Annotated in this window: 91 protein-coding genes and 1 tRNA gene (1 of these 92 running past the window's edge); 36 read left to right on the top strand and 56 right to left on the bottom strand. The window is 62.2% G+C overall.

Going from position 1 to position 115,343, the window contains the following annotated elements; all coding sequences use genetic code 11:
• On the top strand, positions 1–441 hold the 3' portion of the coding sequence (locus tag AC13EY_RS05775) for a hypothetical protein (RefSeq protein WP_228245505.1). 597 nt of this gene lie to the left of the window's left edge; the window shows 441 of its 1,038 coding nt (coding positions 598–1,038); the start codon falls outside the window, past its left edge; the stop codon is at positions 439–441.
• Positions 442–500: 59 nt separating this feature from the next.
• On the opposite strand, the gene AC13EY_RS05770 is transcribed toward AC13EY_RS05775, so the two are convergent.
• From AC13EY_RS05770 to AC13EY_RS05760, 3 genes are all read right to left on the bottom strand, one after another.
• On the bottom strand, positions 501–3,308 hold the full coding sequence (locus tag AC13EY_RS05770; protein WP_228245506.1) for an FAD-binding and (Fe-S)-binding domain-containing protein: 2,808 nt from the start codon (positions 3,306–3,308) through the stop codon (positions 501–503).
• 12 nt (positions 3,309–3,320) lie between these two features.
• Positions 3,321–4,475 (bottom strand): FMN-dependent L-lactate dehydrogenase LldD, encoded by a 1,155-nt coding sequence (lldD, locus tag AC13EY_RS05765; protein WP_228245507.1) that lies wholly within the window; start codon positions 4,473–4,475, stop codon positions 3,321–3,323.
• 72 nt (positions 4,476–4,547) lie between these two features.
• On the bottom strand, positions 4,548–6,242 hold the full coding sequence (locus tag AC13EY_RS05760) for an L-lactate permease (RefSeq protein WP_228245508.1): 1,695 nt from the start codon (positions 6,240–6,242) through the stop codon (positions 4,548–4,550).
• Between the two features lie 203 nt (positions 6,243–6,445).
• On the opposite strand from AC13EY_RS05760, the gene AC13EY_RS05755 reads away from it, so the two are divergent.
• Entirely contained in the window at positions 6,446–7,222 is a 777-nt protein-coding gene (locus AC13EY_RS05755; protein WP_104738719.1) for a GntR family transcriptional regulator, read from the top strand.
• Here AC13EY_RS05755 and AC13EY_RS05750 read toward each other — a convergent pair.
• Together AC13EY_RS05750 and AC13EY_RS05745 are read right to left on the bottom strand one after the other, a co-directional pair.
• Positions 7,212–8,390 carry a CaiB/BaiF CoA transferase family protein gene (locus AC13EY_RS05750; protein WP_308444262.1) on the bottom strand — a complete coding sequence of 393 codons (1,179 nt, stop codon included), beginning with the start codon at positions 8,388–8,390 and terminating at the stop codon, positions 7,212–7,214. The two genes, AC13EY_RS05755 and AC13EY_RS05750, sit on opposite strands and share 11 nt — an antisense overlap.
• A 174-nt stretch (positions 8,391–8,564) precedes the next feature.
• Positions 8,565–9,749 (bottom strand): acyl-CoA dehydrogenase, encoded by a 1,185-nt coding sequence (locus AC13EY_RS05745; protein ID WP_088274389.1) that lies wholly within the window; start codon positions 9,747–9,749, stop codon positions 8,565–8,567.
• Between the two features lie 248 nt (positions 9,750–9,997).
• Here AC13EY_RS05745 and AC13EY_RS05740 point away from each other — a divergent pair, with 248 nt between their 5' ends.
• Complete coding sequence (locus AC13EY_RS05740) at positions 9,998–10,900, top strand: LysR family transcriptional regulator (RefSeq protein ID WP_228245510.1); 903 nt, start codon at positions 9,998–10,000, stop codon at positions 10,898–10,900.
• Positions 10,901–11,098: 198 nt separating this feature from the next.
• On the opposite strand, the gene AC13EY_RS05735 is transcribed toward AC13EY_RS05740, so the two are convergent.
• The 8 genes from AC13EY_RS05735 to rpe form a co-directional block, all read right to left on the bottom strand.
• A complete protein-coding gene (locus AC13EY_RS05735) occupies positions 11,099–11,674 on the bottom strand; it encodes a YceI family protein (protein ID WP_228245511.1) in 576 nt (191 codons plus the stop codon).
• Positions 11,671–12,246, bottom strand: coding sequence for a cytochrome b (locus AC13EY_RS05730; protein ID WP_228245512.1), 576 nt, complete (start codon positions 12,244–12,246; stop codon positions 11,671–11,673). The genes AC13EY_RS05735 and AC13EY_RS05730 overlap by 4 nt, the downstream gene beginning before the upstream one ends.
• 590 nt (positions 12,247–12,836) lie before the next feature.
• On the bottom strand, positions 12,837–13,631 hold the full coding sequence (gene trpC, locus AC13EY_RS05725; protein WP_228245513.1) for an indole-3-glycerol phosphate synthase TrpC: 795 nt from the start codon (positions 13,629–13,631) through the stop codon (positions 12,837–12,839).
• Positions 13,628–14,674 carry an anthranilate phosphoribosyltransferase gene (gene trpD / locus AC13EY_RS05720; protein WP_088274379.1) on the bottom strand — a complete coding sequence of 349 codons (1,047 nt, stop codon included), beginning with the start codon at positions 14,672–14,674 and terminating at the stop codon, positions 13,628–13,630. Before trpD ends, trpC begins: the two co-directional genes overlap by 4 nt.
• Before the next feature lie 18 nt (positions 14,675–14,692).
• On the bottom strand, positions 14,693–15,289 hold the full coding sequence (locus AC13EY_RS05715; protein WP_228245514.1) for an aminodeoxychorismate/anthranilate synthase component II: 597 nt from the start codon (positions 15,287–15,289) through the stop codon (positions 14,693–14,695).
• 12 nt (positions 15,290–15,301) lie between these two features.
• Positions 15,302–16,780, bottom strand: a complete 1,479-nt coding sequence (gene trpE, locus AC13EY_RS05710) for an anthranilate synthase component I (RefSeq protein ID WP_088274375.1) — start codon at positions 16,778–16,780, stop codon at positions 15,302–15,304.
• Between the two features lie 176 nt (positions 16,781–16,956).
• Positions 16,957–17,637: a phosphoglycolate phosphatase gene (locus AC13EY_RS05705; RefSeq protein ID WP_228245515.1), complete on the bottom strand. Its 681-nt coding sequence runs from the start codon at positions 17,635–17,637 to the stop codon at positions 16,957–16,959.
• Between the two features lies 1 nt (position 17,638).
• Entirely contained in the window at positions 17,639–18,313 is a 675-nt protein-coding gene (gene rpe / locus AC13EY_RS05700) for a ribulose-phosphate 3-epimerase (protein WP_088274372.1), read from the bottom strand.
• A gap of 96 nt (positions 18,314–18,409) precedes the next feature.
• Between rpe and AC13EY_RS05695 the strand changes: the two genes are divergently transcribed.
• Positions 18,410–19,369, top strand: coding sequence for a DUF3530 family protein (locus AC13EY_RS05695; protein ID WP_228245516.1), 960 nt, complete (start codon positions 18,410–18,412; stop codon positions 19,367–19,369).
• Positions 19,370–19,373: 4 nt separating this feature from the next.
• Here the strand turns inward: AC13EY_RS05695 and AC13EY_RS05690 are convergent, their stop codons facing one another.
• The 3 genes from AC13EY_RS05690 to AC13EY_RS05680 are packed head-to-tail and all read right to left on the bottom strand — an operon-like array spanning position 19,374 to position 21,826.
• Positions 19,374–20,162: a DnaJ domain-containing protein gene (locus tag AC13EY_RS05690; RefSeq protein ID WP_228245517.1), complete on the bottom strand. Its 789-nt coding sequence runs from the start codon at positions 20,160–20,162 to the stop codon at positions 19,374–19,376.
• Between the two features lie 3 nt (positions 20,163–20,165).
• Positions 20,166–20,831 (bottom strand): N-acetylmuramate alpha-1-phosphate uridylyltransferase MurU, encoded by a 666-nt coding sequence (murU, locus tag AC13EY_RS05685; protein WP_228245568.1) that lies wholly within the window; start codon positions 20,829–20,831, stop codon positions 20,166–20,168.
• Positions 20,831–21,826: an aminoglycoside phosphotransferase family protein gene (locus AC13EY_RS05680; protein ID WP_228245518.1), complete on the bottom strand. Its 996-nt coding sequence runs from the start codon at positions 21,824–21,826 to the stop codon at positions 20,831–20,833. Before AC13EY_RS05680 ends, murU begins: the two co-directional genes overlap by 1 nt.
• Before the next feature lie 219 nt (positions 21,827–22,045).
• On the opposite strand from AC13EY_RS05680, the gene AC13EY_RS05675 reads away from it, so the two are divergent.
• The 11 genes from AC13EY_RS05675 to AC13EY_RS05625 all read left to right on the top strand — a co-directional run bounded on the left by AC13EY_RS05675 (position 22,046) and on the right by AC13EY_RS05625 (position 36,209).
• Positions 22,046–24,712, top strand: a complete 2,667-nt coding sequence (locus tag AC13EY_RS05675; protein WP_228245519.1) for an LPS-assembly protein LptD — start codon at positions 22,046–22,048, stop codon at positions 24,710–24,712.
• Positions 24,702–25,991, top strand: coding sequence for a peptidylprolyl isomerase (locus AC13EY_RS05670; RefSeq protein ID WP_233048961.1), 1,290 nt, complete (start codon positions 24,702–24,704; stop codon positions 25,989–25,991). The genes AC13EY_RS05675 and AC13EY_RS05670 overlap by 11 nt, the downstream gene beginning before the upstream one ends.
• Positions 25,988–26,980: a 4-hydroxythreonine-4-phosphate dehydrogenase PdxA gene (gene pdxA / locus AC13EY_RS05665; protein WP_228245521.1), complete on the top strand. Its 993-nt coding sequence runs from the start codon at positions 25,988–25,990 to the stop codon at positions 26,978–26,980. The genes AC13EY_RS05670 and pdxA overlap by 4 nt, the downstream gene beginning before the upstream one ends.
• A complete protein-coding gene (gene rsmA / locus AC13EY_RS05660; RefSeq protein WP_228245522.1) occupies positions 26,977–27,786 on the top strand; it encodes a 16S rRNA (adenine(1518)-N(6)/adenine(1519)-N(6))-dimethyltransferase RsmA in 810 nt (269 codons plus the stop codon). Before pdxA ends, rsmA begins: the two co-directional genes overlap by 4 nt.
• The gene (gene apaG / locus AC13EY_RS05655; protein ID WP_088274363.1) at positions 27,783–28,166 is read left to right on the top strand and encodes a Co2+/Mg2+ efflux protein ApaG; all 384 of its coding nucleotides are present in this window, start codon (positions 27,783–27,785) and stop codon (positions 28,164–28,166) included. Before rsmA ends, apaG begins: the two co-directional genes overlap by 4 nt.
• A 15-nt stretch (positions 28,167–28,181) precedes the next feature.
• The gene (locus tag AC13EY_RS05650) at positions 28,182–28,994 is read left to right on the top strand and encodes a symmetrical bis(5'-nucleosyl)-tetraphosphatase (protein ID WP_228245523.1); all 813 of its coding nucleotides are present in this window, start codon (positions 28,182–28,184) and stop codon (positions 28,992–28,994) included.
• 11 nt (positions 28,995–29,005) lie between these two features.
• Entirely contained in the window at positions 29,006–29,326 is a 321-nt protein-coding gene (glpE, locus tag AC13EY_RS05645; RefSeq protein WP_088274361.1) for a thiosulfate sulfurtransferase GlpE, read from the top strand.
• 518 nt (positions 29,327–29,844) lie between these two features.
• On the top strand, positions 29,845–31,767 hold the full coding sequence (locus AC13EY_RS05640) for a PrkA family serine protein kinase (RefSeq protein WP_088274360.1): 1,923 nt from the start codon (positions 29,845–29,847) through the stop codon (positions 31,765–31,767).
• A gap of 149 nt (positions 31,768–31,916) precedes the next feature.
• Positions 31,917–33,188, top strand: coding sequence for a YeaH/YhbH family protein (locus tag AC13EY_RS05635; RefSeq protein WP_228245524.1), 1,272 nt, complete (start codon positions 31,917–31,919; stop codon positions 33,186–33,188).
• Positions 33,185–34,738: a SpoVR family protein gene (locus AC13EY_RS05630; protein WP_228245525.1), complete on the top strand. Its 1,554-nt coding sequence runs from the start codon at positions 33,185–33,187 to the stop codon at positions 34,736–34,738. Before AC13EY_RS05635 ends, AC13EY_RS05630 begins: the two co-directional genes overlap by 4 nt.
• Before the next feature lie 232 nt (positions 34,739–34,970).
• On the top strand, positions 34,971–36,209 hold the full coding sequence (locus AC13EY_RS05625) for a multifunctional CCA addition/repair protein (RefSeq protein ID WP_228245526.1): 1,239 nt from the start codon (positions 34,971–34,973) through the stop codon (positions 36,207–36,209).
• On the opposite strand, the gene folK is transcribed toward AC13EY_RS05625, so the two are convergent.
• Positions 36,188–36,730 (bottom strand): 2-amino-4-hydroxy-6-hydroxymethyldihydropteridine diphosphokinase, encoded by a 543-nt coding sequence (gene folK / locus AC13EY_RS05620; protein ID WP_228245527.1) that lies wholly within the window; start codon positions 36,728–36,730, stop codon positions 36,188–36,190. The genes AC13EY_RS05625 and folK overlap by 22 nt on opposite strands.
• Positions 36,727–37,089: a dihydroneopterin aldolase gene (gene folB, locus AC13EY_RS05615; protein ID WP_228245528.1), complete on the bottom strand. Its 363-nt coding sequence runs from the start codon at positions 37,087–37,089 to the stop codon at positions 36,727–36,729. The genes folK and folB overlap by 4 nt, the downstream gene beginning before the upstream one ends.
• Before the next feature lie 69 nt (positions 37,090–37,158).
• Between folB and plsY the strand changes: the two genes are divergently transcribed.
• A complete protein-coding gene (gene plsY, locus AC13EY_RS05610) occupies positions 37,159–37,728 on the top strand; it encodes a glycerol-3-phosphate 1-O-acyltransferase PlsY (protein ID WP_228245569.1) in 570 nt (189 codons plus the stop codon).
• Here the strand turns inward: plsY and tsaD are convergent.
• Complete coding sequence (gene tsaD, locus AC13EY_RS05605) at positions 37,718–38,755, bottom strand: tRNA (adenosine(37)-N6)-threonylcarbamoyltransferase complex transferase subunit TsaD (RefSeq protein ID WP_228245529.1); 1,038 nt, start codon at positions 38,753–38,755, stop codon at positions 37,718–37,720. The two genes, plsY and tsaD, sit on opposite strands and share 11 nt — an antisense overlap.
• 208 nt (positions 38,756–38,963) lie before the next feature.
• Here tsaD and rpsU point away from each other — a divergent pair, with 208 nt between their 5' ends.
• From rpsU to AC13EY_RS05555, 10 genes are all read left to right on the top strand, one after another.
• A complete protein-coding gene (rpsU, locus tag AC13EY_RS05600; RefSeq protein WP_088274353.1) occupies positions 38,964–39,179 on the top strand; it encodes a 30S ribosomal protein S21 in 216 nt (71 codons plus the stop codon).
• A 220-nt stretch (positions 39,180–39,399) separates the two neighbouring features.
• A complete protein-coding gene (gene dnaG / locus AC13EY_RS05595) occupies positions 39,400–41,379 on the top strand; it encodes a DNA primase (RefSeq protein WP_228245530.1) in 1,980 nt (659 codons plus the stop codon).
• Positions 41,380–41,465: 86 nt separating this feature from the next.
• On the top strand, positions 41,466–43,322 hold the full coding sequence (gene rpoD / locus AC13EY_RS05590; protein ID WP_228245531.1) for an RNA polymerase sigma factor RpoD: 1,857 nt from the start codon (positions 41,466–41,468) through the stop codon (positions 43,320–43,322).
• Positions 43,323–43,473: 151 nt separating this feature from the next.
• Positions 43,474–46,506 (top strand): EAL domain-containing protein, encoded by a 3,033-nt coding sequence (locus AC13EY_RS05585; protein WP_228245532.1) that lies wholly within the window; start codon positions 43,474–43,476, stop codon positions 46,504–46,506.
• A 21-nt stretch (positions 46,507–46,527) separates the two neighbouring features.
• Positions 46,528–46,604: transfer RNA gene (locus tag AC13EY_RS05580), tRNA-Ile, on the top strand.
• An 822-nt stretch (positions 46,605–47,426) separates the two neighbouring features.
• On the top strand, positions 47,427–48,161 hold the full coding sequence (locus AC13EY_RS05575; RefSeq protein WP_228245533.1) for a substrate-binding periplasmic protein: 735 nt from the start codon (positions 47,427–47,429) through the stop codon (positions 48,159–48,161).
• 91 nt (positions 48,162–48,252) lie between these two features.
• Positions 48,253–49,170 (top strand): LysR substrate-binding domain-containing protein, encoded by a 918-nt coding sequence (locus AC13EY_RS05570; RefSeq protein WP_228245534.1) that lies wholly within the window; start codon positions 48,253–48,255, stop codon positions 49,168–49,170.
• A 75-nt stretch (positions 49,171–49,245) separates the two neighbouring features.
• Positions 49,246–49,599, top strand: coding sequence for a DUF7352 domain-containing protein (locus AC13EY_RS05565; RefSeq protein ID WP_200818471.1), 354 nt, complete (start codon positions 49,246–49,248; stop codon positions 49,597–49,599).
• An 85-nt stretch (positions 49,600–49,684) separates the two neighbouring features.
• The gene (locus AC13EY_RS05560) at positions 49,685–50,635 is read left to right on the top strand and encodes a sodium-dependent bicarbonate transport family permease (protein WP_088277053.1); all 951 of its coding nucleotides are present in this window, start codon (positions 49,685–49,687) and stop codon (positions 50,633–50,635) included.
• Between the two features lie 114 nt (positions 50,636–50,749).
• Complete coding sequence (locus tag AC13EY_RS05555) at positions 50,750–51,244, top strand: M48 metallopeptidase family protein (protein WP_228245570.1); 495 nt, start codon at positions 50,750–50,752, stop codon at positions 51,242–51,244.
• On the opposite strand, the gene AC13EY_RS05550 is transcribed toward AC13EY_RS05555, so the two are convergent.
• The 8 genes from AC13EY_RS05550 to AC13EY_RS05515 form a co-directional block, all read right to left on the bottom strand.
• On the bottom strand, positions 51,241–51,738 hold the full coding sequence (locus tag AC13EY_RS05550; RefSeq protein ID WP_088277057.1) for a nucleoside 2-deoxyribosyltransferase: 498 nt from the start codon (positions 51,736–51,738) through the stop codon (positions 51,241–51,243). The genes AC13EY_RS05555 and AC13EY_RS05550 overlap by 4 nt on opposite strands.
• Before the next feature lie 19 nt (positions 51,739–51,757).
• Complete coding sequence (locus tag AC13EY_RS05545) at positions 51,758–52,342, bottom strand: nucleotidyltransferase family protein (RefSeq protein WP_088277059.1); 585 nt, start codon at positions 52,340–52,342, stop codon at positions 51,758–51,760.
• Positions 52,342–52,635 carry a putative quinol monooxygenase gene (locus AC13EY_RS05540; protein ID WP_088277061.1) on the bottom strand — a complete coding sequence of 98 codons (294 nt, stop codon included), beginning with the start codon at positions 52,633–52,635 and terminating at the stop codon, positions 52,342–52,344. The genes AC13EY_RS05545 and AC13EY_RS05540 overlap by 1 nt, the downstream gene beginning before the upstream one ends.
• Positions 52,636–53,811: an XdhC family protein gene (locus tag AC13EY_RS05535; RefSeq protein WP_228245535.1), complete on the bottom strand. Its 1,176-nt coding sequence runs from the start codon at positions 53,809–53,811 to the stop codon at positions 52,636–52,638.
• 19 nt (positions 53,812–53,830) lie between these two features.
• Complete coding sequence (locus tag AC13EY_RS05530) at positions 53,831–55,054, bottom strand: cytochrome c (RefSeq protein WP_482876579.1); 1,224 nt, start codon at positions 55,052–55,054, stop codon at positions 53,831–53,833.
• 12 nt (positions 55,055–55,066) lie between these two features.
• Entirely contained in the window at positions 55,067–57,250 is a 2,184-nt protein-coding gene (locus tag AC13EY_RS05525; protein ID WP_228245537.1) for a xanthine dehydrogenase family protein molybdopterin-binding subunit, read from the bottom strand.
• Positions 57,247–57,708, bottom strand: coding sequence for a (2Fe-2S)-binding protein (locus tag AC13EY_RS05520; protein WP_228245538.1), 462 nt, complete (start codon positions 57,706–57,708; stop codon positions 57,247–57,249). The genes AC13EY_RS05525 and AC13EY_RS05520 overlap by 4 nt, the downstream gene beginning before the upstream one ends.
• Before the next feature lie 240 nt (positions 57,709–57,948).
• Positions 57,949–58,890: a LysR family transcriptional regulator gene (locus AC13EY_RS05515; RefSeq protein WP_228245539.1), complete on the bottom strand. Its 942-nt coding sequence runs from the start codon at positions 58,888–58,890 to the stop codon at positions 57,949–57,951.
• 120 nt (positions 58,891–59,010) lie between these two features.
• On the opposite strand from AC13EY_RS05515, the gene AC13EY_RS05510 reads away from it, so the two are divergent.
• Complete coding sequence (locus tag AC13EY_RS05510; protein ID WP_228245540.1) at positions 59,011–60,324, top strand: serine hydrolase domain-containing protein; 1,314 nt, start codon at positions 59,011–59,013, stop codon at positions 60,322–60,324.
• A 146-nt stretch (positions 60,325–60,470) separates the two neighbouring features.
• Here AC13EY_RS05510 and AC13EY_RS05505 read toward each other — a convergent pair whose 3' ends face one another.
• The 5 genes from AC13EY_RS05505 to AC13EY_RS05485 form a co-directional block, all read right to left on the bottom strand.
• Positions 60,471–62,387, bottom strand: coding sequence for a metallophosphoesterase family protein (locus tag AC13EY_RS05505; RefSeq protein ID WP_228245541.1), 1,917 nt, complete (start codon positions 62,385–62,387; stop codon positions 60,471–60,473).
• A gap of 115 nt (positions 62,388–62,502) precedes the next feature.
• Positions 62,503–63,438: an SdiA-regulated domain-containing protein gene (locus AC13EY_RS05500; RefSeq protein WP_228245542.1), complete on the bottom strand. Its 936-nt coding sequence runs from the start codon at positions 63,436–63,438 to the stop codon at positions 62,503–62,505.
• Between the two features lie 105 nt (positions 63,439–63,543).
• The gene (gene amn / locus AC13EY_RS05495) at positions 63,544–65,019 is read right to left on the bottom strand and encodes an AMP nucleosidase (protein ID WP_228245543.1); all 1,476 of its coding nucleotides are present in this window, start codon (positions 65,017–65,019) and stop codon (positions 63,544–63,546) included.
• A gap of 167 nt (positions 65,020–65,186) precedes the next feature.
• Positions 65,187–65,525 (bottom strand): YegP family protein, encoded by a 339-nt coding sequence (locus AC13EY_RS05490; RefSeq protein WP_228245544.1) that lies wholly within the window; start codon positions 65,523–65,525, stop codon positions 65,187–65,189.
• A gap of 109 nt (positions 65,526–65,634) precedes the next feature.
• The gene (locus AC13EY_RS05485; protein WP_228245545.1) at positions 65,635–66,699 is read right to left on the bottom strand and encodes an AraC family transcriptional regulator; all 1,065 of its coding nucleotides are present in this window, start codon (positions 66,697–66,699) and stop codon (positions 65,635–65,637) included.
• Between the two features lie 127 nt (positions 66,700–66,826).
• On the opposite strand from AC13EY_RS05485, the gene AC13EY_RS05480 reads away from it, so the two are divergent.
• Together AC13EY_RS05480 and AC13EY_RS05475 are read left to right on the top strand one after the other, a co-directional pair.
• Positions 66,827–67,735: a TauD/TfdA dioxygenase family protein gene (locus tag AC13EY_RS05480; RefSeq protein ID WP_228245546.1), complete on the top strand. Its 909-nt coding sequence runs from the start codon at positions 66,827–66,829 to the stop codon at positions 67,733–67,735.
• Positions 67,732–68,505, top strand: coding sequence for a 2-keto-4-pentenoate hydratase (locus AC13EY_RS05475; RefSeq protein WP_228245547.1), 774 nt, complete (start codon positions 67,732–67,734; stop codon positions 68,503–68,505). The genes AC13EY_RS05480 and AC13EY_RS05475 overlap by 4 nt, the downstream gene beginning before the upstream one ends.
• Before the next feature lie 290 nt (positions 68,506–68,795).
• Here AC13EY_RS05475 and AC13EY_RS05470 read toward each other — a convergent pair whose 3' ends face one another.
• The 3 genes from AC13EY_RS05470 to AC13EY_RS05460 form a co-directional block, all read right to left on the bottom strand.
• On the bottom strand, positions 68,796–69,806 hold the full coding sequence (locus tag AC13EY_RS05470; protein ID WP_228245548.1) for a class 1 fructose-bisphosphatase: 1,011 nt from the start codon (positions 69,804–69,806) through the stop codon (positions 68,796–68,798).
• 151 nt (positions 69,807–69,957) lie between these two features.
• Positions 69,958–71,736, bottom strand: coding sequence for an acyl-CoA dehydrogenase C-terminal domain-containing protein (locus AC13EY_RS05465; protein ID WP_228245549.1), 1,779 nt, complete (start codon positions 71,734–71,736; stop codon positions 69,958–69,960).
• A 225-nt stretch (positions 71,737–71,961) separates the two neighbouring features.
• On the bottom strand, positions 71,962–73,752 hold the full coding sequence (locus tag AC13EY_RS05460; protein WP_228245550.1) for an acyl-CoA dehydrogenase C-terminal domain-containing protein: 1,791 nt from the start codon (positions 73,750–73,752) through the stop codon (positions 71,962–71,964).
• 187 nt (positions 73,753–73,939) lie between these two features.
• On the opposite strand from AC13EY_RS05460, the gene selO reads away from it, so the two are divergent.
• Together selO and AC13EY_RS05450 are read left to right on the top strand one after the other, a co-directional pair.
• Entirely contained in the window at positions 73,940–75,364 is a 1,425-nt protein-coding gene (selO, locus tag AC13EY_RS05455; protein ID WP_228245551.1) for a protein adenylyltransferase SelO, read from the top strand.
• 131 nt (positions 75,365–75,495) lie between these two features.
• The gene (locus AC13EY_RS05450) at positions 75,496–77,283 is read left to right on the top strand and encodes an SLC13 family permease (RefSeq protein ID WP_228245552.1); all 1,788 of its coding nucleotides are present in this window, start codon (positions 75,496–75,498) and stop codon (positions 77,281–77,283) included.
• A gap of 221 nt (positions 77,284–77,504) precedes the next feature.
• On the opposite strand, the gene AC13EY_RS05445 is transcribed toward AC13EY_RS05450, so the two are convergent.
• The 13 genes from AC13EY_RS05445 to AC13EY_RS05385 all read right to left on the bottom strand — a co-directional run bounded on the left by AC13EY_RS05445 (position 77,505) and on the right by AC13EY_RS05385 (position 95,406).
• Positions 77,505–78,779, bottom strand: coding sequence for a bifunctional O-acetylhomoserine aminocarboxypropyltransferase/cysteine synthase (locus AC13EY_RS05445; RefSeq protein WP_228245553.1), 1,275 nt, complete (start codon positions 78,777–78,779; stop codon positions 77,505–77,507).
• An 85-nt stretch (positions 78,780–78,864) separates the two neighbouring features.
• Positions 78,865–79,635 carry a ParA family protein gene (locus tag AC13EY_RS05440; RefSeq protein WP_228245554.1) on the bottom strand — a complete coding sequence of 257 codons (771 nt, stop codon included), beginning with the start codon at positions 79,633–79,635 and terminating at the stop codon, positions 78,865–78,867.
• Between the two features lie 55 nt (positions 79,636–79,690).
• Entirely contained in the window at positions 79,691–80,773 is a 1,083-nt protein-coding gene (hemE, locus tag AC13EY_RS05435) for a uroporphyrinogen decarboxylase (protein ID WP_228245555.1), read from the bottom strand.
• Positions 80,774–80,887: 114 nt separating this feature from the next.
• On the bottom strand, positions 80,888–82,306 hold the full coding sequence (locus AC13EY_RS05430; RefSeq protein ID WP_088277105.1) for an FAD-dependent oxidoreductase: 1,419 nt from the start codon (positions 82,304–82,306) through the stop codon (positions 80,888–80,890).
• Positions 82,307–82,414: 108 nt separating this feature from the next.
• A complete protein-coding gene (gene gltB, locus AC13EY_RS05425; RefSeq protein ID WP_228245556.1) occupies positions 82,415–86,866 on the bottom strand; it encodes a glutamate synthase large subunit in 4,452 nt (1,483 codons plus the stop codon).
• 266 nt (positions 86,867–87,132) lie between these two features.
• Complete coding sequence (locus AC13EY_RS05420; protein ID WP_482876573.1) at positions 87,133–88,746, bottom strand: AAA family ATPase; 1,614 nt, start codon at positions 88,744–88,746, stop codon at positions 87,133–87,135.
• Positions 88,743–89,822, bottom strand: coding sequence for a 3-dehydroquinate synthase (gene aroB / locus AC13EY_RS05415; RefSeq protein ID WP_228245558.1), 1,080 nt, complete (start codon positions 89,820–89,822; stop codon positions 88,743–88,745). Before aroB ends, AC13EY_RS05420 begins: the two co-directional genes overlap by 4 nt.
• 87 nt (positions 89,823–89,909) lie before the next feature.
• Positions 89,910–90,419: a shikimate kinase AroK gene (aroK, locus tag AC13EY_RS05410; RefSeq protein ID WP_228245559.1), complete on the bottom strand. Its 510-nt coding sequence runs from the start codon at positions 90,417–90,419 to the stop codon at positions 89,910–89,912.
• Positions 90,420–90,424: 5 nt separating this feature from the next.
• Complete coding sequence (locus AC13EY_RS05405; protein WP_228245560.1) at positions 90,425–92,560, bottom strand: type IV pilus secretin PilQ; 2,136 nt, start codon at positions 92,558–92,560, stop codon at positions 90,425–90,427.
• A gap of 56 nt (positions 92,561–92,616) precedes the next feature.
• Entirely contained in the window at positions 92,617–93,129 is a 513-nt protein-coding gene (gene pilP / locus AC13EY_RS05400) for a type 4a pilus biogenesis lipoprotein PilP (RefSeq protein WP_228245571.1), read from the bottom strand.
• A 14-nt stretch (positions 93,130–93,143) separates the two neighbouring features.
• Positions 93,144–93,767 carry a type IV pilus inner membrane component PilO gene (locus AC13EY_RS05395; RefSeq protein WP_088277117.1) on the bottom strand — a complete coding sequence of 208 codons (624 nt, stop codon included), beginning with the start codon at positions 93,765–93,767 and terminating at the stop codon, positions 93,144–93,146.
• Complete coding sequence (locus AC13EY_RS05390) at positions 93,764–94,342, bottom strand: PilN domain-containing protein (protein ID WP_482876570.1); 579 nt, start codon at positions 94,340–94,342, stop codon at positions 93,764–93,766. The genes AC13EY_RS05395 and AC13EY_RS05390 overlap by 4 nt, the downstream gene beginning before the upstream one ends.
• Positions 94,342–95,406 carry a pilus assembly protein PilM gene (locus tag AC13EY_RS05385; protein ID WP_228245562.1) on the bottom strand — a complete coding sequence of 355 codons (1,065 nt, stop codon included), beginning with the start codon at positions 95,404–95,406 and terminating at the stop codon, positions 94,342–94,344. Before AC13EY_RS05385 ends, AC13EY_RS05390 begins: the two co-directional genes overlap by 1 nt.
• Positions 95,407–95,590: 184 nt before the next feature.
• Between AC13EY_RS05385 and AC13EY_RS05380 the strand changes: the two genes are divergently transcribed.
• Positions 95,591–97,990, top strand: a complete 2,400-nt coding sequence (locus AC13EY_RS05380; protein ID WP_482876568.1) for a penicillin-binding protein 1A — start codon at positions 95,591–95,593, stop codon at positions 97,988–97,990.
• On the opposite strand, the gene AC13EY_RS05375 is transcribed toward AC13EY_RS05380, so the two are convergent.
• Complete coding sequence (locus tag AC13EY_RS05375; RefSeq protein ID WP_228247636.1) at positions 97,945–98,895, bottom strand: LysR family transcriptional regulator; 951 nt, start codon at positions 98,893–98,895, stop codon at positions 97,945–97,947. The two genes, AC13EY_RS05380 and AC13EY_RS05375, sit on opposite strands and share 46 nt — an antisense overlap.
• 154 nt (positions 98,896–99,049) lie before the next feature.
• On the opposite strand from AC13EY_RS05375, the gene AC13EY_RS05370 reads away from it, so the two are divergent.
• Complete coding sequence (locus AC13EY_RS05370; protein ID WP_228247637.1) at positions 99,050–100,750, top strand: AMP-binding protein; 1,701 nt, start codon at positions 99,050–99,052, stop codon at positions 100,748–100,750.
• A 3-nt stretch (positions 100,751–100,753) separates the two neighbouring features.
• The gene (locus AC13EY_RS05365; RefSeq protein ID WP_228247638.1) at positions 100,754–104,038 is read left to right on the top strand and encodes a carboxyl transferase domain-containing protein; all 3,285 of its coding nucleotides are present in this window, start codon (positions 100,754–100,756) and stop codon (positions 104,036–104,038) included.
• Here AC13EY_RS05365 and cydC read toward each other — a convergent pair whose 3' ends face one another.
• The 7 genes from cydC to AC13EY_RS05330 form a co-directional block, all read right to left on the bottom strand.
• On the bottom strand, positions 104,039–105,673 hold the full coding sequence (gene cydC, locus AC13EY_RS05360; RefSeq protein WP_228247639.1) for a thiol reductant ABC exporter subunit CydC: 1,635 nt from the start codon (positions 105,671–105,673) through the stop codon (positions 104,039–104,041).
• Positions 105,666–107,396, bottom strand: coding sequence for a thiol reductant ABC exporter subunit CydD (gene cydD, locus AC13EY_RS05355; protein WP_335600705.1), 1,731 nt, complete (start codon positions 107,394–107,396; stop codon positions 105,666–105,668). The genes cydC and cydD overlap by 8 nt, the downstream gene beginning before the upstream one ends.
• Entirely contained in the window at positions 107,368–107,481 is a 114-nt protein-coding gene (gene cydX, locus AC13EY_RS05350) for a cytochrome bd-I oxidase subunit CydX (RefSeq protein ID WP_083728321.1), read from the bottom strand. The genes cydD and cydX overlap by 29 nt, the downstream gene beginning before the upstream one ends.
• A 15-nt stretch (positions 107,482–107,496) precedes the next feature.
• On the bottom strand, positions 107,497–108,636 hold the full coding sequence (gene cydB / locus AC13EY_RS05345) for a cytochrome d ubiquinol oxidase subunit II (protein WP_228247643.1): 1,140 nt from the start codon (positions 108,634–108,636) through the stop codon (positions 107,497–107,499).
• Entirely contained in the window at positions 108,636–110,192 is a 1,557-nt protein-coding gene (locus tag AC13EY_RS05340; protein WP_228247641.1) for a cytochrome ubiquinol oxidase subunit I, read from the bottom strand. The genes cydB and AC13EY_RS05340 overlap by 1 nt, the downstream gene beginning before the upstream one ends.
• Before the next feature lie 180 nt (positions 110,193–110,372).
• Positions 110,373–111,080 carry an LrgB family protein gene (locus AC13EY_RS05335; RefSeq protein ID WP_228247644.1) on the bottom strand — a complete coding sequence of 236 codons (708 nt, stop codon included), beginning with the start codon at positions 111,078–111,080 and terminating at the stop codon, positions 110,373–110,375.
• A gap of 11 nt (positions 111,081–111,091) precedes the next feature.
• Entirely contained in the window at positions 111,092–111,451 is a 360-nt protein-coding gene (locus tag AC13EY_RS05330; RefSeq protein WP_088277139.1) for a CidA/LrgA family protein, read from the bottom strand.
• A gap of 185 nt (positions 111,452–111,636) precedes the next feature.
• Between AC13EY_RS05330 and AC13EY_RS05325 the strand changes: the two genes are divergently transcribed.
• Together AC13EY_RS05325 and AC13EY_RS05320 are read left to right on the top strand one after the other, a co-directional pair.
• Positions 111,637–114,162, top strand: a complete 2,526-nt coding sequence (locus tag AC13EY_RS05325) for a bifunctional diguanylate cyclase/phosphodiesterase (protein ID WP_228247642.1) — start codon at positions 111,637–111,639, stop codon at positions 114,160–114,162.
• A 157-nt stretch (positions 114,163–114,319) separates the two neighbouring features.
• Positions 114,320–115,093, top strand: a complete 774-nt coding sequence (locus tag AC13EY_RS05320) for an outer membrane protein OmpK (RefSeq protein WP_410172336.1) — start codon at positions 114,320–114,322, stop codon at positions 115,091–115,093.
• Positions 115,094–115,343: the final 250 nt, after the last annotated feature.

The raw sequence follows: 115,343 nt of genomic DNA, 5'->3' as shown, positions 1-115,343 counted from the left end.
CGCACTCTGACATCTGCAGAGAACAACTACCAGATACTGCAGAGCCTGGAAGAGCTGGGACAAGCCATTGACAGGATTGAGATTGAAGCGATCCGTTTTACCATGAAGGACAGAGGGCTTGTCTCCCGCAGCATCGCCTTACAACAGCGCTATAACACACCACTTGACCCAACACGCGGCGACGCGGATAAGCAACGCAGCGAACACTATGAACGGCAGGTCGAGCAACAGGTAAAGCAATGCGAGCGCGGAGACCTGGCAAGAGACCTGGAAGGTGTATGCGAATTAATTAGCGACATTTTGCTGGGCAAGGAGGATGGTTTTGAGCTCAGCATCGAGCCGAAGGAGACCGTTCGGCTTCGTGACCTGAGCAAACTCGACGACTCAAGGACCAGCAGTCGGATGCTGGCACGCATGAATCTTCAAATTGATAGCCTCTAGTCATAAGCGCTTCCGTCACCCTCGGTGACGGAAGCATTCCACCAAAACACCTAATGACATCAGTCACTCTTCGGACAGGTAACCCGATCCACCAGATAGACCAGACTGTGATAATCCACGCCGCTATGGCTGGACAGCCCGATCTCGCAGGTACGGCTGGTTGATACCCCCTCGCTGCAATGCTGCACCACCGGCTTGAGCGTGCGCAGCGCATGATCATTCAGCTCGGGCAGGTTGAAGCCCTTGTCGCCGGCAAAGCCGCAGCAGTGAATCCCTTCCGGCACCACGACGTTGGTACTGCAGCGCCGGGCGATCTCGATCAGCGCCTGCCCCTCGCCCAGATGCTGGGTACTGCAGGTTACGTGCACCGCGACCGCCCCGGCCTGGGGAGTGAACTCCAGCCGCTGGAACAGATGGGTGCGGATAAAGCGCACCGGATCAAAGATATCCAGCCCATCGGCCTCGCCATTGATCAGACTCAGCGTACAGGGGCTGGTGTCGCAGTAGATCGGATCCTGACCGTTGCGGCTAGCCTCGCGCAGCGCTGCAAGCAGCTCGTTGCGCTTGGCCTCGGCCTGCTCGGGATAGCCCTTGGAGGCAAACGGCTGGCCGCAGCACAAGCCATCGAGCTGCGCCGGCAGTACCACTTCATAGCCCGCCTTTTCCAGCAGCGCCCGGGTCTTGTCGATCAGCGGCATCTGCTCGCTGTCGCTGCGCGCCGGCCCCATGCTGCGCGAGATACAGGCCGGCAGGTAAACCACCCGCGGCTTGCCGCTTTGCCATTGATCGAGCGGCGGAATCAGTTTGACCGGCTGCGGCATTGCCGGCGTCCAGCTCGGCAGGCTCGCACCAGACAGCTTGCGCGCGCCCTCGCTCCAGCGCTGCAGACGCGGTGCGCCGAGCAGGCGGTGGGCCAGATCTGCGGCGCGCAGGGTAAACCGCACGCCCTTGAGTGCACCGGCAAAGTGCTTGGCCAGCCAGTTGGCGCGATCCGGGTAAGCCGCTTGCGAGGCGCGCAGCGCACGCACCAGATCGCCGGTATTGATGCCCACCGGGCAGCGCTCGGCGCACAGGCCGGTCGCGGCGCAGCTGTCGATGCCCTGATATTGGTAGGCGGCTTCCAGCTCACGGGTATCGATACCCGCGCGCTTTTTTGCCTGAATATCGCGCCAGATGACGATGCGCTGGCGCGGCGTCAGGGTCAGGCCGTTGCTCGGGCAGACTGGCTCACAGAAGCCGCACTCGATGCACTTGTCGACGATGTCGTTCGCGGCCGGCAGCGGCTTGAGGTTTTTCAGGTGAATCTGCGGGTCATCGGACAGCACCACATCCGGGTTCAGGATGCCCTGCGGGTCAAGCAGCCGCTTGATGCGCCACATCAACTGATAGGCGTCGCTGCCCCACTCCTTTTCAACGAACGGCGCCATATTGCGGCCGGTGCCGTGCTCGGCCTTGAGCGAACCACCGAACTCGATCGCGACCAGTTCGGCCACATCGCCCATGAACGCTTCGTAACGGGCGACCTGCGCCGGGTCCTCGAAGCCCTGGGTAAACACGAAGTGCAGGTTGCCCTCCAGCGCGTGGCCAAAGATGATCGCCTCGTCGTACCCGTGCTTCTCGAACAATTCGATCAGCCGGTGTACACCGGCCGCCAGTTGCTCGACCGGGAAGGTGACGTCTTCGATGATCACGGTGGTTCCGGTCGCGCGCACTGCACCAACCGCCGGGAAGGTGCCCTTGCGAATCGCCCACAGCTGTCCGGAGACCGCCGGATCTTCGGTAAAATCCACCTGCTGCTCGACCGGGAACGGGGCCAGCGCCGCGCGGATCTGCGCCAGTTGCTCGTGCAGCAGCGACTGACTGGCGGCGCGCGACTCGATCAGCAGCGCACAGGCGCCATCCGACAGCGCAGCCACCCAACCCGGCAGCCCCGGCTGATTCTGCACCGAGCGCAGACTGCGGCGATCCAGCAGCTCCACCGCTGCCACCGGCTGCTGCTTGAGCACCGGTACTGCGCGGCAGCAGGTGTCCACATCCGGAAACACGATCAGCGCACTGGCCTTGTGCGGGTATTCGGGAACGGTGTTGTAGGTCACCGAGCTGATAAAACCGAGGGTGCCTTCAGAGCCGACCATCAGGTGGGTGAGGATATCCAGCGGATCGTCAAAATCGACCAGCGCGTTAAGCGACAAACCGGTGGTGTTCTTCAGCCGATACTTATGGCGAATCCGCTCGGCCAGCGCGGTATTGGCGCGGGTTTCGCGGCCCAGCTCGGCCAGTTGCTCAAGCAGCGCGCCGTGACTTTGGCGGAAGGCCGCCACACCGCGTTCGTCCTCACTGTCCAGCACGGTGCCATCGGCCAGCACCAGACGCATACCAGCCAGCGTCTGGTAGCTGTTCTGCGCCGTGCCACAGCACATGCCGCTGGCGTTGTTGGCAACAATGCCGCCGATCTTGCACGCGTTGATCGAGGCCGGGTCCGGCCCGATCTTGCGCCCCAGCGGCGCCAGTACAGCGTTGGCCTGCGCGCCGATTACGCCAGGCTGAAGGCGAATCTGATTACCACCGTCGCGAATCTCCCGACCGTTCCAGTAATCGCCCAGCACGATCAGTACCGAGTCACTGATCGCCTGTCCGGACAGACTGGTGCCCGCCGCACGGAAAGTGACCGGCACCTTATGCCGGGTGGCCAGATGCAACAGACGCACCACCTCTGCCTCCGACTCGACCCGCACCACCAGCTTGGGAATCAGCCGATAAAAGCTGGCGTCGGTGCCAAACGCCAGGGTCGACAGCGGATCGTCGAACAGACGCTCGGGCGGAATCAGGCGACGGGCGCCGGTCAGAAAGTCGGCAGGCAGGCTCATGCTATCTCCGTATTACTTGCTCAGATGCTGCAGTTCACGCACCAGCAGATCGGCGTTGATCTCACTGATGGATTTGGCACCGGTCAGTACCATTGCCACCCGCATCTCTTTTTCGATCAGCTCCAGCAGATTGCTCACGCCCGCCTCACCATCAGCCGCCAGCGCGTAGATAAAGGCGCGGCCGAGCATGGTGCAGTCGGCGCCGAGCGCCAGCATACGGACGACGTCCAGACCTGTGCGAATACCCGAGTCGACCAGGATCTTCAGGTCACCTTTAACCGCATCGGCAATCGCCGGCAGCGCTCGCGCGCTGGACAGTACGCCATCGAGCTGACGGCCGCCGTGGTTGGATACCACTATACCGTCGGCACCAAAGCGCACCGCATCGCGGGCGTCTTCCGGATCGAGAATGCCCTTGATCACCATCGGGCCGTCCCAGAAGTCACGAATCCACTGCAGATCTTTCCAGGAGATGGACGCATCGAAGTTGGCACCCAACCAGCCCATGTAGTCTTCCAGGCCTGTCGGATTGCCCCGGTAGGCGGAGATATTGCCCAGGTCGTGCGGTTTGCCGAGCAGCCCCACATCAAAGGCCCAGCGCGGATGGGTCACAGCTTGAAGGTAACGACGCATCGCGGCGTTCGGGCCGCTCATGCCCGAGTGCGCGTCACGATAGCGCGCACCGGGCACCGGCATGTCGACGGTGAACACCAGGGTGGTCACGCCGGCGGCCTTGGCGCGCTCCAGCGCATTCTTCATGAATCCGCGATCCTTCAACACATAGAGCTGAAACCACATCGGGCGACTGATCGCCGGTGCAACTTCTTCAATCGGACAGACCGAGACGGTCGACAGGGTAAAGGGAATGCCCTTGTCAGCTGCTGCGCGCGCCGCCTGCACTTCACCGCGACGGGCGTACATGCCGGTCAGGCCGACCGGTGACAGCGCCACCGGCATGCTCAGGGCTTCATCGAACAGACGGGTTTCCAGGCTCAGTTCCGACATGTTCTTCAGCACCCGCTGCCGCAGAGCAATACCGGCCAGATCCTCGACGTTCTTCTTCAACGTGTGCTCGGCATAGGCCCCACCGTCGATATAGTGAAACAGAAAGGGAGGCAGTCGGCGCTGAGCGGCGGCGCGGTAATCGGTCGAGGCAGAAATGATCATCAGCAAACTCTCATCGGTTCTTCAACGGGCAACGCCCCGGCAGCCAGGGCCGGGGCGCGAGCAGTCAACACATCAACCAGCCATCAGCGGATCGCTGACACCCAGCAAATAGGCAGCAAACAGCGCAATCACACCAGTCATCAGCACATAGTACAGAGTCGGCCAGACAGTCCGGCGCAGGGTGGTGCCCTCACGGCCGAGCAGGCCCACAGTTGCCGAGGCAGCCACCACGTTGTGGATCGCCACCATGTTGCCGGCAGCGGCCCCCACGGCCTGCACCGCCACGATCAACGCGGTCGACAGGCCAAGGTTGCTGGCCACGCCAAACTGAAACTGGCTGAACATCATGTTCGAGACGGTATTGGAGCCCGCGAGGAACGCGCCCAACGCACCGATGGTCGGCGCCAGCAACGGGTAGATGCCACCGACGCTGTCGGCCACATAACGGGCCATCAGAATCGGCATGCTTGGCAGGTCAGCCGCGTTCACTCCGGAGTTGATCAGGATACGCACCATCGGCACGGTAAACAGCAGCACAAAACCGGCACTCAGCAGCACGCCACCGGACTCGCCAAGCGCCTTGCCCAGCTCACGGACCTTCATGCGATGCAGGAAGAAGGTCGCGATCACCACCATGACCAGGATGCCGCCAGGCAGATAGAGCGGCTGAACCCCACCGCTGACACCGGTCTCACCAAGAATATCGGTAAAGTTGATGGCCACCGACTTGAACGCGGTGCTGACCTCGGGGAACACCCGGCTGATCACCAGCAGCACACCGACCAGCAGGTAGGGCAGCCAGGCACGGAAGCTGCTCATGGGGCGCGCAGTCAGCTCTTCCAGCTTCATCTCGACCGTGCCCATCCAGGCCTCCGGCCAGCTGTCGCGGGGCGCAAAGTCCCACTGACGCCTGGGTACCAAAAAACCGAAACGCGCGGCGCTGGTCACCACTGCCAGACCGACCAGACCACCGATCAACGACGGAAACTCGGGGCCGAGCAGCAGGCCGCTGATGAGATAGGGAATGGTCATCGACAGGCCGGCAAACAGAGCAAACGGCAGCACCTCGAATACCGCGCGCCAGCTTTTGTCCTTGCCGAAGAAGCGCACCAGCATGATGACCATAACCAGCGGCATGACCGTACCGACCAGCGCATGCACGATGGCTACCTGGCTGGTGATCAGCTGCAGGTAGGCGTCCCAGCTTGAGCCGTTGGCGGCCAGCTGCTCGCCGATCGCGGCGTGATCCAGCCCGGTGTTGACCCCGACAATGATCGGCGTACCGACCGCACCAAAGGACACCGGCGTGCTTTGCACCAGCATGCCCATCAGCACCGCAGCCATCGCCGGGAAACCGATCGCCACCAGCAGCGGCGCGGCAATCGCCGCCGGGGTGCCGAAGCCGGACGCACCTTCGATAAAGCAGCCAAACAGCCAGGCGATGATGATCGCCTGAATGCGGCGGTCAGGGCTGATGGTAGTAAACCCGGCACGAATCGCGGTGATACCGCCCGAATGCTTGAGGGTGTTCAGCAGCAGAATCGCGCCAAAAATGATCCACAGCACCCCCACGGTGACGACTAGGCCCTGCAGGGTCGACGCCAGCACCCGGTTGAAACTCATATCCCAGACAAACAGCGCGATCCCGGCGCTGAGCAGATACACCAGCGGCATGGCGCGACGCGCCGGCCAGCGCAGACCGATCAGCAATACACCTGCAAGCAGGATCGGGGCAAAAGCCATGAGGGCAAGGAAACCGGAAGACATGGAGCGCTCCTGTAGTTGTTATTGGCGGTCGAGCACCAATTGGTAAGACCAATTTACAAAAATGGATGACCAGATTAAAAAAGCACCAGAGCCATGTCAAACCCATAACGCTAGACTTTGGTATAGATCAATCCTGACGGGTTGCCTGTAAAGGTCATGCTGGTTACCCTCTACAGGCGATTGGTCAGACCAAAGGAACAACAATGGAAGTAGGTCAGATTCGACAGCGCAGACTGTCGGACAACATCGTCGAGCAACTGGAAACCATGATTCTTGAGGGCACGCTGCAGCCGGGGCAGCGCCTGCCGGCCGAGCGCGCGCTGGCCGAGCAGTTCGGCGTGTCCCGCCCGTCGCTGCGCGAGGCAGTACAGAAACTGGTCGCCAAGGGCTTGCTGATCAGCCGCCAGGGCGGCGGCAACTATGTCAGCGATTCACTCGGTTCAAGCTTCAGCGATCCCCTGCTCAGCCTGCTCGAAGGTCATCCGGAAGCGCACCGAGACCTGCTGGAGTTCCGCCACACGCTGGAAGCCGACTGCGCCTATTACGCCGCGCTGCGCGCTACCGATCTGGACCGCCAGCACCTGCAGAGCGCCTTTGACGCCCTGCAGGCCTGCTACGCCCGCGAGGGCAAGGCGTCACGCGCCGAGGAAGGCGCCGCCGACGCGCGCTTTCACCTGGCAATTGCCGAAGCCAGCCACAACCTGGTGCTGCTGCACACCATTCGCGGCCTGTTCGACCTGCTCAAACGCAATGTGGTAACCAATATCGGCGGCATGTATGCGCTGCGCAGCGAAACCCGGCGGATGCTGGTCGCGCAGCATCAGGCGCTGTTCGACGCCATCATGCAGGGCCGCGCCGACGATGCCAGACGCATCGCCAGCGAGCACATCAGCTACGTGCAGGACGTGCTGGAAGAGCGGGAGGAGGAAAGCAGACGGCTGGCCCGCGCGCAGAGACGCGAGCGGCCGATCAGTCGCTGAGCCAGTCAGCGAACACCTCGCTGTTGTGCTCACCCAGCAGCGGCGGCGGGCGCCGGTAGTCAACCGGCGTGCGCGACAGTCTGATCGGGTTGGCGACCAGGTCCACCTCACCGGCCAGCGGGTGGGCCATGCGAATGCGCGTACCCCGCGCCTGCACCTGCGGATCGGCAAACACCTGCGCCAGATCATTGATCGGCCCGCAGGGCACACCCGCCTGCTCCAGCGCCGCAATCCATTCGGCGGTGGTGCGAAATACCGTCACCTGGCGGATCAACGGAATCAGCTCGGCGCGGTTGGCAACCCGAGCAGCGTTGCTGACAAAGCGCGGATCAGTCGCCCACTCCGGGTGCCCCGCCACCTCGCAGAACTTGCGGAACTGGCCGTCGTTACCCACCGTCAGGATGAAGTCGCCATCGGCGGTCGGGAAATCCTGATACGGGACGATGTTCGGATGAGCGTTGCCCAGCCGCCTGGGCGGCACGCCAGTGGTGAGATAGTTCAGCGCCTGGTTACCAAGGCAGGCGATCTGCACATCCAGCAGCGCCAGATCGATGTACTGGCCCTGACCGCTGCGCTCACGCTCAGCCAGTGCGGCGAGAATGGCATTGCTGGCGTAGAGCCCGGTGAGAATATCGGTCAGCGCCACGCCGACCTTGACCGGCCCGGCACCATCCTCCCCGTCTGCCTTGCCGGTGATGCTCATCAGGCCACCCATGGCCTGAATCATGAAGTCATAGCCTGCGCGTTTGGCATACGGCCCCTGCTGGCCGAAGCCGGTCACCGAGCAGTAGATAAGGCGCGGATTGAGCGCCTGCAGGCTCTGGTAATCCAGCCCATAGACTGCCAGCCCGCCCACCTTGAAGTTCTCGATCAGCACATCTGCAAGTTGCACCAGCTCACGCACCTGCTGCTGCCCCTCGGGCTGGGTAAAGTCGATGGTGATCGAGCGCTTGTTGCGGTTGGCCGACAGAAAGTACGCCGCCTCGGAGGTATCGCGCCCATCGGCATCACGCAGATACGGCGGCCCCCAGGCACGGGTATCGTCACCCGCCCCCGGCCGTTCGACCTTGACCACATCCGCGCCCAGATCCGCCAGCATCTGCCCGGCCCATGGGCCAGCCAGCACGCGGGACAGATCGAGGACGCGCAAACCGGATAATGCACTCATGTCTTTAGCTCCAAGCTTCAAGCGGCAAGCTTCAAGCCACAAGCTGGCCGTGCGGGATACGAAGATAAGGGTACTAGCGGTACGCCAATGCAGCGTGAGGAGAACGCGACAAGCCGAACCAACTCAGAACGGCTTGTCGCTTGCAGCTTAAAGCTTGCAGCTGCCTGCCCGCCTTCAGAAGAAGGCTTGCAGGCCAGTCTGCGCACGGCCGAGGATCAGCGCGTGTACGTCGTGGGTACCTTCATAGGTGTTAACCACTTCCAGGTTGACCACGTGACGGATCACACCGTATTCGTCGGAGATACCGTTGCCACCCAGCATGTCGCGGGCAACGCGGGCGATGTCCAGCGACTTGCCGCAGGAGTTGCGCTTCATGATCGAGGTGATTTCCACCGCAGCAGTACCTTCGTCCTTCATGCGGCCCAGACGCAGGCAGCCTTGCAGAGCCAGGGTAATTTCGGTCTGCATGTCAGCCAGCTTCTTCTGTACCAGCTGAGTCTGCGCCAGCGGACGACCAAACTGCAGACGGTCCAGGGTGTACTGACGGGCGGTGTGCCAGCAGAACTCGGCGGCACCCAGCGCGCCCCAGGAGATACCGTAACGGGCGGAGTTCAGGCAGGTGAACGGACCTTTCAGACCGGTCACGTGCGGCAGCATGTTTTCTTCCGGAACGAACACGTCTTCCATCACGATCTCACCAGTGATGGAGGTACGCAGGCCAACCTTGCCCTTGATCGCCGGCGCGCTCAGACCTTTCCAGCCTTTCTCCAGAATGAAGCCACGGATGACGTCGTCGTCGGTTTTTGCCCAGACCACGAACACGTCAGCAATGGGGCTGTTGGTGATCCACATCTTGGCACCCTTGAGCAGGTAACCGCCCTCGGTCTTGCGTGCACGGGTGACCATGGAGCCCGGATCGGAGCCATGGTTCGGCTCGGTCAGACCAAAGCAGCCGATGAACTCACCACTGGCCAGCTTGGGCAGATACTTCTGCTTCTGCTCTTCACTGCCAAATTCGTTGATCGGCACCATCACCAGCGAGGACTGCACACTCATCATCGAACGGTAACCGGAATCAACGCGCTCGACTTCACGGGCGATCAGACCGTAGCAGACATAGTTCAAGCCGCTTCCGCCGTACTCGGTCGGAATGGTTGCACCCAGCAGGCCCAGCTCGCCCATTTCGCGGAAGATTTCCACGTCGGTCTGCTCGTTACGGAACGAGTTCAGCACCCGCGGCATGAGTTTGTCCTGGCAGTACTGGCGTGCACTGTCACGCACCATGCGCTCTTCTTCAGTCAGTTGCTGATCCAGCAGCAGCGGATCTTCCCAGTTGAAACTTGCCTTGGATGCGGCCATGAGCTCTCCGATATTCGTTTTACGGGTGATGGGGTCCCACTGGGGAACCATAATGTGTCAGTGACTCTACGCACAGAGAAACCAGCAAACAAGCGTCTTTTATGCAGATACCTGTGCTAAATTGGAACTCCGACCAATTGCATAGCGACAAGCCGCAAGCTTCAAGCTGCAAGCAACCCCGGCTCAGCGCACGGACAGCTTGCCGCCTGATACTTATAGCTTATAACTGCTCCGAAGGAGCCCGCCCCATGCGCCGCAAGATCCCTCCGACCCAGGCCCTGATCTGCTTCGAGTCGTCCGCTCGCCATGAGAGCTTCACCAAGGCTGCCGAGGAACTCTCGCTGACCCAGAGCGCGGTGTGTCGCCAGATCGCCAACCTCGAAGCATTCCTTGATATTCAACTGTTTCGCCGTACCCGCCGCGGTGTGAAACTGACTGACGCCGGACAGATATACAGCCGTCGAATCGCCAGCCGGCTGGATGCTGTCGAGCGCGACACCCTGTCGGTGATGGGTAATCAGGGCACCGCCACCCTGGAGTTGGCCCTGGTCCCCACCTTCGGTACCCAGTGGCTGCTGCCGCGGCTCAGTCACTTCCTGCGCCAGCATCCGCAGATCACCGTCAATATGACCAACCGTACGCGGCCGTTCCTGTTCGCCGATACCGAATTCGATGCCGCCATCTATTTCGGTGATGGCGACTGGTCCGGTACGCAAACCCACTACCTGATGCCCGAAGCGCCGATTCCGGTGTGCAGCCCGGCGCTGATCGCCCCTGCGCGCGAGCTGACGCCCGAGGACATCGCCCAACTGCCACTGCTGCAGCAGACCACCCGCCCCTATGCCTGGCGCCAGTGGTTCGCCGCCGCTGACATGCGCGTCGAACACGACCTCAACGGTACCCGGCTGGAGTTGTTCTCGATGCTCGCGCAAGCCGCGATGCACGGCATGGGCATCGCGCTGATCCCGCCATTTCTGATCCGCCAGGAACTGGCAGACGGCCGCCTGATCAGCCCCTGCCCACGCAGCTTCGAGACCGACAACGGTTACTACCTGGTGATCCCCGAGCGCAAGGCCGAATCGGCTGCGCTGCTGGCGTTCCGCGACTGGATTCTGCAGCAGGCGCAGGCTTATCAAGCTGCACGTTATTAGCCGCAAGCCGCAAGCAGAACCGGATGGGCGACGGCGTCCTCAGGCGTTTCTGGAGGCGACCAGTGGCTATCTCAGCCCAAAGAAAACCCGCACGATTCGACACCGCGCGGGTTTGGCTTGCTGCTTGCAGCTTGCCGCTTGCAGCTCAAAAAAAGGGGCCCGAAGGCCCCTGAAGCACACATGAACTAGTTACCGCGATTACTGGCGAATACCTTCGACAGTAATAATCAGGTCGACGGTTTCAGACGCCGGCCCGAGGTTGTACGTGATACCGAAATCGGCCAGCTTCAGCGTCGTGGTCGCATCAAAGCCGGCGCGGTAGCCACCCCATGGGTCGTCACCTTCGCCGATGAAGCGCGCGTCCAGCACCACCGGTTTGGTGACACCGTTCAGGGTCAGATCGCCGGTTACCTTGGCGGTATCTTCGCCAGTCATCTCGATGGCAGTGGAAGCAAAGGTGGCAGTGCCGTGTTCTTCGACATTGAGGAAGTCGGCGCTGCGGATATGCTTGTCACGCTCGGCGTGGTTGGTGTCGACGCTGGCGGTGTTCAGGGTGACGTTGACGCTGCTGGCCTCAGGCTTGGCAGCGTCCCAGCTGAAGGTGCCGTCGAAGTCGTTGAAGCGGCCGTAGATCCAGCTGTAGCCCAGGTGGCTGATCTTGAAGTTGACCGAGGCGTGCTGCCCCTGCTTGTCGATCTGGTAGTCCGCGGCCTGCGCCAGGCCACCGGCCATCATCAAACCACCGAGGGTGGCTGCAACCATCAGTTTCTTCATTTGCCATTCTCCGTCGAGTTGCGCAGCCGCATGCCGAGCATGCGCCGCAGAGTATTATCCTTGTCGATCAGGTGATGCTTGAGCGCGCCCAGCGCATGCAGCCCGGCGAGCCCCAGCAACCCGAGCGCCAGCCAGTAGTGCACGGCACCCGCCCGATCGGCCTGCTCCGGCAAGCCGCTGATCAGCGCCGGCACGTCGAACCAGCCAAACAGGCTAACGCCGCTACCCTTGGCGGTCGAAATCAGATAGCCGCTGATCACAATGATCAGCATAGCGGCGTACATCAGCCACTGCGCAGTGCCTGCTGCCATTCGCTCGACGCGCGAGTGAGTGGGCAACGCTGCCGGCGCCGGAGACAACCAGCGCCAAAGCAGACGAACCAGCAACAGAGCCGCAAACACCAGCCCTACGCTTTTGTGCCAGAACGGCGCACTGGTATACCAGGGGCTGTAATAGTTGAGGCTGGTCATCCACAGACCGACAGCTGCAAGCCCTGGGACCATCACCGCCATGACCCAGTGCAGGCTCATTGCCAGCCAGCCGAATCTGTCCTTGCTGTTACGCCACTGCATAGCCACCTCACCTGCGATGGGCGAGATAATCCCATCGACTGAATAAGATAAAAAGCGCAAAAATTGGTTCCCACCAAACAGGTTTCTCGATATTTCATCCTGGCAGTATGCTTTGTTGAGGGCACCGAAAGACGTATCCCTGAAAGGATCACTCAGGCAGGACGCTTTTCGATGTTTTTGTGATGGGCCAACGTGAAGAAGAACACAATCAGTTGGACGTTTTCGACATCGCGCGGCAGCTAAATCCGCCTTTCGCCTTCACGGCGAGCCAAGGGGGGCTGCTTGCCCAGCCCCCCCCTTGGCGATCCCCCGGGGCACCCGGCTACGCGGCCCTTCGGGTTCGCTGCGTTGCTCGGCTTGGCGGGGATCGGCAGAACTCGGCTCTGCGAGCCTCAAACAGGCTGCCGCTCTTTTTCCCGCCAACCCTCCGCTACTCGCCCGCGTAAACGGGACGAACCACAGTGCACACTCCACCATCCGAGCAGGCGGATAAACGCAGTAGTCTAAGATCCTATCTATCTTCCCCGAACTGAAGCGCCAAACCACAAAAAACCTCCCGAAGGAGGTTCTTTCAATGCTGACGTCGCAGATCAGAAAAACAGTCGCTTGAGCTCCTGCCCCGGATTGGCCGCGCGCATAAAGGCCTCACCAACCAGAAAGCCGTAGACCTCATGTGCGAGCATCAGCTCCACATCGGTGCGATGCAGGATGCCACTTTCGGTGACCAGCGTCTTGTTGCGTGGAATCTGCGGGATCAGCTCCAGAGTGGTGTCGAGCGTCACCTCGAAGGTATGCAGGTTACGGTTGTTGATGCCGATCAGCGGGGTATCCAGCTTGAGGCCGCGCTCGAGTTCGGCGGCATCGTGCACCTCGACCAGCACATCCAGACCGTGCTGCCTTGCGGTCGCTGCCAGCTCGCCCATCTGCACGTCGTCTAGGCAGGCAGCAATCAGCAGCACACAATCGGCACCCAGCGCACGGGCTTCGACGATCTGATACGGATCGACCATAAAGTCCTTGCGGATCACCGGCAGCGAACAGGCGGCACGGGCCTGCTGCAGGTAATCGTCATGGCCCTGGAAGAAGTCGACATCGGTCAGCACCGACAGGCAGACCGCACCACCTGCTTCGTAGCTGGCAGCGATCTCGGCGGGCTGGAAATCCTCGCGCAGCACGCCCTTGCTCGGTGACGCTTTCTTGATCTCGGCAATCACACCCGGACGCTGCGCCGCAGCGGCGTCCTGAATGGCCTTGGCAAAGCCTCGGGCAGGCGAGGCTGCAGCAGCCAGCTGCTCCAGCTCGGCCAGGCTACACTGCTGAAGACGCTCTGCCACTTCCTCGTGCTTGCGCGCGACGATGTTCTGCAAGATGGTCGGCACGCTCATTGTGCTGCTTCCTCTCGGAATACTTCGGTGAAGGCGATAAGTTCGTTGAGTTTTTCCCGCGCCAGACCTGAATAAAGCGCATCGGAGGCGAGCTTTACGCCTTCGAGCAGACTGGTCGCATGATCTGCCGCGTACAGTGCCGCACCGGCATTGAGAATGATGATATCGGCCGCTTTTTCACCGGCCTCGGTTTCGCGCTTGCCGAGCGCATCGCGGATCAGCTTGAGCGAGCCCGCCGCGTCATCGACCGTCAGACCGATCAGCGAGCGGCTCTTGATGCCGAGTTCTTCCGGGCTGACGTCGTACTCGCGGATTTCACCGTCTTTCAGCTCGGCGATATGACTGGTCGCCGCCAGACTCAGCTCGTCCAGCCCATCCTTGGAGTGCACCACCAGCACGTGCTCGCTGCCGAGGCGCTTGAGCACCTCGGCAATCGGCCGGCACAACGCCTGGGTAAATACACCGATGACCTGATGCTTGACCCCGGCAGGATTGGTCATCGGGCCGAGCATGTTGAAGATGGTGCGCATGCCCAGCTCGCGGCGCGGGCCGATGGCATGCTTCATCGCACCGTGATGGGCTGGCGCAAACATGAAGCCGACGCCGACACTTTCCACGCAGCGGGCGACCTGCTCGGGCGTCAGATTGAGGTTCACGCCTGCCGCCTCCAGCAGGTCGGCGCTGCCGCTCTTGCCGGATACCGCACGGTTACCGTGCTTGGCGACCTTGCCGCCAGCAGCGGCTACCACCAGCGCGGCGGCGGTCGACACGTTGAAGATGTTGGCGCCGTCACCGCCGGTGCCGCAGGTGTCGACCAGGCGCTCGGCGTTGATCTTCACCCCGGAGGCCAGCTCGCGCATGACCAAGGCCGCGCCGGTAATCTCGTCGAGGGTCTCGCTCTTCATGCGCAGGGCAACCAGAAAGCCGCCGATCTGTGCGTCGGTGCACTGGCCGGTCATGATCTGGCGCATGACGTCCTGCATTTCCTCGGTGGACAGATCCAGTTGATCGACCACCTTGCCGAGGGCTGTCTTGATATCCATACCGTCTCTCCTTGCTGGTCAGCGGCGCATGCCGCCCTGCTGCTTGAGGAAGTTGGCGAGCATCTCGTGCCCCTGCTCGGACAGGATCGACTCGGGATGAAACTGCACGCCCTCGATCATGTATTCGCGGTGGCGCACGCCCATGATTTCGTCAACGCTGCCGTCTTCATGCTGGGTCCAGGCCGTCAGCTCCAGGCAGTCGGGCAGCGTGTCGCGGCTGATTACCAGCGAGTGATAGCGGGTCACGGTCAGCGGATTATTGAGGCCGGCAAACACGCCCAAGCCTTCATGGTAGACCGGACTGGTCTTGCCGTGCATGACCTGACGGGCACGCACCACATCACCGCCAAAGGCCTGGCCGATACTCTGGTGGCCGAGGCAAATGCCGAGAATCGGCAGCTTGCCGGCAAAGCGCTTGAGCACCGGCACCGAGACTCCCGCTTCGTTGGGCGTGCACGGACCGGGCGAGACGACGATGCGCTCGGGATTGAGGGCTTCGATCTCGGCGACAGTCAGCTCGTCGTTGCGCACCACCTTGACGTCGGCACCCAACTCGCCGAGGTACTGCACCACGTTGTAGGTAAAGGAGTCGTAGTTATCGATCATCAGCAGCATGGCGTTTCTCCTTTACCGGGCCGATTGTTCAGCGAGGGCAATCGCACGGAACATGGCGCGACGCTTGTTGATGGTCTCTTCCCACTCCAGCGCGGGCACCGAGTCGGCCACAATGCCGCCACCAGCCTGTACGTGCAGTTCGCCATCCTTGATCACCGCGGTACGAATCGCGATGGCCGTGTCCATATTGCCGTTCCACGCCCAGTAGCCGACCGCGCCGCCGTAGACGCCGCGCTTGACCGGCTCCAGCTCGTCGATGATTTCCATCGCGCGAATCTTCGGCGCGCCGGACAGGGTGCCCGCCGGCAGAATGGCGCGCAGCGCGTCCATCGCGGTCAGTTCCGGCTTGAGCTGGCCCTGCACGTTGGAGACGATGTGCATGACGTTGGAATAACGTTCGATGACCATCTTCTCGGTCACCTTGACCTTACCGATCTGCGCCACACGGCCCACGTCGTTGCGGCCCAGGTCGATCAGCATCAGGTGCTCGGCGATTTCCTTGGCGTCGGACAGCAGGTCCTGCTCCAGCGCCAGATCGGCTTCTTCGGTCGCGCCGCGCGGGCGGGTGCCGGCGATCGGACGTACCGTTACTTCACCCTCTTCGACACGGACCAGCACCTCGGGAGAGCTGCCAACCACGTGGAAGTCGCCGAAGTTGAAGAAGTACATGTAAGGCGTCGGGTTCTGGCTGCGCAGGGCCCGGTACAGATCAATCGGCTCGGCCTTGAAGTCGATGCTCATGCGCTGGGACGGCACCACCTGCATGCAGTCACCGGCAAGGATGTATTCCTTGATGGTGTCAACCGCCCGCTCGTAATCCTCACGGGTGAAGCTGGCGCGGTATTCCAGGTCGGTATCGACCGGCGCAGCCAGATCAATCAGCTTGCGCGCCGGAGTCGGCAGGCGCAGCTGCTCAAGCAGTTGATCGAGCCGGGCATTGGCCTGTTCGAAGGCATCATCGGCGCTTGGGTCGGCCAGTACGATGGCGTGCAGCTTGCCGGCCAGGTTGTCGAATACGACAACCTCATCGGACACCATCAGCAGGATGTCCGGGGTACCCAGCACATCCGGGTTAACGGTCGCGGCCAGACGCGGCTCAACATAGCGCACACAGTCGTAGCCAAAATAACCAACCAGCCCGCCATTGAAGCGCGGCAGACCCGGAATGCTCGGCACCCGGTAACGGGCCTTGAAGGTCTCGACGAAATCCAGCGGATCGGCGCACTCGTGGCGCTCCTGCTCGACGCCGTCGACCAGCACGGTTGCGGTATGGCCATCGACGCGCAGCACGGTACGGGCCGGCAGGCCGATAATGGAATAACGCCCCCATTTCTCGCCGCCCTGCACCGACTCCAGCAGGTAGGAGTAGGCACCGTCGGCCAGTTTCAGATAGGTGGACAGCGGGGTTTCAAGATCTGCCAGCACCTCGCGTACAACGGGTACACGGTTGCAATCCTGGGCAGCCAGGCGAAGGAATTCGTCTCGGGTCATGATCAGCCTCAAAGGCAGGGTAAGTCATACGCAAACAGGGGTGCTCGCACTCGGGAGCGAACGAGGACAGTTCAGGTACGCCAACGCCAGCGGGCGAGCGCCTTGATAACTCTCATCAGTTTGCGATTGCTGACAAACACGGCTGATCCATCACTGGTCGGGACACCCGAGCAAGCCTATATGAGCGCGTCAAGCGAATCAACCAGCAAATCCGGGTTCTCCGAGGCAATCGGCCGGCCGTGATTGTAGCCGTAGCTGACCGCCACCACCGGCACCCCGGCCGCCCTCGCCGCCAGCACGTCACTGCGGGAATCGCCGACAAACAGCGCCTGCCCAGCCACAACACCAGCCTGCTGCATGACCCAGTGGAGCGCAGCCGGGTCGGGCTTCTGCACCGGCAGGGTGTCGCCGCCAACCAGCCAGCGGAAGTAGCCATCGAGCTGTTTGTCCGCCAGCAGCTCCGGCACGAAGCGACTCGGCTTGTTGGTGATCAGTGCCAGTGGCACCTGCTCACCCTGCAGCCGGTCAAGCAACGCGCGTACTCCCGGGTAAACCGTGCTGCGCGAGTGATCGCCGGCGTAAGCCTCGAGAAACAGCGCCAGCGCCTGCTCGGTCTCAGCCTCGCCGATGTGCGCGTGCTCGATATCGCCGGCCAGCGCCCGACGCACCAATACCCGCGCACCGTTGCCGACCCAGTGACGGACCTGCTCGACGCCCGCGGCGTCACGACCAAGCTGACCCAGCATCACATCCACCGCCGCCGCCAGATCCGGCACCGAGTCAATCAGAGTACCGTCCAGATCAAACATCACCAGGTTCGGCAGCTCGCCACCGAACAGCTCGCGCAGCAACGACATCTCAGCGCTTGGCCTGTGCCAGCTCCGCACGCATGCTGTCGATCACCGCCTTGTAATCCGGCTTGTTGAAGATCGCCGAACCGGCGACAAAGGTGTCGGCACCGGCTTCGGCGATGGCGCGGATGTTCTGCTCGTTGACGCCACCGTCGATCTCCAGACGAATTTCGCGACCACTGGCATCGATCAGCGCACGCGCCTCACGCAGCTTGTCCAGCGTGCCCGGGATGAACTTCTGGCCACCAAAGCCCGGGTTGACGCTCATCAGCAGCACCATGTCGACCTTGTCCATCACGTACTTGAGCGCATCCAGCGAGGTCGCAGGATTGAATACCAGACCGGCCTTGGCGCCGCCGTCCTTGATCAGTTGCAGGGAGCGGTCGATGTGTTCGGAGGCTTCCGGGTGGAACGTGATGTAGCTGGCACCCGCCTCGAGGAAATCACCAATGATGCGATCGACCGGCTTGACCATCAGGTGCACATCGATAGGTGCGGTGACGCCATACTTACGCAGCGCCGAGCAGACCATCGGCCCGATTGTCAGGTTCGGCACGTAGTGGTTGTCCATGACATCGAAATGGACGATGTCGGCACCGGCGGCCAGCACCCGATCAACATCCTCACCCAGACGGGCAAAGTCGGCGGACAGAATAGACGGCGCAATGGCGTAATCGAGCATGGGAGAACCTCGGCAGGGGCAGACACGGAAATACCGGCCAGTTTACCCTATCCGTCGTGGTTATACTCATCAGGACTTCGGACCGAGACGGACCCCATGCGCGCGCCAATCCTCATTGCCCTGCTCTGCCTTGCCGGTATCGCCCAGGCCCAGGAGCCAGCAACGCCGCCACCGGAGGCAACTGCCCCCGAGCGATCGCACGCGTTGTCCCGCGACCTTCAGTACCAGCAGACACTCAAGCGCGAAACGCCAATCAGCGAACAACGGCAGCTCGAGTTCGCCGGCGAGTCACGGCTGGGACTGTTTCTGCCTGCCGCACGCCCCGAGCCACTCGGCGGCATTTTGCTGATTGCCGGGGCTGGAGAGCACGCCGACTGGCCCGAGCTGATCGGCCCCGCCCGCATCAGTCTCAGCGACGCCGGCTGGCACACACTGGCCATCAGCCTGCCCGAAGCGCCGCGCGAGCCCGTTGTTGACGTCCCGCCGGAACCGGTCGAGTCGGCCGCACCGAGCGAGGAGGCGACGCCGGAGATCGTGCCGGCCGATGCCATGCTGGCCGCCAGCGATCAGGTCGATGCTGCGCCTGAGCCGCCGCCCGAGGCGCGTTACAGCGAACGGGTCACGGCGCTCATCCGCGCCGGCCTGCAAGTGTTGGAGGGTGAAGGCGCCCATCAGGTACACCTCATTGCCCGCAACGAATCAGCCTACTGGGCGCTGCTGACCGCCAGCACCGGCGCTGCCGATCAGCCACCAGCGACCCTGATGCTGTATCAGACCCGGCAGCCGGCATCAGCCCCGGAGCCGACCCTCGACAGCTTGCTGGAAACGAATACGCGTCCACTATTGGACATGCTGAATCTGGAAGTCACCCCCGACCGGCTGATGGCAGGTGAGCACCTGCGTATCGCCCGCCGCAAGGGGCAGCAGACCTACCAGCAATTGGATCTCGCGCCACTGGAGCGATCCGCCTTTGCCGCCGACATGCTGGACAAGCACCTGCGCACCTGGCTCACCAGCCACTATCAACCGCCGCCACCGCCAGTGGCCGCTCCCTGAGCGCTCAGCGAAAGCCGCGATGACGACGCAATGTCTCGTAGGCCTGCTGAATCTGTCGTATTTTTTCACCCGCCCCGCGCTGCTGGGCGGCGCTGCCCCCACGGGCGGCCAGCTTGTCCGGATGGTGCAAGCTGAGCTGACGACGATAGGCGCGCTTGATCGCCTCCGGTGAGTCATCGGGGCTGACCTTGAGTATGCTGGCCGCCTGCTGAATGCGGTCCTCCTGCGCAACCGCTGCACGACCGCCCTGAGTCTGGCGGCTGTATTGATGACGCTGATGCATGCGCTGCTGCTCGGCCTGCCCCAGCCCGGCAACCTTTGACCACCCTGCCAGCAGCCCCTGAACCTCGTCGTTCAGGCGACCAGGCAGCACCGCCATCCGCCAGCAACAATCCATCAGTTCCGCCGCGCGCCCCGGCTCACGGCGACACAGGGCGCGTACCAGTTTGACCAGATCATCACTACGCTTGCCTTCGTTGAAGTCGTGCATGGCTCGCAGCCTGGCGTCACCGTCCAGCCGATACTGCTGCATCAGATCCCGCGCCAGCTGCAGATGGGCCTGGGTCACACGGCCACTGGCCTTGGCCAGCCGCCCCACGCACAGAAACAGCACACGCTCGAAACTGTTACCGGCGCCACGTACCTGAGCCAGACGCTCCGGCAGATCGCGCCAGTGACGCAGCTGCCAATGACGATCCAGCGCGTGCCCGACTACCGCGCCAAGGACAGCGCCGGGCACAGCGCCGCCGAGACCGCCCACCAGCGCACCCAATACGGTTACCGGCCACAGCATCGCTCAGCCCCTCGCCACACGCTCAGCATCGGCCAGCCGCTCCGGCGTGCCGACATCAATCCAGGCACCACGAAAATGCTCGCCACTGACCCGCCCCTGCGCCGCTGCCGCACGCAGCAGTGGCGCCAGCGCAAAGGCCCCTTCTGGATGCCCCGCCAGCAACTCGGGGTGCAATACCGCAATGCCGCTGTAGGTCAGGCCCGCCTGCCCGGCAGCCGGGTTGCCGACCATGCCATCGGTAAGCAAAAAGTCGCCACTCGGGTTATGCACGGGATTATCGATCAGCACCAGATGCGCCAGCATGCCTTCGGGCAGCGCCAGCTGCGCAAAGTCATAGCGGGTCCAGACATCGCCATTGACCAGAATAAAGGGTGCATCACCCAGCAGCGGGAGCGCCTTGCGAATCCCCCCTCCGGTCTCCAGCGGCTCACCCTCGGCAGACCAGCGAATATTCACGCCAAGGCGCTTGCCATCCTCGAAATAACGCTCGATCTGCTCGCCCAGCCAGGCGTGATTGATCACCAGCTCACTCACCCCGGCCGCGCGCAAGGCCTCAAGGTGCCACTGCAACAGCGGCTTACCGGCTACCGGCAGCAGCGGCTTGGGCGTATGCAAGGTCAGCGGCCGCATCCGTTCGCCCTTGCCGGCCGCCAGCACCATGGCTCTCATCATGGCTCCAGCCCAAGACTGTCGAGCAGCGCAGCCAGCGGGGCCAGCCGAGTGTCGGCGGCACAGGCATCACGCAGGTAACGGACAAAGCGCGGTGCATCCTGCAGGTAATGCGGCTTGCCGTCGCGGTGGCAGATCCGGGCAAAGATACCCAATACCTTCAGGTGACGCTGCACGCCCATCAGGCGCGCCTGGGCCAGGAACGTATCCAGCTCATCCGGCACCGGCACCCCGGCGGCCCGCGCCTGCTGCCAGTAGCGCGATAGCCATTGGCTGCGCTCCGCCGCGGGCCAACTGAAAAAGGCATCGGCAAACAGCGAGGTAGCGTCGTAACTGACCGGGCCGTAAAGCGCGTCCTGAAAGTCGAGCACACCCGGCTCACCCTCGGCGGTCATCAGGTTGCGCGGCATATAGTCGCGGTGAACGTAGACCCTGGACTCGCCAAGATTGCTGTCGAGCAGCAGCGCCTGTACCTGATCCCACAACGATTGCTCTTCGGCAGACAGACTTCGCCCCCGTTCGCGCCCGACGTACCAGTCCGGAAACAGGGCCAGCTCACGGCGCAGCACCGCTTCGTCGTAGTCGGGCAACACACCGGGGCGGCTGGCGAGCTGCCAGCGAATCAGGCTGGTGATCGCTGCGGCAAACATCCGCTCAAGCTCTGCCGGCGCAACGCCCTGCTCGATGGTCTGCAGGTAGGTTTTGGCGCCCATGTCCTCCAACAGCAGAAAGCCCTGCGGCAGGTCCTCGGCGAACAACCGCGGCACCCGCACGCCCGCGTCCTGCAACAGCCGGGTAATGCGCACAAAGGGCTCGGTATTCTCGTGCTCGGGCGGCGCATCCATGACAATCAGGCTGCGCTCACCGGCCTGCCAGCGAAAGTAGCGGCGAAAACTGGCATCGGCACTGGCCGCAGACAGCACGCCGGCGGGCAGGTCTGTCCATCCAAGTGCAGCGGCAGCCTGCGGCAATACCTGATCCAGCCAAAGTTGCATCTGTTGCTGTCGTGAATCCATCGCTCTCCCACTTCTGCGTCTTCGCCACCGCCGGCGAAGCCGGAAAGCAGCATCATTAATTCAGTCCATTCCTAGATCAGGCATCGCTTGATGCTTTATTATCCGTTATCTTGCTCGACTGACACAGCATGCAGATTGCATTCTCCTCGCACAAGGCGTCGCGAGCACGCACCGACTGGAAGCCCGGACAATTACATAATGGCCTACCGTACTCCTCCCTTTCGCTCCTCCTTTCCGATGTTGCTGGCCAGCTCGTTGCTGCTGTTGCAGCCGCTGAGCTCTGTAGCAGCCAACCAGGTTCAATGCCGGCCAGCCGGCAACAGCTGGGCCTGCGAGCCGCTGCAGGCACCGGGCAACCTGCCCCCAAGGCCGCCCAGACCGGCACCTGCGCCGGCCCCGGTCACCGACAGCGTGGTCAAGGCAGCTGAACCGGCAGCGACGCTGAGTGGCGGCCCGGCCACCCCGAGTACGGACTTCAGTCGCCTTGACTGGGTACCCCGTGAGCAGTTGAGCAGCGAGCAGCTGGCCGCCATCGCCCCCTACTGTGGCGGCACCTATGTGGAGCCGGAACGCAGCGGCCGGGACGACTCTACGCCGTTCGACCAGCTTCCGGTCTACGCCTCCGCCGATTCCAGCCGCTTTGAACAGGGTAATCAGACCGGCGTACTGCAGGGCGATGTGCTGCTGCGCCAGGGCCGCCTGCAGGCCCGCGCAGATCAGGCCAGCTTTGACCAGGCCAATGCCCAGGCCGTGCTCGAGGGCAACGTCCGCCTGCGTGACCAGGGCGTACTGGTTCTCGGCGACAGCGCATCGATGCGCATCGACAATGGCGAAACCCGCATTGACGGCGTCGAATACGTGGTTCACGACGCCCGCGCCCGCGGCACCGCCGACACCCTGCGTCGCCGCGATGATGCCGTCATCGTCATCAGCGACGGCAGCTATACCACCTGCGAGCCGGGACAGAACACCTGGTCCCTGCATGGCAAGGATATCGAGCTGGACCGTGAAACCGGCTGGGGTGAAGCCAAGCACGTTACCCTGCGGGTCAAGGACGTACCGGTGTTCTATACCCCGTACATGTACTTCCCGATCGACGACCGCCGTCAGACCGGTCTGCTGGTGCCCTCGTTCAGCTACTCGTCCGACAACGGCACCGAGATCGAGACGCCGTACTACATCAACATCGCACCCAACTACGACGCCACCCTGTATCCGCGCTATCTGTCCGAGCGCGGCTTGCAGATGGAAGGCGACTTCCGCTATCTGCACGACGACAACGAAGGCACCCTGACAGCCGCCTTCCTCAACGACAGTGACTATGGCGAGAATCGCTGGCTGTACGGCTGGCAGCACGAAGGCGGACTGCAGAGCCGCTGGAGCACCGAAGTCGATTACACCGACATCAGCGACCCGTTCTACTTCCAGGACCTGAACACCGCGCTGGACGCCCGCTCCGGCACCTACGTCAATCAGCGGGCAGGCCTGATCTATCGCGGTGACGGCTGGCGCTTCCAGGCTGCCGTTCACGGCTACGAGCTGGCCACCATTACCTCGGTTACCCCGTACGAGCGCCTGCCGCAACTGCGCCTCGACGGTGCCAACTGGCTGGGTGATACCGGCCTGCGCTTTGGCTATAACGCCGAATACGCCTACTTTGATCGCAATCTCGGCAGCGGCCTGCTGACCGGCAAGGATGGCATCCAGCTCGACAGCGCCGGCCAGCCGATCCTGACTCCGGACGAGAACCTGGTCGGTCTGCAGCGAGCGACCGGCCACCGTGTGGTAGTCAGCCCCAGCATCAGCTACCCCTGGCGCAACAGCTGGGCCTTCATCACACCGAAGCTGCGCACCCAGAGCACCTATTACGATCTGAACTTCGACTCGCGGGCCGACGGCTTCGACTACGACGGTGCCAATAACACCCCGTCCAGCACCATCCCTGTCGCCAGCCTGGATACCGGGCTGTACTTTGATCGCGCCACCAGCTGGTTCGGCCGCAACCTGCGCCAGACGCTGGAACCGCGCGCTTTCTACCTGTACGCAGCAGACGAGGATCAGGACGACCAGCCGCTGTTCGACACCAACCAGAACACCTTCAGTTACAGCTCGCTGTTCCGCGACAACCGCTTCAGCGGCAACGACCGGGTCGCCGACGCCAATCAGCTGTCTCTGGGCCTGACCAGCCGCGCCCTGGAGGCCAACGGCACCGAGCGCGCCCGAGCCAGTTTCGGTCAGGTGTTCTATTTCCGCGACCGCAACGTGCAGCTGCTTGATACCGACGGCGTAGCGCGTGACGCAGACAAATCCTCGTCCTCAGCCTACGCGGCTGAAGCCATGTACCAGGTCAGTGACGCCTGGCGCGTGAACGCCGACGTCATCTGGGATCCGGACGACAGCACCAGCGATGCGGGAAGCGTATTTGCCCACTATCAGCCAGAGCCCCGCAAGGTGCTGAACATGGGCTATCGCTACCGCAACAACATCAACACCTACAACGCACTGACCGGCGCCTTCCAGCGCGATCCGGACAGCCGTATCGATCAGTCCGATCTGTCGTTCATGTGGCCGCTGAACCCGCAGTGGAGTCTGATCGGTCGCTGGCAGCATGACTTCGACCAGGATCGAACCCTCGAAGCGTTTGGCGGTCTGGAGTACGACAGCTGCTGCTGGAAGCTGCGTGTCATCAACCGCTACTGGGTTGATTACAACGAGTTTGAATCCGTCGCCACTGACGATGCCAACCGCGGCATCTTCCTGCAGCTCGTCCTCAAGGGGCTTGGCAGTGTGAGCGGCAATGAGGTGGACAGCCTCCTTGACGATGGTATCCCCGGTTACAGAGAGCGTGAAGATAATGCATTTTAAGTTGATGACGGCCCTTAGCCTGTGCGCGGGCATTTTCCTCAGCAGCACAGCCCAGGCCGCCGTAGAACCGCTGGATCGCGTTGCCGCGATCGTCGATAACGACGTGGTCATGGCCAGCCAGGTTGAAGAACGCATGGCCACCGTGCGCCAGCAGTTCGCCCAGAACAATACCCCGGCACCAACCGAGAGCGAGCTGCGCTCGCAGGTGATTGACCGCCTGATTCTGGAGAGCATCCAGCTGCAGATGGGCGAACGTGCCGGCATTTCCATCGATGATGCCTCGCTCGACCAGGCGGTGCAGCAGATTGCCGCCCGCAACGGCGTGACACTGGAGCAGTTCCGTGAAGCCCTGACCCGTGACGGCATCAACTTCAATCAGGTCCGCGAGCAGATCCGCCGCGAGATGATCATCAACCGGGTTCGCCAGCGTCGGGTACGGGACAACATCCAGGTGACCGATCAGGAAGTGCGAAACTTCCTCAATTCCGAAGTCGGCAAGTACCAGACCTCGGCGGATTACCGCCTGGCGATGATCGTTCTGCCGCTGGCCGAAAGCGCCAGCCCGGGCGAAGTGGAAAAGGTTGGTCGCGCGGCCAACGATATCTACCGCCAACTGCAGAGCGGTACCGACTTCAACACCCTGGCTGCCAGCCGCTCCGCCGGAGACACCGCACTGGAAGGCGGCGAACTGGGATGGCGCAAGGCAGCGCAGCTGCCGCCCGCATTCGCCCGTGCAGTCGATGCGCTGGAGGTTGGTGGTGTGACCCAGCCGATGCGTTCTCCGGCCGGCATCCACATCCTCAAGCTGCTGGACCGCCGTGGTGGCGAAGGTCAGATGGTCGAGGAATTCCACGTCCGTCATATCCTGATCAAGCCGAGCGAAATCCGCAGCGAAGGCGAGGCCGCGCAGTTGACCCAGCGCCTCTATGATCGCATCAGGGCTGGCGAGTCCTTTGCCGCGCTGGCCAAGGCCTACTCGGAAGATCCGGGCACCGCGCTCAATGGCGGCGACCTCGACTGGGTTACCCCGGATGCCATGACCCCCGAGTTCGGCGAAGTCATGACCACCACCCCGGAAAACACCCTGTCCCGTCCGTTCCAGACCCAATACGGCTGGCACATTCTGGAAGTGCTTGGCACCCGCAGCGTCGACATGACCGACGACATGCGCGAGCAGCAGGCGATCAACCTGATCCGCAGTCGCAAGTACGAGGAAGAACTGCAGACCTGGTTGCTGCAGATTCGCGACGAGGCCTACGTCGAGATCAAGAACGGGTGAGCACAGCGCGCCTTGCCATAACCGCCGGCGAGCCGGCGGGTATTGGCCCCGATCTATGCCTGATGCTGGCGCAGCACCCATCGCCCTGCGAACGGGTCATCATCGCCGACCCGCAACTGCTGCGTGATCGCGCCCAACAGCTCGGCCTCCCGGTCGAGCTGTTGCCGTTTGACCCCGACGCGCTGCCCGTTGCCCAGGCCGCAGGCCAGCTTCACGTTTTACCGGTCACCCTCGGCACAGCCTGCACCCCGGGCCAGCTCGACGCAGGCAACTCGGCCTACGTGCTGGAAACCCTGCGCCTCGCTGGCGAAGGCGCCCTGAGCGGTCTGTTTGACGCCATCGTGACCGCACCGGTACACAAGGGCATCATCAATGAGGCTGGCGTGCCGTTTTCGGGCCACACCGAGTTCTTCGCCGAGCAGACCGCCACCGACCAGGTGGTGATGATGCTCGCCTGCCCCGGCCTGCGCGTCGCCCTGGCCACCACGCACCTGCCACTGCGGCAGGTTGCTGATGCCATTACCGGGCCGTTGATCGAGCGCGTGGTGCGCATTCTGCACAGCGACCTGGTCAACAAGTTTGGTCTGAGCGACCCGCGTATTCTGGTCTGCGGCCTCAATCCGCACGCGGGTGAAGATGGCCACCTCGGTCGTGAGGAGCTGGATATCATCATTCCAGCACTTGAGCGCCTGCGCAGCGAGGGCATCCAGTTGATCGGACCATTACCGGCCGACACCCTGTTCACCCCCAAGCATCTTGATCACGCAGATGCGGTGCTCGCGATGTATCACGATCAGGGCCTCCCGGTACTCAAGCACAAGGGCTTCGGCAACGCCGTCAACATTACCCTCGGCATGCCGATCATCCGCACCTCGGTTGATCACGGCACCGCTCTGGATCTGGCCGGGACCGGTCAGGCCAACCCGGGCAGCCTGCAGGTTGCCATCGATACCGCCATCCAGATGATCAACGCCCGGAGGGCTGTATGAGTCAATTTCCCCAACACAAGGCGCGCAAGCGCTTTGGTCAGAACTTCCTGCACGACGCCGGCGTGATCGACCGCATCATTCGCTCGATCCGTCCGCGTGAAACCGATCATCTGGTCGAGATCGGTCCCGGTCAGGGCGCCATCACCTCGGGCCTGCTGGCCAGCGGCGCGCGCCTTGACGTGGTCGAGCTGGACAAGGATCTGCACCCGATCCTGATGGGCCAGTTCGGTTTTCTCGATCGCTTCCGCCTGCACAAGGGCGATGCCCTCAAGTTCAACTTCCGCGAACTGGCCGCCGACGGCGAAAAGCTGCGGGTAGTCGGTAATCTGCCATACAACATTTCCACGCCGCTGATGTTCCACCTGCTGGAGCAGTCGGACTGCGTCGAAGACATGCACTTCATGCTGCAGAAGGAAGTGGTGCAACGGCTGGCTGCGACCGCCGGCATGAACCACTACGGCCGCCTCGGCATCATGGTGCAGTACCACTGCCGGGTGGAGCACCTGTTTGACGTCGGCCCCGGCGCCTTCAACCCGGCGCCCAAGGTCGATTCAGCGATCGTCCGGCTGATTCCGCACGCCACCCTGCCGCATCCGGCCGACGACGTGGAAGTGCTCGAAATCCTGGTGCGTGACGCCTTCAACCAGCGCCGCAAGACCCTGCGCAACACACTCAAGGCGCTGCTCAGCGCAGAAGAGATCGAAGCCGAAGGCATCGACCCCGGCACCCGCCCGGAACAGGTCGACCTGGCCGGCTTCGTCCGTCTGGCCAACCGCCTGACTCGCAAGCGGGCAGGCGACGCATGAGCGGCGAGCCGCAATATGCCGTCGAGGTGACGGTGCAGACCCGCTACCTGCCGGAGCAGTCCGATCCGCAGAAGAAGCGCTTTGCCTTTGCCTATACCATCAGCATCCGCAATCAGGGCTCGGTGGCCGCGCAGCTGTTGCATCGTCACTGGCTGATCACCGACGGCAACAACAAGCAGCAGCGTGTTGATGGCCCCGGCGTGGTCGGCGAGCAACCGCTGATCGAGCCCGGTAACGAGCACACCTATACCAGCGGCTGCATGCTTGAGACCCCGGTTGGCACCATGGAAGGCAGCTACGACATGCGCGCCAGCGATGGCCACACGTTCAGCGCCAGCATTCCGCGCTTTCGTCTGGCCCAACCCAACGCACTGAACTGATCGACTCGTACGCCCATGACCATCTACGCCGTTGGCGACATCCAGGGCTGCCTCAAGCCGCTCCAATGCCTGCTCAGCGAGGTAGGCTTCAACCCGTCCAGGGACGTGCTCTGGTCCGTTGGTGACATGGTCAACCGCGGTCCCGACTCGCTTGGCACCCTGCGCTTTCTCAAGCAGCTCGACAACGCCTGCGTTGCGGTTCTGGGCAATCACGACCTGCACCTGCTGGCCGCCAGCCGAGCTGGCAGTCGCTTGCGCAAGTCAGACACCCTCAAACCCCTGCTCAAGGCCGACGACCGTGTCGCCCTGCTCGACTGGCTGCGCGAGCGGCCGCTTGCCCACCTCGACGCCGAGCTGGGCTATGTGATGACCCACGCCGGCATCCCGCCAATCTGGAGCGTACAGCAGACCATGGAGCTGGCCGCCGAGGTAGAAACCATCCTGCGCTGCGACAAGCGTCTGCCAGACTATCTGGACGAGATGTACGGTAACGAACCGGCGCGCTGGAAGCCCGGCCTCAAGGGCATCGACCGGCTGCGTGCGATTACCAACTACCTGACCCGCATGCGCTTCTGCAAGCCGGACGGGACGCTGGAGTTCAAATCCAAGGAAGGGCTGGATACCACGCCCAAGGGCTTTGCGCCGTGGTTTCGTTACCCGCGCCGCGACCCTGACATTCAGGTCATCTTCGGCCACTGGGCAGCGATCGAAGGCCGCACCGGCGTGCAGGGCGTACATGCGCTGGACACCGGCTGCGTATGGGGTGGCCGCATGACCCTGATGAACCTGGATACCCACGAACTGCATCACTGCGACTGCGCGACCTGAGAGGAACCAGCATGAGCGATTTCAAACGCATCGACCCGCAAACCGCCAGCCAGTTGATCGCCAGCAACGCCCAACTGGTCGACATCCGCGACCCGCAGAGTTTCGACTTTGGCCACATCCCCGGCGCCATCCGCCTGGACAACGACAACCTTGCCGACTTCGTCGCCAACGCCGACCAGCAGGCGCCCCTGATCGTTTGCTGCTACCACGGCAACTCCAGCCAGGGCGCAGCGGCCTATCTGGCCAGCATCGGTTTTGCCGACACCTACAGCCTGGACGGCGGCTTTGACCTATGGCGCCAGACTTATCCGGAGCGCGTCAGCGCCGACTGAGACGCCAACCTATTGCCCGCCCAGTAGGGCGGACCAAGCGCAACGTGTCCGCCAGCGCCAGCGCTGCCACACGAGCCCTTGCTCAAACGCAGCGCCGATCCCACGCCTATCCGGTGGAGACGCTGCGCTTTCTCCACCCTACAGCCCCGCGCCCCTCACCCGACCCACACTAAACGAATAGCCCGCAAGCCACGCCAGCCGTGCCGTCACACTCCTGCAACAAAATTTCCTGAGAAATCTTCTGTTGCACTGCGTATTTGCAACTATCCTGAGGTCAGGCGAATCAAGAAAGAGAACGTCGGTCTGCCGGCTTCCGATAAACACGGGAGCCTGCCGGATCCACCGTACGACCAGTCATCGATTGGCCGCCCGGCGCCTCCGACAGACTCCTGACCGTGCTCGCAGTTGCGCCTTGGGGGATTCACGCATCAGGAAATGCCGTCGCCCGGTAAAGCGCGTCATGCGGGCTGCTGCCCGGAAGCGCCAGACCTCTTATCTGGTAACAGCGAGGTCGTGTCATGAGCATATTCAGCCATTTCCAGAACCGCTTTGAAGCCACCCGGCAAGAGGAGTACAGCCTTCAGGAATACCTGGAACTCTGCAAGACTGACCCTACCGCCTACGCGACCGCCGCCGAGCGCCTGCTGATGGCCATCGGCAAGCCTGAACTGGTCGACACCTCCCTCGACCCACGCCTGTCACGCATCTTTTCCAACAAGGTCATCAAGCGTTATCCGGCGTTCGCCGACTTCCACGGCATGGAAGACGCCATCGAGCACATCGTGTCCTTTTTCAAGCACGCCGCCCAGGGGCTCGAAGAACGCAAGCAGATTCTCTACCTGCTCGGCCCGGTTGGCGGCGGCAAGTCCTCGCTGGCGGAGAAGCTCAAGGAGCTGATGCAGCAGGTACCGTTCTATGCGATCAAGGGCTCGCCGGTGTTCGAGTCGCCACTCGGCCTGTTCAATGCCACCGAGGATGGGGCCATCCTCGAAGAGGACTTCGGCATCCCGCGGCGCTACCTCAACAGCATCATCTCGCCCTGGGCGGTGAAACGCCTGCACGAATACAACGGCGATATTTCCCAATTCCGCGTGGTCAAGCTCTACCCCTCGGTGCTGCAGCAGATTGCTGTCGCCAAGACCGAGCCCGGTGACGAGAACAACCAGGACATATCTTCACTGGTCGGCAAGGTTGATATCCGCAAGCTGGAAGAGTTTCCGCAGAACGACCCGGACGCCTACAGCTACTCCGGTGGCTTGTGCCGTGCCAACCAGGGCCTGCTCGAATTCGTCGAGATGTTCAAGGCACCGATCAAGGTACTGCACCCACTGCTGACCGCCACCCAGGAAGGCAACTACAACAGCACTGAAGGCATGGGCGCGATTCCGTTCAATGGCGTAATTCTGGCCCACTCCAACGAGTCCGAGTGGCACAGCTTCCGCAACAACAAGAACAACGAAGCGTTCATCGACCGCATCTACATCGTAAAGGTGCCTTACTGCCTGCGCGTCAGCGACGAGATTCAGATCTACGAAAAACTGCTGACCAACAGCTCGCTGGCCAATGCCCACTGCGCACCTGACACCCTGAAGATGCTCGCCCAGTTCACCGTGCTTTCGCGCCTGAAAGAACCGGAGAACTCCAATGTCTACTCGAAGATGCGCATCTACGACGGCGAGAACCTGAAGGACACCGACCCCAAGGCCAAGTCGATTCAGGAATACCGCGACTCGGCGGGCGTCGACGAGGGCATGAACGGCCTGTCGACCCGCTTTGCCTTCAAGATCCTCTCCAAGGTGTTCAACTTCGATACCACCGAAGTGGCCGCCAACCCGGTACACCTGCTCTACGTCCTGGAACAGCAGATTGAGCAGGAGCAGTTTCCCAATGACGTGAGCGAGCGCTACCTGCGTTTCCTCAAGGAGTACCTGGCACCGCGCTACGTCGAATTCATCGGCAAGGAAATCCAGACCGCCTATCTGGAATCCTACAGCGAGTACGGCCAGAACATCTTTGATCGCTACGTGCTGTACGCCGATTTCTGGATTCAGGATCAGGAGTACCGCGACCCGGAAACCGGCGAGATCCTCAACCGCGCCTCGCTCAACGAGGAGCTGGAGAAGATCGAGAAGCCGGCCGGCATCAGCAACCCGAAGGACTTCCGCAACGAAATCGTCAACTTCGTGCTGCGTGCCCGCGCGCAGAACAACGGCAAGAATCCGAGCTGGCTGTCCTACGAGAAGCTGCGCGTGGTGATCGAGAAAAAAATGTTCTCCAACACCGAGGACCTGCTGCCGGTCATCAGCTTCAACGCCAAGGCCTCGACCGAAGACCAGAAGAAGCACAACGACTTCGTGCATCGGATGGTCGAACGCGGCTACACCGAAAAGCAGGTGCGGCTGCTGTCGGAATGGTACCTGCGGGTGCGTAAGGCGCAGTGACGGCTGCGCCGTCGCTGGGCAGCTTCAAGCCGCAAGCGACAAGCGGCAAGCAGCGCGGCGCCGCCTGAGACTCTGCGCGGCGCCCGATAGCAGCACGGCCAGCTTCAAGCTTGCAGCTTATAGCTTGCGGCTGGCCCGGAGGGCCCTGAATGAGCTACGTGATTGACCGCCGTCTGAACGGCAAGAACAAGAGCACCGTGAACCGCCAGCGGTTCCTGCGGCGCTACAAATCACACATCAAGAAGGCGGTTGAAGAGGCCGTCGGGCGTCGTTCGATCACCGATTTAGAGCACGGCGAAAGCATCAGCATCCCCAACCGCGACATCGACGAGCCGATTTTTCACCATGGCAAGGGCGGTCGCCAGACCCAGGTGCACCCCGGTAACCGCGAGTTCGCCACCGGCGACCGCATCGCCCGCCCGCAGGGTGGCGGTGGGGGCCAGGGCGGCAGTCAGGCGGGCGACAGCGGCGAGGGCATGGATGAGTTCGTATTTCAGATAACCCAGGACGAATTCCTCGACTTCATGTTCGAGGATCTCGCCCTGCCCAACCTGGTCAAGCGCCAGTTGACCGGCACAGACACCTTCAAGCCGGTCCGCGCCGGCATCAGCCAGCAGGGCAACCCCTCGCGGATCAATATCGTAAGGTCCATGCGCGCGGCGCAGGCACGGCGCATCGCACTCTCGGGCGGCAGCCGCAAGCGGCTGCGCGAGGCACGCGCCGAGCTGGAGCAACTCAAGCGTGAGCATCCGGATGACATTACCGGTATTGCGCAGCTGCAGGAGGAAATTGCCAGCCTCGAGGCACGCATCGAACGCGTTCCCTTTCTCGATACCTTCGACCTGCGCTACAACCTGATCGTCAAGCAGCCAACGCCGTCGTCCAAGGCAGTGATGTTCTGCCTGATGGATGTCTCCGGCTCCATGACCCAGGCCACCAAGGATCTGGCCAAGCGCTTCTACATTCTGCTCTACCTGTTCCTGCGCCGTAACTACGAGCGCATCGAAGTGGTGTTCATCCGTCACCACACCAGCGCCAAGGAAGTCGACGAGGAAGAATTCTTCTACTCGCGCGAAACCGGCGGCACCATCGTGTCCAGCGCCCTGCGGCTGATGCAGCAGATCATTGAACAGCGCTACCCGCCCGGCGAGTGGAATCTGTACTGCGCCCAGGCATCCGACGGCGACAACTGGAACGACGACTCGCCGATCTGCCGCGACCTGCTGGTGCGCCAGATCATGCCGGCGATGCAGTACTACTGCTACGTGGAAATCACCCCACGCGAGCATCAGACCCTGTGGCACGAGTATGAAGCGGTCGCCGAGCACTTTGCCGACAGTTTCGCCCAGCAGCAGATTGTCGATGCCGGGGACATCTACCCGGTGTTTCGCAAGCTGTTCCAGAAGAGGATGGCGACATGAGCCGGAACCCCATATCCACCGGCTCGGAGTGGACCTTCGAGCTGATCCGCGAGTACGACCAGGAGATCGGCCGTATCGCCCACGAGGTCTACGGACTGGATACCTATCCCAACCAGATCGAGGTCATCACTGCAGAGCAGATGATGGACGCCTACGCCTCGGTAGGCATGCCGCTGGGCTATCACCACTGGTCCTACGGCAAGCATTTTCTCGCCACCGAAAAAGGCTACCGCCGTGGTCACATGGGGCTGGCCTACGAGATCGTCATCAACTCCGACCCCTGCATTGCCTACCTGATGGAAGAGAACACCATGTGCATGCAGGCACTGGTGATTGCCCACGCCTGCTACGGCCACAACTCGTTCTTCAAGGGCAACTACCTGTTCCGCAGCTGGACCGACGCCAGCGCGATCATTGACTACCTGGTGTTCGCCAAGCAGTACATCAGCGAATGCGAAGACCGCTACGGGATTGACGCCGTCGAGGACCTGCTCGACTCCTGTCACGCCCTGATGAACTATGGCGTCGACCGCTACAAGCGGCCCTACCCGATCTCTGCCGCGGAAGAACGGCAACGCCAGCAGGAGCGCGAGGAGCACCTGCAGCGCCAGGTCAACGAGCTGTGGCGCACCATCCCGGTCAACCCGCACCACGCGCAGGATGAGCAGGTACACCCCCGCTACCCGAGCGAACCCCAGGAAAACCTGCTGTATTTCATCGAGAAGAACGCACCGCTACTGGAGCCATGGCAGCGCGAAGTCGTCCGCATCGTGCGCAAGGTCGCGCAGTACTTCTACCCCCAGCGCCAGACCCAGGTGATGAACGAGGGCTGGGCCACCTTCTGGCACTACACCCTGCTCAACCACCTGTATGACGAGGGCAAGGTCACCGACGGCTTCATGATGGAGTTTCTGCAGTCCCACACCAGCGTGGTCTACCAGCCACCGTTCGACAGCAACTGGTACAGCGGCATCAACCCCTACGCGCTGGGCTTTGCGATGATGCAGGACATTCGCCGCATCTGCGAACACCCGACCGACGAAGATCGCCGCTGGTTCCCCGACATTGCCGGCAGTGACTGGCTGGAAACCCTCAAGTTCGCCATGCGCACCTTCAAGGACGAAAGTTTTATCCTGCAGTACCTGTCACCCAAGGTGATCCGCGACTTCAAGCTGTTTGCCATCGTCGACGACGAAGCCGACGACCACCTGGAAGTCGCCGCCATTCACGACGACAGCGGCTACCGCGCGGTACGCGAACTGCTGGCAGCGCAGTACAACCTTGGCAACCGCGAACCGAACATCCAGATCTGGTCGGTGGACCGCCGCGGCGACCGCTCCCTGACCCTGCGCCACCAGCGCCATCAGGGCAAACCGCTCGGCGAATCCACCGACGAAATGCTCCGCCACCTGCATCGCCTGTGGGGGTTCGACATTCACCTGGAAAGCGTCGACGGAGAACGAATCGTGGCCGAAGCCCACATCCCGCCCCGCCCCAAACCGGAGGAAGAACGCCTGCCGCGCTTCGACCTGAATATTCCGCCCGTATAACGGCGCTGCGCGCCGGCCGCAAGCCGCAAGCCGCAAGCCGCAAGCCGCAAGCCGCAAGCCGCAAGCGTAATCAGACTCAATTCGGCGGCGAGGCCGTCAAGTGTCTCTACACTCTATTTGCAGCCATGCAGCCGCCAAAAGAAAACCCGCGCGACTAGACACCGCGCGGGTTTTGCTTGCAGCTTGCAGCTTGAAGCTTGAAGCTACTCCCCTTTAGCCAGAGTCCGTGTCGATGCCTGAAAGTTACTACACCTACCTGGTCGGCGGCGCCGTCCGCGACCAACTGCTTGGTTTGCCGGTAACAGACCGCGACTGGGTTGTGGTTGGCGCGACGCCGGAGCAGTTGCAGCAGGAGGGTTTCCGTCCGGTCGGCCAGGACTTTCCGGTGTTTCTGCATCCGACCTCGGGCGAGGAGTACGCACTCGCCCGCACCGAGCGCAAAAGCGGCGTTGGCTACGGCGGGTTTGTCTTCCACACCAGCCCGGACGTCACCCTGGAAGAGGATCTGATCCGCCGGGACCTGACAGTCAACGCCATGGCCCGGGCCGAGGACGGCCGGATCATCGACCCCTACGGCGGCCAGCGCGACCTGCAGGCGAAGATATTGCGCCACGTCTCCCCCGCCTTTGCAGAAGATCCACTGCGGGTGCTGCGGGTTGCGCGCTTCGCCGCCCGTTACGCCAGCCTCGGCTTTCGCGTGGCCGACGAGACCATGGCGCTGATGCGCCAGCTGAGTGAGTCGGGCGAGCTGCAGAGTCTGACTGCCGAGCGCAGCTGGATGGAAATCAGCCGCGCCCTGATGGAACCGAGCCCGGACGTATTCATTCAGGTACTGCGCGACTGTGGCGCACTGGCCGAACTGCTGCCGGAAGTCGACGCCCTGTTTGGCGTGCCGCAGCCGGAAGCGCATCACCCGGAAATCGACACCGGCGTCCACGTCCTGCAGGTACTGCAGATCGCCGCCAGAGACCAGCTGCCGCTGCCGGCCCGCTGGGCCTGCCTGCTGCATGACCTTGGCAAGGGGCTGACGCGCCCGGAGCACTGGCCAAAGCATCACGGCCACGAGACCAGCGGCCTGAAGGCCGTCAAAGCCGTCAACCAGCGCTGCAAGGCACCGCGTGAGTGTCAGGAACTGGCACTGCTGGCCTGCGAGTACCACACCCACTGTCACAGAGCACTGGAGCTGCGCCCGCAGACATTGCTCAAGCTGTTCAAGGCGCTGGATATCTACCGCCGCGGCGAGCGCTTCGAGCAGTTTCTGGCGGTATGCGTGGCCGACGCCCAGGGCCGCACCGGGTTTGAACAGCGCCCCTACCCGCAGGCGAACTACCTGCGCGGCGCTGCACAGGCTGCGCGCGCGGTAGATATTCAGCCGTTACTGGATAAGGGCCTGCAGGGCGCCGAGATGGGCCGCGCCCTGGAGCAGGCGCGGCTGGAAGCGTTAAGCGACTACAAGGCCTCGCGCGGCTGATACCCCGCCAGCAGCTCGACCGGGGTCAGTGACCGACCACGCCATGTGAAGGCGACCGGCCATAGTGCCTGGTTCCCCTGCCAGCCCTCCCAGAGCTGGCCAAATGTCTGCCCGCTGCCGGGCAGTTTGGCCTGCGCTGCAACCAATGCCAGCGGCCAGAGCACAAAGGCGTTGCGGGTGACTTCCGGGCGCGGCAGGGTAATGCCGTCATGCACGCCGATCAGATCGCCGAAACACAGCACGTCGATATCCAGCGTGATGCGTCCGGGTTGCGGCGACTCACGCCGGCCGCAGGCAGCCTCGATCGCCTTCAGCGCGGCATTCAGATCCGCCAGCGCCAGCCGCGTTTCGACGGCGACCACCATGTTGTAGAAGCGCTTGCCGAGCACCCCGACCGCGTCGCTTTCAAACACCGGCGACAACTGCAACTCGCCGCACAACTCGGCCAGCGCATCCAGCCCGCGCTGCAGGTGATATTCGCGCTCAGTGTTGGTGCCCACACCCAGATAGACGATGGTCACGCGGGTTTGACTCCCCGCTCGATCAACACCCCGACGCCGCCGGATGCCGCCGGCACAGCGCCCGGCTTGGTGACCCGCAGCCGCAGCCAGGGAATGGAGAATTCGTTCATGAGCAGCGCAGCCAGCTGCTCGGCCAGCGTCTCGACCAGCAGGAAGCTGCTCTGCTCGACAAAGCCCTGCACGCGCTCGCTGATTGCCGCGTAGTTGAGGGTGTGCTCAAGCGTGTCGCCCGCGGCAGCCGGACGGATGTCCCAGCCCATATCGAGATCGAACACCAGCCGCTGGCGGATGGTGCGCTCCCAGTCATAGACGCCAATGACGGCATCTACCGCTAACCCTTTGATAAAAACCTGATCCACAGGTTGCTCCCGTGTCGACTACAATCAAACGTCATTTTGCCCGGGGTCCGCTGCATGCATACCCAGTTTCTGTTCTGGCTGGTCATCGCCTATCTGCTCGGCTCGGTCTCCTTTGCCGTGCTGATCAGCCACCTGCGTCACCTGCCGGACCCGCGCAAACTGGGCTCCGGCAACCCCGGCGCCAGCAACATGCTGCGCCTTGGCAACCGCTCTCTGGCGCTGGCCACCCTGGCCGGCGATCTCGGCAAGGGCGCACTGGCCGTGGCGCTGGCACGCTACGCCGACCTTTCTCTGCTGCAACAGGGCTGGGTCGGTCTGGCCGCCGTGTGCGGCCATATCCTGCCTATCTTTCATCGCCTGCAGGGTGGCAAGGGTGTTGCCACCGCCGCCGGCGTCATGCTGATGCTCTGCTGGCCTGCGGCCATGATCGCAGCGCTGGCCTGGGGCCTGACCTTTTACTGGCAGCGGATCGCCTCACTGGCATCGCTGCTGGCCAGCCTGACGCTGCCACCAGCCCTCGCCTGGCTGGCCCCGGCACTGCTGCTGCCGGTCACACTGATAGTGCTGCTTATTCTGCTGCGCCACCGCCTCAACATCGGCCGGCTGCTGGCCGGAGTAGAAAACCGCTTCAGGCCTTGAGCGCAATCGGCGGCAACTGCTCCATCGGCCAACGCGCGCGCGTTTCGATACCGCCCTCATCCTGCTGGCCGGCCAGCAGCCGCTGGCATCCGGCATAGGCGATCATTGCGCCGTTATCGGTGCAATACGCCGGCCGTGCGTAAAACACGTTGCCCTTCAACTCGGCGGTCATGCTTTCCAGCTGCTGTCGCAGGCGGCGGTTGGCGCTGACGCCGCCGGCAATGACCAGGCGCTTGAGCCCGGTCTGTTTGAGTGCCCGGCGGCACTTGATGGTCAGCGTCTCGACTACCGCCGTTTCAAAGCCGAGCGCGATATCGGCCAGCGTCTGCTGATCCGGCTGCCCCTGCTGCGAACACGCCTGCCATGCCGTCAGCACGGCGGTTTTCAGGCCACTGAAACTAAAGGTCAGGCCGGGGCGGTCAGTCATCGGACGGGGAAATACAAAGGCACCGGGGCGCCCCTGCTCGGCCAGCCGTGCAATCTCGGGGCCGCCCGGATACGGCAGCCCCATCAGCTTGGCGGTTTTGTCGAAGGCTTCCCCGGCGGCGTCGTCCAGCGACTCCCCCAGCAACTGGTATTGGCCGATACCGTCTACCCGGACAAGTTGCGTGTGGCCGCCGGACACCAGCAAGGCGACGAACGGAAACTCGGGCGGATGCTCCTCCAGACAGGGCGCCAGCAGATGCCCCTCCATATGGTGAACACCCAACGCCGGCAAGCCCCAGGCAAAGGCCAGCGCCCGCGCAAAGGCACCGCCAACCAGCAGGGCCCCCACCAGACCGGGACCGGCCGTGTAGGCCACCGCATCAACCTCACCCGGCTGCAAACCGGCCTTGGCAAACACCTCGCGCATCAGTGGTACCATGCGCTTGACGTGATCGCGCGAGGCCAACTCAGGCACCACGCCACCGTACACCCGGTGCAGGTCGATCTGGCTGAACAACGCGTCCGCCAGCAGGCCTCGCTCACTGTCGTACAGCGCGATGCCGGTTTCGTCGCAGGAAGTCTCAATACCCAGAACGCGCATGCTTGGCCCTGTGCCTCGAATTACATGAATGTCATCTGCCGCGCATCATAATCAGCCAGACGCCCACAGGCCAGTTTTTTACCCTGATGGACGTCATAGGCTTTGCTTTTTACAGATGAAGGCGGTAACATCCGCGTCCCTTGAAATGCAATCGCCGCAGGCAATATTGCCTACGGCCATGACTACCAACGTTTGAGAAAGGTACGAAATGCCTGCCGTCAAAGTTAAAGAGAACGAACCCTTCGACGTGGCCCTGCGTCGTTTCAAACGCTCCTGCGAAAAAGCCGGTGTTCTGGCTGAAGTGCGTCGTCGCGAGTTTTACGAGAAGCCGACTACCGAGCGCAAGCGCAAGGCAGCTGCCGCTGTAAAGCGTCACGCCAAGAAAGTTCAGCGCGAACAGCGTCGTCGCGAGCGCCTGTACTGAGTTCCAACACTCAGCTCTGATCGGGCCTGATCACAGGCCCACCGATGCAGCGCACCGCGCTCGCATCACCAGACTGAACAGCACTGGAACACGCATCTTTCCGGCCTTCCGAAAGGAATTGGCTGGATTTTTGCGTCTTTGTGCATTTGCCAGCGCATAATGCCACGAACAGTACAGCACGCCGGCAACGACGTACTCTCGCAGGGGCACCGCAGACAGCATGGCCGGACTTATTCCTCAGGGCTTCATTGATGACCTGCTCGGACGCATCGACATTGTCGAAGTCGTCGGGGCGCGGCTGAAGCTGAAGAAGACCGGCAAGAACTACTCTGCACTCTGCCCGTTCCACAACGAGAAGTCACCGTCGTTCAGCGTCAGCCCGGACAAGCAGTTCTACTACTGTTTCGGCTGCGGCGCCGGCGGCAGCGCACTGAGTTTCGTGATGGATTTCGATCGCCTGGATTTCCCCCAGGCGGTTGAAGAACTCGCACGCCAGGCCGGCGTCGAGGTGCCGCACGAAGAACGCAGCGACGGCCGCAAGAGCAACAACCGAACACCGCGCAAGGACAACCCGCTATACGCCCTGCTGGAGCAGGCTGCCGCCTACTATCGGCAGCAACTGCGTCAGCATCCGGCGCGCCAGCGGGCGGTCAGCTACCTGAAAGGACGCGGCCTGTCCGGACAGATCGCCAAAATGTACGACCTGGGCCTCGCCCCGCCCGGCTGGGACAACCTGATGTCGCACCTGGCCCGCGACACCAGTGAACAAAAAGCCCTGATCGATGCCGGCCTGGTAGTGGAAAACCCGGACAGCGGCGGCCGGTACGATCGCTTCCGCGACCGCATCATGTTTCCGATTCGCGACAGCCGCGGCCGCACCATCGGCTTTGGCGGCCGCGTACTGGGCGACGAGAAGCCCAAGTACCTGAACTCCCCGGAGACCACGGTCTTCCACAAGGGACAGGAGCTGTACGGGCTTTATGAAGCCAAGCAACAGAATCGGCAACTGAACGAGATTCTGGTCGTCGAAGGCTACATGGACGTGATCGCACTGGCGCAGCACGGCATCACCAATGCCGTTGCCACACTGGGCACCGCCACCAGCGAAGAGCACCTCAAGCGCCTGTTCCGACTGGTGCACAATGTGATTTTCTGTTTCGACGGCGACCGCGCCGGACGGCAAGCCGCCTGGCGCGCACTCAATTCGGCGCTCCCGGTGCTGGAAGATGGTCGCCATGTGCGCTTTCTGTTCCTGCCGGATGGCCAGGACCCGGATACCATGGTGCGCGAAGAAGGCACCGACGCCTTCCGTCGTCGACTGGAACGTGAAGCGCTGCCGCTTACCGACTATCTGTTCCGGCACCTTGCCGAAGAAACCGGCGCCGACAGCCTGGAAGGCAAGGCGCACATGGCCTCACTGGCCCTGCCGCTGATTGACCAGATCCCCGGCAGCATGTTGCGCCGCCTGCTGAGGCAGTCGCTGCAACAACAGACCGGGCTTGACCTGGACAGCATTGAACCGGCAGCGATGCCGACGGCGACAGAGCAGCCTGCGGGCAACGACGCAGGCAACCATGCGTACCCGCGCCATGACGAAGCCGTACCAATGGACGCCTGGGGCGACTGGTCGGAAAGGGATGACTCCGACGGCGACTACTACCTGCCGGAAGGTATGGACAGCAAACCGCCGGCCACATCGGAGAGCCGCCGTTTCACTCCGCGCGACAGCGAACGCAAAGGTCGCAGCGGCGGCAAAAAGGCGCTGCGCAGGGAAGTAGACAGCCCGTTACTACAAGCCGTGCGAACCCTGCTGCACCACCCGCACCTGGCCGCACATGCCCAACAGGCCAATCAAATGGCCGACGAGGACGACGACGAGGCAAGGCTGCTGGTAGCGCTGGTTGACGCTGCGCAGAAACAGCCCGGGCTGACTACAATTGAACTGCTGGCGCGCTGGCACGGCACGGCGATGGGGGAGCAGTTGAATCGCCTGGCAGAACAGGAGTGGCTGCTGACCAGTCCCGGCGTGAACCTTGAACAACAGTTTTTCGACACCATTAACAGACTAACCGCTCAACAAAACGAGCGACGACTTCAGCACCTCCTCGACAAATCGGTCACCGAACCGCTCTCTGCCGAGGAAAAGCAACAGCTGCGAGACCTGCTGGGCTCACGAAACACCCGGAAAAACGACGGCTGACCGCGCCTCAAGTGGCGTCAGCAGGCGAAATCAGGGTATAATCCGCAGCTTATTTTTTGCACACCTAGGCATCCACAAGGGTTGTTATGTCCGGAAAAGCGCAACAGCAATCCCGTCTTAAAGAGCTCATCGCCCGCGGTCGCGAGCAGGGCTATCTGACCTATGCGGAGGTCAACGATCACCTGCCCGAGGATATCTCCGATCCGGAACAGGTGGAAGACATTATCCGCATGATCAACGACATGGGCATCACGGTTTTTGAAACCGCACCCGATGCCGATGCGCTGTTGCTGGCCGATAATGATGCCGACGAAGCTGCCGCCGAAGAAGCTGCCGCTGCCCTGGCTGCCGTGGAAACCGATATCGGTCGCACCACCGACCCGGTCCGCATGTACATGCGCGAAATGGGTACGGTCGAGCTGCTGACTCGCGAAGGCGAAATCGAAATCGCCAAGCGCATCGAGGAAGGCATCCGTGAAGTCATGGCGGCCATCTCCATGTTCCCCGGCACCGTCGACGGCATCCTTGCCGACTACGCTCGCGTGGTTGAGGAAGGCGGTCGCCTGTCCGACATTTTCAGCGGCTATATCGATCCCGATGACGACGGCATGTCCGGCGTCAACAGCGACGACATACCCGCGGTCGCCTCCAAGGAAACCAAGAAGGACGACGACGAGGAAGACGACGAGGAAGACTCGGACGACGACAGCGATGACAACGAAGGCGATGGTGGCCCCGATCCGGAAGTGGCCCGCCTGCGCTTTACCGCCATCAAGGAACAGCTGGAAAAACTGCAGAAGGTGCTGAAGAAGCACCCGCGCAACAGCCCCAAAGCCGTTGCCGAGCAGGAGGCCCTGGCCACCCTGTTCATGCCGATCAAGCTGATCCCGAAACAGTATGAAGCGCTGGTCAACCGTGTCCGTGATGCCCAGGACCAGATCCGCAAGCAGGAACGCGCCATCATGCAATTGTGTGTCCGCGACGCACGCATGCCGCGCGCCGACTTCCTGCGCAGCTTCCCCGGCAACGAAGTCAATGAAGGCTGGGTCGACTCCCTGCTGGCTGACAGCCCGCGCTACAGCGAAGGCCTGGAAGCCCTCAAGGGTGACATCCTGCGCGCCCAGAAGAAGCTGGCCGAGCTGGAAGAAAACGCCAGCCTGACCATCTCCGAGATCAAGGACATCAACCGCCGCATGTCCATCGGCGAGGCGCGTGCGCGTCGTGCCAAGAAAGAGATGGTTGAGGCCAACCTGCGTCTGGTGATCTCGATCGCCAAGAAGTACACCAACCGCGGCCTGCAGTTCCTTGACCTGATTCAGGAAGGCAACATCGGCCTGATGAAAGCGGTAGACAAGTTCGAATACCGTCGCGGCTACAAGTTCTCGACTTACGCCACCTGGTGGATTCGTCAGGCTATCACCCGCTCCATTGCGGATCAGGCCCGTACCATCCGTATTCCGGTACACATGATCGAGACCATCAACAAGCTCAACCGAATCTCCCGCCAGATGCTGCAGGAGATGGGTCGCGAGCCGACCCCGGAAGAGCTGGGCGAGCGCATGGAGATGCCCGAGGACAAGATCCGCAAGGTCCTGAAGATCGCCAAGGAACCGATCTCGATGGAAACCCCCATCGGTGATGACGAAGATTCGCATCTGGGCGATTTCATCGAGGACGGCACCATGGAATCACCGATCGACTCGGCGACCGTGGAGAACCTCAAGGAAGCGACGCGCGACGTACTGTCCGGCCTCACTGCCCGTGAAGCCAAGGTACTGCGCATGCGCTTCGGCATCGATATGAACACCGACCATACCCTCGAGGAAGTCGGCAAGCAGTTCGATGTTACCCGTGAGCGGATTCGTCAGATCGAAGCCAAGGCACTGCGCAAGCTGCGTCACCCGACCCGCAGCGATCACCTGCGCAGCTTCCTCGACGACTGAGTCGCCTGCATGCAGTCAACAACAACGCCCGGCCTGTGCCGGGCGTTGTTGTTTGTGGCCCTGCGCCAGCGGGGGGGTGGGCATGCACCGCATCCTGGGGCTAAACTGGCGAAACAATATCGAGTAGCCATGGATACAGGTTTCCCGTCGAATGAACGTCGCCGCAAAGGGATTGGTTGCCGCAGGGCTGGCAATGGCCGGCGCAGGATGCAGTGCCATCAATATCCCCATGGCACCCGACCTGCAGATCACGCAGGCTGGCGTGCTGCTGCTGTCCTGCATACTTCTGCTGGCGGCGCACGGCCTTAATCAGCTGCGCAGGCGCGCCGTCATGCAGCGCCAGGAAGCACTGGAGCTGCTCAGACAGCAGGAACACCGCTACCGCACCCTGGTTGAGAAGCTGCACGTCGTCACATGGGAAATGTCCTACCCCTCACTGCGTTTCATTTATACCTCGCCCCACGCAGCCGACCTGCTTGGCTACCCTGCCAGCAACTGGCTAAGCCCCGACTTTCTGGCCGACCACCTGCACCCGGAGGATCATCGCCGCGTTCTGGACAGCCTGCGCGACCATGCACTGACCCATCAGCAGCAAAGCTTCGATTTCCGCCTGTACCGCGAGTGTGGTGATTATGTATGGGTGCGCGCCATCATCAACCGCGTCACCAGCCAGGAATACGAGGCAGCCTCACTGCACGGCCTGCTGATCGACATTCAGGAACAGAAGCTCGCCGAACAGGCCCTGCGCAGCTCGGAACAGAAATTCTCGTCGGTCTTTCACAACTGCCCGGACACCATCGTTCTGGCTGACGCCGAAGAGGGCCGGTTGATGGCCGTCAACCAGACCTTCGAGGAGCAGTTCGGCATCAGCATGAGCGACGCCGTCGGCCATACCGCAACGGAGCTGAACCTGTGGAACGAACCGGGCACAGGGCCCAGGCTGCTCGCGCTCCTGCTGACCCGAACCAAGAGCAACGTTGAACTGGAGTTCCGGCGGGCTGACGGCAGCCGCTTTACCGGTCTGCTCTCGGCCCGACCGGTGAGCATCGACGGCCAGCCGGTCCTGGTTACCGTGATTCGAGACATCTCGGCCCTGAAGCTCACCCAGGAACAACTGCGCCTGTCCGAGCAGAAATTTTCCCGCGCCTTCCACGCTTCACCGGACGGCCTGCTGATCACCAAGGCCAGCGACGGCATGCTGCTCGACGTCAACGAGGGCTTCACCCGCATCACCGGCTACACCCGAGCCCAGGCCATCGGCAGCAGCACGCTCGCCCTGCGAATCTGGCGTGATGACGCTGACCGAACACGCATGGTGGAGACCTTGCGACGCGATGGACGGGTGCGCGACATGCTCTCGCAGATCACGACGGCAACCGACCAGGTACGCTGGGTCGAAATCTGTACCGAGGCGCTCACCATCAACGATCAGGAGTGCATGCTCAGCATCGCCCGTGACGTAACCGAGCGTCTGGAAATGGAGAACTCGTTACGCCAGGCCGCAACCGTCTTCGAGAACACCACCGAAGGGGTGATCATCACCGATTCCTCCGGCAATATCGCCGCAGTCAATCGCGCCTTCAGCCAGATTACAGGTGTCGACGCCGCCGACGCCATTGGCCAACCACTGCGGATGCTGTCAGCCAACGTTGAAGATCAGGAGGTAGTCGCACAGGCATCTCGCGTCATCCGGGAACAGGGGCACTGGCAGGGAGAGTCCTGGAACCGCCGCCCCAACGGCGAACTCTACGCCTCCTGGTCCAACGTCAGCCAGGTGCTTAACGTCGACGGCAGCCTGAGCCATCTGGTTGCGGTGTTCAGCGACATCACACCGCTCAAGCACACCCAGGCGCGACTCGACCATCAGGCCCACCATGACCCGTTGACCGGTCTGCCCAATCGCACCCTGTTCGAGGCACGACTGCGAGAGTCGCTGCACAGCCAGGCACTCAATCACGAGGAACACATCGGCGCCCTGCTGTTTATCGACCTTGACCGTTTCAAGCAAATCAACGACAGCCTGGGCCACCCGGTTGGCGATAGCCTGCTGCAACTGGTCAGCCAGCGCCTGTGCTCGGTCCTGCGTGACATCGACACGGTCGCCCGGCACGGCGGCGACGAGTTCATCGTCCTGCTTCCCAATCTGCGTACCGACACCGACGCCGCCGCCATTGCCGACAAGCTACTTGCCGTCTTCCGCGCCCCGTTCATCTGCGCCGGCCACGAACTCTTCGTCAGCGCCAGCATCGGCATCAGCCTGTTCCCAACCGACGCCGACGACGTCAACAGCCTGATCAAGCATGCCGATGCCGCCATGTACCGGGCCAAGAACCAGGGGCGCAACCGCTACGCGTTCTATACCAGCGACCTGACAGCCAGCGCCCACCAGCGCCTGGAGATGGAAAACGACATGCGTCGCGGCCTGGAGCGCAACGAGTTTGTGCTTCACTACCAGCCCAAACTGGACCTGAGCAGCGGCAAGCTGGACGGCGCCGAAGCACTGGTACGCTGGAACCACCCCCAGCGGGGCATGGTCGAACCCGACCAATTCATCCCTCTGGCCGAAGAAACCGGCCTGATCGTGGATCTGGGCCGCACCATCCTCAACATCGCCTGCGCCCAGCTCGCCCAATGGCACGACCAGGGCCTCACCGCACCGCGCATGGCCATCAACGTCTCCGGCGCCCAACTGATCGGGGACCACCTGGTAAACGATATTCGACGCGCCCTGGCCAAACACAGCCTGTCCGCCAGCCAGCTTGAACTGGAGATTACCGAAGACTTCGTGATGAACCAGAACCGCGAAGCCATCGTCCTGCTCGATCTGTTCAGCAGCATGGGCATCCACCTGTCCATCGACGACTTCGGCACAGGCTACTCCTCACTGGCGTACCTGAAGGAGCTACCGCTCGACACCCTCAAGATTGACCGCAGCTTTGTTGCCGGTTTACCCGGCAACCACCACGATGCCGCCATCAGCCAGACCATCATCGTACTGGCGCACAATCTTGGCATGGCCGTGATCGCCGAAGGCGTGGAGAACGAACTGCAGCGCGAACTGCTGCTTGAACAGGGCTGCGACAGCATCCAGGGCTACCTGGTAAGCCGCCCGCTCCCAGCCGACGAATTTGCCAACGCCTTCCTCCGCCGAGCGCCTAGTCACCAGCCATCACAGCCCGTATAATCCCCGACGCTATAACAGCGTGGGCCTATAGCTCAGTTGGTCAGAGCAGGCGACTCATAATCGCTTGGTCCCAGGTTCAAGTCCTGGTGGGCCCACCACTCTCCCCTCCCCGCTGCACCCCGTATGCTCTTCGGACCATAGTCCGTCCACTTTGGCCAAACGTTGGTAAAAATTTTACCTGCCATGGCCGCGAGCAACTCTGCGTGCGCCTGACTCGACAGTAAGAACAAGCGACACTGGCAGACCGGCTTATCGCGGCCGCCTGCCCATTCCAAAGCTCGAACCAGACGCTTCTTCCTGACCAAGCTGATCAAAACCCTGCCTGGGTATCGTCTCGCACCATGGGGAAGGCTTTGCGCCGCTCAACTGATGGCCAGCCCAACACTCCAGAGATACTGCTTGCTGAAGAGCCTCCGCTTTCGGCCGATTCTGTTGAAAAACTCGGTTCAACGTGAGTAACGACCTGTGCAGCCGTTGATGCCATCGCAGATCCCGTAGCTTTTGGCCAAGCTATGGTCACAATCTAGAGCCAAACTATGGTTTCACGCACACGGCCCACTCGGGTTTGACTGATTTCGCCAAACCGCTAACCCTTTTTACCAACACCGCGATGCATGGCGCAGACAAAACTATCGGTTCAACGCAAACCGATTCATTTCACTCACGTCGCCAAAGCCACTCAAGCCCACTCGGCGCAGCCGCAACGAGCGCAACTCAATCGGGGCTGTAAAGCACAAAAGTATGGAAGCCTAAACGGTGTCATGCCGTGTACCCATCACAAATTTGCGGCAAAACTCGGCGCACCGTCTCGTCACTAAACCTGCCGCCATCTCGCCTTCATGCTGTTTGTACCTATCGCCCGCGTTTGACTATGCTGCAGCTAGCTACACACCGATCCTCATCAGGCCCAAAACTGTCCCGTGAAGAACAGCGTACTGCTCGTCACACTGCTATGCATCCTGCTCGGCGCAAGAGCCAAGGCGGATGAGTATCGAATCGTGACCGAGGAGTGGGCACCCTACAACTACCTGCAGGACGGACAACTGACCGGACTGACGACAGAGGTAGTGAACGCAATCATGGCGCTTACCGGTGATAACTTCCCGATTGAGGCGGTGCCCAGCATGCGAGCTACTTACGACCTTCGCCAGCAGCCGAAAACGATCATGTACTCATTGTTTCGCACGCCTGAGCGCGAGTCTAGCTACCGCTGGGTTGGCCCCATCGCTGAGGAAGCTATCTACCCTTACCAGCTAGCCAGCAGCGAAGCGCCCATACACTCGCTGGCACAGCTGATGCAGGCGCAGCGCATCACCACCCGGCATGCCGGTCTGGTACCCGACACCCTTGAATCGCTTGGCTTTAGAAATCTCGATCGCAGCGCGAATCAGAACGTTCAGCTGTATCGAATGCTGCTGGCCGGCCGCACTCAGATCATTGTCGGAGACACCCCGGCCGGGGTGGCCTACTACAGCAGGCTCTTGCAGATACCCGCTGGCACCCTGCGACAGATTCCGCTGGAGCTGTTTCGCTCTTCGCTGTACATCGCTTTCAGCCGCGACAGTTCAGAGGCCGTCGTTACCCGCTGGGCGGAGGCGCTTGACCAGTTGCGCAGCAGCGGAAAACTGGAACAAATTCGCCTCGCCTATGAATAGCGCGGCGCCGGCATAATCGACCGCTGCAAGCGCGGGACTGTTAACATCTAGCCTGCAACAAATCATCCCTCTAGCTGATGAGCGCAGACCAGTGGAACACCTCAACCTTCGCCACCTGCACTATTTTTGGATGATCGCTCGCTCAGGCTCGATTGTCCGGGCGGCGGAGAGTCTCGACCTTTCACCGCAGACCCTGAGCGGCCAGCTGGCAACGCTGGAGGCGTCGCTGGGTGGTGCACTGTTCAAGCGGGCCAACCGCTCGCTGCAGCTGACCGACTTCGGCAAGACGGTGTTTTCCTATGCCGACGACATTTTCCAGTCTGTGCAGTCGTTGACCGAGGTTCTGCAGCAGCCGCCGGAAAATCGCCCGTTGACGCTGGCTATCGGCATCGCCGCCTCCATCCACAAACTGATCGCCTACCATTTGACCGAGCCTGCGCTGTCGCAGCCGCGGCCGGTGCACCTGGTCTGCCAGACCGGGGAGACGGGGCAGTTGCTGCGCCAGCTCGGCCAACGGGAGCTGGATATTCTGCTGACCGACCGCCAGCCCGACTTCAAGGACGCTGGCCAGTTTCGCGCCACGCGGCTGGCCAGCTCGTCCATATCCCTGTTTGCCACCCCGGAGCTGGCCGCGCGGCTCAGGCCAGGCTTTCCCTTGAGCCTGGACCGCCAGCCCTTTCTGACGACCTCTCTCAATGCGCCCTATATCAACGAGCTGATGAACTGGTTTGCAGCCAAGCGGATCCGCATCAATGTGGTGGCCGAGGTCGACGACAGTGCGTTGATCAAGGTATTCGGCCGTCAGGGGCTGGGCTACTTTGCCGCCCCGACGGTGATTCACGATGAGGTATGTCGCCAATACGAAGTGGAGTGTATCGGCTCGATTGGCGAGGTCAGGGAGACGCTATACGCCGTCACCCGCGCGCGCTCCAGCGGCAACCCGGCCATTGAGGCACTGTTGAAGTCTCGGCCCGAGCTGGACGACAGCATCGAAAAAATCGAACTATAAATTCCAAATAGATCGATTTATAAAGACCCTCATTTAGCTGACCCTGAATCCGTCAAAACTGTTCGGAGACAGGTCATGAAAACCATCCATCAGTATCAACTGGCCAATGACAAGCAAGTGACCAGCCTGGCCCTGCGCGAGGGGTTCCGGATCGTGCGCTGCGAGTATGTGGTTGCCCAGAAACGCGTATACCTGTGGGTCGAAGAGCCGCTGAAGATCGACCTGCCGGTAAGCGAGCATCAGTTCATGGTGGTTGGCTCGGGTGTGCCGGTGCCGGTTAGCCATTGCTACGTAGACACGGCCGTTGATCCCTTTGGCCCGGAGGCCTTCCATGTCTATCAGGTGGTGAACAATGCTGCCAGCGCAACGGACGAGGAGCGCTCGGTGCACAGACCGCCTGCAGAGAGCGCACTCAGGCTCAGCGCCTGAAGCCTGAAACTCACCGACCAGAGCCCCGCACAGGGGCTCTTTTTTGGCCTACGCTTTTTAATCAAGCCCCTGCGGAACGTGCTTCATGCCCGATATCATCGTCATGTTTTTCATTCTCGGTCTGATCGCCGGCTCCCTGCGCTCGGACCTTGCCATCCCCAAGGCGGTCTACGACATCCTGTCGCTGCTGCTGATGCTGACCATCGGCCTGAAGGGTGGCATGGCCCTGCACGGCAACCTGCACTGGTCGCTGCTGGGGGAAGTGCTTGCCGTTACCGCGCTGGGCTTTCTGATTCCCTTGCTGCTGTACCCATTGCTGCGTTATCTGGTGCGCCTGAACGGGGCGGATGCGGCCAGTTTCTGCGCCCACTACGGCTCGGTAAGCGCCGGTACCTTTGCGGTGGCGCTAGCCTGGACCGAGTCACGCGGAATGATGGTCAGCGGGCAGGTCACGCTGTATCTGGTGCTGCTGGAGCTGCCCGCAATTATCACCGGGCTGTGGCTGTATCGCCGACTCGGTAGCCCATCCGGCCCGGCCCAAACGGTTGCGAGTACGCCGCTCTGGCAGGAGACGCTGACCAACCGCAGCGTAATTCTGCTGGTGGGCGGTGTGGTGATTGGCCTGCTGTACGGCAAGCAAGGCGGCAGCCAGGTCACTGGCGCGCTGACCAGCGGATTTTCCCTGATTCTTGCGCTGTTCTTGCTGGAAATGGGTCTGGTAGCTGCAGAAACCCTGCGCAAGGTCCGACTGCAGCACTGGCGGGTTATCGCCTTTGCCCTGTGCATGCCCACACTGCTGAGCTTGCCGGGCATGGCGACCGGGCTGCTGCTGGGGCTGGCTCCGGGCACGACGGTAATCCTCGCGACCCTGACCGCCAGCGCCTCCTACATCGCCGCTCCGGTCGCGGTGCGCCACGCCATTGAAGAGGCCGACATCGGGCTGGTAATGCTAGCCTCGCTGGGCGTCACCTTCCCGTTCAACGTGCTGGTGGGCATTGAGCTGTACGCTAGCATCCTGCAGCGGCTGACCGGCTAACGGCTCAATGTACGGGCAGCCCGGAGGCTGCCCGTGACAGCGGCTGCCGGAGCACCGATACTGCGCGCAACAGAATCCACATCAACAGCTGGATGACCCGCGGAGGACAACACCCTGGCAACCCTGAAATACCTCGCGGGCTACAGCCCCGATCTGCGCCAGCAGGTCCAGCAGTTGATCGATCGTGGCCAGCTCGGCGCCTGGCTTGAGCAACGTTACCCGTCCGGCGAGCAGCATTCGATCCAGACCGACGCGGCACTCTACGACTACACCCAGCGCCTCAAGCAGCAGCACATGCGCAGTAGCGGGCCGATCAGCAAGGTGTTGTTCGATACCCGCATGCACGTGATCGACAATGCGCTGGGGCAACACCAGTTTGTCAGCCGGGTGCAGGGCGGCAAGTTGAAGAGCAAGAACGCGATCAAGATCTCGGCCATCCTCAAGAGCCTGCCCGAGCCGCTGCTGCGCATGGTGGTGGTGCACGAACTGGCGCACCTGCGCGAGAAGGAACACAACAAGGCGTTCTACCAGCTGTGCCGGCACATGGAGCCGGACTATCACCAGCTGGAGCTGGACCTGCGGCTGTTCCTGACCCTGCGAGACGGCTAGCGCGTTTGCGGGTTGGCGTGCAGCCAGGCGGCCAACTCGGCAACGGCCTGGGGCGCCGTTCTGCTGGCACCGACCCAGCTGCAGGCCAGCATCAGGTTGCGCGGCAGGCCGAAGTTCTCGACCACAAAGCCGTCCGGACACAGCCCCTGCTCATCACGCGGCAGTTGCTCGATCATAGGCTGTTGATCGGGGAAGTACGCCCACACCGGTTTGCCCAGCGCACAGGCAAAGCCCACTTCGAAGACGGTGCCGGAATCCGGCTCGTTACCGCGAAAGTGGCCCAGATTGGCCAGCACCGCGTCGGCGCGGCGCAGGCTGTCGAGGTTGGCCTGACAGATCCAGCCAGCCGGATCGATCAGCCCCTCCGGCAGAGCCGCATCCAGCGGATAGAGCCCTTCCAGCCCATGCGTGGCGCACAGCGCCTTGAGATACTCGCCACGCGCCAGGGCGTCGGGATAGAACACGTCAAAACCGGCCAGATATACCGATGGCACCGGGGATCTCCTGCGTGGATCAGACAAGCGGATTCAGCGTGGCAAGGTCTGCGGCCTGGTCCAGATCGAGACAGACACCGGCATCCTCCACCGCCAGCACCTTAACGCAATCGGCATGGGTGCGCACAATCTCGCGTCCGCCGCGATCACCACTGAGGGTCATCAGCTGCGGCCAGAAGCGCCGCCCGAACAACACCGGATGACCGCGCTGGCCCTGCCAGCTCGGCAGCACAATATCCTCCGGACCACACCGCTGCGCCAACGCTTGCAGGGTGGTCGGCTGGATACACGGCATGTCGGCGAGCAGCACGGCGATGGCATCCGCATCACCATGCCGCAGATGTTCAATACCCAGTACCAGTGAACTGGCCATGCCCTGCGCACTGCGCGGATTGAACAGCACGTCGACCGCCTCCGGCAGCGCCAGCGCTTGCGGGTCATCATCGCTGCGCAGCACCAGAGTTACCGCGCCGAAGGCCGCCAGTGCGTTCTCCAGTGCACGATTGAGTACCGTCTGGCCGCTGGCCAGACGTGCCTGCCGTTTGTCGCCGCCGAAGCGCCGGGAGAACCCGGCGCCAAGCATCAGGGCGGCAACCCCTGGCATCAGGCCTTGGCGTCCAGCAGCATCACTTCGCGCTCGGCAATCAGGCCTGCCAGCGCCTTGCCCATTGCCTGATAGTGCGGCGCCTGACGGTGCGCTTCGATGGCCTCCATCCCGGCCCACTGCTCAACAAACACGAAGCGACTGGCATCGCTGCGGTCGTGGTGCAGCACATAACCTCGGCAACCGGCCTCGGCGCGCGACGGCTCGACCGCGTCGGCAAGGATGGCTGCGACCTGTTCGGCTGCGCCAGGAACGGCGCGCAGCACCGCTACGACGGTAATGATTTCGGACATTTAGTTGCTCTCGATAGTGGAGGGTGCTGGCAAATCCTGCTCGCACCCGTCATGGATATGAATTGCAGAAGGTTCGTGGATGGCAGACCGCCGCTGCTGCAGCTGGCCACCGGCGCGTTCGTTGAGTACTGCTGTGATCTCGCCCAGAATCGCCAGCGCGACGGCTTCCGGGGTATCGCCCCCCAGGTCGAGACCGACCGGGTAATGCAGCCGCTCGACGCCCGGCAAGTTGGCTTGCGCCATGCCGGCCAGCAGCCGCTCGGTGCGCTCACGCGGTCCGAGCTGGCCGATGTAGCACGCCGACGACGCCAGCGCCTGCGCCAGCCACCAGGCATCCTGCTGCAGACTGTGGGTCATGACCACTACCGCCGCGTCGGCCAGCAAATCCTTCAGTGCGAAGCTGTTGTCCAACTGCCCGAGCAACACCGCATCGGCCTCCGGAAAGCGACTGCCCCGGGCAAAATGCGCCCGACTGTCAATCACCGTCACATGCAGGCCCTGCAGTTTGGCCATCCGCACCAGCGGCTGGGCATCGTGCCCGCCACCGAAAATCACCAGCCGCTGCGCCGGGCGCAGGTGCTCGATCAGCACCTCAACCGCGCCACCGGGCTGAAGAAAGCGATGCAACGCAGCACGCCGGGCAGAGCGCGCCAGGCGCAGCAGTGGCAGCAACGGCGCCGACCAGGCATCGGGCAGGCAGCCCAGCAGCTGATCATCGGCAGTCAGAAGCAGTCGCTGCCCGAGCAAATCAGGCTGTGATGCGCTGACGACGGTCGCCACACTGAGTCCAACAGCGCCATTGATCAGCGCCCGGCAGCCATCCAGCAACAGCTGACAGGCCGCGGAATCGACACGCTCGAACAGCAGGTGCACGGTACCGTTGCAGCCGAGGCCAAAACGCACTGCCGCATCGCCATCTTCATCCTCTTCGGCGGTGCTGTAGCTGCGCAGCGCCGGCCCGCGTTCGGTCAACCAGCGCGCCGTGCGCGCCACCTCGGTTTCCAGGCAGCCGCCGCTGACTGTTCCCTCGGTCTGCCCCAGGGGGTTGATCAGCATCCGCGCGCCGGGGCGGCGATAGGCCGAGCCCTCGACCTTGACCACCGTTGCCAGCACCGCATCGTCGCCTTGCAGGGCGGCCTCATCGACCGCCTTGAGCAGCTGTTCCACTGCAGACATCACACCTCCCGCTGTCGGCTCAGTGGCCGGTGTTACCGCGCTTGGCCGCAACATCCTCAGCACTGAGGCTGCCGCCACTCTGACCGAAGTGCTGCAGCACGAAGCTGCCGACCGCAGCCAGTTCGGCATCCTGATAGCCCGCAGCGAAGGATGGCATCTGCTGGTCTACCCGTGCGCCCGGGCCGCCGTGACCGCGCAGCAGGATACCCAGCAGGTTGGTGCCGGCCGGATCATTGACGGTTTTCAGACCGCCGAGCGCGGCAATCGGCGACTGGGTGCCGCTGCCGTCCCAGGCATGACAACCGGCGCAGTTGCCGGCAAACAGCTTGCTGCCGAGCGCACCATCGGCCACCGGGGTCGCATCCGGCACCACCTCGGGCCGGGCGATGCCGGCGGCCTGCGCCGGGGTGCCGAGCAGGTAGGTCGCGATGGCAGACAAGTCGTCCGGGGTCAGATGGCGCAGGCTGTGATTGACAACATCACCCATCGGCCCGCTGGCCACGCCCTTGCCCGGGGCATACCCCTTGCTGAAATAACTGACCAGTTCGGCCGGCGACCAGGCACCGATGCCATAGGTCTCGTCCGAACTGATGTTGTAGGCCTGCCAGCCCTGCACCAGGTTGCCCACCAGCGGCTGGCTGCTGCTCAGCGCCTGGGCAAAGTTGCGCGGGGTATGGCACTCGCCGCAGTGACCCGGCCCTTCGACCAGATAGGCGCCGCGGTTCCACTCCTCGGACTGGTTCGGATCAGGCTCGAAGCGTTCGTTATCGTGAAATACCAGGTTCCAGAAGAACATGCCCCAGCGCTGGTTGTAGGGGAAACTCAGGGTGTTCTCCGGCACCGTATTGCTGACCGGTTCCAGGCTGAACAGATAGGCCTTGATGGCCTTCACTTCGTCGTCCGGCATCAAGGTGTAGGAGGTGTACGGAAAGGCCGGGTAGTAGCGCTTGCCATCCTTGCCGACGCCCTCATGCAGCGCGCCGAGGAAGTCGGCGTCGGTCCAGTCGCCAATGCCGGTCGCCTTGTCCGGGGTGATATTGGGCGAATACAGCGAGCCAAACGGCAGCTTGAATTCGACGCCCCCGGCGAACGGCTTGCCGCCCGGGACAGTGTGGCAGGCCACACAGTCGGCCGCGGCGGCCAGATACTTGCCACGGGCGATCAGCTCATCGTCAGCGGCCTGCACGGACAGCGCCGAGGCAGCCAGCCCCAGCCCGAGAATCACGGATTTGCTCAGATGCATGGGTTCAGCTCCTTAAACCGGGAAGTAACCAGCGCGGCTCAGCGGCAGACGCCGCAGACGCTCGCCGGATGCAGCGGCCAACGCGTTGAGCAGCGCCGGACCAATCAGTGCAGTCCCGGTTTCGCCGACTCCGCCGGGTGACTCTGTGCTGGGCACAATGTGCACCTCGACGCCGGGCGCTTCACCGATGCGCAACTGCCGGTAGGTGTTGAAATTGCGCTGCTGCACCTGGCCCTGCTCAATCGTGATTTCATTGAACAGCGAGGCCGACAGGCCGAACAGGGTGCCGCCTTCAATCTGCGCCAGCACCGAGGTCGGGTTGGTCACCAGACCGCAGTCGATGGCGCTGACCAGACGTTTGATGCGGATGCCCTTGTCCGCCTGCATTTCCAGCTCGACCACGGTCGCGACGAAGCTGCCGAACACCGCGCTGACCGCAATGCCACGCCCCTGCCCGGCCGGCAACGGCGTTTGCCAGTCGGCCTTCTCGGCAGCCAGCTTGAGCACCGCCTGGGCCCGCGGATGCTTGTCCATCAGCGCCAGCCGGTAGTCGACCGGATCCTTGCCGGCGTTGTGCGCCAGCTCGTCGATAAAGCACTCCACCGCCAGCGTGCTGCGCAGCGGCCCCACTCCGCGCCACCAGGAGACCGGAATCACCTTGGGCTCCTCGCGGATGTAATTGACCTGCAGGCTGTCCAGCGCATAGAGCGGGTCAATGGCCACTTCCACCGCATCGGCATCCACGCCGCTCGCCGGCAGGCTGCCGACATAGCGCGCCAGCACCGACGCGCCGGCAATGCGATGCTGCCAGCCCTGCGGCTTGCCGTCGGCGTCCAGTGCGGCGGTCAGCCGGTCGACGTAGTGCGGACGGTACATATCGTGGGTCATGTCCTCTTCGCGACTCCAGATCAGCTTGATCGGGTAACTCACCTGCCGCGCAATCGCCACCGCCTGGGCGATAAAGTCGTAATCCAGCCGGCGGCCGAAGGCGCCACCAATCAGCTGGTTGTGCACGACCACCTGCTCCGGCTTCAGCCCGGTGATGCTGGCGGCAGTCTGCTGGGCAAACACCGGCACCTGAGTGCCGACCCACAGGTCACAGCCATCCGGGCGCACGTGCGCTACGCAGGTCATCGGCTCCAGCGGCGAATGGGACAGGAACGCCTGTTCGTACACCGCTTCAAAACGGCTGCTGGCCGCCTCCAGCGCTGCTGCAACATCGCCGCTGCTGTGAGCAACCACGCCGTCTGCGCTGGAAGCCTTTTGCAGCGCCGCATCCAGCTCGGGCGAGCTGATCGAGGCGTTCTCGCCCAAATCCCATTCGATCTTCAGCGCCTTGAGCCCCTGCTGACAGGCCCAGTAGTTGGTTGCAGTCACCGCAACAGCGTTATCCAGCGTGACCACATCGCGTACACCCGGTACCTGCCGCGCCGCGCTGGCATCAACCGATTTCAGGGTGCCGCCGTAAACCGGACAGGCCAGGCTGGAGGCAACCAGCATGTCCGGCACCTGCAGGTCGATGGTGAACTTCGCCTTGCCGTTGACCTTGTTCGGGGTATCAATGCGGCGCGCCGGGGTGCCGATCAGGCGGAACTGATCCGGGGTTTTCAGGGTAATGCTGGCTGGCAGCGGCAGGGTGCTGGCCAGATCGACCAGCTCGCCATAGCCCGCCTGACGATCGCCCGGCCCGTAGACCACGCCCTCGCGCGCCTCGCACTGGGCAGGGTCGACCGACCATCGCTGAGCAGCCGCCTGAATCAACAGCAGCCGCGCGGTGGCACCGGCCTCGCGCAGGGGCTGCCAGGCATGCCGTGTGGACGTCGACCCGCCGGTAGCCTGAAATTGCATGATCGAGTCCGTGTAGAGTTCGGCGTCCGGTGGTGCATCCTCGACGCTGACATCAGCCAGTCGCACTTCCAGCTCCTCGGCCAGCATCATGGCGATACCGGTATGCGCCCCCTGCCCCATCTCGATTTTCGGCGAGATGACGGTCACCTTGCCGTCGTGGCCTACGCGCACATAGGCCCCGTAGCCGCGCGGCGTCTGATCACCGAGACGGCCGGCGGCGGTCGCTTCGGCCGCGACGCTGTCCGGGATAAATCGCGGCAACCAAGTGCTGAGCACCAGGCCGCCCATCACTGCGCCGGAGCCTTTCAGGAAGCCGCGCCGAGAGACCTGCCGTGATTGCCTGCTCATGCCTGATCCCCCTTGCCGACGTCCTTGATGGCCGCACGAATGCGGGTGTAGGTCGCGCAGCGACAGATATTGCCCGCCATACCGGCGTCAATCTCCGCATCGCTGGGGTTGGGTTGGCGCTGCAGCAGCGCGGTGGCCGACATGATCTGGCCGGACTGGCAGTAGCCACACTGCACCACCTCGTGCTCCAGCCAGGCCTGCTGCACCTGACTGCCCAGCGCCGACTCGCCAACCGCCTCGATGGTGGTCACCGCACGGCCGGCCAAAGCACCCACCGGCAGCACGCAAGAGCGCACGGCTTCACCGTCCAGATGCACGGTACAGGCGCCGCATTGGGCGATACCGCAGCCAAACTTGGTGCCGGTCAGACCGAGCACATCGCGCACTACCCAGAGCAGTGGCATGTCGGCGGGAACGTCGAGCTCATACCGCTCGCCGTTAACGGACAACTGGATCATAAGTACCTCGTCAGGCAACGCAGGTTATTGGAGTTCCGTTCACTGTAGCATTCGAGGCAGGCATGGGACGTTGCGACGCAGAACGCCCTCAACAAGACGCATGACAAACGCCGGGACAGCTGCCGCCAATGTCGTGAAAAACGGACAGAATGCAGGGAGGATAACCAGCACGACGGCAGGGCCGATAGCACAAAACCCCGAAAGCCTTGCGCTATTGCCCAGCGGCCGGCCCCGTTGGCACTACTGCCCACACTCCCGTTCGGCGACCTCGCGAATCATCGCAATGGCGCGCTTTGCAGGTGGTGACAAACTGCGATCGGCGAGCTGCATCAGGTGGCTGTGCAGACGGTATTGCAGCGCCGGAAGATCAGGCGGCAGCCAGGCCGTCAGGTCAACCAGCGCTTCCTGAGCCAGATCCTCCTGCAGCCAGCCATCCCAGGTAAAAAGCAGGCTGTCAGTGTTAAGCACGGTATGGCGCAACAGGGACAGGCTGTTGCAGCTCATCAACGCCCGTGGCCTGACCTCGGATGACAGCCCCAGCAACGCCAGCAACTGCGGCAAAGAGGCATCATCCAGCAAGGCGGCAGACCAGGGGTAGTCAACCAGCAGCTCGGCCCGAACCGGACGGCCGGCTGACAGCAGCGGATGCTGCGCACGACAATAAATCGCGGTGGCCCGAGACGGCAGTGGCGTGACCGCCAGACCCGGCGGAGGCTGCAACGGCCCGGTACCTCCGACCAGAAACTCGATGCGCTCCTGCTCCAGCAGACGCAGCAGATTCTGCCAGTGGTCGACCTCCACATTCAGCCGCAGCCCCGGGCAATCACGCCGCAGTCGCGGCAGCACCTCCTGCATATAACTGTGCGCTGCCAGCAGACCAACGCCGAAGTTCAGCTCGCCCCCCTCGGCATCGGCCAGAAACTGCGCCGACGCACTCAGGCTCTCGGCCCGTCGCAACAGGTCACGGGCCTGCTCCAGCAGTTGCCTGCCCGCCGCGGTCAGTTGCACGCTGCGGGTTCCCCGGTCGAACAGGCGCAGCTGCAGGTCGTTTTCCAGCGACTGAATGCTGCGGCTGAAAGCTGTTTGCGACAGGTGCGCACGCTTGGCCGCCCGGGAGAAATGCAGCTCCTCGCTGAGCAGAACCATGTGAGTGAGCCGCTTCAGATCAATTAATGAACTCATTGCATCAATAACTCGCAATATATGCATTGGACCTGATGTATAGCACTAACCAATACTGCCACCCAAGGGGCTGCTGCCCAGCCAGCCCGCCAAGAACAACAAGATAAAAGGGGGGACCCCATGAAACGCTCAACCCGATGGCAGCACACCTGCCTGTCCCTGCTGCTCGGCGGCCTGCTGGCCGGCCAGTCAGTGGCGGACCAGCAACCGCTCGACGCCCGCGCCAGCGATCCGAACGTCATGGGCTGGATGCAGGGCTTCCCGCCGGCAGCCGACAAACAGATCAACGCCCGCAACTACCTGCTGTTTCCGCAGACTCGCTGGTCTTTCTCGCATATTCGCCAACTGCTGCCGACGGCGACAGTCGGCCGCGGCACCGGTGCCGTCAGCCCATTGCCCGACGCCCGCCGGGATGACATTGACGCGGTGCAGTTCAAGCTGGCCGACGGCTCGCAGATGAGCTGGGAGCAATCGCTGGCAGCCAATTACACCGACGGCATCGTGGTGCTGCACCGCGGCCAGGTGGTCTATGAGCGGTACTTCGGTGCCCTGCAGGCTGACCGCCCGCACATGGCCTTCTCGGTCACCAAGTCGTTTATCGGCACCCTGGCGGCGATGCTGGTTGAAGAGGGTGTGCTGGACGAGCAGGCTCCGGTCTCGTACTACGTTCCCGAGCTGAAAGACAGTGGCTTTGGCGACGCCACCGTGCGTCAGGTGATGGACATGACCACGGCCATTCGCTATTCCGAGACCTATTCCGACCCGAGCGCCGAAATCTGGGAATACTCAAGGGCCGGCAACCTGATACCGCGCCCGGCCGACTATGACGGCGCCACATCCCTGTACGGTTTTCTGCAGAAGGTACAGCCCGAGGGGCAGCACGGCGAGGTGTTCGCCTACAAGACGGTCAACTCCGACGTCCTCGCATGGATCGTTCAGCGCGCCACCGGCAGTTCCTTCGCCGACCTGTTGCAACAGCGGATCTGGAGCAAGCTGGGCGCCGAACAGGACGCCTACATCGTGGTTGACCAGATCGGCACCCAGTTCGCTGGAGGCGGCCTGAATGCCAGCCTGCGTGACATGGCCAGGTTCGGCGAAACCCTGCGCAACAACGGTCGGTTCAACGGCCAGCAGATCGTCCCGCAAGCCGTGGTTGCCGATATCCGCCGAGGCGGCGATCAAGGCAAATTCGCCCCCGCCGGGTACGCTACCCTGCCCAACTGGAGCTACCGCAATATGTGGTGGGTGTCGAACAACGACCATGGCGTGTTTGCGGCGCGCGGTATCCACGGCCAGACCATCTACGTCGACCCCAAGGCAGAAATGGTGATCGCCCGCTTCGCCTCCAACCCGGTGGCGGCCAACGGCGCCAACGACCCGATCTCGCTACCGGCCTACAACGCGCTGGCACAACACCTGATGCGCCAGCCGTAACAGGACTGGCACAGGCGCCATGCCTGCAAGGTCAGCTTCGCCGGTCGATCCGGTTGCCCCGTAAAAGCACCGCGCCGGATACCAGGGGCATCCGGCGCGGCATGGAAAAAGCCGGGCTACCTGCATCGCACAGGTAGCCGCTGCACTCAACGATCAATCAGGGCAAAGGCGCCCTCACGATCCAGCCGCACCCAGAAGTGCGGCGTGCCTACGGTCACCAGGCCAGCTGCGGTGCTGCACTGGGCATCGACATCAGCCGGCAGGCTGGTCAGATAGCTGCTGTCGTAGTCCAGTGCACTGAGGCACTCGGCTGCTACCACCGGCTCCCAGCCGCCCTCTGCATCATTCCAGCGAGCCAACTGCAGGCTGCTGGCAGCCGCGCCGGACGGCACGTTGAATTGCAGCACGAAGTCATCACCACGCGAATCATCATCCAGCGTCCAGTTGCTGTTGACCCGGCCTTCCGGCAACAAATAGGGCTGTTTGCCCAGCTCGCTGCCATCTCCGTAGCTGCCGGCGAAACCGGTGTCGACGGCCAGGCTCTTCTGCGCCCCACGCGCACCGTTGTAGGTGCCATCCTGGCCCTGAATTCCGCTGACCAGCAGAACCGCACTTTTTGCTCCCTCACGCGCGGCTACCCAGCTGAGCGATACCTGCTTTTTGAGGTCGATGGTTGTCTGGCGGATTTCCACTTCTTCGTCTTCCGTGCCCGCGTTGATCAGGCGCACGCGCTGGCTGTTGTTCAGGTTCGGGTTATAGCTGGCATGGGGAATATGTAGCCAGCGGTAGTAGCGAGCGGCAAGTGCAGAGTTGCTCTGCGCGGTTGAGACACCTGGCTCGACGCTGGTGGTACGGGTGCGGGTGTCGTAGCGATTGAATATACGGTTCTCGCCATCCAGAATCCGCGCTGCCTCTCCCGATCCGGCCACACACAGACTGGTGCGGTAACTTTTGTCATGGGTCATGTTCAACTGATTGCCGGCGGGGATGCTCGCCGGAAACACGATCTTGTCGCAACGCTCGGCGGAGCGGGTAAAGCGGTCGATCAGCTTCCAGTCCGGCGTTGCCAGCTCGCGCATGCCATCTTCGTTGCTGCGAATCGTGTGGCTTTCGTAGTAGGAGCGATAATCGACCAGTGTGCCATTGAACGTCAGAATCGAGGCGTTGACGTCGAGAGTGCCATCGACACTGCCGTCGTTGATTTTGGTCATGACCACCTGCTGGATCAGTTCGCTCTCTCCATAGCGGCTGTCGTAGCCCTTGTAGGACGCGTTACCGCTGACCAGTTCGGTGTAGTGTCCACCGTAGTAGCCCGAAATCAGACTGCGAAGGTACTGATGCTCATGACCGGCGACATAGATGACGTCATTATCGGCAAACAACTGGCGATAATCCTCGTGCACCAGCAGAAACTGCTGATCCCCGGCGGAGGTGTCATAGGCTTCTACCGCACACTCGCGGATGTTGCCGTAACGGCTGCCGACCATGGTGTTATGGGAAGACACGATGATGTGATCAACCTGATCACGGTAGGTTTCGATCATCTCCCGAACAAAGTCATAGGCGAACGGAATCTGTCCGTACGAAACCGTGACAATAAGCACGTTGTCCCGCACCAGGGCATAGTTCTTGTCTGTCTGACCGGCCATCTGAATGGCGTCGTCCGGAATCAGGTCACTGACGTTGTCATACCAGTCCTGATCAGTGCCCTTGATATCGTGGTTGCCCTGCAACGGTAGCATGACGAAGTCATCCCGGTAATCGTCGACAACACTGCGCCACTGGGCATACTCGGCAGGAGTGGCCTCCTCAGACAGATCACCGACAATCAGCAGCAGGTCGACGTCCTGCTCACGGTAAAACTCCATCAACGCGCGCATCGGCATCACCGACGCATTCTGACCTCCGCCCTGGGTATCGGGAATGATCCCGACCCGCAGGGTCGGTGCCTCCGGCGCAACCGGCGGCCCTCCAGCATCGCTGCTGCTACTGCTTTCCGACGAAAGGCAGCCGGTCAACAGACCTGCCGCCAGTAAACAAACCAATCCTGTACGAATAAACATGGCGCATCCTTAACGAACCATATGAGTGAGTCGCAAAGGCTACCGATGCGCTGTGAAAGCCCCGAGACAGAGCGGTTACACTCTGATCACAAGAATGTTGCATGGAGCAGCGGAGTTACCGCACGAAGCGATAGAAGAGGTTGGGCTCGCTGACGACAAACAGCTCGCCGCGGCTATCCAGCACCACGCCTTCCGGCTGTGGGATGTCGGCATCAAGGCCGCCACCAGCCCGCAGGCTGCGGCGGTCGAGAAGCGCCCCGTCAGAGCCCAGTTCAAACACCACCTGCGACTCATCACTGAGCAGCAACAGGTGGCCGCTGTCAGGCTCGACGGTGATGGCGGAAAGGTCTTTTGACACACCGGCGGCATCGACCCAGGCACTCAGATCCCGGATATCGAGTTGCAGATTTCCAGCCAGGGTGGGACGCAGGCCGCTGATGCGGTAGAGCTGCTGGGCGTCACGTTCCTTGACCACGTAAATCAGATCACGCCGGTGGTCGTAAGCGGCACCTTCAAAACCCTTGTTGTCATCCGACAAGGCCAGTCCCAGCGTCAGTTGCCGCGCCTGATCACGCCTGATCGGGGCAGGATGCGCGGGAAGACGGACCACATTCAACCGCTGCACCCGCTCTTCAACAATCAACAGCAGCCCGTCGCCCAGCCAGGCCAGATCTTCCGGGTCCTCGAAGCCGATCAGTGGATAGAGGCCAAGCAGCCGGCCCTGTCGGTCAAGGGCCAGTACCTGAACAGGGCCCGCGTTGGTGATCGCCAGCAGCCGGTCGTTATCGGCATCGTGGGTGATGCCGGACAGGTCATTGCCGATGCCGGCAATGACCTGTGCCTGATGCTTCACCCGGTAATCCGCAAGCCCGAACACGCCGCGCCCGTCGCTGATCGCCGCACCGCTGAAGCGGAATCCGGTCAACTCGACCAGCGTGTATCGCCACGCAAAGACTGCCGCCATCACACTCGCGGCAAGCAGCAGTAACAGCAGGCGTTGCGGCCAGCGTCTGCGCCTGAGCGGCCCGCCCCATTCAAGCGTGCCCGACATGGGGACGCCCCTTGCTGTTATGCCGCTTCATCCAACCTGCTCCTGTTCGCTGTCGGACCGATACTAGGCGACAGCGGTGACAGGGCAGTGACAGTGCAGTGCTGGCTAGCGGAACGGCGGCTCGTCGAAACTGCGCAGCTTGCGCGAATGCAGCGAATCGAGCTGGCTGCGCATCAGCTCCAGCGCATGAATGCCGATATGCAGATGCTGGGTCACGGCGCGCTCGTAAAAGGCGCCCGCCGCGCCCGGCAGCTTGATCTCGCTGTGCAGTGGCTTGTCCGATACACACAGCAAGGTGCCGTAGGGCACCCGCAGACGGTAACCCTGAGCCGCGATGGTGCCGCTCTCCATGTCGACCGCAATCGCCCGCGCCAGATTGATCAGTGGCCGTTCCTGGGCCCAGCGCAGTTCCCAGTTGCGGTCGTCATAGGTCAGCACCGTGCCGGTGCGCAGACGGCGCTTGAGGTCATCGCCCTGCTCGCCCGTCACGTCGGCTGCCGCCTGCTGCAGCGCCTGTTGCACCTCGGCCAGCGCCGGCAGCGGAATGTTCGGTGGCAGCACCCGGTCGAGGATACCGTCGCGGCGCATGTAGGCATGCGCCAGCACATAGTCGCCGATGGTCTGCGACTGACGCAGGCCGCCACAGTGGCCGATCATCAGCCAGCAGTGCGGCCGCAGCACGGCCAGATGGTCGGTGATGTTCTTGGCGTTGGACGGGCCCACGCCGATATTGACCAGGGTGATGCCTTCGCTTGGGCTATTGCCCTGCAGGTGATAGGCCGGCATCTGGAACCGGTGCCAGACCACCGACTCGATGATCGCCTGCATCTCACCTTCGGACATGCCGCGTTCAACCACCACGTTACCGGGCAGCACCATGCGCTGGAAGCGCGAGTCGGCCTGCAGCATGTTCAGCCCGTGGCGGATGAACTGATCCACGTAGCGGTGATAGTTGGTCAGCAGAATCCACGGCTGTACATGCCGCCAGTCGCTGCCGGTGTAATGCACCAGACGGCGCAGCGAAAAGTCGGTGCGGGCGGCGTCAAACAACGCCAGCGGCAGCGGGTCCTGGTTCTCCCAGTCATACAGCCCATCAGCGGTGCCATCGTTGGCGGCGGACAGGTCGGTACTCGGGAACACCCGCGCCAGCTCGGCAGCGGTCACGCCCGAGGCGCCCAGTTCGTCACCCTGCTCGACCACATACGGATAGGGAATATTGGCCTGACTCGGGCCCACTTCCACAGTGACGGTAAAGTCGGACATCAGTGGCCGCAGCTGATCCAGCAGGTAGGTACGGAAGGCGTCCGGCTGGGTCACGGTTACCGCGTAGGTGCCGGGCACCTGTACCTTGGCGTAGGCGCGCACACTGCTCGGCACTTCACCCTGGCAGTGATAGGTGAGCCGCAGCTCAGGGTAGCGGAACGCGCAGTGCGCGGCACTTGGCGGAGTGCGATCCTTGAGGTACTGCTTGAGAGCGCTGCGCAGCGCATTGGTGGCCTGCTGGTAAAGCATGGCCAGGCGGTCGACCGCCGCTTCCGCGGAATCGACCTTTACAAAATCGTCAGGACAAACTTGATTCACGAGGTGCCTCTGGGTTGTTCACGTGCCCCCATATTGCGCCCTCAGTGCGGTCTGCAACAAGCGATGGCCGCACATTCCGGCCAGTCACTCTGACAACAGCGGGCACAACCGGGCCAGCCTGCCGGACAGGGCGCGTCAAGCAGGCAAGGGCAAAAACGAGGCCAAGCTCAGCTGCCGGTCTTGTCCTTGATGACGTCGCTGGTGCCGTTGCTCTTGACCGACTCGATGCCCTTCTCGCAGCTGGCCGCCGCGGAGTACATCTGGCTGGTGCCGATCACCTGATGATTGGCCGCCTTGAGATTGAAGAAATGGCGTCCGTCCTTTGCCTCCTTGCGCTCATAGCGCCCATCCTCCGTGCAATTTTTCTGTACTGACGCGATGCCGTTCTCGGCGCTGGCGCGGGTCTTGTACAGCTCACTGGTGAGGATGGTTTCAGCGTTTCCCGCCTTGAGGACAAAGCGGAACTGCCCGTCCGTGCTGTTGCTCAATTCATACCAACCGGCCATATGAAGCACTCCTTATCCAACGTCGGTGGACTAGCTGCGCATCCGCCCGGATGCGGACGACCTGGTCAGTATAGACAGGAAATACGTACTGTCTCGCAATCGAGACCTATCAATATTGCCGAGACGGAATAACTGCCGGCGTAGACGGTTCAAGCCCCAGCGCTGCTGCCCGCTGAGCGGCACGCCAGTGCGACGGCGAGACGCCGGTCCAGCGCTTGAAGGCACGGGAAAAGCTGGCCGCTTCGCTGTAGCCCAACTGCACGGCAATGGCATCCAGCACGAGGTCACTGTCGCCCAGCAGGCGTTCAGCCAGGCGCGCGCGCACCCGCTCATCGAGCTGGCGAAAGGGTTGTCCCTCGGCCGCCAGCCGGCGATGCAGCGAACGCTCGGATATACCCAGCGCCGCCGCCACCTCGACGGCGGCGGGAGGTTCACCCGAATGGCTGATCAGCACCTGAAGAACCTGCCGCGCGAACGGCGACACCACGTCTTCAAGCCCATCACACAGTTGCCGGCACAGGGCCGCACAGGCATTGCGGGTAAGCTCGTTGGCGAGCGGCAGGGCGCTGGTCAGGTCCGCGTCCGCAATCAGTACTGCGTTACTGGCAGCACCCATTACCACCGGGCATTCGAAGTAGGTTTCGTAACACTCGGCGGTGGCAGGGCGCGACAGCGCCAGCTCCACCCGAACCGGCACAAAGGGGCGCTGCAGCAACTCACCGAAGATGCGCTTCCAGACTGCCAGCCCGCGCTCGGCAACCATATCCTGTGCATCCGGCGGCAGTACCTTGTGGTCCAGGCTCATGCGCACGCCACCGTCAAAGGGCTGCAACTGAATCGGACAGATCGACAGCGTCAGTTCACGAAACTGGGTACTGACCACCAGTGCCTCATGCAGATTGCGACAGGCCAGCATGGTGTAGCCGAGCAGCCCCAGACTGGTCAGTTGATAACGACTGCCCACCAGCAGCCCGAGACCGGGTTCCGGCGCCAGCGCCACCAGATTGCGGATCACGACCAGTTCCTGCCAGCGCTGTATCCTGGCCCCGGCACTCAGCACGCCCTCGTCCAGCCCGCTGCCCTGCAGACACGCTTCAACGGAACAGCCAAGACTGCGCGCGGTGTTCAGCAGATGGCGCACGTTGGTGGCATCACGTACTTCACGCCAGTTCATACAACCTCGTGGCAGTTATTATCATGTCATGGCAGAAATTATCATGGATAGCCACCGCGCACAGGCGCAATCTTGCCTGGCAGAACAAAAACATCAACAACAAGACAGACCACTGCAGGTGACAGCCATGCCCGAGTTCTTCTACACCACGGCGAAAAATAATCAGGCCCGCTCCAGCAACCATTTCCGCACCGTACCGGTGGCCGGCTCACTGGGTGCAGACATCTACGACATCGACCTCAACAACCTCAGTGACGCCGGACAGGCCGATCTGCGCCAGGCACTGATGGACCATGGCGTGCTGTTCATCCGCGACCAGAACCTGAGCGTCGAGCAGCTCGAAGCCGTGACGCTGCGTTTCGGCAAGTTCGGCAAGGAACCCTATGTGCAGCCGATGGCCGATCATCCGCATGTGGTGCATGTGCTCAAGGAAGCCGGCGAAGGCAGCCCATTCGTGTTCGGCGGCGCCTGGCACAGCGACTGGTCATTCCAGGAGCGGCCGCCGGCCTTCACCCTGCTGTACGGCCACGATGTGCCGGAAAGCGGCGGCGACACCCTGTTCAACAACATGTACCTGGCCTGCGAGTGGCTGTCTCCCACCCTGCGCAATCTGCTGCGCCAGCTCGACGGCATCCACACTCCCGAGTTCGGTTACGGCCCGAAGGCCGTACACAACGCCGGCATCGAGAACATGCAGATCCGCTTCGGCGAAAACGTCGATGAAGATGTCCGCACCCATCCGATGATCATTCGCCACCCGGAAACCGGCCGCGAGGTACTGTTCGCCAATCCGGCCTATACCCTCGGCATCGCCGGCATGAAGCCGGAGGAGTCACGCCCGCTGCTCGACTACCTGTTCAGCGTCGCCGCCGCCCCGGCCTTTACTTGCCGCATGCGCTGGACGCCGGGCACACTGGCGATCTGGGACAACCGCTGCGTCTGGCATCAGCCCATTTCGGACTACTTCGGCAAGCGCCGCGAGATGTTCCGCACCACGGTTGTCGGCGAAAAACCGAGCCGGGGAGAAACGGCATGAGTCATATAGAACAGGCCGCAGAGGCGCTGCTGGAAGCCCGCAGCAGCGGAATGCCGCGCGGCTCGATCGCCACCGAGTATGCCCTGACCGACCTGGCGTCCGCCTACGCGGTACAACACGCGCTGATCGCCCGCCAGCTGAACGGCGCGCGGCCGGCCGGTTACAAGCTGGGGCTGACCGACGCCCGGGCCCGAGCGGCACTCGGCGTCGCCGAACCGCTGCGCGGCGTGCTGCTGGCGGCCAACGAATATAACGACGGCGCCACCCTGCGCCACGCTGACTTTATCGCGCCGCGACTGGAGGTTGAGGTTGCGATGCGCCTGGCTCGCGATATCGAAGATCCTCTGGCCGATCGCGCCGAACTGATCGCGGCGCTCGAAGGTGTGATGCCCGCGCTGGAGGTTTGCGACTCAGCCTATGAGGGCTGGCCGAAGTCTCTGGCTGATGCGGTAGCCGACAACCTGTCCTTTGGTGCCCACGTGCTGGGCCAGTGCGTTGCAGCAGACAGCGTGCAGCTGGATGACCTGCCGGTGGCTCTGACGCTCAACGGCGAAAAGGTGGGCAGCGGAAACACCGGCAGCAGCATGGGCAACCCGTTGGATGCAGCCCTGTGGCTGATCAATCAAATGGTCACTGCCGGGCAGCACCTGCGCAACGGTGACGTCATCATGACCGGCGCGCTGGCGGGCATGCAGCCGGTTGCTGCCGGCGATCTGGCCGAAGTAGAGATGGGCACGCTGGGCAGTTTGAGCTGTCGTTTCAGCGGCTGAGCGGTGCAACGGGGGGTACGTGCTGACGTATCCCCGGACAAATCGCAGGCAAGAAAAAACCCCGCCGAGGCGAGGTTTTGCAGAAAGGATCCTGATCATCCCTAATGTGTTGTGCCTCCGAGGCACCGTCCCTGTTCCCTGTTGTTCTGGTCGCTTCCTGCGATGCTCCTAGCGCTTTTGATACTACGCAGCATCGCAGGGTGTGCCCATAGGCCAACGCCAGCACAAAGCGTAAGCAAATGCTTACATCGGGTCATCAGGCCCCGACCAGGTCGGCGGCCTGACCCGGCTCAGCCCTGGTGATAGCCGGTAACCCGCTCAACTTCTTCCTTCGAGCCGAGGAACACGGCAACCCGCTGGTGCAGGGACTCCGGCTGAATATCGAGAATACGCTGATTGCCGTTGGTCGCGGCGCCACCGGCCTGCTCGATCAGCATCGACATCGGGTTGGCCTCGTACATCAGGCGCAGTTTGCCCGGCTTCTCCGGCTCGCGGCCATCGCGCGGGTACATGAATACGCCGCCACGGGTAAGAATGCGGTGCACATCGGCGACCATGGAGGCAATCCAGCGCATGTTGTAGTTCTTGTTCAGCGGCCCCTCGACGCCTGCCAGCAGTTCGTCAACATAGCGCTTGACCGGTGCTTCCCAGTGACGCTGATTGGACATGTTGATTGCGAACTCGGCGGTACTGGTCGGCACCTTGAGATTTTCGTGAGTCAGGAAGAAGCTGCCCATCTCCCGATCCAGAGTAAAGCCCATGACGCCATCGCCCAGGGTCAGCACCAGCATGGTCTGCGGGCCATAGATGGCGTAACCGGCAGCCACCTGCTCGGTACCCGGCTGCAGGAAGGCGTGCTCATCGAGGCTGCCGGTCTGCTCGACATACTTGTCAGGGCAACGCAGCACGGAAAAGATGGTACCGACCGAGACGTTCACGTCGATATTACTGGAGCCATCCAGCGGATCGAACACCAGCAGGTAGGCACCTTTGGGATACTGCCCCGGAATCTGATAGGCATTGTCCATTTCCTCGGACGCCATGCCGGCCAGGTGGCCGCCCCACTCGTTGGCCTCCAGCAGGATTTCATTCGAGATCACATCAAGCTTTTTCTGCACTTCACCCTGGACGTTCTCGGTACCCATGCTGCCCAGCACACCACCAAGGGCACCCTTGGATACGGCATGGCTGATTTCCTTACAGGCGCGCGCCACCACCTCGATGAGGAAACGCAGGTCGGCGGGGGTATTGTGACTGCGCGTCTGTTCGATCAGGTAGCGGCTGAGAGATACACGGGACATGAGCAAGCTCCGGGGAGAGAAAAGTAAAATCGCGCACAGTTTACCCGCTCCGGCAGCGCTTCGCCTCCTGAATAGGTCCGACGACAGCAACAATGCCGCGCAGAAACGAAAAAGCCCCGCCGAAGCGGGGCCTTTCGTGGCACGATCCGAGTTAGAACTGATCAGCTGTAAGCAGATACAGTGCATCACTGCCCGCCTTGACCGACGAGGTCAGCGAGTGGATACGCGGCAACAGACGGGCGAAGTAGAAACGCGCAGTGCCCAGCTTGCTCACGTAGAACTCGTCTTCCGCCTGCTTGGCCATGGCGGTACGCGCCATCAGTGCCCACATGTAGGCATAGGCGGTGTAACCGAAGGCCTGCAGATACTCGACCGAGGCCGCGCCGATTTCATTCGGGTTACCCTTCGACTGCTCGATAACCCAGGCGGTGAGTTCGTCGAGGTTGCCGATGGCCGCTTCCAGCGGGCCGGTGAACTCGGACAGAGAAGCATCTGCACTGGCAATGAAGGCTTTGACCTCGTCGCTGAAGTGCTTGTAGAACGCCCCACCGCTGCCGACGATCTTGCGGCCCATCAGGTCCAGCGACTGGATTCCGTTGGTACCTTCGTAAATCTGGGTGATACGGCAGTCGCGGATCAGCTGTTCCTGACCCCACTCACGGATAAAGCCGTGGCCGCCGAAGATCTGCTGGCCGTGCACTGTGGTTTCCAGCCCCATGTCGGTGAGGAATGCCTTGGCAACCGGCGTCAGCAGTGCAACCAGTTCCTCGGCGCGCTTGCGGGTAGCCGCATCCTCGCTGTACTTGGCGGTATCGAGCTGCATGGCAACGTAGCTGGAGAAGGCGCGACCGCCTTCATTCAGCGCTTTCATGGTCAGCAGCATGCGACGCACGTCCGGGTGAACGATGATCGGGTCGGCAGCCTTGTCCTTGTTGACCGGGCCGGTCGGCGCACGGCTCTGCAGACGATCACGGGCGTACTCGATGGCATTCTGGTAGGAGCGCTCACCCAGCGACAGGCCCTGAATGCCTACACCCAGGCGCTCGTAGTTCATCATGGTGAACATCGCATTGAGGCCCTTGTTCGGCTCGTCGACAATCCAGCCGGTAGCGCCGTCGAAGTTCATCACACAGGTGGCAGAGGCCTTGATGCCCATCTTGTGCTCGATGGAGCCGCAGGACAGGGAGTTCCTCTCACCCAGCGAACCATCGTCATTGACCATGACCTTGGGCACCAGGAACAGCGAAATACCCTTCGGGCCAGCCGGTGCGTCAGGCAGCTTGGCCAGTACCAGGTGAATGATGTTCTCGGTCAGATCGTGTTCACCACCGGTGATGAAGATCTTGGTACCGGAAATCTTGTAGCTGCCGTCAGCCTGCGGCTCGGCCTTGGTGCGAATGATGCCGAGGTCGGTGCCGCAGTGCGGCTCGGTCAGGCACATGGAGCCTGCCCAGGTACCGGCATACATATTCGGCAGGTACTTTTCCTTCAGCTCTTCGCTGGCGTGGTTGAGGATCGACAGGCAGGCACCGGAGGTCAGCATCGGATACAGACCGAAAGACAGGTTGGCCGAGTTGACCATTTCCTCGACCTGGGCACCGATGACCTTGGGCATGCCCATGCCACCAAACTCGGGCGCCCCGCTGACACCAACCCAGCCGCCTTCGGCGTAGGTCTTGTAGGCTTCCCGGAAGCCGGCCGGCGTCGTTACGGCGCCATTGTTCCAGGAGCATCCTTCCTCGTCGCCACTGCGATTCAGCGGTGCGACCACACCACCGGTTACCTTGCCGGCTTCTTCCAGAATCGCGGCTGCGGTGTCTTCGTCAACAATCTCGGCAAGACCGGGCAGCTCGGCCCAGAGCTTGGAGATCTCGAAGACCTCGTTGAGAACGAAGCGCATGTCGCGCAGGGGAGCTTTATAGTCGGCCATGGATATCTCCTCATGATTCAGTGCCGGGATATACCGGCGCAGGCGGGAGATTGTATATCGACAACAAAAAAACCTGTAGCGTCTTTTTATGACTTTTTATTATTGATTGGTCACCATAAGCAACATCAGCAGATCAGGGTCAGACGTGCCAAGCATTACCCAAAGCCTGCACGCCAGACAATAAAAAACCCCGGCAAGCCGGGGTTTCCTGGACCAACGGATGGATCAGAACTGCTCGACAGCAATATCCATCAGAGTAGAGGCACCGGCACTCAGCGCCTCGGCGTGCGCCTGGGCGCGCGGCAGCAGACGCTGGTAGTAGAACGCCTGGGTCGCCAGCTTGCCCTTGTAGAAGTCGACCTCGGTGGTGCCGGCATCCAGCTTGGCCTGAGCGACCAGTGCCATCTTCAACCAGAAGTAGGCGTGCACAACGTAGCCGGAGAACGCCAGGTAATCAACGGACGCTGCGCCCACTTCCTCGGGGTTCTGCATCGCCTTCATACCAACGGCGGTAGTCAGCTCGCCCCACTGGGTGTTGAGCTGGGCCAGTTTCTTGGCGTACTCGCCAAAGGTGGCGTTGCCTTCCACTTCCTTGCACAGCAGGTGAACCTGCTTGGTGAAGGTTTTCAGCAACTTGCCCTGGCTACCCAGCACCTTGCGACCGAGCAGGTCGAGGGCCTGAATGCCGTTGGTGCCTTCATAGATCTGGGCGATACGGCAATCACGCACCTGCTGCTCCTGCCCCCACTCACGGATGAATCCGTGACCGCCGAAGATCTGCTGACCCAGCAGGGTCGCCTCCAGACCGGTGTCGGTCATAAAGGCTTTGCAGATCGGCGTCAGAAACGCCAGCTGGGCCTCGGCATCGGCGCGAGCTTCTTCTTCGGCGGCATAATGCGCCTGATCCAGCAGCTTGGCAGTGTGGTAAGCCAGCGCGCGGTTACCTTCGTTGAACGCTTTCATGGTCAGCAGCATGCGACGCACGTCCGGGTGAACGATGATCGGGTCAGCCGCTTTTTCCGGGGCAGCCGGGCCTTTGAGCGAACGCATCTGCAGGCGGTCCTTGGCATAGGCCAGAGCCGACTGATAGGACGCTTCACCGTGACACAGCCCCTGCATGCCGGTACCCAGACGGGCGTGGTTCATCATGGTGAACATGCAGTTCAGACCCTTGTTGATGTCGCCGATCAAAAAGCCGGTAGCATCGTCAAAGTTCATGACGCAGGTAGCGGAGGCCTTGATGCCCATTTTGTGTTCGATGGAGCCGCAGATCAGGCTGTTGCGCTCGCCCACTTCGCCGTTGGCGTCCGGCAGGAACTTGGGCACGATGAACAGCGAGATACCCTTGGTGCCAGCCGGGGCATCAGGCAACTTGGCCAGGACCAGGTGGACGATGTTTTCGGCCATGTCGTGCTCGCCGCACGAAATGAAGATCTTGGTACCGGTGACCTTGTAGGTGCCGTCAGCCTGCGGCACGGCGCGGGTCTTGATCAGGCCCAGGTCGGTGCCGCAATGCGGCTCGGTCAGACACATGGTGCCGGTCCAGGTGCCGGGGGTCAGCTTGCTCAGGTACAGGTCTTTCTGCGCCTGGGTACCGTGCGCTGCAATCGCCGCAGCACAGCCGTGGGACAGGCCCGGGTACATGCTGAACGAGTAGTTGGCCGAGGCAACCATCTCGCTGATGATCAGACCCAGCGAGGACGGCAGACCCTGTCCACCGTATTCCGGCGATGCGGTCATCGAGCCCCAGCCGTTCTCGCAGTAGGCCTGATAGGCTTCCTTGAAGCCCTTCGGAGTGGTAACCACACCATTTTCGATATGGCAGCCTTCTTCGTCCCCGCTGCGGTTGAGTGGAGACAGCACCTGGTTGGTGAACTTGGCGCCCTCTTCGAGGATCGCGCTGACCAGATCAGGGGTGGCATCTTCCAGACCATAGGCAGCATAGCTGCCGGTCATGTCCAGCAGTTCATCCATGACGAAGCGCATATCGCGCAAGGGGGCGTTATATTCAGGCATGTCGACTCTCCAGGGGGCGCCAGACAGAACTGGCAGCATGGTTTCATACAGGTGTTTGAACACTAGGGATGCCCGTCCCTGTGGTCAAGGTTTTGGCTCGTCCATTACCCCGCCTGATGGAGAGCCATAACACCGGAAGCATCCTGCTGTAGCATGGGCACTGCATCCATTGCTTCGGGAACCCGCTGTGTCCACTCTGGCCGATCTGCACTTTGACAACCGCTTCGCCGCACTGGGCGATACCTTCTCCAGCAAGGTCCTGCCCGACCCATTGCACAACCCGCGACTGGTGGTATGCAGCGAGGATGCCTTGCGGCTGCTCGATCTGGATCCGGCCGAAGCAAGAGACCCGCTGTTCATCGAGCTGTTCTCGGGCCACAAGCTGTGGAGCAGCGCCGAACCACGGGCAATGATCTATTCCGGCCACCAGTTCGGCGCCTACAACCCGCAGCTTGGCGATGGCCGCGGCCTGCTGCTGGGCGAGGCGGTAAACCAGGCCGGCGAGCATTGGGATCTGCACCTCAAGGGTGCCGGCAGCACGCCCTACTCGCGCATGGGCGACGGCCGTGCGGTACTGCGCTCGTCGATCCGCGAGTTCCTCGCCAGCGAGGCGCTGCATGCACTTGGCATCCCCAGCAGCCGCGCCCTGTGTGTGACCGTCGGCGACAACCCGGTCTACCGCGAACGGGAAGAGCGTGGCGCCATGCTGCTGCGCCTGGCGCGCTCGCATATTCGCTTCGGCCACTTCGAGTACTTTTATTACACCCGCAAACACAACGAGCTGCGCCAGTTGCTCGATTTCACCCTCGACACCTGCTACCCCGACTGCCGCAACCAGCCGGAACCCGAGCTGGCGATGTTTCGCAGTGTGCTCCAGCGCACTGCCGAGATGATCGCCCACTGGCAAGCCTGGGGTTTCTGTCACGGGGTGATGAACACCGACAATATGTCGATTCTGGGCATTACCTTCGACTTCGGCCCTTACGCCTTCCTCGACGCCTTCGATGCACGGCATGTCTGCAACCACTCCGACCACGAAGGCCGCTATGCCTTCCATCGGCAGCCGATGATCGCGCAGTGGAATCTCGCCTGTCTGGCTCAGGCGCTGACGCCGTTTATTGCGGTCGATACGCTGAAAGCCGAGCTGGCGCAGTTCATGCCGACCTTCGAGCAGCACTATCTGACGCTGATGCGCCGACGACTCGGCTGGGGCGACGCCCACCCGGAAGACGTCGAGCAACTGGACGCACTGCTGCAACTGATGCAAACCAGTGGCGCCGATTACCACCTGACCCTGCGCAAGCTGGCCGAAGACAACCCGTTGGTGCGTGATCAGTTCATCGACCGCAGCGCTTTCGACAACTGGTATCGCGAGCACCAGCGCCGTTGCCAGGCCAGCCCGGCCGCGCGCCAGGCCGCCAACACGCTGTATGTGCTGCGCAACTATCTGGCGCAGAACGCCATCGCCGCCGCCGAACAGGATGACTTCGATGAAGTACGTCGCCTGCACCACATCCTGCGCCGGCCGTTCGAGCCACAGCCCGGTGCCGATGCCTATGCGGCGACGCCGCCGGACTGGGGCAGGCATCTGGAAATCAGCTGTTCATCCTGAGCCTCGCTTATTCCTTGCAAGCATATAAAAATCAGTTTTTGTGCTTGGACAAATATAGCGCCACCTCTTAATGTGACGCCCTGCAAGGGTCCAAGCATGGACCCGATACCTCACGAGAGAGTTCGGTACCGATGAGCTGGGATTCACTGCCACTGATTGGCGTGGCACTGCTGTTGTGCTGGGTGTTCTACGCGTTCGCACGGGAAAGGTTCAGCCCCGACGTGGTGGTCGGCATCGCCGTTGCCGTGCTGCTGGTCAGCCAATTGCTGAGCCCGGCCGAGGTAATGGGTGTGTTGTCGAACAGCGCGCCCATTACCATCGCCTGCATGTTTATTCTGTCTGCCGCGCTGGAGCGCACCGGTTGCGTTGAAACCCTGGGCAACTGGCTCGCGCGCATGGGCGGGGGCAGCCAGTGGCGCACCCTGTTCAGCCTGATGATGACCGCCCTGCTGCTGTCGACCTTTATCAACAATACCCCGGTGGTCGCGATTCTCACGCCGGTCGCCATCGCGCTGGCCACCGGAATTGGCAGCAAGCCTTCAAAAATGCTGATCCCGCTGTCCTACGCCACCATTTTTGGCGGCACCATGACCATGATCGGCACCTCGACCAACATTCTGGTCGACGGTGTAGCCCGGCAAATGGGCATGGAGCCCTTCGGCATGTTCGACATTACCCTGCCCGGCCTGATTCTGGCCGGTATCGGTATGGCCTTCGTGCTGCTGATTGGTCACCGCCTGCTGCCGGAACGCGAGAGCCTGTCGCGCCAGCTGCGCCCGGATCAGTCCCGTACGTTCATGACCGAGCTGCTGGTACCGCACGACTCGCCGGTGATTGGCCAGACCATCAGCCAGGCCAACCTGAACGGCAACAGCGGTATCCGGGTGCTGAAAATCTTCCGTGGCGACGACGAACTGTCGACCCCGCTCAACGACACCCGGCTGCTGGCCGGCGACCGGCTGGTGCTGCATGCCGGCATGCGCGACTTCGTCGAGCTGCGCCAGAACGGCCTGCTGGCGATCAACCGCCCGGACAGCTTCGAGACCATCTCGACCCGCGACGTATTGCTGGCCGAGGCCATCGTCGGCCGTAACTCACGCTACAGCCACCGTCCGATGCGCGACCTCAACCTGACTGCGCGCTACGGTATTCACGTGCTGGCAGTGCATCGCCATAACGAGAATATCCAGGACAACCTGGACGACTTCGAGCTGCAATTCGGCGACGTCATGCTGGTCGAAGGTACTCCCGCACAGATCAAGAAGTTTGCCGACAACGGCGAGCTGATCAGCCTCAACTCGGTACAGGAACGCGCCTACCGCCGCGACAAGGCGCCGATTGCCATCGCCGCCGTGCTGGCCGTGATGGTGCTGGCCGCCTTCAAGGTCATGCCGATCGAGGGGCTGGCAATGATCGCCGCCGCACTGGTAGTTGCCACCGGCTGCCTGGATACCGAGGACGCCTACAAGGCCATCGACTGGCGCATCCTGACCCTGATCTTCGGTATGCTGGCGATCAGCATCGCAATGAACAAGGTCGGCCTGGTCGACACCGTAGTCAGCCACGTCATGACCCTGGCACCGCTGCTTGGCCCGCTGTTCATGCTGTCGTTCATCTACCTGCTGACCTCGGTGCTTACCGAAGTCGTCAGCAACAACGCGGTCGCTGTACTGGTTACCCCGATTGCCATTGGTGTAGCCCAGCAACTCGGTGCCGACCCGACGCCCTTTGTGGTCGCCGTGATGTTCGCTGCCAGCGCCAGCTTCGCCACCCCGATCGGCTACCAGACCAACACCTTCGTCTACAGCGCCGGTGGCTACCGGTTCGCCGACTTTATGCGTATCGGCGTACCGCTGAACCTGATCATGTGGGCAGCCGGCTCGCTGATCATTCCGCTCGTCTGGCCGCTGTTTCCCTAGCGCGCAGGCGCGCGCGAGCTGCAAGCTGCAAGCTGCAAGGCGGATGGCCGCCCCCTGCAAGCGCAGTCAGGATGAATTGGCCTACAGGCAGTCAAACGCTTTTTAGCATTCAGGGTGCTATCCCAACCAAAAGAAAACCCGCGCGATTCAACACCGCGCGGGTTTTGCTTGTGGCTTATGGCTTGCCGCTTGCGGCTCAGCTCCCGCAAAGCGGGAGGTGACTAAAGCGAAGCGTCGAGCGCCTGCGACAGGTCGGCCAGGATGTCGTCGATATGTTCGATACCGATCGACAGGCGCACCATGTCACGCGGCACGCCGGCCTTGGCCAGCTCCTCGTCGTTCAGCTGACGGTGGGTAGTGGAGGCCGGGTGGCAGGCCAGTGACTTGGCGTCGCCGATATTGACCAGTCGCACCACCAGGTTGAGCGCGTCGATAAAGCGCGCGCCGGCTTCCTGCCCGCCTTTGATCCCGAACGACAGTACCGACGCCGGCTTGCCGCCCATATAGCGTTTGGCGAGGGCGTGCTCGGGGTGATCTTCCAGCCCGGCGTACTGTACCCAGGCGACCTGCGGGTGATTCTTCAGGAACGCGGCCACCGCCATCGCGTTGTCGCAGTGGCGCTCCATGCGCAGCGCCAGCGTTTCCAGCCCCTGCAGGATCATGAAGGCGTTGAACGGCGACAGCGCCGCGCCCATGTTGCGCAGCGGCACAACGCGGCAGCGACCAATGAAGGCGGCCGGGCCGAAGGCCTCGGTATAGACCACGCCGTGATAGGACGGGTCGGCGGTATTGAGCAGCGGGAAACGTTCCGCGTTCTCGGCCCACGGGAAACAGCCACCATCGACAACGATGCCGCCCAGAGTGGTACCGTGACCACCCATGTATTTGGTCAGCGAGTGGACCACGATGTCCGCGCCGTGCTCAAACGGGCGGCACAGTGCCGGTGTGGCCACGGTGTTATCGACGATCAGCGGGACGCCGTGGCGGTGAGCCGCGTCGGCCAGCGCCTGAATGTCGATGACGTTACCGGACGGGTTGCCGATGGATTCGCAGAACACCGCCTTGGTGCGCGCGTCGATCAGGCTTTCCAGTGCGGCGATGTCGTCGTGGGCGGCAAAGCGGGTCTCGATGCCCTGACGCGGCAGAGTGTGGGCAAACAGGTTGTAGGTGCCGCCATACAGCTTGGCCACCGACACGATATTGTCGCCGGCTTCGGCCAGCGTCTGGATCGCATAGGTAATCGCGGCCATACCGGAGGCCACCGCCAGCGCACCCACGCCGCCCTCGAGCGCGGCAACCCGCTGCTCCAGCACATCGTTGGTCGGGTTCATGATGCGGCTGTAGATGTTGCCAGGCACCTTCAGGTCGAACAGGTCGGCACCGTGCTGGGTGTTGTCAAAGGAGTACGAGGTGGTCTGATAGATCGGCACGGCCACCGCGTGGGTGTTCGGGTCTGGGGTATAGCCGGCGTGAATGGCGAGCGTTTCAAGCTTCATTGCGCTGTCCTTGTTATCGAGTTGTTCAAGCCCAGCGCCGAGCATGCAGAAGGAAGCCCGGACGGTCAATCCGGACAGACGTGACTTATTGACTCTCGATGTGGTCGTGCAGCGCCATAAACTGCTGGGTCAGCTTGTGCCGACCGTCGAGGAAGATCAGCGGAGTGGCCGCCTCATGCGACTCGCGCATGCGTACCGAGCTGTTCAGATGAACCGGCAACACCGGCAACCCCTCGGCAATGAGTTCATCAAGCATCTTCTGCGGCAGCGCGGCACGCGGCTGGAACTGGTTGACGACGATACCTTCAACCGCCAGATCCTCGTTATGCTCTTCACGCACGTCTTCCAACTCGCTCAGCAGACCGTAGAGCGCCTGCCGGGAGAAGCTGTCGCAGTCGAACGGGATCAGCACGCGGTCGGCGGCAATCAGCGCCGACATGGTATAGAAGTTGAAGGCCGGCGCGGTGTCGATGTAGATGCGCTCGTAGTTGTCCTTCAGATCGTTCAGCAGCTTGCGCAGCTTCTGAATCTTGTAGCGCGACTCCAGCTTGTGCTGCAACTCGGCCAGCTCGGGGCTGGCCGGCATGAGCCAGAGGTTCTCGAACGGTGTCTCGGTGACGAAGTGCTCGGCCTTCTTGCTGAACAGGCCGCTGGACAGGGTCTGGGCAAAGAAGTCGGCGATGGTGGTATCGACATCCGCCATGCGCTCGCCCAGCAGGTAGTGACTGGAGTTGGCCTGCGGGTCCAGGTCAATCACCAGGGTCTTGTAGCCCGCCGCGGCACTGACCGCGGCGAGGTTGCAGGCGATGCTGGATTTACCGACCCCACCCTTCTGGTTGAACACTACCCTGCGCATACGCCTTCTCCTTGTTCAGTCGCTTCCGTCGTGCGCCATCTTGGCGCAGGAACCGTCAGACCACGATAGCATTCGGATCGTGATAGATCGCTGACAATTCATGCACCGCCTCGATAAAGGCACCGGCGTGAGCCGGGTCAACCTCGGGTGTAATACCGTGGCCCAGGTTGAATACATGGCCGCTGCCCTTGCCGTAGCTGGCGAGGATGCGTGCCACCTCGGCACGAATCGCCGCCGGCTTGGCGTACAGCACCGTCGGGTCCATGTTGCCCTGCAATGCAACCTTTGCACCAACCCGCGAGCGGGCGACGCCAATATCCATGGTCCAGTCCAGACCCAGCGCGTCGGCACCAGCATCGGCGATGCTTTCCAGCCACAGGCCGCCGTTCTTGGTGAACAGGATGACCGGAATCTTGCGACCGTCATGCTCGCGAATCAGACCGGAAACGATCTTGCGCATGTAGGCCAGCGAGAACTTCTGGTAGGCGTCGGCGGAGAGGTTGCCGCCCCAGGTATCAAAAATCTGCACCGCCTGGGCGCCGGCAAGAATCTGGCCGTTCAGGTAGCTGGTGACAGACTGGGCGAGCTTGTCGAGCAGCAGGTGCATGGCCTCAGGCTGGTCGTAGAGCATGGCCTTGGTCTTGCGGAAGTCCTTGGAAGAACCGCCCTCGACCATGTAGGTCGCCAGCGTCCAGGGGCTGCCGGAGAAGCCGATCAGCGGCACCCGGCCGTTCAACTCACGGCGAATGGTGCGCACCGCATCCATCACGTATCCCAGATCGTTCTCCGGATCGGGAACCGGCAGCGCCTCGATATCGGCCAGACTGTTAATCACCTTGCGAAAGCGCGGACCTTCGCCGGTCTCAAAGTACAGGCCCTGCCCCATGGCATCCGGAATCGTCAAAATATCGGAGAACAGAATGGCCGCGTCCAGCGGGTAGCGATCCAGCGGCTGCAGGGTTACTTCGCAGGCCATCTCCGGATTCATGCACAGCCCCATGAAATCACCCGCCCGTGCACGCGAGGCGCGATACTCCGGCAGATAGCGGCCAGCCTGGCGCATCATCCACACAGGGGTGACATCCACCGGCTGACGCATCAGCGCGCGCAGGAAACGATCATTCTTGAGTTCGGTCATGGGGGCACATCCAGTCGAAAAAGTCAGCGGCCATTGTAGCGGCAATTGGCGGGAAAGATCAGGGCCAGAAACAACAAGGGCGCCCGAAGGCGCCCCTGTATGTGTGACCGGTTGTCACACGCCGAGGAAGTCGAGGATACCCTCGGCAGCCTGGCGACCTTCGAAGATCGCGGTCACCACCAGATCGGAGCCGCGCACCATGTCGCCACCGGCAAAGATCTTCGGGTTGCTGGTCTGGAACTTGTACTGACCTTGCTCGGGCGCAATCACGCGACCCTGGCTGTCAGTCTCGACGTTCTTGTCAGCAAACCAGTCGGCCGGGCTCGGACGGAAACCGAAGGCGATGACCACGGCATCGGCCGGCAGCACTTCTTCGGAACCCGGAATCGGCTCGGGACTGCGGCGACCGCGGGCGTCCGGCTCACCCAGGCGGGTTTCAACCACCTTGACGCCTTCAACCTTGTCTTCACCAACGATGGCGATAGGCTGACGGTTGAACAGGAACTTCACGCCCTCGTCCTTGGCGTTCTTCACTTCCTTGCGCGAGCCCGGCATGTTGGCTTCGTCACGGCGGTAGGCGCAGGTCACTGCGGTCGCACCCTGGCGAATGGACGTGCGGTTACAGTCCATTGCGGTATCACCACCGCCGAGCACAACAACCTTCTTGCCCTTCATATCGATAAAGTCGTCAGCGGACTTCTCGAACCCGAGGTTGCGGTTGACGTTGGCGATCAGGAAGTCCAGAGCGTCGTATACACCAGGCAGATCTTCACCCGGGAAGCCGCCCTTCATGTAGGTGTAGGTACCCATGCCCATAAAGACCGCATCGTACTCGGCCAGCAGGTCGTCGATCATGACGTCCTTGCCGATCTCGGTGTTCAGGCGGAACTCGATACCCATGCCTTCGAATACTTCGCGGCGGCGTGACAGCACGCTCTTCTCGAGTTTGAACTCGGGGATACCGAAGGTCAGCAGGCCACCGATTTCCGGGTAACGGTCGAATACCACCGGGCTGACACCGGCACGCGCCAGTACGTCGGCGCAACCCAGACCGGCCGGGCCGGCACCGATGATGGCAACGCGCTTGCCCGTCGGCACGACGCCGGACATGTCCGGGCGCCAGCCCATGGCGAAGGCGGTATCGGTAATGTACTTCTCGACCGAGCCGATGGTGACCGCGCCAAAACCGTCGTTCAGGGTGCAGGCGCCTTCACACAGACGGTCCTGCGGGCACACGCGGCCGCAGACTTCCGGCAGGGTGTTGGTCTGGTGCGACAGCTCGGCGGCTTCGAGGATGTTGCCCTCGGAGACCAGCTTCAGCCAGTTCGGAATAAAGTTGTGTACCGGGCACTTCCACTCACAGTAGGGGTTGCCACAACCGAGGCAGCGGTGCGCCTGGTCGGACGCCGCTTCCGGCTTGAACTGCTCGTGAATCTCGACGAACTGGGTCTTGCGCACGCGCAGCGGGCGCTTCTTGGGATCTTCACGACCTACATCGATAAACTGGAAGTCGTTGTTCAAACGGTCTGCCATATCTCAACCTCTAAACTGCAGCGGCGGCTTCATCACACCACTGCAAGACTCATCAGGGCCAGCGGCAGGCTGGGGCGCTCGGTGCGCGGCAGCCTGCCTGCGGCGGCTTTATTGTGGGTTCGCTCGCGTGCTGGTCAGCAGGGCCCGCAGACTTGCGGCCTTCGGTTTGACCAGCCAGAAGCGGCGGATGTAGTCGTCCAGGTTGTCCAGCACCTCGGCACCCCATGCACTGCCGGTTTCGGTGACGTACTCGGTCAGCACCTGGGTCAGGTGGCTGCGGTACATCTCCATCGCCTCGTTGCTGATGCGGTGCAACTCGACCAGCTCATGATTGAGCTTGTCGAAGAAGGTATTGTCCATATCCAGCACATAGGCAAAGCCACCGGTCATACCGGCACCGAAATTGTGGCCGGTACTGCCGAGTACGCAGACCATACCGCCGGTCATGTACTCACAGCAGTGGTCGCCAGCGCCTTCGATGACCGCGTGCGCACCGGAGTTACGCACCGCGAAGCGCTCGCCGGCCACGCCGGCTGCGAACAGCCTGCCACCGGTGGCACCGTACAGGCAGGTGTTGCCGATGATCGAGGTCTGCTCGGAGCGGAACGGGCTGCCCTTGGGCGGTACAATGGTCAGCTTGCCGCCGGTCATGCCCTTGCCGACGTAGTCGTTGGCATCGCCTTCCAGATACATGTGCAAACCACCGGCGTTCCAGACGCCGAAGCTCTGACCGGCCGTGCCCTTCATGCGGAAGGTGATCGGTGCGCTGGCCATGCCCTGGTTGCCGTGTACCTTGGCGATCTCGCCGGACACACGGGCACCGATGGAACGGTCACAGTTGGTCAGCGACAGCTCGAACTCGCCACCGGTACGACCGTCGATGGCGGCACGCGCCATCTCGACCATCTTCTCGGCAGTCAGGCCCTTGTCGAACGGCGGGTTACGCGGCGACTCGCAGAACTGCGGCTTGTCGGCCGGAACGTCCTTGCTGAACAGCAACGGTTCAAGATCCAGGTTTTGCTGCTTGGCGGTCGTGCCGGGCAGGATTTCCAGCAGATCGGTACGGCCGATCAGGTCCTGCAGACTGCGCACACCCAGCTTGGCCAGCCACTCACGGGTTTCCATGGCGACGTAGGTGAAGAAGTTCATCACCATCTGCACGGTACCGATGTAGTGGTTGTCACGCAGGTGCTGGTTCTGGGTCGCAACACCGGTCGCGCAGTTGTTCAGGTGGCAGATACGCAGGTATTTGCAGCCCAACGCGATCATCGGTGCGGTACCGAAACCAAAGCTCTCGGCACCGAGGATCGCCGCCTTGATCACGTCCAGACCGGTTTTCAGACCACCGTCGGTCTGTACCCGGACCTTGCCCCGCAGATCATTGCCGCGCAGGGTCTGATGGGCTTCGGACAGGCCCAGCTCCCAGGGCGAGCCGGCATAACGGATGGAGGTCAGCGGCGAGGCGCCGGTACCACCGTCGTACCCGGAGATGGTGATCAGGTCAGCGTAGGCCTTGGCCACACCGGCGGCGATGGTACCCACGCCCGGCTCGGATACCAGTTTGACCGACACCAGCGCCTGCGGGTTGACCTGCTTGAGGTCAAAGATCAGCTGCGACAGATCTTCAATCGAGTAGATGTCGTGGTGTGGCGGCGGTGAAATCAGCGTCACACCCGGGACTGCATAACGCAGACGGGCAATCAGCTCGTTGACCTTGCCACCCGGCAACTGGCCACCCTCACCGGGCTTGGCACCCTGGGCAACCTTGATCTGCAGCACCTCGGCGTTGACCAGGTATTCCGGGGTCACACCGAAGCGACCGGAGGCGATCTGCTTGATCTTGGAGGTACGCTCGGTACCGTAACGGGCCGGATCTTCGCCACCCTCACCGGAGTTGGAACGCGCGCCCAGACGGTTCATCGCCTCGGCGATCGCCTCGTGCGCCTCGGGAGACAGTGCCCCCAGCGAGATACCGGCAGAGTCAAAGCGCTTGAAGATCGACTCCAGCGGCTCGACGTCATCCAGGGCAATCGCCTGCTGGTCGTCGCGCACCTTGAGCAGATCACGCAGCGCCGCAACCGGGCGGCTGTTCACCAGCGCAGCGTATTCCTGATACTTGTCGTAGCTGTCGCCCTGCACCGCATCCTGCAGCGCGCGGACCACGTCCGGGTTGTAGGCATGGTATTCGCCACCAAACACGAACTTGAGCAGACCACCCTGCTGGATCGCCTTGCGCGGGTTCCAGGCTTCCTTGGCCAGCAGCACCTGCTCGGCCTGCAGGTCCTGGAAGCGGGCACCCTGAATGCGGCTGGCAACACCCTTGAAGCAGACATCAACGACTTCGTCGGCCAGGCCCACAGCTTCAAACAGCTGGGCACCACGATAGGACGCGATGGTGGAGATACCCATCTTCGACAGGATCTTCAGCAGGCCCTTGGAAATACCCTTGCGGTAGTACTTGAAGGTTTCGTACAGGTCGCCAATGACTTCGCCGGTACGGATCAGGTCACCCAGCACTTCATACGCCAGGTACGGGTAGACTGCGGTCGCACCGAAGCCAATCAGCACCGCGTAGTGATGCGGATCACGGGTGGTCGCGGTTTCAACCAGGATGTTGCACTCGCAACGCAGACCGGTAGCGGTCAGGTGGTGATGCACAGCACCGACAGCCAGCGCCGCGTGGACCGGCAGCTTGCCCTGCTCGATAGCCCGGTCGCTCAGCACGATCAGCGTCTTGCCTTCACGCACGGCGGCCTCGGCCTGGGCGGCGATATCGCGCACGGCCTCGCCAAGCGGCGTGCCTTCAGCGACGTTGAGGTCAATGACGTGGCGCGCGAAACCGGGACGCTCGTCCAGATTCATGATGGTGCGCCACTTGGCCGGAGAGATCACCGGCGAGCTGAGAATCGCGCGATTGGCGTGATCGGCAGTCTCTTCAAAGACGTTGCGCTCGGCACCCAGGCAGGTTTCAAGCGACATGACGATGGCTTCACGCAGCGGGTCGATCGCCGGATTGGTCACCTGGGCGAACTGCTGACGGAAGTAGTCATAGACCGAACGCACGCGACCGGACAGCACCGCCATCGGCGTGTCGTCGCCCATGGAGCCGACCGCTTCCTGACCGTTCTCGGCCAGCGGGCGCAGCACCTGGTCACGCTCTTCGAAGGTGACCTGGAACATCTTCATGTACTGCTTGAGACGCTCGGCCGACAGGAAATCGGAGCCGTGGTCGCGATCATCCAGCGTAGCCTGGATACGCAGCGCGTTCTCCTTCAGCCACTTGCGGTACGGATGACGGGACTTCAGACGATTAGCCACATCATCGGTGTGCAGCACTTCGCCAGTCTGAGTGTCGACAGCCAGAATCTGACCCGGACCAACACGGCCCTTACTGACGACGTCTTCGGGCTGGTAGTCCCACACGCCGATTTCCGAGGCCAGGGTGATATAGCCGTTCTTGGTGATGACATAACGCGCCGGGCGCAGACCGTTGCGGTCGAGCAGACAGACCGCGTAGCGACCTTCGGTCAGTACAATACCGGCCGGGCCGTCCCAGGCTTCCATATGCATGGAGTTGTATTCGTAGAACGCCCGCAGATCGGCATCCATGGTCTCCACGTTTTGCCACGCCGGCGGCACGACCATGCGGATGGCGCGGAACAGATCCATGCCGCCGCAGATCAGCAGCTCCAGCATGTTGTCCATGCTGGAGGAGTCGGAACCGGTGGTGTTGACCAGCGGGGCCAGGCTGTCCAGATCGGGCATCAGATCGTTGGTGAACTTGTTACGGCGCGCCTGGGCCCAGTTACGGTTGGCGGTGATGGTGTTGATTTCACCATTGTGGGCAACCAGACGGAACGGCTGCGCCAGCGGCCACTTCGGCAGGGTATTGGTTGAGAAGCGCTGGTGGAACACGCTGATCGCGGTTTCCATTCGGGCATCGCCCAGATCCGGATAGAACTTGTCCAGATCGGCCGGCATCATCAGGCCCTTGTAGGACACGACCTTGTGCGACAGGCTGCAGACATAGAAGTTGCTGTCGGCCTGCATGGCGATTTCGGCCTTGCGGCGCACGTAGAACAACTTGACGGCAAATTGCTGCTCGTCCAGGCCCTCGCCTGATACGAACACTTGCTCAATACGCGGCATGCTGCTCAGGGCCAGCGGGCCGAGAACCGACGGATCGACCGGCACTTCGCGCCAGCCCAGACCGGTCAGTCCCTGATCACTCAAGGCGTCGGCAAAAGCCTGTTTGGCAGCGGTGCTGGCAGCCTCGTCGGCACCCATGAACACCATGCCCACGGCGTACTGGTCGGGCAGTTCGACCGCCAGCGTCTCGCGGGCAACCTCGCGCAGAAAACGGTCCGGCTTCTGAATGAGCAGGCCGCAACCATCGCCGGTCTTGCCGTCGGCGTTAATGCCGCCGCGGTGGGTCATGCACGTCAGCGCTTCAATTGCCGTCTGCAGCAGGTGATGACTGGGCTGGCCTTCCATGTGGGCAATCAAACCAAAGCCACAGTTATCCTTGAACTGATCAGGCTGGTATAGACCTGCTTTCATAGGCACTCTCTCAAAAAGCTAGTAAATTCGGGCGCGTTAGACTCCAGATCACAGAGAAATCTGGCCCTGCGCCGGACAAAAGGGGAGTAATTGTACACAGCGGCATCAGCGCCCACAATTTTTTTTGGGCAAAAAATGCCGCTTGGGCGTATCCAAATGTCGTAAATAGGAAACTTTTGCCACCCCTGCCAAGCGCCCGAAGGCGCTTTACCGACACTGCCACAGGTCGAGGCGCACCCGTCAGCCTTGCACCGACGGGCTCAGGCTCAGCGCAAACCGCCCTGAATGTCCCCAATGCTGCGCGGCCAGGGCTTGCTGTCGCGCAGAACAGCAGGCAGCTCGGCAATTCCGGCCTGGGCAGCCTGGCGGGAAGGATAAATGCCCTGCGTGACCACAAACCAGGCAGCACCCTGATGCGTCGTCTCGAAATAGCCCAGATCAGAGACGCCGGCGTGCTTACCGATAAAACTGCGGGCCGCCGCCTCTGAGCGCGTACCCAGCAACTGAACCACGTACTCGGAACCCGCGCGCTGACGGTACCACTGCGCGTCATGCGTAACCGATGACGCAGCGGACGCAACAACCGGCGCCGTAACGGGAGCAGGCGCTGGCGTCGGGGCTGGCGTCGGGGCTGGCGTCGGGGCTGCAGCTGGAGCTGGAGCTGGAGCTGGAGCTGGAGCTGGAGCTGGAGCTGGAGCTGGAGCTGGAGCTGGAGCTGGAGCTGGAGCTGGAGCTGGAGCTGGAGCTGGAGCTGGAACAGGCTGTGTCGAGGAATCGGATTGCGCAACCTCCAATTCGGGCGCACGAACCGGGACAGACTCATCGCCCTCTACCAGCACCGGCGCATCAACCAGGCCAGCGGTTGACGGCGCCATTTGATTACCACCGTTTTTCTGAGCAGAAGACGAGACCGGTACCGGCGGCGCAATCGGCTCAGGTGCCTCAATTTGCGCCTCAATGACCGGCTCCGGCAACTGCAGCACCGTGCGCTCCGGCTCAACCGGGGCTCGATCCCCCATGTACCAGGCCACGGCAACACCCAGCCCAATCAGGCCAAGCGCTGCCAGCGCCTTGAAGGGTATACCGCCTGAGCTTGAAGTGCGCGCTGCCAGTGGCGCCTGCTGCATCGCCCGAAGCATAACCTGACGTCCTGCCAGATTGATCCCGCCGGGCCAGCCGCCGCTGAGCCGGTGAATCTCCTCAATCTGCTCGTCGCTGAGCAGCTCGATTCCCTGACCGGCGCCTTCCAGGCGCTGGGCGAGATAGTCGCGGGTTTCGTTAACATCCAGCGCGGCCAGACTGACAACATGAACATTGCCAGCCTCCTCACCCGCAGCGGCAGAAGCAAAACGCCCCACCGATTCGCTATCGGCAAACAGGAATACCCGCGGTGCAAAGCTGCCGGCTTCAGCGATTTCACACAACATGCTGATGGCCGACGACTCAAGCAGTTCGGCATCATCAATGACCAGATAGAGCTGAATGCCTACCAGCTCGCTTTGCTGCGCCTTTTGCAGCAGACTGGCCACATCGCGCTGTTCGGTATTGAGCGCCTGACAAAGCTGGGCCAGCAGGGCCGCCTCAGACGCGTGCTCACGCGCAGACAATACAACACACTGAACGGTATCCTTGTTACTGCTGGCAACCAGCGCCTGGCGCAACAACGTCTTGCCGGCACCCTGCGGCCCCGCTACCACCAGCACCTTGTGGCCATAACGAGCGAGATGGTGCAACTCGGCGAGAACCGGCTTTCTTTTCGGCGTAAAGAACTTGAAGCCGGGAGCCCGCGCGGCAAAGGGATCGTGACTGAGCTGGTAATGCTCCAGCAACTCGTCCGGCTGACTCACCGCACTGAAAACCTCATCAAAACCATTACTCATTGTTCACTGTCCTGCAGGCATTCACGAAGCGCCAAGACATCATAATCGGCCGTCACTTCAGCGTCGCCAATCCGGCGCAGCAGCACCAGGCGCAGCTGACCGTCGAGAACCTTTTTATCCACTGCCATCAGGCGCTCAAAGTCGGACGCCCGCATACCGGCAGGCGCACGAACCGGCAATCCAGCTGCGGCGATGACGGATTCGCCACGCTTTCGATCAACATCCGAGATCCAGCCAAGCCGCTCCGACAGGTCAAGCGCCATGACCATTCCGGCGCCCACGGCCTCTCCGTGCAGCCAGCTGCCGTAGCCCTGGTGTGCCTCAATGGCGTGGCCGAAGGTATGACCCAGATTGAGAATCGCGCGCACACCGCCTTCGCGCTCGTCAGCAGCAACAACCTCGGCCTTGATAGCACAGGAGCGCATGATCGCCTCGGTCACCAGCGTCGTATCGAGTTGACGCAAGCCGACCATGTTCCGTTCCAGCCAGCCAAGAAAGGCTTCATCCCTGATCAGGCCGTACTTGATTATCTCCGCCAGCCCGGCGCTGACCTCACGACCCGGCAGGGTCTTGAGGCTGTCAGTGTCGATAATCACCGCCTTGGGCTGATAGAAGGCGCCGATCATATTCTTGCCTGCCGGATGATTGATGCCGGTCTTGCCGCCCACAGAAGAGTCAACCTGCGACAACAGGGTGGTAGGCACCTGAATGAAATCGACACCGCGCTGGTAGGCAGACGCAGCGAAGCCCGTCATGTCACCAATTACACCACCACCAAGGGCAATGAGCGTTGTTCGGCGATCATGGCGCTCCGCCAGCAGGGCATCGAAAATCTGCTGCAGTGTTGCCCAGTTCTTGTAGGCCTCACCCGTCGGCAAGACCACCGAGGTTACCTTGTAGTCACTGAGCACCTGCTGCAGAGACTCAAGATATAGCGGCGCGACGGTATCATCGGTGACGATGCACACCTGCCGACCGCCGATATGACGAGCGAACATCTCAGCCTGGGCCATCAGACCCGAGCCGATATAAATTGGATAACTGCGATCACCTAGATCGACATTCAGAACCTGCATCAATGCACTCCCCATTCAGCTGGCACAGGATACAACAGTCGCGGGAAGCTGCGATACGGGAGGGAGGAGAAGCAAAAGCTGTAAAACTCAGGCTTCCTGCAGCTTGGCCAGAATGGCGTTAACAACCACCTTGGGGCCGCGTTGATCCGTTTCGATGATCAGATCGGCAATTTCCCGATAGAGCGGATCTCGCTTGGCCATCAGGTCACGCAGCACCGCCTCGGGATCGGCGGTTTGCAGCAGAGGGCGCTGACGATCCTTGGCCGTCCGTTGCAGCTGCTGCTCGACACTGGTGCACAGGTAGACGACCAGACCACCGGATTTAAGCGCAGCACGATTGGCCGGGCGCATGACAACGCCACCGCCGGTCGCCAGCACGATTCCGTCCTCATGGACCAGCTCGGCAATCATCGCCTCCTCACGCTGGCGAAACCCCTCCTCGCCCTCAACATCGAAGATCCAGGGGATATCGGCACCAGTGCGCACCTCGATCTCTCGATCGGAGTCCTTGAAGGGGTATTTGAGCTCTTTGGCAAGCAAACGCCCGATGGTGCTTTTTCCAGCACCCATCGGGCCTATCAGAAAGACGTTACGCAAGAAGATTACCTGGCCAGCGTGATGGCACCGTTGTTGATGATCCGCGGCGTCAGGAAAATCAGCAGCTCGGTCTTGCTCTCTGCCGTTACGTCACGACGGAACATCCGACCGAGCAACGGCAGATCACCAAGGAAAGGTACCTTTTCCTGAGCACTGGAGGTCTCGCTCTGGAATACGCCACCGATCACGATAGTTTCACCGTCGGCAACCAGGATATTGGCATTGACCTCATTCTTGCGAATGCTCGGCACCCCATTCACCTGGTTGGAGAAGTCCGGCTCATCCTTGGTCACGATAACTTCCATGATCACCTGGTTGTCCGGAGTGATCTGGGGGGTCACTTCCAGCGACAGCACTGCATCGGCAAAGGACGTCGTGGTTGCACCGCTGGAGCTGGCTTGCTGATACGGAATTTCCGAACCTTTCAGGATCTTTGCCGTTTCCTTGTCGGAGGTCACCACTTTCGGCTGGGAAATCACCTCACCGTTACCGGTGCTCTCCATCGCGGACAGTTGCAGATCCAGAATGGTGTTGTCGGTAATAAAGCCGATGCCGATCCCCGAGGTGGAGCCCACTACGCCCATATCGACGAACGGCGAGTTTGCCGGGCGCTCCGGTACACCGTAATAGCCACCAGAGGTAGTATCCGGGGGCAGAAAGTCCGGCGCGTCAACGATGTCGGTCTGGCCGTCCTTACCGAAAGCGGAGAAGTTGCCACCCAGATTGAACGCGCCACCCCAGCGCACGCCCAGCGCCTTGTCGAAGCCGACGTTGGCCTCAACAATCCGGGCTTCGATCATGACCTGACGAACCGGAATGTCCAGCTGAGTCACGATGCGGCGCAGCTCGTCCAGCTTTTGCTGGGTTTCCAGCGCGATGATGCTGTTGGTACGCTCATCAACCGTCAGCGACCCCCTTTGAGAGTCGGCGTCAGCTGCCGTCACTGAGGCAAACAGCTTGGCAATATCCGCCGCCTTGGCGTAATTGACCTGAATCAGCTCGCGACGCAGCGGTGCCAGCTCGGCAATCTGCTTCTGCGCCTCCAGCTCCTGACGCTCGCGTGCAGCGATCTCGTCTGCCGGCGCTACCAGCAACACATTACCCACCTGACGCTTATCCAGACCTTTGGTCTTGAGCACCAGATCCAGCGCCTGATCCCATGGCACGTTCTGCAGGCGCAGCGTGATGCTGCCCTGAACGGTATCGCTGGCTACCAGGTTCAGGTCGGTGAAGTCGGCAATCAACTGCAGCACCGAGCGCACTTCGATATCCTGGAAGTTCAGCGACAGCTTCTCACCGGTATAGGTGAACGCATCAGCACGACGCTGCTCCACCTCGGCACGGGTCAGCGGCTTGAAGCTGACGGTCAGGCGATTGTCAGCCTGATACACCAGATGCTCGTAATAGCCGGTCGGCTCAATCACGATAGACGCATTGTCGCCGCTGCCACTGGCATTAACGAAGTTCACCGGCGTGGCGAAGTCCTTGACGTCCAGCTGAACACGCAGCTCGTCAGGCAGGCGGGTATTTGGGAAGTTGAGCTTGACGCGACCGCCCTGCTCCTCCACGTCGACCCGGATAGTCGGATCACTCAAGTCAATGACGACATTACCGGAGCCGTCACTGCCACGCTGAAAGTCCAGGCTGGTGATAGCGCGACCACTGACGACCGGACTGGATACCGCCGGCTCGTTGTCCGTGCGCCAGTTATTGTTGGTGGCCACCGGAGTGGCGGCGGCCGTGGTTGCCGGCGCTGCCGCTGCCGTTGCACCAACCATCACGTACAGGTCATTGCCTTCGGCGCGGGTGGTGTAGGGCGCCAGGCTGGTCAAATTGATGATCAGGCGGGTACGGTCACCGGCCTCAACGACGGTCACGCTCCGGGCATTACCCAGACCGAGTTCGCGGCTGCGCTCACCAAGCTTGTTCTTGACGCCTGGCAGGTCCAGCGCGATCCGCGCCGGCTGGTCGATGGTGTAACCCTTCGGCGAGCCGGTGACAGGCTCGTCGAAGCTCAGTTTGAGCTCTACCCGATCCCCCGGCAGAGAAGCGACATCCATACGTTGCAGATCAGCCGCAAGGGCCAACGGACTCAGCAGTGACATTACTGCTGCGAGCGGAAAAATTCTGGTCAGAGACATTTGCTTGCGTTCCACGCGTGACTGTTTGCAGTTCATGTTTTCTCTCCCTGGTTGTCCTACCCGCGCTCAGCAAGGCTGAGGGTGCGCGGTCGCTCCAACCACCCGCCTTCTCCGTCCGGCACGATTTCAACTACATCAACGCGATTTTCTTCGATCCCGGTGACACGTCCATGATTACGCCCGAGGTAATCGCCAATTCTGACCCGATGCACACTGCCGGCACCCGAGATGAGCGCCTGCATTCCCTCGGCGTTACTGATGGTACCGACCATCTGGAAACTCTCGATGTTGAACCCTTCAAGGAACTGCTTGACGCGGTTTTCGTCAGGCTTGATGTCCTGAGACCCTTTTTGCCGCTGCGACAGATCAATCTTGATCGGCGGCTGGAAGGGGCTGCGCAGGGACGCTGCGCTGTAGGTGAAGGCCTCATAGGGTTCAAAGCGTGGCAACGGCTCGATCTTGCCCGCAGGACGCGCGCGCACATCGTCCATGAATTTCTGCAGATCGGAAAAATCGTTACTGCCACAGCCACTGAGCGAAAACGCCGCCAGCAGCGTCAATCCGGTCATTCGCCAGGTCAAGTTCATTGCTGACCTCCGGCATCATTGTAGCGGTAGGTTTTCGCGACGATATTCATCGCCAGCAAATCAGGGTTGTTCCCGCTGACCGGTTTGATAGTGAAGTCACCGAGCGTCACGATCCGCGGCAGGCCGGCAACACCGCTGACGAAGGTCGCCAGATCATGGTAGCTGCCACGAACCACGATATTGATCGGCAGTTCAACATAGAACTGCTTGGCCTGCTCGGGACGCAGGGTGATCGACTCGAACTCCAGGCCGCTGTTCAGCCCCATCTGGGTAATGTCTTCGAGCAAACCGGGAACTTCGCTGTCCTTGGGCAGCTGCTTGAGGAGACCGCTGAAGCGCTCCTCGATTTCAGCCAGTTGCTCCTTATAGGCTTCAAGGTTCGCGGCGCGGAACGACTTGTCCTCGAACTCCTTGCGCAGAGCCACTTCCTGAGCCTGAACACGCTCCAGCCCTACTCTCAGATCCTTCAGATGGAACTGGTAGCCCGCCGCCAGCAGCGCGATGAACACCAGCACGCAGACGATGACCTTGAGCGCTCCCGGCCAGGAGCCAATATTGTTGAAGTCAAGATCGTTTAAATCGATCTTCTTCAGACTTTCCATGGATTGAGCGAAACTCATTGCTGCTGCTCTCCCTCAGCGGCACCGACTCTGGGCTCGGTTTGTTTTACGGTCAACTCAAACACGTTGGCCTGATCCAGAGCACCCGAGGTAACCGCCTTGACGGCAGTCAGATTCGGAGCGGTCAGCCAGTCAGACGCATCCAGCTGACGCATCAGATTGGACACTCGGCTGTTGGACTCTGCCCCACCCTTGATGGAAATGGCACTGCCCTTCATTCCAACATCGGTGAAATGGACTCCATCGGGCAGCGTACGCGCCAACTCATCAAAGACACGAACAATGATGGGCCGTTTGCCCTGCAGATCCTGAATAATCTTCATCCGATCCAGCAACTGGGCGCGACGCGCCTGCAACTGTTCGATTTCCTTGATACGCCGCTCAAGCTGGGCAATTTCGCTCTTGATAAAGGCATTGCGTGCGTTCTGATTCTCGATCTGCCCATTGACGTAGCGGTCAGCCAAAAACACCAGCGCCCCTGCAAACAGGACAACCAGTGCCAGAATGGTCAGAAATTCCTTTTTTCGCTCTTCCCTCAGCTGCTCGCGCCAAGGCAACAGGTTAATGCGAGCCATCAGTCAAAACTCCTCATTGCCAGACCACACGCAATCATCAGGGCGGGCGCGTCATTGCTCAGGGCAACCGCATCAACCTTGTTTGACAGGGTCATGTTTGCAAAGGGGTTGGCAACCAGAGTGGTGGTACCAATTTTCTGCTGTACCAACTGATCCAGCCCTGGAATCGAAGCGGTACCACCGGCGAGCAAGATGTAGTCGACGTCGTTGTATTGCCCGCCGGCAAAGAAGAACTGCAGCGATCGAGATACCTGCTGCACCACTGCATCCTTGAAGGGACCCAGCACCTCGACTTCGTAATCGTCGGGAAGACCGCCCTGCTTCTTGGCCAGCCCGGCCTCGTCCTGGGACAAGCCGTAACGGCGCTGAATCTCATCCGTCAGTTGCTTGCCGCCAAACAGCTGCTCGCGGGTATAAATGGTGCGACCACCACTGAGCACACTCAGGGTCATCATGGTTGCACCGATGTCGATCACCGCGATGGTCAGGTCATCGTTGCCCGCATCCAACTGCCCGATAACAAGCTCGCAGGCACGCTCCATCGCGTAAGCCTCGACCTCGACAATCTTGGCGGTCAGACCGGCAAGTGCCAGTGCGGCTTCGCGGATATCGACGTTTTCACGGCGACAGGCAGCGAGCAACACTTCTTCTCTGGCGGGATTTCGGGGGGAAACGCCCTGGACTTCGAAGTCTATGGCAACCTCGTCCAGCGGGTAGGGGATGTACTGGTCGGCTTCGATCTTGATCTGTTCTTCCATCTCGTCAGGATCAAGCCCGGCATCCATCTCGATCACCTTGGTGATCACCGCGGATCCGGCTACCGCCACTGCGGCCTGCCTGAGCGACGATTTCGATCGCGCCAGAACCTTCTCCAGCGCCTGTCCGACGCCTTCGAGTTCGACAATGTTCTTCTCCACTACCGAAGCGGGAGGGAGAGGTTCGACCGCGTAGGCCTCGACCTTGTAGCGGCCACCGGAGCGGCTGAGTTCGAGCAGCTTCACGGTGGTGGAGCTGATGTCGATGCCCAGCAGCGTATTCGCTTTTTTCTTGAAGAGCCCTAGCACAGCCAATTTCCTATCAGCATCCGACACTTACGGACGGTTTATGTTTTCCTACATTAAATAACAGGACTTGTACAAGCGCAAATGGCTAAAACAAAAAAAATACGCTTATAATGCAGACTGTTATCCCGTTCTCGTTTAGCAATCCTGCTAACGTTCTAATTAATCAGGGAATTCCGCATCCCTTATGCGATTGCTGAAGTTTCTATTCTGGTCAGTTCTTGCGCTAGTATGCGCTCCAGCCATGGTGCTCAGCGGCGTCGCGCTCTATCTGAGCCCCTCGCTGCCTGACGTCGAGACCCTTCGAGACGTCGAACTGCAGACTCCGTTGCGGATATATAGCACAGATAATCGACTGATTGCAGAGTTCGGCGAAATGCGCCGTTTCCCGATCAGTTACGAGCAGATTCCACCGGCCTTCGTCCACGCCCTGCTTGCTGCAGAAGATGACAACTTCCTGAATCACCATGGCGTCGACCCAATGGGCCTGCTGCGCGCTGCCGCAGAGCTTGCGCAGACCGGTCACATCCAGACCGGCGGCAGCACAATCACCATGCAGGTCGCCAAGAATTACTTCCTGTCGAGCAAGCGCGTGTTCTCGCGCAAGCTGAACGAAATCCTGCTGGCTCTGCAAATCGAGCGCAATCTCAGCAAGCAGGAGATTTTCGAGTTATATGTGAACAAGATCTACCTTGGCAACCGCGCCTACGGGATCGAAGCCGCCGCGCAGGTGTATTACGGCAAATCCATTAATGAGTTACCCCTGGCGGATCTGGCCATGATCGCCGGCCTGCCAAAGGCGCCTTCGCGCTACAACCCGATTGCCAACCCGGAACGCACCAAGGTGCGTCGAGACTGGATTCTCGACCGCATGCTGACGCTTGGCTATATCGACGAAGCGAGTTATCGAGAAGCCGTTGCGACGCCAATTACCGCACGCAATCACGGCGCCAACCCTGAAATGGAAGCACCCTATATTGCCGAGATGGCCCGCCTTGAGATGGTCGAGCGCTACGGCAACGAGGCCTACACCCAAGGCTTCAACGTCTACACCACCGTCGACAGTCGACTACAGGAAATGGCCAACAGCGCCCTGCGTGACGGCCTGCAGGAGTATGACCGCCGCCACGGTTACCGTGGCCCTGAGTCGCGCAACCCCGAGATCACACTGGAGCAGGGCCTGGCCATGCTCGAAGGCTACCGCAGCATGGGCGGACTGGAGCCGGCGCTGGTTTCGGCAGTGAACAGCGACAATGTCGAGATTCGCCTGCGCCGCGAGCAGACGGGGATCATCGCCTGGGAGAACATGAACTGGGCACGCCCCTACCTCAGCGCCAACAGCATGGGGCCGCGTCCGGGCAAACCCGCCGACGTGCTCAAACCGGGTGACATCATCCGGGTCAGCCGCCTCGAAGGTGACCAGTTCCGCCTGGCGCAAATCCCGCAGGCGCAGAGCGCACTGGTGGTGCTGGGCCCGCAGGACGGCGCAATCAAGGCACTGATCGGCGGTTTCTCGTTCCTGCAGAGCAACTATAACCGGGTTACCCAGGCACGCCGGCAGCCCGGCTCCAGTTTCAAGCCATTCCTGTACTGCGCGGCACTGGATAACGGCTACAACCCGGCCAGCCTGGTCAACGATGCGCCGCTGATCTTTGTTGACGACTATCTGGACTCGATCTGGCGCCCGCAGAACTCGGGCGGTGATTTCCTCGGCCCGATCCGCCTGCGCGAGGCGCTGTATCGTTCTCGCAACCTGGTTTCCATTCGCCTGATGCAGGATCTGGGCGTCGACAAGGCACTGACCTATATCGAGCGTTTCGGCTTCAGCCGTGAGGAGCTGCCTCGCAACCTGTCTGCCTCACTCGGTACCTCCGAGCTGACGCCACTGCAGATTGCCCAGAGTTATACCGCCTTTGCCAATGGCGGCTATGCGGTCAAACCCTACCTGGTTGAGCGCATCGAAGACCGTTACGGCAATCTGATCGACTACGCTCGACCGGCGGTAACGCCCGAGCTGACCGAGGAGCAAACCGCTCGCCTGCAAAGCTATGCAGAACGCCAGGAAACCGAGACCGCAGAAGAGCCGGTCGCCGCGGAGCGCATCGTCGACGCGCGCACCATCTACCAGCTGAACAGCATGCTCCAGGACGTTGTGCGCCGCGGCACCGCCGTCCGTGCTCGGGCCCTGCAACGCAATGATCTGGCGGGCAAGACCGGAACCACCAACGACCAGAAGGATGCCTGGTTCTCCGGCTACAACCCCGATCTGGTGGCCACCGCCTGGGTCGGATTCGACCAGCCCGCGACGCTGGGGCGCCGCGAATACGGCGGTACCGCCGCGCTGCCGATCTGGATGCAGTTCATGGGCGCCGCGCTGGAAGGCGTCCCGGACCGGACCATCCCCATGCCGAGCGGGCTGGTAACGGCACGCATCGATCCCACTACCGGGCGCAGCGCGCCGCCCGGCAGCAGTGATGCCTTCCTGGAAATCTTCAAGCAGGAAGAGGCGCCGCCGCCCTACAGCGAATTGGAAATGGGTGGCTATAACAATGGCGACGGCAGCGTCTCACCGCTAGAGCTGTTCTGAGCCAACGCATGGACCTGGCGCCGCAACCAGCGGTTGACCGGGTCATGCTCCATGCCCTTGTGCCAGTAAAGCGTCAGACCAATCTCCGGTAGTGGTAACGGCATGTTCAGCAGCCGGTTGCCCAGCGGCCGGTTGATCAACTCGGCATGACGCCGCGACATGGTCAGCAGCAAGGGCGTCTGCGCCACCACCAGGCTCGCTGCCTGATAACTCTGGCACTGCTGCACCACATTGCGCATCAGCCCCAGATGCCCCAGTGCCAGATCCTCGTAGGACAGCCCACGCCGCCAGGACGCCACCGCGATATGCTCGGCGGCCATATAGCTGTCGGCCGTCAGCTCGCCCTCAAACTGCGGCCCGGCCACCACGCAGAGCGGCTCCTTGACCAGTTGCATCTGCCGCAGACTGGCGTCCGCCGGTCGCGCGATCTGCACAGCGAGGTCAATCCGTCCCGCGGCTAATTCCAGCTTCAGCTCAGACCAGCGCACACCCACGGTGCGCACCCGGCTGCGCGGCGCCAATTCACGCAACCGGGTCAGCAGCGGCGGAATCAGCACCGGCTCCAGTTGCTCCGGCAGGCTGATGGTGAAGGTGCGTGCATCCTCCTGCGGATCAAACTGCTGCAGATAGCCGAGGCTCTGCTGCAGCCGACTCAGACTATCGATAATCCCGGGCGCCAGCCGCATTGCCGCGGCGGTCGGGGTCACGCCCCTGCCCTCACGCACGAACAGCGGGTCGGAAAAGTGCTCTCGCAGCCGTGCCAGCGAGTGGCTGACCGCGGACTGGCTGACATGCAGCACCGCCGCCGCACGGGTCAGGTTGCGCTCGCGGTAAACCACCTCGAATACCCGAAACAGATTGAGATCAATCCGGGCCAATGATGGGGAATCATTCTTTTCACTCATCAACAAACACCTGCGCCATGGGCTATAGGCCCGAGATTACGCGCCTGCAGCCAAACCATGAATAGCAATCATGGTTCTGAATGAATATTGATCGCTTCTTATCCGCCTCGACAGCTCCTAAGCTTGAGCGATAACAACAGCAAGAGGCACGGACATGCACGAGCAGGACTATCTCGATACCCTCAAGGCGATTCAGGCCAAGGTCTGGCCGGCAGGCAAACCGACCAACCCCGTCTACCCACAGGGTGAACGACCGCTGACCGAATATCTCGCCCACTGGGCGCGCACCGCGCCGGACCGGGTTGCCGTGCATTTCTATGGTCACCAACTGACCTACGCCGAGCTGGATGACCTGAGCAACCGTTGCGCCGCCCTGTTGCAGGCCCAAGGTATCAAGCCGGGAGACCGGGTCGCGGTGTTCATGCCCAACTGCCCGCAGCTGCATATCGCTTTCTACGGCATTCTCAAGATGGGCGCGATCCACGCCCCGGTCAGCCCGATGGCCAAGGGCATGGAGCTGAGCTATCAGCTCGACGACTGTGGCGCCCGCGCCATCATCTGCTTCGACCAGTTGCTGCCGGTGGTACGAGAGATTCGCGAGCAGACCGCGCTGGAGCAGGTGTTCTCCACCAGCTTGTCCGAACTCTGCCCGGCCCAGCCGCCGATTCCGGTACCGGACCTGCTGCAGGCACCCAAACTGCCCGTCACCGACAGCATCGACCTGATGCCCGCACTGGCTGCCACAGATCCCGCTCCGCAGAACCTGCCCAGGCTGAATCTGGACGACACCGCCGCGCTCAACTACACCGGCGGCACCACCGGTCTGCCGAAGGGCTGCATTCATACCCACGGCGACATGCTCTACACCTGCGCCAGCTTTGTTCCGGTCGCCATGGGCTTTGACGAGGAGCGCATCGGCCTGAACTTCATGCCGGAATTCTGGATCGCCGGCGAGAACTCCGGCCTGCTGTTCCCCGTTTTCGCCGGCACCACGCTGGTGTTGCTGGCCCGCTGGGACGCGCTGACCTTTATGAGCGCCGTTCAGCACTATCGGGTTACCCAGACCGGTCTACTGGTCGACAGCGCCTCCGAGGTGCTCGATCACCCGCAGGTCAGCGAGTTCGACTTCAGCTCGCTCGAAACCACCAGCTGCGTCTCCTTTATCAAGAAGCTGACCCCGGAATACCGCCGCCGCTGGCGCGAGCTGACCGGCTGCACCCTGTTCGAAACCAGCTTCGGCATGACCGAAACCCACACCTGCGACACCTTTACCGCCGGCCTGCAGGACGATGACTTCGATCTGAAATCCGAGCCCACCTTCGTCGGCCTGCCGGTGCCCGGCACCGAGTTCAAGGTCTGCGACTTCGAGACCGGCGCGCTGCTGCCGCTGGGCAGCGAAGGCGAGCTGTGCCTGCGCAGTCCGTCGCTGCTCAAGGGCTACTGGAACAAACCCGACGCCAGCGCAGAAGCACTGCGCGACGGCGGCTGGCTGCATACCGGCGACAGCGGCGTGATAACCGAGCAGGGTTTTATCCGCTACCTCGGCCGGCGCAAGGAGATGCTCAAGGTCAATGGCATGAGCGTGTTTCCCAGCGAACTGGAAGCCATGCTCGGCCAGCACCCGGACATTCTCGCCTCAGCGGTCATCGGCAAGCCCGACCCGCAGCGCGGCCAGACGCCCCTTGCCTTCATCATCACCAAGCCCGGCAGCCACGCCAGCGCCGAGTCCCTGCGCGACTGGTGCAAACAGGCGATGGCGATCTACAAGGTGCCGGAGATTCGGCTGGTCGATACACTGCCGATGACCGCGACCGGCAAGGTCAAGAAACAGGAACTACAGGACTGGATCAACTAACCCATGGCATTCAACCGCATTCTCATCGCCAACCGTGGCGAAATCGCCATTCGTCTGGCCCGCGCCATCGCCGACTGTGACGCCACCAGCGTTGCCGTCTACGCCGAAGATGACGCCCAGTCACTGCACGTGCGCAGCGCCGATCAGGCTGTCGCCCTGCAGGGCCAGGGCGTTGCCGCCTATCTGGACGCCGCCCAGCTGATTCGCATCGCCAAGGAGCAAGACTGCGATGCGATCCACCCCGGTTACGGTTTCCTCAGCGAGAACGCCGACTTCGCCCGCGCATGCCAGCAGGCCGGCATCACCTTTATCGGCCCCGCGCCTGAGGTGCTCGACACCTTTGGCGACAAGGCCAGTGCGCGTCGACTGGCGCAGCAGCAGGGTGTGCCGCTGACACAGGGCACCAACGAGCCGACCACGCTGGAGCAGGCCCGCGACTTTATGCAGTCGCTGGGCGAGGGCGCCGCGGTGATGCTCAAGGCCCTGGCCGGCGGCGGCGGGCGCGGCATGCGCGCGGTTCATGATCTTGCCGAGCTGGACGACGCCTTCGCCCGCTGCAGTTCGGAGGCCACCGCCGCCTTTGGCCGTGGCGATCTGTATGTCGAACGGCTGATTCGCCGCGCCCGTCATATCGAGGTGCAGATCATTGGCGACGGCACTGAGGTTGCCCACGTCTGGGAGCGCGACTGCACCCTGCAGCGCCGCAACCAGAAGCTGCTGGAAGTGGCTCCGGCGCCAAGCCTTGATCCGGCGGTGCGCGAGCAACTGCACGCCGCCGCCTGCACCCTGACCCGCGCGGTTGGCTACCGCGGCCTGTGCACCGTCGAGTTTCTGCTTGATGAAGAACGCGGCGATTTTGTCTTTATGGAAGCCAACCCGCGCATTCAGGTCGAACACACGGTAACCGAAGCGGTGACCGGCCTGGATCTGGCGGTAACGCAGATTCAGCTCGCCGCCGGCAAGACGCTGGCCGAACTGGGCCTGACCCAAGCCGACATTCCCGCCGCCCGAGGCTTTGCCGTGCAGCTGCGCATCAATCTGGAAAGCATGGCCGCCGACGGCAGCACCCGACCAGCCGGTGGCACACTCAGCGCCTATCAGCCACCGAGCGGCCCGGGCATCCGCGTCGACGGTTACGGCTACGCCGGCTACACCACCAGCCCGCGCTACGACTCGCTGCTGGCCAAGCTGATCGTGCACGCAAACGGTGACTACCCGAACACCCTGCGCCGCGCCTACCGCGCGCTGTGCGAATTCCGTCTGGAAGGCGCCGCCAGCAACCTGCATCTGCTGCAGAACCTGCTGCAGCACCCGCAGGTACAAAGCAACTCGGTATCCACTGCCTTCATCGAAGCCGAGGCCGCCAGCCTGACAGCCGCCCACGCCAGCGCCCACCCGCACCGTTTCTTCCAAGGCAGCGCAAGTAGCGCCGCCGCCAGCAGCGCGCAGACCGACGCCCCGGCCGGCACCGAGCCACTGAACGCGCCGGTACAGGGCGTGCTGGTCAGCCTGGATGTACAGGTTGGCGACAGCGTCGCCGTCGGCCAGCAGGTCGCGATCATGGAAGCCATGAAGATGGAATTCGTGGTCAAGGCGACTCAGAGCGGCATCGTCCGCGCGTTGGCCGCCAGCCCCGGCGATAGCCTGTTCGAGGGTAGCGCCCTGCTCTATCTGGAGCCGGCCGAGGTCGCGGGCAACGCCCAGCAGGACGAAGAGACCGTCGCCATCGACCATATCCGCGCCGACCTGCAGGAAGTGCTGGAGCGCCGCGCCGAGCTGACCGACGAGCGCCGCCCGGAGGCCGTCGCCAAGCGCCGCAAGACCGGCCAGCGCACCGCCCGCGAGAACCTCGCCGACCTGCTCGACGACGGCAGCTTTATCGAGTACGGCGGCTTTGCCCTCGCCGCCCAGCGTTCACGCCGCACGCACGAAGAGCTGCTGAAGATGAGCCCGGCCGACGGCCTGATCAACGGCATCGGTACCGTCAACGCCGACAAGTTCGGCGAACACGCCGCCCGCTGCATGGCGCTGTCCTATGACTACACGGTGTTCGCCGGCACCCAGGGCGTCACCAACCACAAGAAGACCGACCGCATGCTCGAGCTGGCCGAGCAGTGGAAGCTGCCGCTGGTGTTCTTCACCGAAGGCGGCGGCGGCCGCCCCGGCGATATCGACAAGGTCGGCGTGGCCGGGCTGGACTGCACCACCTTCATGCGCATGGCGCGGCTGTCCGGCATGGTGCCCACCGTCGGCATCGTTTCCGGGCGCTGCTTCGCCGGTAACGCCGCGCTGCTGGGCTGTTGCGACGTGATTATCGCCACCGAGAACGCCACCATCGGCATGGCCGGGCCGGCGATGATCGAAGGCGGCGGTCTGGGCCGCTTTACCCCGGAGCAGGTTGGCCCGACCAGTATGCAGAGTCCGAACGGGGTAATCGACGTGCGGGTGCGCGATGAGGCTGAAGCCACCGCAGTGGCCAAACAGTACCTGTCCTACTTCCAGGGTGATCTGACGGACTGGGAAGCGGCGGACCAGCGCGAGCTGCGTCACCTGATTCCGGAAAACCGCCTGCGCGTGTATGACATCCGCAAGGTCATCGAAACCCTGGCCGACCGCGATTCGGTGCTGGAACTGCGCCGCGAGTTCGCGCCGGGGCTGATCACAGCGCTGATCCGTATCGAGGGCCGCGCCTTCGGCCTGATCGCCAACAACCCGATGCATCTCGGTGGCGCCATTGATGCCGTCTCCGGTGACAAGGCGGCGCGCTTCATGCAGCTGTGTCAGGCCCACGGCTTACCGATGGTTTCGCTGTGCGACACCCCCGGCTTTATGGTCGGCCCGGACGCCGAGCAGCAGGGCACCGTGCGCCACGTCTCGCGCATGTTCGTCACCGCCGCCAGCCTGAGCATCCCGTTCTTCACCGTGGTGCTGCGCAAGGGCTACGGCCTGGGCGCGCAGGCAATGGCGGCGGGCAGCTTCCACGCACCGATGTTCACCATCGGCTGGCCAAGCAGCGAATTTGGTGCGATGGGTCTGGAAGGCGCGGTGCGTCTGGGCTACTCGAAGGAACTGGCCGCCATAGAGAACGAGGGCGAGCGCCAGGCGACCTTCGAGAAACTGGTCGCCGAGCTGTACCAGCGCGGCAAGGGCATCAGCATGGCCAGCTTCCTCGAGATCGACGCCGTAATCGACCCGCTGGAAACCCGCGACTGGCTGATGCGTGGCCTGCACTCGGCTCCGGACGAGGCGCTGAAGAAGGGCACACGTCCGTTCGTCGACACCTGGTAATCAGCCAATACGCAGGTGGCGAGCCTCCGGAACCGCCACCTGCTGATGGCTGACTATTACGATAATGCCCTGCTCGCGCCGACGCAGCAGGGACGCCAGCACCCGCTCGCGGGTATCAAAATCCAGCCCGGCAAAGGGCTCATCCAGCAGCAGTAGCGGCCGTTTGGTCAGCAGCAGACGGGCCAGGGCAATACGCCGCGCCTGCCCACCGGAGACTTTGGCACCGAACTCGCCCAGCGTGGTGTTCAGGCCATGCTTGCGCCCGCGCACCCAGTCAGCCAGCGCGACATCGTCCAGCACCTGCCAGAGTGCCTCGTCACTGGCCTCGGGATCGGCCAGACGCAGATTCTGCGCCAGCGTCATGTCGAAGATATCCAGCTGCTGCGGCAGGTAACCGATCAGCTCACGCAGATTCCAGTGCTCAAAGCCCTGCCCGTTGATCAGCCGCTCCCCCGTGAACGCCAGCGGCTCGCCCGCCAGCACCTGCAGCAGGGTGCTCTTGCCGCCGCCAGACGGCCCCTCGATCAGCAGCACGTCGCCCTGTTGCAGGGCGATGGACACGTTTTCCGGGCCATTCAGCGCGCCGGGCATTCTGGCGCTCAGGCCAGACAGCACCAGGTTAAGTGGCTGCTCAGGCAGCGCGGTTGCGGTGCCGGCAAGGTCGGTCTCGGCGGCGGTCAGCTGATTCAACCGATCCCGCGCCGCCTGGCTGAAGCCCAGCGAAATAAAGCTCGCTGCCAGCGGCAGCAGGGCTTCGGCCAGCCCCATTACCGACAGCAAGGCGGCCAGCAGCCAGGGCACCGACAACGCCCCCTGCTGCAACAGCGCATGCCCCTGCCAGAGCACCGCAAGCAACGCCAGCGCCAGGCCCAGTTGCTGCCCCAGCGCCGTCAAACTGACCAATTTCTGCTGTCGCAGGCGCTGCTGCAGCCAGGCATCATCCTGCTGCAGAAATGCCGCCTGCTGATCGTCCCAGCGCTGCCACAGCAGCAGCGAGGTCAACAGTTGCAAGCGGTCGAGCAAAAATTCGCGGCGTTGTTCGGCCAGTTCGGCATCACGGCGGGCCAGGCGCGCAGCCAGCCGACCGCCGAGCATTGGCACCACCAGCCAGGCCAACAGCAGGCCCGGCAGCGCGGCAACCGCCAGCGAGCTGTCGAGCAGCGCCAGCCAGCCAAGCACCAGCAGTGTGAGCATGGAGGCCCAGAACCAGGGCGCGACAAAGCGCAGCGGGAAGAAGTCGAGCAGATCGATATCGGCTACCAGCCGGTGCATGGCAATCGCCGAGCGCGCCGCCGGAGTGAGCCGGCGCTGCCCTGCAACGCGGGCAAACAGGCGCGTACGCAGATCCTTGAGCAGGGCCAGTGCGGCGTTGTGCGAAGCCAGCCGTTCGGCGTAGCGGCCGGCAGTACGAACGATGGCGAAGAAGCGGATGATCGCCGCCGGACGAAAGTAGTCGAAACCGTAGGCCGCGACCGTCGCCAGCCCGGCCAGCGCCGCCGCGCTGATAAACCAGCCGGAGGTGGCCAGCAGGCCGATTGCCGACAACAGCGTCACCGCGCCGAGAAACAGCGCCAGACTCCACTGCCCGAGGCGGCTGCGCAGCAGGGTCCGCAGACGAATGGGTTGCTCAGACATCGGCAGCCTCCAGGCGTTGCTCAGACTGGCCGAGCGTCACCACCCGATCAGCCCAGTCCAGTCCCTGCAGATCGTGGCTGACCAGCAGCAGTGTGCGCCCCTGGCTCAGGCGCTCCAGTAGCGCATGGATCAACTCGGCGGTGTCCGCATCCAGGTGGGCCGTCGGCTCATCCAGCAGCCAGACCGGGGTATCGCGCAGCAGCAGCCGCGCCAGCGCCAGCCGGCTCAGCTGCCCGCCCGACAGCCCAAGCCCGCGCTCCCCCAGCTCGGTCTCCAGCCCCTTGGGCAGTTGGCGAATCAGCGGCCAGAGCGCGACCTGCTCCAGCGCCGCAATCAGCTCGGCGTCAGTGGCCGCGGGCGCGGCAAGGCGCAGATTATCGGCGATGCTGCCGTGCAGGATCGGTACCTGCTGGGCCAGATAACCAACGTGCCGCAGCCAGTCGGGTCGCGACAGATCCAGCAGCGAGCGACCATTGATCAACAACTCACCCTGCCAGGGCACAAAGCCCAGCAGCGCTTCGAGCAGGCTGGACTTGCCGCTGCCGCTTGCGCCCTGCAGCACCACCCGCTCGGCCGGCTGCACACGCAGATCGAGCGGCGCCAGGCGACCCTCAATTGCCAACTGATTGCACTCGATACGCGGCGCGGCGCTGAGCGTCACCGGCTCACGCCCCGGGTGCGCCCACACCTGCTGATTGAGCAGTGGCAGCAGCTCGGTCATCGCCCCTTCGGCTTCCGCCTTGGCGTGATAATCCGCGCCGAGCTGACGCAGCGGCGCATAGAACTCCGGCGCCAGCAGCAGAATGAACAGCGCGCCCAGATAGGGAACCGGAATTTCGCCCTTGGCCCAGGGCAAAATACCGAGCAGCCCCAGCCCCAGGTAGAGCGCCACCAGCGCGATCGCCAGCGAGGAAAACAACTCCAGGACAGCACCGGAGAGAAAGGCCATACGCAGCACCCGCATGGTGCCGGCGCGGTAGTGTTCGGCGGCGGTTTCCACTTCCGCTTCGGCGGCGGGCAACGCGCCCAGATGGCGCAGCGTCCAGCTGCCGCGCAGCAGGTCACTGAAGCGCCCGCTCATCCGCGCCAGCGCAACGAACTGGCGCTGACTGGCGGAGGCCGCGGCCTTGCCCAGCAAGATCATGAACACAGGCACCAGCGGCGCAGTCAGCAGCAACAGCACCGCTGCCAGCGGACTGAACACAGCGGTGCAGATGATCAGCAACACGGGGACCAGCAACACCAGCTGACGCTGCACCCGGTAACGGCTGATATAGCCGTCCAACGCCTCGACCTGCTCCAGCAAACGGCTGCCGAGTTCCGCGTCGGCGCCCAGTTGCGCCCGCGCAGGCCCCAGCGCCGCCAGACGCTGCAGCAAGGTGCGGCGCAACTCGCCGCGGGCGCGCAGGCTGGCCAATTGGCTGGCCTGCTCACGGCCGTACTGCAGCAGCGGACGCAGGATCAGACAGAGCGCCAGCCAGGGCAGCAGACTGCTCAGTAGCTGCGTCTGCGCCTCACCCAACCCGCCCTGCTGCCAGGCCACCAGCCAGCCGGAAAACAGCTGCGCCAGCAGCCAGCACTGCCAGACAAAAAGCCCCGCCGCCGCCAACGCGAACAGCAGGGCCAGATTGAGCAGGGAAGCCTGCGGTGCCAGCAGCCGGGTCAACCAGCCGCTGGCGGTAGGCGAATCAATCTCAGTCGACTTGATCTTCTTCACCGACATAGCCATTGAGTTCCAGCCACATGGCATTGACGATGCCAAAAGCACAGGCCAGCAGTACGCCGAGAATCCAGGTGAAATACCACATAGTCTTCTCCTTCCGTTAATACATGCTGTGAGTGTTGTCGCGGATGTGCTGCTCGTTCAGACGGCCGCGCATCACGAAGTAGCCCCAGGCGGTGTAGCCGAGAATCAGCGGCACAAACACACAGGCCACACAGAACATGATGAACAGCGTGGTTTCACTGGCGGTGGCATCCCACATGGTCAGACTGTGGTTGGGCATGCTCGAGGACGGCATCACGAAGGGGAACATGCTGATGCCGGTAGTGATCAGCACCATCGCCATCGCCAGCCCGGAGCTGACAAACGCCATCGCATGCGCCCGCGCCTTGCTGAACAGTGCGCAGAGCAGGAAGCAGATCACCCCAAGCGCCGGAACAGCCCACAGCAGCGGCGCCTTACCGTAGTTGATAAACCAGGCACCGGACATGATCTCGACGGTCTTCTCGACGGTCCGGTTGCCACCGTTGGTGTCGATCACGCTGGTGACGATATAGCCATCAATGCCAACCCACAGCCAGCCCCCGGCCATGACGAATACCACCGCACAGACCAGCGCCAGCAGCGAAGAGATCGCCTCGGCACGCGCCTTGATCTGCCCCTCGGTCTTGAGCTGCAGATAGGTCGCACCGTGGTTGACGATCATCAGCAGACTCAGCACCCCGGCCAGCAGCGCAAAGGGGTTGAGCAGCGCCCAGAAGCTGCCGGTGTACTCCAGCCGCAGCAGGTCGTCGAAATGGAATGGCACGCCCTGCAGCAGGTTGCCAAAGGCCACACCGAAGATCAGTGCAGGGATCGCCGAGCCGGCGGTCAGCGCCCAGTCCCAACGGCTGCGCCACAGCTCATTATCGATCTTCGAGCGGTATTCAAATGCCAGCGGGCGCAGGAACAACGCAAACAGGGTCAGCATCATGGCGATATAGAAGCCGCTGAAGGAGGCGGCATAGACCGTTGGCCAGGCCGCAAACAGCGCGCCACCAGCGGTCACCAGCCAGACCTGGTTGCCATCCCAGTGCGGCGCGATCGAGTTGATCATCACCCGGCGTTCATCGTTGCTCTTGCCAATGATCTTCAGCAGCGAGGCAACACCCATGTCAAACCCGTCGGTGACCACAAAGCCAATCAGCAGCACTCCGATCAGCACCCACCAGATAAACCGTAACGCTTCGTAATCCATGATCAGGCCTCCTGTGCTTCGGCAGTTTCCAGGTCATAACGACCGGTGTGCAGGCTCGACGGCCCCTTGCGCGCGTATTTGGTCATCAGCCAGATCTCGATGATCACGAAAATGCTGTAGAGCACGGCGATCGAAATCAGGGTAAACAGCACATCGCCCGGGCTCAGCTGCGAGACAGCCAGGTGGGTCGGCAGGATTTCACCGATAGCCCAGGGCTGACGGCCGTACTCGGCGACGAACCAGCCCATTTCACTGGCAATCCACGGCAGCGGCAGGCTGAACACGGCAAACTTGAGCAGCCATTTGGGCTTGTCGACGGTGCGGCGCGCGCTATGCCAGAAGGCGCAGGCGAACAGCAGCAGCATCAGGAAGCCGCAGGCAACCATGACCCGGAAACTCCAGAACAGCGGCCAGACCTTCGGCACGGTCGCCTCGACCGCGTTGGCGATTTCTTCCGGCGTCGCGTTCAAAACGTCATCGGTGTAGCCACTGAGCAGCAAACCAAAGCCCAGATCAACACGCACTTCGTTGAAGCGATCAACCGTGGCAGAGGACTTGTCTCCCGCGCGGATACGCTGCATCAGGTCATAGGCTTCCTGCCCGCGGATAATGCGCTGCAGGTTCTCTTCCTTGATCTGCTGCAGGCCCTTGACCTCTTCGCTGACCGAGCGGGTCGCAATCAGGCCGAGTACCGCCGGAATCTTCAGCGCATAATCGGTGCGTTGCGTTTCCTCGTTGGGGATGCCGAACAGGGTAAAGGACGCCGGCGGCACCTGGGTTTCCCACTCGGCTTCCACCGCTGCCAGCTTGACCTGCTGCACCTCACCGACTTCGTAACCGGACTCGTCACCCAGCACGATGACCGACAGCGCGCTGGCCAGGCCAAAGGCCGAGGCAATGGCGAAGCTGCGGCGGGCGAAGGCCAGGTCGCGGCCCTTGAGCAGATAGTAGCTGGAGATCGCCAGCACGAAGATCGAACCGGTTACATAGCCGGCCGAGACAGTGTGAACGAACTTGACCTGGGCCACCGGGTTGAGCAGCACCTCGGCAAAATTGGTCAGCTCCATGCGCATGGTTTCGATGTTGAACTCCGAGCCCACCGGGTGCTGCATCCAGCCGTTGGCAACCAGAATCCACAGCGCCGACAGGTTGGTACCCAGCGCCATCAGCCAGGTCACCGCCAAATGCTTGACCTTGCTCATGCGCTCCCAGCCGAAGAAGAACAGACCGAACAGGGTCGACTCAAGGAAGAACGCCATCAGCGCTTCGATCGCCAGCGGCGCACCGAAGATATCGCCGACGTAATGGGAGTAATAGGACCAGTTGGTGCCGAACTGGAATTCCATTGCCAGGCCGGTGGTAACCCCCAGGGCGAAGTTGATACCGAACAGCTTGCCCCAGAACTGGGTCATGTCACGGTAGATGGTCTTGCCGGTCATTACATAGACCGACTCCATGATCGCCAGCAAAAAAGCCATACCCAGCGTCAGAGGGACAAACAGGAAGTGAATCATCGCCGTCAGGGCGAACTGCATTCGGGAGAGCTCTACAATATCCATCTGCGTACTCCGCTCGGAGAAGTCATCGTCAGGCCAGTTCGGCACCGCAGGCAGGCCCGGTTATCCGAGCCTGCCGACACAGTGTGCCGCAATCACCGCTCCAGCGGCGATTGGGCGAATTGACGCACAGCAAACAGAACGCAGATTAGTCCAGAATGCAGCCGCCGGCCGGCGACTTGCCTACCACATCATCCAGATGGATACCGCCAGCGGCAGCAACAGGGCCGTTGCCGTGCCCATCAGACTCATTGCCAGGGCAGCGAAGGCACCGGCCTCCTCGCCTTCCTCCAGCGCCCGAGAGGTGCCAACCGCGTGGGCGGTGAGGCCCATCGCCATGCCCCAGGCTGCAGGATGATCGACTCCGCACCAGCGCAGCAGCATCGGGCCGAAAATCGCGCCCAGTACCCCGGTAAACATCACGAATACCGCTGCCAGCGCGGCAACACCGCCGATCTGTTCAGCTACCAGCATGGCGATCGGCGAGGTCACCGACTTGGGTGCCAGCGTCATCATGATCATGTCCTCGGCGCCCAGCGCCCAGGCCAGCACGATGGCCAGAACGGTCGCAAAGGTCCCACCCACCAGCAGGCAGGTAAGCACCGGCACCAGGTAGCTGCGAATACGCTTGAGGTTCATGTACAACGGCACGGCGAGCGCCACGGTTGCCGGCCCCAGCAGCACCAGCAACGGCTGCACCGCGTCACGGTAATGCGGGTAATCCTCACCGGCCAGCCAGATCGCCAGCACCAGCACCGGGGTCGAGACCAGTACCGGGTGAAACAGCGCCAGCCGGGTGCGCTGATAGAGCGCGAGGCCGAATTGATAAGCGGCCAGTGTCACTCCAACCCAGAACAGAGGATGGCCAAGAATCGCCTGCCAGGCCTGCATCAGCGTCCCGGTCACTGGCCGGCCCTCCGATCCTGTCGCTCGATCATCTTCTGCATCAGCCAGCCGCAGAACGGCAGGCTCAGCGCCAGCGACGCCCCCAGGGTCAGCAGAATCGCGGTAGCGTCCGCCAGGATTTCTGAGCCGTAGGCCATGATACCCACCGCCGGCGGCACCAGAATCAGCGGCAGATAGGTCAGCAGCCCGCTGGCCGCCAGGCTGATCGACTCGCTCACGCCGCCACGCAGGCTCAGATAGACCACCATCAGCAGCATGCCGATGATGGGTCCGGGGAGAAATGGCAACAAGAGGACATTAAGTCCGGTACCCAGCAGCTGGAAGAACACCAGCCAGGTCATTCCACGTAAGAGCATTGATTTGAATCCAGCAGGACAGACACCCCGAAAGGGTAAACACTCCGCTGCGCAGTGCCTAGTACCGTGCGGGCTAAAACGCCCTTTTCGGGCAAATACCGACATGGATCAATGGATAATCGACAAGCGCCTGATAAGGTGCGTCACTTATTTCCCACCCCCGGATCAGTTGTCGTACCGAGGCCATGCCGATACCCCTGCGCCACCTGTGGCTGTTTTCCAGCCGTCACGCCAGCCACCGCCAGGGCCTTCGTCGCTCGGCCCTGCTGCTGGGCACCCTGTGCCTGGCAATGCTGCTGGTCGCTGTCGTGCCGCTCCCGGGGCTACTCGGCCTGGCAGGCTACCTGCCGCTGCACATGCTGCTGGAGACGCTGGCGATCGTGGTCGCTGCGATGGTGTTCGCCATCAGCTGGGCCAGTTACCGGCGACTGCGGGCCGATACCCTGCTGAGCCTGGCCTGCGGTTTTGCCGGCGTGGCGATTCTCGATTTCAGCCACATGCTGTCATTCCAGGGCATGCCCGATTTCATTACTCCGGCGGACCCGGAAAAGGCGATCTCCTTCTGGCTGGCCGCCCGGGGGATGGCCGCCGGCACCCTGCTGTGGGTAGCACTGCGCCCATGGAAAGCCTCCGGCCAACCCTTTGAACGCTGGGCCATACTCGGCCTCAGCCTGTTCGCGGTTGCCGTGGTTCACATCACCGTTTTCGGCTATCAGGAACTGCTGCCTCGTACCTTTATCGAGGGCGTGGGTCTGACCCGGTTCAAGGTGGGCTGCGAGTACCTGCTGATTGCAGTTCACCTGCTCACCGCCGTGTGTTTCTGGCGCAGCATGCGCCGCCCGCAACCCTTCAACATTGCCGCGCTGTTCTGCGCATCGCTGCTGATGGCTCTGGGCGAGCTGTGCTTCACCCTCTACGCCAGCGTTACCGACCAGTTCAACCTGCTCGGGCACCTGATCAAGGTGATTGCCTACTGGCAGCTGTATCGGGGCATCTTCGTTGAGGCGGTCGAACAGCCCTACGATCAGTTGGCCCGCTCCCGCGCCCAGCTGCAGGCCACCTTCGACGCCATTCCGGACATGCTGTTCGAGCTGGATGAACAGGAGCGCGTAGTCAACTGCCACTCTTCGGCCGACGCTCGGTTGCAGGTAGACCCGGCCAGAGTTATCGGCAAATCGGTTGCAGACCTGCTGTCTGACGACACGCTGGAGCATTGTCGGCAGACGATGGCCAGCGCCAGCGCGCAGGGCTACGCCCAGAGCCAGCCCTTCCTGTTCGAGCAGGGCAGCCTGTCAATCTGGCTGCAGTTGTCGGTATCGGCGCGACGCAGCGGTCGCCACCTGACAGGGCATATCCTGCTGGTGCGCGACGTCAGCCAACTGAAACAGCAGGAAGAACGAATTCTCCATCTGGCCCATTTCGATACACTGACCGGCCTGCCCAATCGCACCCTGTTCCGCCAGCGAGTGACGCTGTCACTGGGTCTTGCCAGACGCCATCAGCAGTCGGTGGCGTTGCTGCTGATTGACCTTGACCACTTCAAACATATCAACGATACCCTTGGACACAACGCTGGCGATCAGTTGCTGTGTGCCGTCGCCGAACGGCTGCGTCCGCATCTGCGCAGCGAGGATACCCTGTCGCGCCAGGGCGGCGACGAGTTCATCATTGCGCTACCCGACATCGACGCCGATGGTGCGATGCACATGGCCACCCGATTGCTTGAAAGCCTGACGCAACCGCTGCATTTCGACCATCACGTCACTACCACCAGCGCCTCTATCGGCATTGCCCTGTACCCGAACGACAGCGACGATCTGGACTGTCTTATCCAGCACGCCGATGCCGCCATGTACCTGGCCAAGCAGCGCGGTCGCAACAACGTGCAGTTCTACACGGCCGATCTGCAGGCGCGCATGTCCCGCCTGATGGAGCTGGAAAATGCCCTGCGTACCGCAATCGATCGACACGAGCTGGCACTGCATTATCAGCCGCAGTGGGCACTGGTAGGCCAACGGCTGACCGGTTTTGAGGTGCTGCTGCGCTGGCAACATCCGGTACTGGGGCAGGTCTCTCCGGCCGAATTCATACCGGTCGCCGAAAGCAGCGGTCAGATCGGCCAGATTGGCGAATGGGTACTGCAGCAGGGCGTGGCTCAACTGGCGCGCTGGCGCGCGCAGGGCTTCACCTCGATTACCCTGGCAATCAATCTGTCGGCCGCGCAGTTCCGCCGCACCGATCTGGCCACCCAGGTGGCTGACCTGCTGCACCACCATCAGGTTCCGCCCGAACGCCTGGAGCTGGAGCTGACCGAAGGAACAGCCATGGAAGACCCGATGCAGGCGCGCCAGCAGCTGACCAGCCTGCATCGTCTGGGCGTCAGGCTGGCAATCGACGACTTTGGTACCGGCTTCTCCTCGCTGGCCCAGCTGCGCCACTTCCCGGTCGATACGCTGAAGATCGATCGCAGCTTCGTGCAGGACATCGATGTCGACCAGGGCAGCGCCGACATGGTGCGCAGCATCATCCAGATGGCCCACAACCTGGGCATCAGCACCCTGGCCGAAGGGGTAGAAACAGCCCGACAGCTGTCACTGCTGGAGCGTCTTGAGTGCGAGGCCATCCAGGGCTACCTGTGGGGCCGCCCCTTGACCTGTGCCGACGCGCAAAAACTGCTGATCAACCAGAGCCAGGCCGTCCTGACGCCCTGACAGACGGCGCGGCAAAATGTAGCAACATGCCCATGAACCGCTGCTTCCGGACGCGTTTTGCTATACCATGCGCGCCGGATTACCGGCCCAACCAAGCTGTGCATTACCGGGCCACTGCGTTACACCCACAATGCCAATACGAAATGGAGCAACATCCATGAACAGCCTGACCCGCGCCGCACTGGGTAGCACCCTGATGCTGGCCAGCAGCCTTGCACACGCCTATCCCCTGCTGTGGCAGAACAACAGCATTACCTATCTGTACGGCACCGACTTCCAGGTTGACCCTGACACCCAGCAAACCGTGACCTTCGAGCACGCCAGCGGCTGGACCAAGGGTGACCTGTTCGCCTTCTTCGACACCATCCACTACAACGGCGACACCAACTTCTACGAGCAGAACAGCAGCTACTACGGTGAAATCTCCCCGCGCCTGTCGCTGAGCAAGATCACCGGCCAGAGCTTTGCCTTCGGCCCGATCACCGACGTGCTGCTGGCCGGCACCTACGAGTTTGGCCGCAACGACGTTAAAAACTACCTGCTCGGCCCGGCCGTTGACCTGAGCATCCCCGGCTTCGACTACTTCCAGCTGAACACCTACTACCGTCATGCCGATACCGACGAAGGCGGCCGCGGCGTATGGCAGATCACGCCGGTCTGGGCCTACACAGTACCGGTGGGCAACTCCGACATCCTGATCGACGGCTTTATCGACTGGGTAGTCGATAACGACGGCGACAACTACCACGCCAACCTGCACATCAACCCGCAGGTCAAGTACGACCTGGGCAAGTCGCTGGGCTGGTCCGCCAAGCAGCTGTACACCGGTATCGAGTACGACTACTGGAAAAACAAGTACGGCATCCCGAACAGCCAAGGTAATGACACCAACCAGAGTGCGACCAACCTGATCGTCAAGTTCCACTTCTGATCAGGACATAAAAAAACCGCGGCCAAGGCTGCGGTTTTTTTATGCTTCCGGGAAGGTCGAGCTCCTGCTCGACCAACAGGCGATCTGCAACGCAGAGGCCGAGTTGGAACTCGATGAGATGGTCTCCTCCCTCTCCCTTCTACGGCGTCGATGCGCCAGGGGATAGATGCTATGCATCTACTGGAACCGAACGGAGACAGGAGGAGACCATGAACCAATCTATGACAATTGGCATCGACCTGGCAAAGCA

Source organism: Halopseudomonas sp. L-58 (genome assembly GCF_056859475.1).
The sequence above is the reverse complement of the archived record's forward strand: the minus strand, read 5'-3'. Positions and strand labels throughout refer to the sequence as shown.

Excerpts from the sequence above, each read along its gene's own strand:
- AC13EY_RS05365 (WP_228247638.1), top strand. The coding sequence starts at position 100,754 with ATGGCATTCAACCGCATTCTCATCGCCAACCGTGGCGAAATCGCCATT.
- AC13EY_RS05630 (WP_228245525.1), top strand. The coding sequence starts at position 33,185 with ATGAGCCGGAACCCCATATCCACCGGCTCGGAGTGGACCTTCGAGCTG.
- AC13EY_RS05445 (WP_228245553.1), bottom strand. The coding sequence starts at position 78,779 with ATGAAGCTTGAAACGCTCGCCATTCACGCCGGCTATACCCCAGACCCG.
- cydX (WP_083728321.1), bottom strand. The coding sequence starts at position 107,481 with ATGTGGTATTTCACCTGGATTCTCGGCGTACTGCTGGCCTGTGCTTTT.
- AC13EY_RS05505 (WP_228245541.1), bottom strand. The coding sequence starts at position 62,387 with ATGTTTATTCGTACAGGATTGGTTTGTTTACTGGCGGCAGGTCTGTTG.
- AC13EY_RS05405 (WP_228245560.1), bottom strand. The coding sequence starts at position 92,560 with ATGTCTCTGACCAGAATTTTTCCGCTCGCAGCAGTAATGTCACTGCTG.
- AC13EY_RS05380 (WP_482876568.1), top strand. The coding sequence starts at position 95,591 with ATGCGATTGCTGAAGTTTCTATTCTGGTCAGTTCTTGCGCTAGTATGC.
- AC13EY_RS05565 (WP_200818471.1), top strand. The coding sequence starts at position 49,246 with ATGAAAACCATCCATCAGTATCAACTGGCCAATGACAAGCAAGTGACC.
- AC13EY_RS05320 (WP_410172336.1), top strand. The coding sequence starts at position 114,320 with ATGAACAGCCTGACCCGCGCCGCACTGGGTAGCACCCTGATGCTGGCC.
- AC13EY_RS05695 (WP_228245516.1), top strand. The coding sequence starts at position 18,410 with ATGCGCGCGCCAATCCTCATTGCCCTGCTCTGCCTTGCCGGTATCGCC.
- AC13EY_RS05530 (WP_482876579.1), bottom strand. The coding sequence starts at position 55,054 with ATGCATCTGAGCAAATCCGTGATTCTCGGGCTGGGGCTGGCTGCCTCG.
- AC13EY_RS05395 (WP_088277117.1), bottom strand. The coding sequence starts at position 93,767 with ATGAGTTTCGCTCAATCCATGGAAAGTCTGAAGAAGATCGATTTAAAC.
- rpoD (WP_228245531.1), top strand. The coding sequence starts at position 41,466 with ATGTCCGGAAAAGCGCAACAGCAATCCCGTCTTAAAGAGCTCATCGCC.
- AC13EY_RS05335 (WP_228247644.1), bottom strand. The coding sequence starts at position 111,080 with ATGCAGGCCTGGCAGGCGATTCTTGGCCATCCTCTGTTCTGGGTTGGA.
- AC13EY_RS05390 (WP_482876570.1), bottom strand. The coding sequence starts at position 94,342 with ATGGCTCGCATTAACCTGTTGCCTTGGCGCGAGCAGCTGAGGGAAGAG.
- rpsU (WP_088274353.1), top strand. The coding sequence starts at position 38,964 with ATGCCTGCCGTCAAAGTTAAAGAGAACGAACCCTTCGACGTGGCCCTG.
- hemE (WP_228245555.1), bottom strand. The coding sequence starts at position 80,773 with ATGACCGAACTCAAGAATGATCGTTTCCTGCGCGCGCTGATGCGTCAG.
- AC13EY_RS05325 (WP_228247642.1), top strand. The coding sequence starts at position 111,637 with ATGCCGATACCCCTGCGCCACCTGTGGCTGTTTTCCAGCCGTCACGCC.
- AC13EY_RS05510 (WP_228245540.1), top strand. The coding sequence starts at position 59,011 with ATGAAACGCTCAACCCGATGGCAGCACACCTGCCTGTCCCTGCTGCTC.
- AC13EY_RS05475 (WP_228245547.1), top strand. The coding sequence starts at position 67,732 with ATGAGTCATATAGAACAGGCCGCAGAGGCGCTGCTGGAAGCCCGCAGC.
- AC13EY_RS05635 (WP_228245524.1), top strand. The coding sequence starts at position 31,917 with ATGAGCTACGTGATTGACCGCCGTCTGAACGGCAAGAACAAGAGCACC.
- AC13EY_RS05420 (WP_482876573.1), bottom strand. The coding sequence starts at position 88,746 with ATGAGTAATGGTTTTGATGAGGTTTTCAGTGCGGTGAGTCAGCCGGAC.
- AC13EY_RS05640 (WP_088274360.1), top strand. The coding sequence starts at position 29,845 with ATGAGCATATTCAGCCATTTCCAGAACCGCTTTGAAGCCACCCGGCAA.
- AC13EY_RS05460 (WP_228245550.1), bottom strand. The coding sequence starts at position 73,752 with ATGCCTGAATATAACGCCCCCTTGCGCGATATGCGCTTCGTCATGGAT.
- AC13EY_RS05740 (WP_228245510.1), top strand. The coding sequence starts at position 9,998 with ATGCGCCGCAAGATCCCTCCGACCCAGGCCCTGATCTGCTTCGAGTCG.
- aroB (WP_228245558.1), bottom strand. The coding sequence starts at position 89,822 with ATGCAGGTTCTGAATGTCGATCTAGGTGATCGCAGTTATCCAATTTAT.
- AC13EY_RS05585 (WP_228245532.1), top strand. The coding sequence starts at position 43,474 with ATGAACGTCGCCGCAAAGGGATTGGTTGCCGCAGGGCTGGCAATGGCC.
- AC13EY_RS05515 (WP_228245539.1), bottom strand. The coding sequence starts at position 58,890 with ATGAGTTCATTAATTGATCTGAAGCGGCTCACTCACATGGTTCTGCTC.
- murU (WP_228245568.1), bottom strand. The coding sequence starts at position 20,831 with ATGAGAGCCATGGTGCTGGCGGCCGGCAAGGGCGAACGGATGCGGCCG.
- AC13EY_RS05670 (WP_233048961.1), top strand. The coding sequence starts at position 24,702 with ATGCATTTTAAGTTGATGACGGCCCTTAGCCTGTGCGCGGGCATTTTC.
- AC13EY_RS05750 (WP_308444262.1), bottom strand. The coding sequence starts at position 8,390 with ATGAGTGCATTATCCGGTTTGCGCGTCCTCGATCTGTCCCGCGTGCTG.
- AC13EY_RS05465 (WP_228245549.1), bottom strand. The coding sequence starts at position 71,736 with ATGGCCGACTATAAAGCTCCCCTGCGCGACATGCGCTTCGTTCTCAAC.
- AC13EY_RS05450 (WP_228245552.1), top strand. The coding sequence starts at position 75,496 with ATGAGCTGGGATTCACTGCCACTGATTGGCGTGGCACTGCTGTTGTGC.
- AC13EY_RS05755 (WP_104738719.1), top strand. The coding sequence starts at position 6,446 with ATGGAAGTAGGTCAGATTCGACAGCGCAGACTGTCGGACAACATCGTC.
- dnaG (WP_228245530.1), top strand. The coding sequence starts at position 39,400 with ATGGCCGGACTTATTCCTCAGGGCTTCATTGATGACCTGCTCGGACGC.
- AC13EY_RS05540 (WP_088277061.1), bottom strand. The coding sequence starts at position 52,635 with ATGTCCGAAATCATTACCGTCGTAGCGGTGCTGCGCGCCGTTCCTGGC.
- AC13EY_RS05735 (WP_228245511.1), bottom strand. The coding sequence starts at position 11,674 with ATGAAGAAACTGATGGTTGCAGCCACCCTCGGTGGTTTGATGATGGCC.
- AC13EY_RS05375 (WP_228247636.1), bottom strand. The coding sequence starts at position 98,895 with ATGAGTGAAAAGAATGATTCCCCATCATTGGCCCGGATTGATCTCAAT.
- AC13EY_RS05440 (WP_228245554.1), bottom strand. The coding sequence starts at position 79,635 with ATGCGCAGGGTAGTGTTCAACCAGAAGGGTGGGGTCGGTAAATCCAGC.
- AC13EY_RS05690 (WP_228245517.1), bottom strand. The coding sequence starts at position 20,162 with ATGCTGTGGCCGGTAACCGTATTGGGTGCGCTGGTGGGCGGTCTCGGC.
- pilP (WP_228245571.1), bottom strand. The coding sequence starts at position 93,129 with ATGACCGGATTGACGCTGCTGGCGGCGTTTTCGCTCAGTGGCTGTGGC.
- trpC (WP_228245513.1), bottom strand. The coding sequence starts at position 13,631 with ATGAGCGTGCCGACCATCTTGCAGAACATCGTCGCGCGCAAGCACGAG.
- AC13EY_RS05470 (WP_228245548.1), bottom strand. The coding sequence starts at position 69,806 with ATGTCCCGTGTATCTCTCAGCCGCTACCTGATCGAACAGACGCGCAGT.
- glpE (WP_088274361.1), top strand. The coding sequence starts at position 29,006 with ATGAGCGATTTCAAACGCATCGACCCGCAAACCGCCAGCCAGTTGATC.
- AC13EY_RS05745 (WP_088274389.1), bottom strand. The coding sequence starts at position 9,749 with ATGGCCGCATCCAAGGCAAGTTTCAACTGGGAAGATCCGCTGCTGCTG.
- rpe (WP_088274372.1), bottom strand. The coding sequence starts at position 18,313 with ATGCTCGATTACGCCATTGCGCCGTCTATTCTGTCCGCCGACTTTGCC.
- gltB (WP_228245556.1), bottom strand. The coding sequence starts at position 86,866 with ATGAAAGCAGGTCTATACCAGCCTGATCAGTTCAAGGATAACTGTGGC.
- AC13EY_RS05485 (WP_228245545.1), bottom strand. The coding sequence starts at position 66,699 with ATGAACTGGCGTGAAGTACGTGATGCCACCAACGTGCGCCATCTGCTG.
- tsaD (WP_228245529.1), bottom strand. The coding sequence starts at position 38,755 with ATGCGCGTTCTGGGTATTGAGACTTCCTGCGACGAAACCGGCATCGCG.
- AC13EY_RS05480 (WP_228245546.1), top strand. The coding sequence starts at position 66,827 with ATGCCCGAGTTCTTCTACACCACGGCGAAAAATAATCAGGCCCGCTCC.
- AC13EY_RS05520 (WP_228245538.1), bottom strand. The coding sequence starts at position 57,708 with ATGATCCAGTTGTCCGTTAACGGCGAGCGGTATGAGCTCGACGTTCCC.
- AC13EY_RS05370 (WP_228247637.1), top strand. The coding sequence starts at position 99,050 with ATGCACGAGCAGGACTATCTCGATACCCTCAAGGCGATTCAGGCCAAG.
- AC13EY_RS05680 (WP_228245518.1), bottom strand. The coding sequence starts at position 21,826 with ATGCAACTTTGGCTGGATCAGGTATTGCCGCAGGCTGCCGCTGCACTT.
- cydC (WP_228247639.1), bottom strand. The coding sequence starts at position 105,673 with ATGTCTGAGCAACCCATTCGTCTGCGGACCCTGCTGCGCAGCCGCCTC.
- AC13EY_RS05625 (WP_228245526.1), top strand. The coding sequence starts at position 34,971 with ATGCCTGAAAGTTACTACACCTACCTGGTCGGCGGCGCCGTCCGCGAC.
- AC13EY_RS05330 (WP_088277139.1), bottom strand. The coding sequence starts at position 111,451 with ATGCTCTTACGTGGAATGACCTGGCTGGTGTTCTTCCAGCTGCTGGGT.
- AC13EY_RS05650 (WP_228245523.1), top strand. The coding sequence starts at position 28,182 with ATGACCATCTACGCCGTTGGCGACATCCAGGGCTGCCTCAAGCCGCTC.
- AC13EY_RS05340 (WP_228247641.1), bottom strand. The coding sequence starts at position 110,192 with ATGGATATTGTAGAGCTCTCCCGAATGCAGTTCGCCCTGACGGCGATG.
- rsmA (WP_228245522.1), top strand. The coding sequence starts at position 26,977 with ATGAGTCAATTTCCCCAACACAAGGCGCGCAAGCGCTTTGGTCAGAAC.
- trpD (WP_088274379.1), bottom strand. The coding sequence starts at position 14,674 with ATGGATATCAAGACAGCCCTCGGCAAGGTGGTCGATCAACTGGATCTG.
- lldD (WP_228245507.1), bottom strand. The coding sequence starts at position 4,475 with ATGATCATTTCTGCCTCGACCGATTACCGCGCCGCCGCTCAGCGCCGA.
- cydD (WP_335600705.1), bottom strand. The coding sequence starts at position 107,396 with ATGTCGGTGAAGAAGATCAAGTCGACTGAGATTGATTCGCCTACCGCC.
- AC13EY_RS05770 (WP_228245506.1), bottom strand. The coding sequence starts at position 3,308 with ATGAGCCTGCCTGCCGACTTTCTGACCGGCGCCCGTCGCCTGATTCCG.
- AC13EY_RS05500 (WP_228245542.1), bottom strand. The coding sequence starts at position 63,438 with ATGTCGGGCACGCTTGAATGGGGCGGGCCGCTCAGGCGCAGACGCTGG.
- apaG (WP_088274363.1), top strand. The coding sequence starts at position 27,783 with ATGAGCGGCGAGCCGCAATATGCCGTCGAGGTGACGGTGCAGACCCGC.
- AC13EY_RS05545 (WP_088277059.1), bottom strand. The coding sequence starts at position 52,342 with ATGCCAGGGGTTGCCGCCCTGATGCTTGGCGCCGGGTTCTCCCGGCGC.
- AC13EY_RS05730 (WP_228245512.1), bottom strand. The coding sequence starts at position 12,246 with ATGCAGTGGCGTAACAGCAAGGACAGATTCGGCTGGCTGGCAATGAGC.
- AC13EY_RS05705 (WP_228245515.1), bottom strand. The coding sequence starts at position 17,637 with ATGTCGTTGCTGCGCGAGCTGTTCGGTGGCGAGCTGCCGAACCTGGTG.
- AC13EY_RS05525 (WP_228245537.1), bottom strand. The coding sequence starts at position 57,250 with ATGAGCAGGCAATCACGGCAGGTCTCTCGGCGCGGCTTCCTGAAAGGC.
- trpE (WP_088274375.1), bottom strand. The coding sequence starts at position 16,780 with ATGACCCGAGACGAATTCCTTCGCCTGGCTGCCCAGGATTGCAACCGT.
- AC13EY_RS05430 (WP_088277105.1), bottom strand. The coding sequence starts at position 82,306 with ATGGCAGACCGTTTGAACAACGACTTCCAGTTTATCGATGTAGGTCGT.
- AC13EY_RS05715 (WP_228245514.1), bottom strand. The coding sequence starts at position 15,289 with ATGCTGCTGATGATCGATAACTACGACTCCTTTACCTACAACGTGGTG.
- AC13EY_RS05760 (WP_228245508.1), bottom strand. The coding sequence starts at position 6,242 with ATGTCTTCCGGTTTCCTTGCCCTCATGGCTTTTGCCCCGATCCTGCTT.
- AC13EY_RS05675 (WP_228245519.1), top strand. The coding sequence starts at position 22,046 with ATGGCCTACCGTACTCCTCCCTTTCGCTCCTCCTTTCCGATGTTGCTG.
- AC13EY_RS05560 (WP_088277053.1), top strand. The coding sequence starts at position 49,685 with ATGCCCGATATCATCGTCATGTTTTTCATTCTCGGTCTGATCGCCGGC.
- AC13EY_RS05535 (WP_228245535.1), bottom strand. The coding sequence starts at position 53,811 with ATGTCTGCAGTGGAACAGCTGCTCAAGGCGGTCGATGAGGCCGCCCTG.
- AC13EY_RS05490 (WP_228245544.1), bottom strand. The coding sequence starts at position 65,525 with ATGGCCGGTTGGTATGAATTGAGCAACAGCACGGACGGGCAGTTCCGC.